At 69.3% G+C, this 107,548-nt stretch carries 116 protein-coding genes and 1 tRNA gene (2 of these 117 only partly in view); 56 read left to right on the top strand and 61 right to left on the bottom strand.

Annotation, left to right across the window (positions count from 1 at the left end; genetic code table 11):
* Nucleotides 1-1,562: the 5' portion of a radical SAM protein gene (locus tag FY251_RS00825; protein ID WP_148413038.1), read on the bottom strand. It extends 136 nt beyond the left edge of the window; only the first 1,562 of its 1,698 coding nucleotides appear in the window; it begins with the start codon at nucleotides 1,560-1,562; its stop codon lies beyond the left edge, outside the window.
* 124 nt (nucleotides 1,563-1,686) lie between these two features.
* Here FY251_RS00825 and FY251_RS22355 point away from each other — a divergent pair, with 124 nt between their 5' ends.
* Together FY251_RS22355 and FY251_RS00820 are read left to right on the top strand one after the other, a co-directional pair.
* The gene (locus tag FY251_RS22355; RefSeq protein WP_167344130.1) at nucleotides 1,687-1,845 is read left to right on the top strand and encodes a hypothetical protein; all 159 of its coding nucleotides are present in this window, start codon (nucleotides 1,687-1,689) and stop codon (nucleotides 1,843-1,845) included.
* Nucleotides 1,842-2,336, top strand: a complete 495-nt coding sequence (locus FY251_RS00820) for an Hsp20/alpha crystallin family protein (RefSeq protein WP_148413037.1) — start codon at nucleotides 1,842-1,844, stop codon at nucleotides 2,334-2,336. Before FY251_RS22355 ends, FY251_RS00820 begins: the two co-directional genes overlap by 4 nt.
* Before the next feature lie 44 nt (nucleotides 2,337-2,380).
* Here FY251_RS00820 and FY251_RS00815 read toward each other — a convergent pair whose 3' ends face one another.
* Together FY251_RS00815 and FY251_RS00810 are read right to left on the bottom strand one after the other, a co-directional pair.
* Nucleotides 2,381-3,547 carry an FAD-binding oxidoreductase gene (locus FY251_RS00815; protein WP_148413036.1) on the bottom strand — a complete coding sequence of 389 codons (1,167 nt, stop codon included), beginning with the start codon at nucleotides 3,545-3,547 and terminating at the stop codon, nucleotides 2,381-2,383.
* A gap of 260 nt (nucleotides 3,548-3,807) precedes the next feature.
* A complete protein-coding gene (locus FY251_RS00810; RefSeq protein ID WP_148413035.1) occupies nucleotides 3,808-4,590 on the bottom strand; it encodes a luciferase in 783 nt (260 codons plus the stop codon).
* 430 nt (nucleotides 4,591-5,020) lie between these two features.
* On the opposite strand from FY251_RS00810, the gene FY251_RS00805 reads away from it, so the two are divergent.
* Nucleotides 5,021-5,509: a DoxX family protein gene (locus tag FY251_RS00805; RefSeq protein WP_148413582.1), complete on the top strand. Its 489-nt coding sequence runs from the start codon at nucleotides 5,021-5,023 to the stop codon at nucleotides 5,507-5,509.
* 134 nt (nucleotides 5,510-5,643) lie between these two features.
* Here the strand turns inward: FY251_RS00805 and FY251_RS00800 are convergent, their stop codons facing one another.
* From FY251_RS00800 to FY251_RS00785, 4 genes are all read right to left on the bottom strand, one after another.
* Nucleotides 5,644-6,240 carry a CoA pyrophosphatase gene (locus FY251_RS00800; RefSeq protein ID WP_148413034.1) on the bottom strand — a complete coding sequence of 199 codons (597 nt, stop codon included), beginning with the start codon at nucleotides 6,238-6,240 and terminating at the stop codon, nucleotides 5,644-5,646.
* Nucleotides 6,241-6,269: 29 nt separating this feature from the next.
* Nucleotides 6,270-6,758, bottom strand: a complete 489-nt coding sequence (locus FY251_RS00795; protein ID WP_148413033.1) for a hypothetical protein — start codon at nucleotides 6,756-6,758, stop codon at nucleotides 6,270-6,272.
* Nucleotides 6,755-7,861, bottom strand: a complete 1,107-nt coding sequence (locus tag FY251_RS00790; protein WP_148413032.1) for a glycosyl transferase family 2 — start codon at nucleotides 7,859-7,861, stop codon at nucleotides 6,755-6,757. Before FY251_RS00790 ends, FY251_RS00795 begins: the two co-directional genes overlap by 4 nt.
* A gap of 87 nt (nucleotides 7,862-7,948) precedes the next feature.
* Nucleotides 7,949-9,109, bottom strand: coding sequence for an MFS transporter (locus tag FY251_RS00785; RefSeq protein ID WP_148413581.1), 1,161 nt, complete (start codon nucleotides 9,107-9,109; stop codon nucleotides 7,949-7,951).
* A gap of 157 nt (nucleotides 9,110-9,266) precedes the next feature.
* Here FY251_RS00785 and FY251_RS22350 point away from each other — a divergent pair, with 157 nt between their 5' ends.
* Nucleotides 9,267-9,437 (top strand): HVO_0758 family zinc finger protein, encoded by a 171-nt coding sequence (locus FY251_RS22350; RefSeq protein ID WP_187367308.1) that lies wholly within the window; start codon nucleotides 9,267-9,269, stop codon nucleotides 9,435-9,437.
* 46 nt (nucleotides 9,438-9,483) lie between these two features.
* On the opposite strand, the gene FY251_RS00780 is transcribed toward FY251_RS22350, so the two are convergent.
* From FY251_RS00780 to FY251_RS00725, 12 genes are all read right to left on the bottom strand, one after another.
* A complete protein-coding gene (locus tag FY251_RS00780) occupies nucleotides 9,484-10,575 on the bottom strand; it encodes an aldo/keto reductase (protein ID WP_148413031.1) in 1,092 nt (363 codons plus the stop codon).
* Nucleotides 10,576-10,646: 71 nt separating this feature from the next.
* Nucleotides 10,647-11,831 (bottom strand): bifunctional oligoribonuclease/PAP phosphatase NrnA, encoded by a 1,185-nt coding sequence (locus FY251_RS00775; RefSeq protein WP_148413030.1) that lies wholly within the window; start codon nucleotides 11,829-11,831, stop codon nucleotides 10,647-10,649.
* A 101-nt stretch (nucleotides 11,832-11,932) separates the two neighbouring features.
* Nucleotides 11,933-12,829: an SDR family oxidoreductase gene (locus tag FY251_RS00770; protein ID WP_148413029.1), complete on the bottom strand. Its 897-nt coding sequence runs from the start codon at nucleotides 12,827-12,829 to the stop codon at nucleotides 11,933-11,935.
* Complete coding sequence (locus FY251_RS00765) at nucleotides 12,826-13,245, bottom strand: DUF5791 family protein (RefSeq protein ID WP_148413028.1); 420 nt, start codon at nucleotides 13,243-13,245, stop codon at nucleotides 12,826-12,828. Before FY251_RS00765 ends, FY251_RS00770 begins: the two co-directional genes overlap by 4 nt.
* Nucleotides 13,246-13,302: 57 nt before the next feature.
* Nucleotides 13,303-16,368, bottom strand: a complete 3,066-nt coding sequence (locus tag FY251_RS00760) for a hypothetical protein (RefSeq protein ID WP_148413027.1) — start codon at nucleotides 16,366-16,368, stop codon at nucleotides 13,303-13,305.
* Nucleotides 16,356-17,240 (bottom strand): hypothetical protein, encoded by an 885-nt coding sequence (locus FY251_RS00755; protein ID WP_148413026.1) that lies wholly within the window; start codon nucleotides 17,238-17,240, stop codon nucleotides 16,356-16,358. The genes FY251_RS00760 and FY251_RS00755 overlap by 13 nt, the downstream gene beginning before the upstream one ends.
* Nucleotides 17,237-17,629: a hypothetical protein gene (locus tag FY251_RS00750; RefSeq protein WP_148413025.1), complete on the bottom strand. Its 393-nt coding sequence runs from the start codon at nucleotides 17,627-17,629 to the stop codon at nucleotides 17,237-17,239. The genes FY251_RS00755 and FY251_RS00750 overlap by 4 nt, the downstream gene beginning before the upstream one ends.
* Complete coding sequence (locus FY251_RS00745; RefSeq protein ID WP_148413024.1) at nucleotides 17,607-18,077, bottom strand: hypothetical protein; 471 nt, start codon at nucleotides 18,075-18,077, stop codon at nucleotides 17,607-17,609. Before FY251_RS00745 ends, FY251_RS00750 begins: the two co-directional genes overlap by 23 nt.
* Nucleotides 18,078-18,167: 90 nt before the next feature.
* Complete coding sequence (locus FY251_RS00740) at nucleotides 18,168-19,937, bottom strand: pilus assembly protein (protein WP_148413023.1); 1,770 nt, start codon at nucleotides 19,935-19,937, stop codon at nucleotides 18,168-18,170.
* Entirely contained in the window at nucleotides 19,931-21,913 is a 1,983-nt protein-coding gene (locus FY251_RS00735; protein ID WP_148413022.1) for an ATPase, T2SS/T4P/T4SS family, read from the bottom strand. The genes FY251_RS00740 and FY251_RS00735 overlap by 7 nt, the downstream gene beginning before the upstream one ends.
* Before the next feature lie 32 nt (nucleotides 21,914-21,945).
* On the bottom strand, nucleotides 21,946-22,407 hold the full coding sequence (locus tag FY251_RS00730; RefSeq protein ID WP_148413021.1) for a hypothetical protein: 462 nt from the start codon (nucleotides 22,405-22,407) through the stop codon (nucleotides 21,946-21,948).
* On the bottom strand, nucleotides 22,404-23,033 hold the full coding sequence (locus FY251_RS00725) for a hypothetical protein (RefSeq protein WP_148413020.1): 630 nt from the start codon (nucleotides 23,031-23,033) through the stop codon (nucleotides 22,404-22,406). The genes FY251_RS00730 and FY251_RS00725 overlap by 4 nt, the downstream gene beginning before the upstream one ends.
* Before the next feature lie 122 nt (nucleotides 23,034-23,155).
* Here FY251_RS00725 and FY251_RS00720 point away from each other — a divergent pair, with 122 nt between their 5' ends.
* Together FY251_RS00720 and FY251_RS00715 are read left to right on the top strand one after the other, a co-directional pair.
* Nucleotides 23,156-24,238, top strand: coding sequence for a tubulin/FtsZ family protein (locus FY251_RS00720; protein WP_148413019.1), 1,083 nt, complete (start codon nucleotides 23,156-23,158; stop codon nucleotides 24,236-24,238).
* Nucleotides 24,239-24,441: 203 nt separating this feature from the next.
* Entirely contained in the window at nucleotides 24,442-25,545 is a 1,104-nt protein-coding gene (locus FY251_RS00715; protein WP_148413018.1) for a glutamate-cysteine ligase family protein, read from the top strand.
* Between the two features lie 21 nt (nucleotides 25,546-25,566).
* Here the strand turns inward: FY251_RS00715 and FY251_RS00710 are convergent, their stop codons facing one another.
* Complete coding sequence (locus FY251_RS00710; RefSeq protein ID WP_148413017.1) at nucleotides 25,567-26,916, bottom strand: alkaline phosphatase family protein; 1,350 nt, start codon at nucleotides 26,914-26,916, stop codon at nucleotides 25,567-25,569.
* Between the two features lie 334 nt (nucleotides 26,917-27,250).
* Here FY251_RS00710 and FY251_RS00705 point away from each other — a divergent pair, with 334 nt between their 5' ends.
* From FY251_RS00705 to FY251_RS00695, 3 genes are read left to right on the top strand one after another with little or no spacing between them, the layout of a single operon-like run.
* The gene (locus FY251_RS00705) at nucleotides 27,251-27,691 is read left to right on the top strand and encodes a DUF5788 family protein (RefSeq protein ID WP_148413016.1); all 441 of its coding nucleotides are present in this window, start codon (nucleotides 27,251-27,253) and stop codon (nucleotides 27,689-27,691) included.
* Complete coding sequence (gene polX / locus FY251_RS00700) at nucleotides 27,688-29,436, top strand: DNA polymerase/3'-5' exonuclease PolX (RefSeq protein ID WP_148413015.1); 1,749 nt, start codon at nucleotides 27,688-27,690, stop codon at nucleotides 29,434-29,436. Before FY251_RS00705 ends, polX begins: the two co-directional genes overlap by 4 nt.
* On the top strand, nucleotides 29,433-29,996 hold the full coding sequence (locus FY251_RS00695) for a Mut7-C RNAse domain-containing protein (RefSeq protein ID WP_148413014.1): 564 nt from the start codon (nucleotides 29,433-29,435) through the stop codon (nucleotides 29,994-29,996). The genes polX and FY251_RS00695 overlap by 4 nt, the downstream gene beginning before the upstream one ends.
* A 15-nt stretch (nucleotides 29,997-30,011) precedes the next feature.
* Here FY251_RS00695 and FY251_RS00690 read toward each other — a convergent pair whose 3' ends face one another.
* Nucleotides 30,012-31,016, bottom strand: a complete 1,005-nt coding sequence (locus FY251_RS00690; protein ID WP_148413013.1) for a YihY/virulence factor BrkB family protein — start codon at nucleotides 31,014-31,016, stop codon at nucleotides 30,012-30,014.
* 171 nt (nucleotides 31,017-31,187) lie between these two features.
* On the opposite strand from FY251_RS00690, the gene FY251_RS00685 reads away from it, so the two are divergent.
* The 4 genes from FY251_RS00685 to FY251_RS00670 are packed head-to-tail and all read left to right on the top strand — an operon-like array spanning nucleotide 31,188 to nucleotide 33,239.
* Nucleotides 31,188-31,469 (top strand): DUF5789 family protein, encoded by a 282-nt coding sequence (locus FY251_RS00685; protein ID WP_007274349.1) that lies wholly within the window; start codon nucleotides 31,188-31,190, stop codon nucleotides 31,467-31,469.
* 2 nt (nucleotides 31,470-31,471) lie between these two features.
* The gene (locus tag FY251_RS00680; RefSeq protein ID WP_148413012.1) at nucleotides 31,472-32,143 is read left to right on the top strand and encodes a type II CAAX prenyl endopeptidase Rce1 family protein; all 672 of its coding nucleotides are present in this window, start codon (nucleotides 31,472-31,474) and stop codon (nucleotides 32,141-32,143) included.
* The gene (locus FY251_RS00675; protein WP_148413011.1) at nucleotides 32,140-32,733 is read left to right on the top strand and encodes a GrpB family protein; all 594 of its coding nucleotides are present in this window, start codon (nucleotides 32,140-32,142) and stop codon (nucleotides 32,731-32,733) included. The genes FY251_RS00680 and FY251_RS00675 overlap by 4 nt, the downstream gene beginning before the upstream one ends.
* Nucleotides 32,734-32,783: 50 nt before the next feature.
* Complete coding sequence (locus FY251_RS00670) at nucleotides 32,784-33,239, top strand: DUF302 domain-containing protein (protein WP_089779029.1); 456 nt, start codon at nucleotides 32,784-32,786, stop codon at nucleotides 33,237-33,239.
* A 33-nt stretch (nucleotides 33,240-33,272) separates the two neighbouring features.
* On the opposite strand, the gene FY251_RS22345 is transcribed toward FY251_RS00670, so the two are convergent.
* The 3 genes from FY251_RS22345 to FY251_RS00660 form a co-directional block, all read right to left on the bottom strand.
* Nucleotides 33,273-33,446, bottom strand: coding sequence for a hypothetical protein (locus FY251_RS22345; RefSeq protein ID WP_004970081.1), 174 nt, complete (start codon nucleotides 33,444-33,446; stop codon nucleotides 33,273-33,275).
* A gap of 36 nt (nucleotides 33,447-33,482) precedes the next feature.
* A complete protein-coding gene (nreA, locus tag FY251_RS00665) occupies nucleotides 33,483-34,745 on the bottom strand; it encodes a DNA repair protein NreA (protein WP_148413010.1) in 1,263 nt (420 codons plus the stop codon).
* An 83-nt stretch (nucleotides 34,746-34,828) separates the two neighbouring features.
* Nucleotides 34,829-35,809: a transcription initiation factor IIB family protein gene (locus tag FY251_RS00660; protein ID WP_089779034.1), complete on the bottom strand. Its 981-nt coding sequence runs from the start codon at nucleotides 35,807-35,809 to the stop codon at nucleotides 34,829-34,831.
* Between the two features lie 117 nt (nucleotides 35,810-35,926).
* On the opposite strand from FY251_RS00660, the gene rnhA reads away from it, so the two are divergent.
* Together rnhA and FY251_RS00650 are read left to right on the top strand one after the other, a co-directional pair.
* On the top strand, nucleotides 35,927-36,520 hold the full coding sequence (gene rnhA, locus FY251_RS00655) for a ribonuclease HI (RefSeq protein ID WP_148413009.1): 594 nt from the start codon (nucleotides 35,927-35,929) through the stop codon (nucleotides 36,518-36,520).
* Entirely contained in the window at nucleotides 36,513-37,073 is a 561-nt protein-coding gene (locus FY251_RS00650) for a rnhA operon protein (protein WP_148413008.1), read from the top strand. Before rnhA ends, FY251_RS00650 begins: the two co-directional genes overlap by 8 nt.
* A gap of 35 nt (nucleotides 37,074-37,108) precedes the next feature.
* On the opposite strand, the gene FY251_RS00645 is transcribed toward FY251_RS00650, so the two are convergent.
* Complete coding sequence (locus FY251_RS00645; RefSeq protein ID WP_004970086.1) at nucleotides 37,109-37,468, bottom strand: PadR family transcriptional regulator; 360 nt, start codon at nucleotides 37,466-37,468, stop codon at nucleotides 37,109-37,111.
* A 335-nt stretch (nucleotides 37,469-37,803) separates the two neighbouring features.
* Between FY251_RS00645 and FY251_RS00640 the strand changes: the two genes are divergently transcribed.
* The 4 genes from FY251_RS00640 to FY251_RS00625 all read left to right on the top strand — a co-directional run bounded on the left by FY251_RS00640 (nucleotide 37,804) and on the right by FY251_RS00625 (nucleotide 41,504).
* Nucleotides 37,804-38,337, top strand: coding sequence for an inorganic diphosphatase (locus tag FY251_RS00640; RefSeq protein ID WP_148413007.1), 534 nt, complete (start codon nucleotides 37,804-37,806; stop codon nucleotides 38,335-38,337).
* Between the two features lie 524 nt (nucleotides 38,338-38,861).
* On the top strand, nucleotides 38,862-39,764 hold the full coding sequence (locus FY251_RS00635) for a rhomboid family intramembrane serine protease (protein WP_148413006.1): 903 nt from the start codon (nucleotides 38,862-38,864) through the stop codon (nucleotides 39,762-39,764).
* Nucleotide 39,765: 1 nt separating this feature from the next.
* Nucleotides 39,766-40,599, top strand: coding sequence for an endonuclease V (locus FY251_RS00630; RefSeq protein ID WP_148413005.1), 834 nt, complete (start codon nucleotides 39,766-39,768; stop codon nucleotides 40,597-40,599).
* 59 nt (nucleotides 40,600-40,658) lie between these two features.
* On the top strand, nucleotides 40,659-41,504 hold the full coding sequence (locus FY251_RS00625; protein ID WP_148413004.1) for an SDR family oxidoreductase: 846 nt from the start codon (nucleotides 40,659-40,661) through the stop codon (nucleotides 41,502-41,504).
* 36 nt (nucleotides 41,505-41,540) lie between these two features.
* Here FY251_RS00625 and FY251_RS00620 read toward each other — a convergent pair whose 3' ends face one another.
* Nucleotides 41,541-42,761, bottom strand: coding sequence for an ArsA family ATPase (locus tag FY251_RS00620; RefSeq protein WP_148413580.1), 1,221 nt, complete (start codon nucleotides 42,759-42,761; stop codon nucleotides 41,541-41,543).
* A 154-nt stretch (nucleotides 42,762-42,915) separates the two neighbouring features.
* Here FY251_RS00620 and FY251_RS00615 point away from each other — a divergent pair, with 154 nt between their 5' ends.
* Nucleotides 42,916-43,440, top strand: a complete 525-nt coding sequence (locus FY251_RS00615) for a CinA family protein (RefSeq protein WP_148413003.1) — start codon at nucleotides 42,916-42,918, stop codon at nucleotides 43,438-43,440.
* A gap of 70 nt (nucleotides 43,441-43,510) precedes the next feature.
* A complete protein-coding gene (locus FY251_RS00610; protein WP_089779051.1) occupies nucleotides 43,511-44,035 on the top strand; it encodes a metal-dependent hydrolase in 525 nt (174 codons plus the stop codon).
* A 25-nt stretch (nucleotides 44,036-44,060) separates the two neighbouring features.
* Here FY251_RS00610 and FY251_RS00605 read toward each other — a convergent pair whose 3' ends face one another.
* Nucleotides 44,061-44,825, bottom strand: a complete 765-nt coding sequence (locus FY251_RS00605) for a PHP-associated domain-containing protein (protein ID WP_187367307.1) — start codon at nucleotides 44,823-44,825, stop codon at nucleotides 44,061-44,063.
* A 98-nt stretch (nucleotides 44,826-44,923) separates the two neighbouring features.
* Here FY251_RS00605 and FY251_RS00600 point away from each other — a divergent pair, with 98 nt between their 5' ends.
* Nucleotides 44,924-45,226, top strand: coding sequence for a hypothetical protein (locus tag FY251_RS00600; protein ID WP_007274363.1), 303 nt, complete (start codon nucleotides 44,924-44,926; stop codon nucleotides 45,224-45,226).
* Nucleotides 45,227-45,400: 174 nt separating this feature from the next.
* On the opposite strand, the gene FY251_RS00595 is transcribed toward FY251_RS00600, so the two are convergent.
* The 6 genes from FY251_RS00595 to FY251_RS00565 form a co-directional block, all read right to left on the bottom strand.
* Nucleotides 45,401-45,853 carry a transcription elongation factor Spt5 gene (locus FY251_RS00595; RefSeq protein WP_004970097.1) on the bottom strand — a complete coding sequence of 151 codons (453 nt, stop codon included), beginning with the start codon at nucleotides 45,851-45,853 and terminating at the stop codon, nucleotides 45,401-45,403.
* A gap of 1 nt (nucleotide 45,854) precedes the next feature.
* Entirely contained in the window at nucleotides 45,855-46,028 is a 174-nt protein-coding gene (locus FY251_RS00590; protein WP_089779053.1) for a protein translocase SEC61 complex subunit gamma, read from the bottom strand.
* A 210-nt stretch (nucleotides 46,029-46,238) separates the two neighbouring features.
* Complete coding sequence (ftsZ, locus tag FY251_RS00580) at nucleotides 46,239-47,378, bottom strand: cell division protein FtsZ (protein ID WP_089779057.1); 1,140 nt, start codon at nucleotides 47,376-47,378, stop codon at nucleotides 46,239-46,241.
* 159 nt (nucleotides 47,379-47,537) lie between these two features.
* On the bottom strand, nucleotides 47,538-48,857 hold the full coding sequence (locus FY251_RS00575; RefSeq protein WP_148413001.1) for a D-aminoacyl-tRNA deacylase: 1,320 nt from the start codon (nucleotides 48,855-48,857) through the stop codon (nucleotides 47,538-47,540).
* A gap of 57 nt (nucleotides 48,858-48,914) precedes the next feature.
* The gene (locus FY251_RS00570; protein WP_148413578.1) at nucleotides 48,915-50,231 is read right to left on the bottom strand and encodes a sodium:calcium antiporter; all 1,317 of its coding nucleotides are present in this window, start codon (nucleotides 50,229-50,231) and stop codon (nucleotides 48,915-48,917) included.
* A 134-nt stretch (nucleotides 50,232-50,365) separates the two neighbouring features.
* Nucleotides 50,366-51,337 (bottom strand): calcium/sodium antiporter, encoded by a 972-nt coding sequence (locus tag FY251_RS00565; RefSeq protein WP_148413000.1) that lies wholly within the window; start codon nucleotides 51,335-51,337, stop codon nucleotides 50,366-50,368.
* Between the two features lie 171 nt (nucleotides 51,338-51,508).
* On the opposite strand from FY251_RS00565, the gene FY251_RS00560 reads away from it, so the two are divergent.
* The 5 genes from FY251_RS00560 (at nucleotide 51,509) to FY251_RS00540 (ending at nucleotide 56,406) form a co-directional block, all read left to right on the top strand.
* Nucleotides 51,509-52,318 carry a shikimate dehydrogenase gene (locus FY251_RS00560; protein ID WP_148412999.1) on the top strand — a complete coding sequence of 270 codons (810 nt, stop codon included), beginning with the start codon at nucleotides 51,509-51,511 and terminating at the stop codon, nucleotides 52,316-52,318.
* Nucleotides 52,319-52,362: 44 nt separating this feature from the next.
* On the top strand, nucleotides 52,363-53,136 hold the full coding sequence (locus tag FY251_RS00555; RefSeq protein ID WP_148412998.1) for a helix-hairpin-helix domain-containing protein: 774 nt from the start codon (nucleotides 52,363-52,365) through the stop codon (nucleotides 53,134-53,136).
* A gap of 113 nt (nucleotides 53,137-53,249) precedes the next feature.
* Complete coding sequence (gene pabB, locus FY251_RS00550; RefSeq protein ID WP_148412997.1) at nucleotides 53,250-54,779, top strand: aminodeoxychorismate synthase, component I; 1,530 nt, start codon at nucleotides 53,250-53,252, stop codon at nucleotides 54,777-54,779.
* Nucleotides 54,776-55,471: an aminodeoxychorismate/anthranilate synthase component II gene (locus tag FY251_RS00545; protein ID WP_148412996.1), complete on the top strand. Its 696-nt coding sequence runs from the start codon at nucleotides 54,776-54,778 to the stop codon at nucleotides 55,469-55,471. The genes pabB and FY251_RS00545 overlap by 4 nt, the downstream gene beginning before the upstream one ends.
* Nucleotides 55,468-56,406 (top strand): aminotransferase class IV, encoded by a 939-nt coding sequence (locus tag FY251_RS00540; RefSeq protein ID WP_148412995.1) that lies wholly within the window; start codon nucleotides 55,468-55,470, stop codon nucleotides 56,404-56,406. The genes FY251_RS00545 and FY251_RS00540 overlap by 4 nt, the downstream gene beginning before the upstream one ends.
* A 21-nt stretch (nucleotides 56,407-56,427) precedes the next feature.
* On the opposite strand, the gene FY251_RS00535 is transcribed toward FY251_RS00540, so the two are convergent.
* The 5 genes from FY251_RS00535 to FY251_RS00515 form a co-directional block, all read right to left on the bottom strand.
* On the bottom strand, nucleotides 56,428-56,853 hold the full coding sequence (locus FY251_RS00535) for a Rieske 2Fe-2S domain-containing protein (RefSeq protein WP_148412994.1): 426 nt from the start codon (nucleotides 56,851-56,853) through the stop codon (nucleotides 56,428-56,430).
* Nucleotides 56,854-56,897: 44 nt separating this feature from the next.
* Nucleotides 56,898-57,404: a hypothetical protein gene (locus tag FY251_RS00530; RefSeq protein WP_148412993.1), complete on the bottom strand. Its 507-nt coding sequence runs from the start codon at nucleotides 57,402-57,404 to the stop codon at nucleotides 56,898-56,900.
* Between the two features lie 244 nt (nucleotides 57,405-57,648).
* Nucleotides 57,649-57,723 (bottom strand) — tRNA-Met (locus FY251_RS00525).
* 60 nt (nucleotides 57,724-57,783) lie between these two features.
* Nucleotides 57,784-58,251, bottom strand: a complete 468-nt coding sequence (locus FY251_RS00520; protein WP_148412992.1) for a GtrA family protein — start codon at nucleotides 58,249-58,251, stop codon at nucleotides 57,784-57,786.
* Nucleotides 58,244-59,029, bottom strand: a complete 786-nt coding sequence (locus FY251_RS00515) for a glycosyltransferase (protein ID WP_148412991.1) — start codon at nucleotides 59,027-59,029, stop codon at nucleotides 58,244-58,246. The genes FY251_RS00520 and FY251_RS00515 overlap by 8 nt, the downstream gene beginning before the upstream one ends.
* A gap of 96 nt (nucleotides 59,030-59,125) precedes the next feature.
* Between FY251_RS00515 and FY251_RS00510 the strand changes: the two genes are divergently transcribed.
* Nucleotides 59,126-61,489: a DUF2298 domain-containing protein gene (locus tag FY251_RS00510; protein WP_148412990.1), complete on the top strand. Its 2,364-nt coding sequence runs from the start codon at nucleotides 59,126-59,128 to the stop codon at nucleotides 61,487-61,489.
* On the opposite strand, the gene FY251_RS00505 is transcribed toward FY251_RS00510, so the two are convergent.
* Nucleotides 61,486-61,746, bottom strand: a complete 261-nt coding sequence (locus FY251_RS00505; protein ID WP_148412989.1) for an HAH_0734 family protein — start codon at nucleotides 61,744-61,746, stop codon at nucleotides 61,486-61,488. The genes FY251_RS00510 and FY251_RS00505 overlap by 4 nt on opposite strands.
* Before the next feature lie 201 nt (nucleotides 61,747-61,947).
* On the opposite strand from FY251_RS00505, the gene FY251_RS00500 reads away from it, so the two are divergent.
* From FY251_RS00500 to FY251_RS00480, 5 genes are read left to right on the top strand one after another with little or no spacing between them, the layout of a single operon-like run.
* Nucleotides 61,948-62,229, top strand: coding sequence for a 50S ribosomal protein L44e (locus FY251_RS00500; protein WP_004972860.1), 282 nt, complete (start codon nucleotides 61,948-61,950; stop codon nucleotides 62,227-62,229).
* 3 nt (nucleotides 62,230-62,232) lie between these two features.
* On the top strand, nucleotides 62,233-62,427 hold the full coding sequence (locus FY251_RS00495) for a 30S ribosomal protein S27e (protein ID WP_004044235.1): 195 nt from the start codon (nucleotides 62,233-62,235) through the stop codon (nucleotides 62,425-62,427).
* Between the two features lie 18 nt (nucleotides 62,428-62,445).
* Nucleotides 62,446-63,246, top strand: coding sequence for a translation initiation factor IF-2 subunit alpha (locus FY251_RS00490; protein ID WP_148412988.1), 801 nt, complete (start codon nucleotides 62,446-62,448; stop codon nucleotides 63,244-63,246).
* A 4-nt stretch (nucleotides 63,247-63,250) separates the two neighbouring features.
* Nucleotides 63,251-63,442 carry an RNA-protein complex protein Nop10 gene (locus tag FY251_RS00485; RefSeq protein ID WP_148412987.1) on the top strand — a complete coding sequence of 64 codons (192 nt, stop codon included), beginning with the start codon at nucleotides 63,251-63,253 and terminating at the stop codon, nucleotides 63,440-63,442.
* A gap of 57 nt (nucleotides 63,443-63,499) precedes the next feature.
* On the top strand, nucleotides 63,500-64,267 hold the full coding sequence (locus FY251_RS00480) for a proteasome assembly chaperone family protein (RefSeq protein WP_148412986.1): 768 nt from the start codon (nucleotides 63,500-63,502) through the stop codon (nucleotides 64,265-64,267).
* A gap of 71 nt (nucleotides 64,268-64,338) precedes the next feature.
* On the opposite strand, the gene FY251_RS00475 is transcribed toward FY251_RS00480, so the two are convergent.
* Both FY251_RS00475 and FY251_RS22340 read right to left on the bottom strand, forming a co-directional pair.
* Nucleotides 64,339-65,238, bottom strand: coding sequence for a PhzF family phenazine biosynthesis protein (locus FY251_RS00475; RefSeq protein ID WP_148412985.1), 900 nt, complete (start codon nucleotides 65,236-65,238; stop codon nucleotides 64,339-64,341).
* 121 nt (nucleotides 65,239-65,359) lie between these two features.
* Nucleotides 65,360-65,530 (bottom strand): hypothetical protein, encoded by a 171-nt coding sequence (locus FY251_RS22340; protein ID WP_187367306.1) that lies wholly within the window; start codon nucleotides 65,528-65,530, stop codon nucleotides 65,360-65,362.
* Nucleotides 65,531-65,739: 209 nt separating this feature from the next.
* Here FY251_RS22340 and FY251_RS00470 point away from each other — a divergent pair, with 209 nt between their 5' ends.
* From FY251_RS00470 to mtnP, 3 genes are all read left to right on the top strand, one after another.
* Entirely contained in the window at nucleotides 65,740-66,453 is a 714-nt protein-coding gene (locus FY251_RS00470) for a phosphoribosyltransferase (protein WP_148412984.1), read from the top strand.
* 399 nt (nucleotides 66,454-66,852) lie between these two features.
* Complete coding sequence (locus FY251_RS00465; RefSeq protein WP_148412983.1) at nucleotides 66,853-67,848, top strand: AEC family transporter; 996 nt, start codon at nucleotides 66,853-66,855, stop codon at nucleotides 67,846-67,848.
* A gap of 45 nt (nucleotides 67,849-67,893) precedes the next feature.
* Nucleotides 67,894-68,754 (top strand): S-methyl-5'-thioadenosine phosphorylase, encoded by an 861-nt coding sequence (gene mtnP / locus FY251_RS00460; RefSeq protein ID WP_148412982.1) that lies wholly within the window; start codon nucleotides 67,894-67,896, stop codon nucleotides 68,752-68,754.
* 12 nt (nucleotides 68,755-68,766) lie between these two features.
* On the opposite strand, the gene FY251_RS00455 is transcribed toward mtnP, so the two are convergent.
* From FY251_RS00455 to FY251_RS00425, 7 genes are all read right to left on the bottom strand, one after another.
* The gene (locus FY251_RS00455; protein ID WP_148412981.1) at nucleotides 68,767-69,243 is read right to left on the bottom strand and encodes a hypothetical protein; all 477 of its coding nucleotides are present in this window, start codon (nucleotides 69,241-69,243) and stop codon (nucleotides 68,767-68,769) included.
* Between the two features lie 32 nt (nucleotides 69,244-69,275).
* Nucleotides 69,276-70,358: a ScpA family protein gene (locus FY251_RS00450; RefSeq protein WP_148412980.1), complete on the bottom strand. Its 1,083-nt coding sequence runs from the start codon at nucleotides 70,356-70,358 to the stop codon at nucleotides 69,276-69,278.
* Complete coding sequence (smc, locus tag FY251_RS00445) at nucleotides 70,351-74,049, bottom strand: chromosome segregation protein SMC (protein ID WP_148412979.1); 3,699 nt, start codon at nucleotides 74,047-74,049, stop codon at nucleotides 70,351-70,353. The genes FY251_RS00450 and smc overlap by 8 nt, the downstream gene beginning before the upstream one ends.
* Nucleotides 74,050-74,132: 83 nt before the next feature.
* Nucleotides 74,133-74,453: a chromosome segregation protein SMC gene (locus FY251_RS00440; protein WP_089779098.1), complete on the bottom strand. Its 321-nt coding sequence runs from the start codon at nucleotides 74,451-74,453 to the stop codon at nucleotides 74,133-74,135.
* Between the two features lie 123 nt (nucleotides 74,454-74,576).
* Complete coding sequence (locus FY251_RS00435; protein ID WP_148412978.1) at nucleotides 74,577-75,914, bottom strand: amidohydrolase; 1,338 nt, start codon at nucleotides 75,912-75,914, stop codon at nucleotides 74,577-74,579.
* Between the two features lie 52 nt (nucleotides 75,915-75,966).
* On the bottom strand, nucleotides 75,967-76,431 hold the full coding sequence (locus FY251_RS00430) for a hypothetical protein (RefSeq protein WP_089779102.1): 465 nt from the start codon (nucleotides 76,429-76,431) through the stop codon (nucleotides 75,967-75,969).
* A 1-nt stretch (nucleotide 76,432) separates the two neighbouring features.
* Nucleotides 76,433-77,317, bottom strand: a complete 885-nt coding sequence (locus tag FY251_RS00425; protein ID WP_148412977.1) for a DUF3100 domain-containing protein — start codon at nucleotides 77,315-77,317, stop codon at nucleotides 76,433-76,435.
* A gap of 166 nt (nucleotides 77,318-77,483) precedes the next feature.
* Here FY251_RS00425 and gatB point away from each other — a divergent pair, with 166 nt between their 5' ends.
* Nucleotides 77,484-78,974: an Asp-tRNA(Asn)/Glu-tRNA(Gln) amidotransferase subunit GatB gene (gene gatB / locus FY251_RS00420; RefSeq protein WP_148412976.1), complete on the top strand. Its 1,491-nt coding sequence runs from the start codon at nucleotides 77,484-77,486 to the stop codon at nucleotides 78,972-78,974.
* A gap of 71 nt (nucleotides 78,975-79,045) precedes the next feature.
* Here the strand turns inward: gatB and FY251_RS00415 are convergent, their stop codons facing one another.
* Nucleotides 79,046-79,741, bottom strand: a complete 696-nt coding sequence (locus FY251_RS00415; RefSeq protein WP_148412975.1) for a hypothetical protein — start codon at nucleotides 79,739-79,741, stop codon at nucleotides 79,046-79,048.
* A 296-nt stretch (nucleotides 79,742-80,037) separates the two neighbouring features.
* Between FY251_RS00415 and FY251_RS00410 the strand changes: the two genes are divergently transcribed.
* A complete protein-coding gene (locus FY251_RS00410; protein ID WP_148412974.1) occupies nucleotides 80,038-82,560 on the top strand; it encodes a DNA topoisomerase I in 2,523 nt (840 codons plus the stop codon).
* Here FY251_RS00410 and FY251_RS00405 read toward each other — a convergent pair.
* A complete protein-coding gene (locus FY251_RS00405; protein ID WP_148412973.1) occupies nucleotides 82,557-83,561 on the bottom strand; it encodes a restriction endonuclease in 1,005 nt (334 codons plus the stop codon). The genes FY251_RS00410 and FY251_RS00405 overlap by 4 nt on opposite strands.
* Before the next feature lie 104 nt (nucleotides 83,562-83,665).
* On the opposite strand from FY251_RS00405, the gene FY251_RS00400 reads away from it, so the two are divergent.
* Entirely contained in the window at nucleotides 83,666-84,388 is a 723-nt protein-coding gene (locus FY251_RS00400; protein WP_148412972.1) for a phosphoglycerol geranylgeranyltransferase, read from the top strand.
* Nucleotides 84,389-84,411: 23 nt separating this feature from the next.
* On the opposite strand, the gene FY251_RS00395 is transcribed toward FY251_RS00400, so the two are convergent.
* Nucleotides 84,412-85,170: a DUF4013 domain-containing protein gene (locus FY251_RS00395; protein ID WP_148412971.1), complete on the bottom strand. Its 759-nt coding sequence runs from the start codon at nucleotides 85,168-85,170 to the stop codon at nucleotides 84,412-84,414.
* Nucleotides 85,171-85,248: 78 nt separating this feature from the next.
* Nucleotides 85,249-85,800 (bottom strand): cupin domain-containing protein, encoded by a 552-nt coding sequence (locus FY251_RS00390; protein ID WP_148412970.1) that lies wholly within the window; start codon nucleotides 85,798-85,800, stop codon nucleotides 85,249-85,251.
* A 159-nt stretch (nucleotides 85,801-85,959) separates the two neighbouring features.
* Between FY251_RS00390 and aspS the strand changes: the two genes are divergently transcribed.
* From aspS to FY251_RS22335, 6 genes are all read left to right on the top strand, one after another.
* Nucleotides 85,960-87,264, top strand: coding sequence for an aspartate--tRNA(Asn) ligase (gene aspS, locus FY251_RS00385; RefSeq protein ID WP_148412969.1), 1,305 nt, complete (start codon nucleotides 85,960-85,962; stop codon nucleotides 87,262-87,264).
* A 257-nt stretch (nucleotides 87,265-87,521) separates the two neighbouring features.
* Nucleotides 87,522-87,962: an SHOCT domain-containing protein gene (locus FY251_RS00380; protein WP_148412968.1), complete on the top strand. Its 441-nt coding sequence runs from the start codon at nucleotides 87,522-87,524 to the stop codon at nucleotides 87,960-87,962.
* A gap of 82 nt (nucleotides 87,963-88,044) precedes the next feature.
* Nucleotides 88,045-88,878: a pantoate kinase gene (locus tag FY251_RS00375; RefSeq protein ID WP_148412967.1), complete on the top strand. Its 834-nt coding sequence runs from the start codon at nucleotides 88,045-88,047 to the stop codon at nucleotides 88,876-88,878.
* Nucleotides 88,879-88,977: 99 nt separating this feature from the next.
* Complete coding sequence (locus FY251_RS00370; protein ID WP_148412966.1) at nucleotides 88,978-89,733, top strand: 4-phosphopantoate--beta-alanine ligase; 756 nt, start codon at nucleotides 88,978-88,980, stop codon at nucleotides 89,731-89,733.
* Between the two features lie 60 nt (nucleotides 89,734-89,793).
* Nucleotides 89,794-90,270: a hypothetical protein gene (locus FY251_RS00365; protein WP_148412965.1), complete on the top strand. Its 477-nt coding sequence runs from the start codon at nucleotides 89,794-89,796 to the stop codon at nucleotides 90,268-90,270.
* 163 nt (nucleotides 90,271-90,433) lie between these two features.
* Nucleotides 90,434-90,574, top strand: a complete 141-nt coding sequence (locus FY251_RS22335; protein ID WP_187367305.1) for a hypothetical protein — start codon at nucleotides 90,434-90,436, stop codon at nucleotides 90,572-90,574.
* Nucleotides 90,575-90,580: 6 nt separating this feature from the next.
* On the opposite strand, the gene FY251_RS00360 is transcribed toward FY251_RS22335, so the two are convergent.
* Nucleotides 90,581-91,654, bottom strand: a complete 1,074-nt coding sequence (locus FY251_RS00360) for a molybdopterin-dependent oxidoreductase (protein ID WP_148412964.1) — start codon at nucleotides 91,652-91,654, stop codon at nucleotides 90,581-90,583.
* A 97-nt stretch (nucleotides 91,655-91,751) separates the two neighbouring features.
* Nucleotides 91,752-92,732: a glutathione S-transferase family protein gene (locus FY251_RS00355; protein ID WP_148412963.1), complete on the bottom strand. Its 981-nt coding sequence runs from the start codon at nucleotides 92,730-92,732 to the stop codon at nucleotides 91,752-91,754.
* Nucleotides 92,733-92,982: 250 nt separating this feature from the next.
* Between FY251_RS00355 and FY251_RS00350 the strand changes: the two genes are divergently transcribed.
* The 3 genes from FY251_RS00350 to FY251_RS00340 are packed head-to-tail and all read left to right on the top strand — an operon-like array spanning nucleotide 92,983 to nucleotide 96,056.
* Nucleotides 92,983-94,017 carry a thiamine pyrophosphate-dependent dehydrogenase E1 component subunit alpha gene (locus FY251_RS00350; protein ID WP_148412962.1) on the top strand — a complete coding sequence of 345 codons (1,035 nt, stop codon included), beginning with the start codon at nucleotides 92,983-92,985 and terminating at the stop codon, nucleotides 94,015-94,017.
* Nucleotides 94,014-95,024, top strand: a complete 1,011-nt coding sequence (locus FY251_RS00345; RefSeq protein WP_148412961.1) for an alpha-ketoacid dehydrogenase subunit beta — start codon at nucleotides 94,014-94,016, stop codon at nucleotides 95,022-95,024. The genes FY251_RS00350 and FY251_RS00345 overlap by 4 nt, the downstream gene beginning before the upstream one ends.
* Nucleotides 95,025-96,056, top strand: coding sequence for an NAD(+)/NADH kinase (locus tag FY251_RS00340; protein ID WP_148412960.1), 1,032 nt, complete (start codon nucleotides 95,025-95,027; stop codon nucleotides 96,054-96,056).
* A 54-nt stretch (nucleotides 96,057-96,110) separates the two neighbouring features.
* Here the strand turns inward: FY251_RS00340 and FY251_RS00335 are convergent, their stop codons facing one another.
* Nucleotides 96,111-97,619, bottom strand: a complete 1,509-nt coding sequence (locus FY251_RS00335; protein WP_148412959.1) for a 2-oxo acid dehydrogenase subunit E2 — start codon at nucleotides 97,617-97,619, stop codon at nucleotides 96,111-96,113.
* 90 nt (nucleotides 97,620-97,709) lie between these two features.
* Here FY251_RS00335 and FY251_RS00330 point away from each other — a divergent pair, with 90 nt between their 5' ends.
* Nucleotides 97,710-98,633 (top strand): sulfide-dependent adenosine diphosphate thiazole synthase, encoded by a 924-nt coding sequence (locus FY251_RS00330; protein ID WP_148412958.1) that lies wholly within the window; start codon nucleotides 97,710-97,712, stop codon nucleotides 98,631-98,633.
* Between the two features lie 130 nt (nucleotides 98,634-98,763).
* On the opposite strand, the gene FY251_RS00325 is transcribed toward FY251_RS00330, so the two are convergent.
* From FY251_RS00325 to FY251_RS00310, 4 genes are all read right to left on the bottom strand, one after another.
* Entirely contained in the window at nucleotides 98,764-99,489 is a 726-nt protein-coding gene (locus tag FY251_RS00325) for a class I SAM-dependent methyltransferase (protein WP_148412957.1), read from the bottom strand.
* A 12-nt stretch (nucleotides 99,490-99,501) separates the two neighbouring features.
* Nucleotides 99,502-100,401, bottom strand: a complete 900-nt coding sequence (locus FY251_RS00320) for a thiamine-phosphate synthase family protein (protein WP_148412956.1) — start codon at nucleotides 100,399-100,401, stop codon at nucleotides 99,502-99,504.
* Nucleotides 100,398-100,985 (bottom strand): dCTP deaminase, encoded by a 588-nt coding sequence (gene dcd, locus FY251_RS00315; RefSeq protein WP_148412955.1) that lies wholly within the window; start codon nucleotides 100,983-100,985, stop codon nucleotides 100,398-100,400. Before dcd ends, FY251_RS00320 begins: the two co-directional genes overlap by 4 nt.
* A gap of 94 nt (nucleotides 100,986-101,079) precedes the next feature.
* The gene (locus FY251_RS00310; RefSeq protein ID WP_148412954.1) at nucleotides 101,080-101,820 is read right to left on the bottom strand and encodes a Yip1 family protein; all 741 of its coding nucleotides are present in this window, start codon (nucleotides 101,818-101,820) and stop codon (nucleotides 101,080-101,082) included.
* Nucleotides 101,821-101,917: 97 nt separating this feature from the next.
* On the opposite strand from FY251_RS00310, the gene pth2 reads away from it, so the two are divergent.
* Together pth2 and truD are read left to right on the top strand one after the other, a co-directional pair.
* Nucleotides 101,918-102,256 (top strand): peptidyl-tRNA hydrolase Pth2, encoded by a 339-nt coding sequence (pth2, locus tag FY251_RS00305; RefSeq protein WP_148412953.1) that lies wholly within the window; start codon nucleotides 101,918-101,920, stop codon nucleotides 102,254-102,256.
* Nucleotides 102,256-103,647, top strand: coding sequence for a tRNA pseudouridine(13) synthase TruD (gene truD / locus FY251_RS00300; protein ID WP_148412952.1), 1,392 nt, complete (start codon nucleotides 102,256-102,258; stop codon nucleotides 103,645-103,647). The genes pth2 and truD overlap by 1 nt, the downstream gene beginning before the upstream one ends.
* A 21-nt stretch (nucleotides 103,648-103,668) precedes the next feature.
* Here the strand turns inward: truD and FY251_RS00295 are convergent, their stop codons facing one another.
* Nucleotides 103,669-104,481, bottom strand: a complete 813-nt coding sequence (locus FY251_RS00295) for a hypothetical protein (protein WP_148412951.1) — start codon at nucleotides 104,479-104,481, stop codon at nucleotides 103,669-103,671.
* Between the two features lie 126 nt (nucleotides 104,482-104,607).
* Between FY251_RS00295 and FY251_RS00290 the strand changes: the two genes are divergently transcribed.
* The gene (locus FY251_RS00290) at nucleotides 104,608-105,333 is read left to right on the top strand and encodes a DUF2103 domain-containing protein (protein WP_148412950.1); all 726 of its coding nucleotides are present in this window, start codon (nucleotides 104,608-104,610) and stop codon (nucleotides 105,331-105,333) included.
* 36 nt (nucleotides 105,334-105,369) lie between these two features.
* Here the strand turns inward: FY251_RS00290 and FY251_RS00285 are convergent, their stop codons facing one another.
* The gene (locus FY251_RS00285) at nucleotides 105,370-106,374 is read right to left on the bottom strand and encodes an NAD-dependent epimerase/dehydratase family protein (protein ID WP_148412949.1); all 1,005 of its coding nucleotides are present in this window, start codon (nucleotides 106,372-106,374) and stop codon (nucleotides 105,370-105,372) included.
* A 102-nt stretch (nucleotides 106,375-106,476) separates the two neighbouring features.
* Between FY251_RS00285 and FY251_RS00280 the strand changes: the two genes are divergently transcribed.
* The 4 genes in view from FY251_RS00280 to FY251_RS00265 are tightly spaced (at most 43 nt apart) and all read left to right on the top strand, a layout consistent with a single transcriptional unit that may run on beyond the window.
* A complete protein-coding gene (locus FY251_RS00280; RefSeq protein ID WP_089779151.1) occupies nucleotides 106,477-106,746 on the top strand; it encodes a 50S ribosomal protein L37ae in 270 nt (89 codons plus the stop codon).
* A 33-nt stretch (nucleotides 106,747-106,779) separates the two neighbouring features.
* The gene (locus FY251_RS00275) at nucleotides 106,780-106,914 is read left to right on the top strand and encodes a DNA-directed RNA polymerase subunit P (protein ID WP_004044283.1); all 135 of its coding nucleotides are present in this window, start codon (nucleotides 106,780-106,782) and stop codon (nucleotides 106,912-106,914) included.
* 1 nt (nucleotide 106,915) lies between these two features.
* Nucleotides 106,916-107,185, top strand: coding sequence for a KEOPS complex subunit Pcc1 (locus FY251_RS00270; RefSeq protein WP_148412948.1), 270 nt, complete (start codon nucleotides 106,916-106,918; stop codon nucleotides 107,183-107,185).
* 43 nt (nucleotides 107,186-107,228) lie between these two features.
* On the top strand, nucleotides 107,229-107,548 hold the 5' portion of the coding sequence (locus FY251_RS00265) for a prefoldin subunit beta (RefSeq protein ID WP_008577429.1). The gene runs 64 nt beyond the window's last position; 320 of the gene's 384 nt are visible here — the first part of the coding sequence; it begins with the start codon at nucleotides 107,229-107,231; the stop codon falls past the right edge of the window.

Below are 107,548 nucleotides of genomic sequence, written 5' to 3'. Positions count from 1 at the left end.
TTGAAGTCAAGCGGGTAGGGAACCCCGGTGACGGAGCGGTAGCCGTGGTCGACGACCGCCACGTCGATTGTCTTCCCGAGTTCGCGCTCGCCCGGAATCCCGACCAAAAGCGGGTAGGTCCCGAGCTGGCGGCCGAACGTCCGGCCGTCCTGGTGGTATTCGAGGTGGACGTTCGGGAGGACCGTGCCCGCGGGGGCGACCCGGCGGAGCATCGGGCGGTCAATCTCCTCGCGGACCTCCTTTTTGTACGTCTTGAACAGCTGTTTGTGGTCGCGGGCGATGTCGGCACCCGTGTCGGACATGTCGGTGCCGTCGAACGCCATCACCTGCCGGATGTTGATGCGGCGGACCATGAGGCCCTCGTCGTAGACGCGCTGGAGGAACCGCTTGTTGTGCTCGAACGTCTCCTCGCGCTCGCCTTTCAGCCCGTGGAGGAGGTTGATGCCGGGGAGGAGCTTCGGCAGGCGGTTCGCGGCGTCCGAGCCGTGGGTCGGCGCGTCCGCGGGGTCGTCGCCGGGCCGCCAGCCGGCGACCTCGTTGACGATTTTGACCGCCTCGAAGCACTCGTCGGCGGAGACGTTGAGGTTGTTCTCCTCCTGCACCACGGGGTCGGCGGATTCGAGGCCGAACGCCGCGGTGTCGCCGGCCGTGTTGTGCTCGGCGATGATGCGGAGCGCCTCGCGGGACTTCTCGGGCCAGCCGACGATGGTGATGGGGTTGACGTTATCGAGGTGGAGCGTGCCGAGGTCGGGCGCGACCTCGCGGATACCGCCGTAGAGTCGGCGGAGCGCGTCGGGGTTCGGAGCCTCGCCGTCGCCGCCGAACGCGAGGATGTCGGCCTGTCGGCCGAGTCGGAAATGTCGCGCGCCGCGGTCGTAGAGGTTCTCGACCTCCTTGACGACGGAGTCGGCGGTGCGGAACGCGGGGTTGCCGTACAGCGGTTCGGTACAGAACGAACAGCGGTAGGCACAGCCCCGCGAGGTCTCCATCTCGCAGATGAGGTGGTCGGGGTGGTTCGGGTGCTGTTCGACCACGAACGCGCCCGTGGCGGCCCAGCGGTCGAGTTCCTCGTTGTCGCGCATGCGGTTGCCGAAGCCTTCGAGGCCGGAGTCGACGAGGTCGTAGGCGGCCGCCTCGATGTCGCCCTTGGCGACGAAGTCGTAGTCGAGGTTCTTGCGCTCCATGTCCTGGCCGCCGGCGTTCTCGTCGCCGACGCCGAAGCGAATCGGCCCGCCCATGAGGGCGGTCCCCTCGGCGACCCACGCGAGTTCGCGCACCTCGTCGGGTTCGGCGGGCGTCCCGCCGACGTACTTGCCGGGGACGGTCATGCCGCCGATGTAAATCATGAGGTCGGCGTCGGCCACGTCGCGCCACTTCTGTCTGTCGTCGCGGAGTTCGTCGATGGTGTGGTAGACGACGTTGGACTCGGGGACGCCCGCGTCGACCACCGCACCCGCGGTGAACCTCGGATACGTCGAGATGTACGGCGGCACGCCGAAGTGCGCCGGCTCGTCGACGTATCCGTCGACGATAGTCACGGTGAGGTCGGCGGGGTCGGTCATCGGTCGCGGTTCGGGTTCGACGCGGAAAACGCAACCGGTCGGCGGTCGCTCACTCGGCGCTCGCGCCCCGCTGGTCGCTTCCGCCTCCCGCGCGTTTATGAGCGTGGGAGCGTAACTGACGGCCATGCCCGCGACCCTCGAAGTCAAGTGCGCCAACGAGGACTGCGAACTCGACATGTTCGAGATGCACTACACCTACGACATGCCCGACGACGTGACGGTGGCGGACTTCTCCTGTCCGTACTGCGGCGAGTCCCGCGCGCTGGAGGAGATTCAGCTATGAGCGACCTGCGGAAGTTCGGCGAGTCGGCGGCCAACGCCGTCCTCGAACGGGTCGGCCGCGGCGTCAGCCAGATGCAAGAGCGCAAGCCGCTGGCCCACGACCTGCTCGAATCCGAGGACGCCTACCTCGTCGTCTTCGACGCGCCCGGCGCTCGCGCCGAGGACGTGCAGGTCCGCTTCCTCGACGGCGAGGTCGAGATTCGCATCGACCGCTTCCGCGACTTCCACGAGGGCTACGAGATGCGCTTCCCCGGCCGCGGTCTCACGCTCTCGGGGAAGGCGACCATCCCCTCCGACGCCTCGGTCGAGGCCGCCGAGGGAACCGCCACGGTCGGCAAGAACGGCACGCTCCAGATTCGGATTCCCAAGGACGAGCGCGCGAGCGACATCGCCGTGACCGAGGAGGAAGACGAAGGCGAGGCCGACGCCGACGCCGAGTCCGACGCCGACGCCGAAGTCGACTTCGGCGACGTGGACGACCAAGACGCGTAACGCCCAAGTCGGGCGCGACGCGCCCGCAATCTCTCGTTTTCTCGTTAGTCGCCGTCGAGCGTCATCCCCTCGACCACCGCGAACTCCTCGTCCCCGTCGAAGCGGCGGGGGTCGAACGCGTCCGGTATGGACTCCTGACCGTCGCCGAGCACCGCCTCCGCGAGTCGCTCGCCGATTGCCGGTGCCCACATGAAGCCGTGACCGTGCCAGCCGGCGGCGACGTAGACGCCTTCGGCGACCGCGCCGACGAGCGGGTTGCGGTCCGGGGTCGCCCCGCAGAGGCCGGCCCACGCGCGGTCGAGTTCGGGTTCGGCCGACCCGCCTGCCTCCGACTCGTCCATATCGCCGACCGCCGTCCGGTGTCGAACCGCGTCGAGCGCGTCGGCGACGAACCAGTCGTCCGCGGTCGGGTCCCAGTCGTCGGGGTCGGGTTCGACCGGTTCGACGCCGTCGCCGGCGAGGACGCCCGCGGGGTGCGGCCGCAGGTACGACTCCTCTGTCGCGTCGTAGACGGTCGGCCCGCGGTAGTCGCAGTCGGCGACGAGCGCCTGCGCCCGGTACGGTTTGAGCGGGATTGGGTGGCCCGCCTCGGCGAGCAGGCGGCGCGAGTGGACGCCGGCCGCGACGACGACGGCGTCGAAGCGCGCGGTCACCGCGTCGTCGACGGCGACGCCCGGCGGGTCCGCCCGGAGCGACACCGCGTCGCCGACGCGGAACTCGACGCCCGCGGACTCGCACTTCTCGACGAACAGGTCCACGTAGGCCGCGGGGTCGGCCCAGCCGGCGTTCTCGGCGACGCCCGCGAGGAGCACGTCGTCGGTCCGAATCGGGAACCGGCCGGCCAGTTCGTCGGGCGCGACGAGCGACACCGCGCGGTCGTGGACGCGCATTCGTTCGACCGCCTCTTCGAGCGCCGCGGCCGCCGCGTCGTCGCCCTCGCGCGCGAGGAAGACGTACAGCGTCTCGTGGAAGGCGAACCCGCCGTCGCCCGAGAGGCTCCGAAACCGGGCCATCGCGCGGTCGGCGACGGCCACGTCGATGTCCTCGGCGTAGGCGTCGTAGCAGATGCCGGCGGCGCGGCCCGTGGACCCGCTGCCGGGGGCGTCGCGTTCGAACAGCGTGACCCGCGCCCCGCGCTCGGCGAGGTCGAAGGCGGTCGTCAGGCCGACCGCGCCCGCGCCGACGACCGCGACGCGCGCTGATTCGTTCATACCCCGTCTGGGTCGGCGACCGACTTGAATGGCAGTTGCTCGCCGGTCGTTCGAGTGGTCGAGACCCGCGCGGCGCGGTCGCTCAGGATTGTAGAGAGACGGGGTAGGTCGGCCGGCCGTGGCCCGCGTGGAAACCACGTGGGTCCGAAAGGAGCCACCCGACCGTGCCGTCACCTGTCCTCTCCGCCGACCACCTAAAAGGCCTCCGGTGCTCGGCGGTCAGTTCGGAGACGCGGAGAATCCCGGGCGGCGCGCCCGACTCACTCGGCGAACTCGTCGACGCCGCGGGCGGGGTAGCCGACCACGAGGTCGATGCCGGCGTCGCGGAGGCCGTCGATTCGCCGCCGCACGTCCGCCGCGGAGCCGATGAGCGCGTAGTCGCGCGAGGCTTTCAGGAGCACCTCGCGGGCGCGGCCCTCGACCGAGGCGTCGGTCGCGGCGTCGTCGGGGAGCGCGCGAGCGACGGGCCGTCGGCGGGAGACGTACGCGCCGACTGCGTCGAGAATCTCGTCGTCGTCGTCGGTGAGGGCGGTCGGGGCGTAGACCGCGAGTTCGCCGTCGAAGCCGGCCGCCCGGAGCGCCCGAACGTCCCGGCGGGTCGACCGCGAGAGGAGTTCGTACTGGGTGCCGCCGGCGGCGAGGGCGATTCGCTCGATGCCCTCGGTGCCGACCCACGCGTCGGGCGCGCGCTCTCTCGCGGCGCGGAGCCGGGGGGCGACCGCGCGGCCCGCCTCGTCGTCGGTCAGGTACGCGCCGTGACCGGCCACGAGCACCTGTCGAATCCCGTCGGGGAGCCACTCGTACAGCGAGTCGTCGCCGAGCGGGTCGAAGCCGTCGGCGCGGACCGGCGTGGTCAGGCGAACCTCTTTTTCGGCCGCGAGCTCGCGCAGCACGTCCTCGTCGGGGAGTCGCTCGCGGCCCTCGTAGTCGATGGCGACGACGTCGAGCGGGACCGACAGCGCCTCGCGCACGTCGCACTCGGCGGGCTTGAGGGCGACTGCGTCCAGACCGGCTTTCGAGACCGCGCGCTCGGCGGTCAGCATGCTATCACCACAGAAATTTCAGTACCGTCGCGGAACGCGATCCATCGTCTGTGCGACCATGTGAGAACGAGTAGCGCGGAGGAGGCCAAAACCCTGTCGATGACGGCGATGCTGGCCCGTCGCGGCGGCGTTTATATACCGCCTATCGGCCCGGCCGCGACCGGGTCCGAATCGCGTGTCAGTCGGCCTCACCGCGAGAGACCGCCGTGTTCACCCGCGTACCGACACGATTGTATCTAGGACGCAATTCTGAATCCCGATTAGTATTCGAAAACGAATCGTGACAGTCTCAAACGCCCGTTTTCGGTCATTCCCAGTTCTATGGATTCGGAAATCGCGTCGCCGTTATATGGGGTTCGCGGCCGACGGTTTAGATGTAAGGTGAACCGAGATGCCCGCTAACGCACAAATCGAGATGCTGGGGAACAGAATCGACTTCGACTACTCGCGGGGCGTCACGGGCTACGTGCTCGTGTTGACCCGCATCATCACCGGCTACTGGTTCCTCCACGCGGGTTGGGGGAAGCTGACCGGTGAGGCGTTCAGCGCCGCGGGCTACCTCGCGAACGCCCCCGCAGCCTCGCCGCTGCAGGGCTTCTTCGCGTGGGCCGCCGCGACCCCGTGGCTCCTCGACCTCACGAACATCATGGTTCCGTGGGGGGAGTTCCTCATCGGTCTCGGGCTCATCGTGGGCGCGCTCGTCCGGCTCGCCGCCTTCTTCGGCGGCGTCCTGATGGTGTTCTTCTACCTCGGGAACGCCGACTGGGGCCACGGCGTGGTCAACGGCGACCTGTTCGGGCTGATGATGTTCGCCATCGTCGGCGCGCTCGCGGCGGGCCGCATCCTCGGCCTCGACGCCATCATCGAGAAGATGGAGTTCGTCCGACAGCGCCCCGCGCTCAAGTACCTCCTCGGCTGAGGGGGTACCCGGGGGCAGAAAGGGAAGGGAGTTGTCGCGGGGGCGACGACACGCTGACGCCGGTTTGTTTTTCCGAACTGACGCAGACACCGCGAGCGGCCGCGCCGGCGCGCCCGTCGATAGAACGTCTCGCGCTACACCGGGTAGTCGGCGTCGGGGTCGACCACGCGGTCGACCGCCTCGGGGACGCGCCAGTCGGTCGCGAGTTCGAGCAGTTGCACGAGCATCCGCCCGGTCGCGCCCCAGACGGTGTAGCCGTCGACGTGGAAGAAGTGGAGCCGGATCTCGCCGTACTGCGGGTGGTCGCGGCGCTCCGACTCGTAGTTCGCGCGGTCGGTCAGGTCGTCGACCGCGAGGACCGCGATTTCGGCCACCTCGCGCCGGTCGGGTTCGTACTCGCGGTCGGGCACCGTGGCGACGAACGGCGAGACGGCGTAGTCGGTCACGGTGAGGATGTCGTCGAGTCGGCCGTGAAAGGCGACCTCCTCCGGTCGGAGCCCGATTTCCTCGTTGGACTCGCGGAGCGCGGTCGCCCGCAGGTCCGCGTCGCTCGGCTCGCGCCCGCCGCCGGGGAAGCTCATCTGGCCCGGGTGCTCGCCGAGGTGGTCGGCGCGCTTCGTAAACAGGATGTGCGGCCGCTCGTCGCGGAACACGACGGGGGCGATGACGGCCGCCCGTCGGCCCGCGTCGACGGTCACCGGCTCGTGTCGGCTGACGCCCGCGAGGTCCATCGTCACGATTCGTAAAGAGATGCCGCGACTTAGGCCTGCCCCTCCGCGTCCAGCGCGGCGTCGAGGCGGTCTCGAATCGACCCCACGTCGGTGTCGGCCCACGCTTCGAGGTCGTACGTCACGTCGAGCAGGCGGGCGATTTCGTCTTCGTCGCCCGTCTGCACCGCGCTCGCGGCCGCCGCGCGGAGGCGGGATTCGACCTGCGTCGCCAGCTCGTCCCGCGGCACCTCGCGGGTCGGGTAGTCGAGGATGTGCGGCAGGTCCTCCGCCCGGTCGGGGAGCGTCGGAAACGCCATCGGGCCGACGGTCAGGAGTTCCGCGTCCGTCTCGTCGTCCTCGTAGGGGACGAGGTAGTAGGCGTCGACCGCGTCGGAAATCGCGCCCGACAGCGCGTCGCCGTCGGTCTCGCGGCCCTGTTTGAACGCGAGTTCGTCCAGCGCCGTCTCCAGTTCCTCGCGGGTGAGCGCGCCGAAGAGGTCGACGACGCCCGCGAGGTCGTCGTAGGTGGTCTCGGTCATCGTCCCGCCTCCTCCCGCACGTCGTCGAGGTCGGCGCTCGCGGCAGCGAGCACCGCATCGGGCGACAGCGACGTGTCTTTCCACGCCGGGAGCCGCGTGTCCTCGCCGGGCTTCGAGATGGCATCGGCGTAGGTGGCGACCTGCTCGCGCTCGTCTCCGCGGTCGTAGTCGAAGCCGTTGAACGCCGCGTCGGCCGCGTACTGCTCGACCAGCCGGTTCCCCGCCTCGCGGTAGCGCTCTGCGAGCGTGTCGAACTCGACGTCTCCGCCGTGTTCGACGACCGCCCGGAGGAGCGTCCGCCCGACCGACTCGCTCATGTCCGAGAGGCCGGTCGGCCCGCTCACGGAGCGGTGGTCGTGTTCGTACTCGCCGAGGTCGACCTGCGCGCTCCGGTCGAAGCCGGCGTGGGCGAAGGCGTCGCCCAGGGTGCCGACTTCGAGCCCCCACTTCCGCGGCGACCGCATCCGCACCGCGAGGTCCGAGGTGGCCGCGAACTCCCCGGCCAGCGCGTACCGAAACGAGTCGAGATACCGGACGATTGGGGCGTCCGTCTCGACTTCGAGCGCGCGGACGAGCGGGGCGTAAAACAGCCTGAACAGCCGGCCGTAGAGCCGCTCCTCCTCGACGCGGGCGTAGTAGCCCTTCGAGAAGTCGTGGCCGTGCGCCAGCGGGAACAGGAGCCGCGGGACGTACCGCTCGTCGTAGGTCTTCGTGTCCGCGTCGTGGACGACGACGTACTCCTCGCGGGCGGCGCAGCCGAGCGCGAGCCACACGTCGCGGCCCTTGCCGCGCTCGCCGTCGAGACCGTGGGAGTCCAGCAAGTCGGCGACGCGGGGGCCGTCGCACCACAGCACGTCGAGCGGCAGGTCGTACTCGTCGAGCCAGTCGGCGAACGGGGCGACCCGGTCGGCGGGCGCGCGGAGGGGGACGACGACCCGCGCCGGCGAGAGCGACTCCAGCGTCGACAGCACCCGCTCGGCGGCGAGGCCGGCGTACTCCCGCTCCGTCATCGGCACGACCACGGCGGCGCGGTCGGTCGGGGCGTCGGGGACCGAGCCGGCGAGGTCGTGGAGCGTCGTGACCCGCTCTTGTACGTACTCCATCGTGTCGGTCGTGGACCCGGGCGAGCAAAAGTGCGGCGAGAGCCGAACCGGCTGCCGGCTTCGCTCCGAGCGCCCCGACCGGCCCGTTCAGTTCGGGATGCGCCCGGCGCGTTGGAGCGCGATGAGTCCCGTGACGACGACCGCCAGCCCGACGGAGAACCAGAAGAACACCTCGTCGAACGCGTAGCCGACGTCGGTCAGGGTGCCGACCGCGCCCGACCCGCTGGCCTGGAATATCATCATGCCGAACGAGTACACCGAGTAGGCGCTCCCGCGGCTCTCGTCGGGAAGCGTGTCGAGCAGGTAGGCGTCGAGCGCCGGAAACAGGCTGTGGATGACGTAGCCGACGACCGCGGTGACGACGACGAGACCGACGAGGCTGGTCGTCATCGTGAGGACGAACACCGAGAGAACGAACGAGACGAGCACGCCGAGGATGTACGGGATGCGCGGGAGTTTGTCCGCGAGCCGCCCCGAGAGGAAGAACGCGGGCACGCCCGCGCCGAAGACGACCGTCAGCATGTTGCGCGCGGTCGTCGCCGGCAGGCCCTTCGACACCATGTACAGCTCGTAGAAGTTGAACAGGCCCTGCCAGACGAAGCCGGTGAAGCCGAGGATGACGATGCCGGTAAGGATGACCCGCCACTCCGTGCGGGCCGCGCCGAGGAGGTCGCGGTCGGCCGCGCCCGCGTCGGGGAGGTCCGTCGAGCGGGCCGTGACGAACAGCGCGAGCGTCACGACGGCGGCCGCGAGGCCGACGCAGACGAAGACGAGTTGCCACGCCGCGGAGACGAACGGGAGGCGGTCGACGAGGTCGGGGCCGACCGCGAGGACGAGCGTGACGAAGGGGGCGACGCCGACGGCCGCGAGCTGGCTGGCGGTGCCGTGGATGCCCATCGCGCGGCCGACGCGGTCGGGGAACAGCTCGCTCACGAGCGGGTTGGCGGCGACGAAGTACGCGCCCGAGGCGAGGCCCATCGAGACCGCGCCGACCATCAGCGTCTCGACGGTGGTCGCGCTGGCGGTGACGCCCGAGGCGACGACGAGGACGACGCCGGTCCCGAGCACCACCCGATGTCTCGGAACGCGGGTGAGGAGCCAGCCGGTCGGGACGCGGAGGACGGCGCTCCCGAGCCAGACGAGGGTGGCGACGATGCCGACGGTGGCACGGTCGACCCCGAAGAAGAGAATGAACTCCCCGAGAAGCGGTGCGAAGACGACCCGCGCGAGGTTGACGAGAAGCACCATCCCGCAGAGCGTTCCGAAGAGACGGCCACGTGACACGGTCGGAAGCGCGCGCCGCGAGGTGACAACAGTTTCGACTGCACGAGACCGCGGGGCGTCGTACGGGGTGAAAACGGGGATTGTCGTCGGGTTTTTATGTTCGTTGCACAAACGAGAGCGTATGAAGACAACGCGGAAGGGGCTTCGAGACGGGGAGTTGGAAAAAGACACCTACGGACGGTTGACCTGTTCCGAGTGCGGCGAGTCGCTGAAGAAGAAAAACGACCCGGACGAGGTATTTTCGGTCCGCATCTGCGGCGACTGCGGGCGCGAGTGGAAAGAGCTCAGATAGCCGCGAACCGACCGACAGCGGTCGTCCGACGGGACTCGCCGGCCGCTCACTCGAAGACCGAATCGAACGTCCGCGCCCCGAGGGGGTCGAACGTGCCGGCCGCGACGTTCTCCGCGACGTGTTCTACCGACGACGCGCCGACGAGCGCCGCGGTCACGCCGGGCGCGCTCCGCGAGAAGTTGAGCGCCCGCTGGGCCGCCGTGTCGCCGGCGAGCACCGAGTTCACCGACGCCGGAATCTCCGCCGCGAGGTCGCCCTGCGCGAGGCTGGCGCTCGTGAAGGCGTGCAGGCCGTGTTCGTGGGCGTACCAGAGCGCGCTCATCGCCTCGCCCGCGTCGGTGTCGTGGGCCTCGACGGTGAACGCGTCGGCCATCACGACGTTGAACGGGAGCTGAATCGCGTCGAGCGAGTGCTCGTCGTTGCCGACGGTGTCGGCGGCGCGCTCGGCCCGGCGGACGAGTTCGGGGAGCGACAGGTACGCGTCGTGGCCGGGCGCGACGCGGAGGGCCTCCCACGTGGCGACGCCGTAGCGACCGATGTCGTCGGCGGCGACCCGGCGTTCGAGGACCTCGAAGGCGGCCTCGACGCGGTCGTACACCGTCTCGCGGTCGGCGACGGCCAACTGCGTCTCGGGGTTGTGGAGGTAGTAGCAGTCGACGTGGTCCAGCCCCGTCAGGTCGAGCGACCGGTCTACCATCTCGTCGACGAAGGCGGGCGCGATGGTGTGACTTCCGCGGGCGAGTTCGTCCGGGTCGGCGAGGCCCGCGTCGAGGACCGTCTCGCGGACGTACGCGCCGGGGTCGTCGGGGCGCTCGCGGTCGAAGGGGACGAAGCCGGCCTTCGAGGCGACGACGACGGCGTCGCGGTCGACGTCGGCCCCGCGGACCGCGTCCCCGACGACCCGCTCGGAGCGCCCGTGGCGGTAGTTCGACGCCGTGTCGACGAGGTTGACGCCGTGTTCGAGCGCCGAGACGAGCGACTCGCGGTAGCGGTCGTCGACCGCGTCGGTCGGCTCGCCGAGGTAGGTTCCGATGCCGATGCTGGAGACGACGCCGGGACCGAACCGGCGGAAGAAGGTGCGGCCGAAACTGTCGCCGAACCGGTCGCGGTAGGCCCACGTCGCCCGTCCTGTAGCCATGGGCGAGCCTACGGCGGCCGGCCGTTAAGGGCCACCGGTCCGCGTCCGGCGATGGCGGCCCGGTCCGAGGGTCAGATATCGCCCGACAGCGCCTCGAAGATGTGTTCGACGAGTTCGTCGCGGGGGACGGACTCGCCGTTGCCGCCGTCGGTGACGGCGTCGGGCCGGATTATCTGCCCGCCGCCCATCCGGGCGTGGCCGCCGGCGCTCGCCCCGCGGTAGTGGTCGAGGGCGGACTCCAGCGTCCGGCCCATGTGGACCCGGTCGTCGCGGGAGCGCCCCGAGAGGTAGACGTTGCTCTCGCGTTCGCCGCAGACGACCGCCGCGGTGACGCCTTCGAGTTGGATGAGTTCGTCGGCCGCCTGCGGGATGGCGTCGACGTTCGAGATGGTGCCGATGTCGGCGACGGCGAAGGGGCCGCGCACGTCGCGGCCGGCGATGGCGCGGGCCTTCGCCTCCAGCACCTCGCGGGAGACCTCCGGGTTGGCGATGCGGTCGAGGTGGTCCTCGTTGACGCCGGGAAAGAGGAAGCCGGCGGCGTCGAAATCCGCGGCCGAACAGCCCGCAGTGAGGTGTTTCGTGTCCGTGAGAATCCCGTAGACGAGGCCCGTGGCGACCTGCGAAGGGACGGTGTAGGAGGCGTTCACCTCGCTGGCGTGCATGTCCGGCGGGACGGGTTTCGCGCCCACGTCGCGGAAGTACTCGGCGACGATGCTCGAACACGCGCCGTAGTCGGTCCGCACGTCGGTGAACGCCTCGCCGGTCCCGTCGCCGGGGTGGTGGTCGACGACGGCGTATGGGAGGACGCCCTCCGCCCCCGCGAACCCGCGAGGTTCGTTGTGGTCGACGAGGACGACCGCTTCGGCGGCGAGGTCGCTCACGTGGTCGATGGGGTCTAAGTCGAGGTCGAGAACGGTTCGGAACGCGCGATTTTCCTGGTGTCGAATCTGGCCGGCGAACTGGATGGTCGGTGTGGTGCCGACCTGTTCCGCGAGACAGGCCACGCCGATCGCCGCGGCCATGGCGTCGGGGTCCGGGTTCGGGTGCATGAGGACGGCGATCTCGTCGACGCCCTCCAGCGCCTCGGCGAACCGCGTCCCCATCGGCCGCTTGAACCGAATCGCGGCGTAGACGACGAGCGCGAGCGCACCGAGCGCGACGACGACCGCCGCCGCGATCTCGGGGTGGGTGCGCACGAACGAGTCGAGAGACTCGAAGATAGCACCCGTGTCGAACTGCCCCACCGGACCCAGCATACACAACACGACCGAGGCCTACCGTATGAATATTCCCCCTAATCGAGTTATCCTGAGTGACAGAATTTCGGCGGTTCGAACCTGTCGACCGCGGAATACGCTCAGTCGCCGTCCGCTCGGTACGCGTCGATTGCCGCCCGGTAACCCTCCCGATACGTCGGATACGCGAACGAATAGCCGAGTTCGCGGAGGTAGTCGTTCGAACAGCGCTTACTCGTCAGGATGCGGCGACGGGCGGTCTCCGAGAGGTCGCCGTCGGCGAGGCGTTCTTCCTTCGTTCGCTTCGCCGGACGCGGGACGCCGCACTCGTCGGCCAGCCAGTCCGCGAACTCGTGTTTCGAGACGGGTTCGTCGTCGACGACGAGGACGGTGTCGTCGCGGGCGCGGTCGGTTTCGAGGAGGTGGGCGACGACGCCCGCGGCGTCGTCCCGGTGGACCATGTTGAGGTAGCCCGCCGTGACCGGGCCGTTCAGATAGCGGTCGAGTCGGTAGCGGTCGGGGCCGTAGAGCCCGGCGAACCGGGTGACGGTTCCCTCGATTCCCCGCTCTCTGGCGTGCTCGCGGGCGACGCGCTCGGCCTCCGCGAGGACGCGCGTCTTGTCGGTCGTCGGGTCCAGCGGCGTCGACTCGTCGACGAAGTCGCCGCCGTGGTCGCCGTAGACGCCCGTGCTCGACGTGTAGACGAGTCGCTCGGGCGGCGAATCGCGGCCGGCGAACTGGTCGATTGCCGTTCGGAGCCCCTCGACGAAGACGGTGCGGGCGGCGTCGGGCCCGCGACCGCCGGAACTCGCGGCGAAGACGACGTGGTCCACGTCGGGGACCGCCGCCAGCGAGTCGGCGTCGGTCACGTCGGCGCGAACCGCTTCCGCGCCGGTCGCTTCGACGGCGTCGAGACCGTCGTCGGAGCGGCGGACGCCCCACACGTCGTGGCCGTCGGCGACGAGCGTGCGGGCGAGTTCGAGGCCGACGTAGCCGCAGCCGAGGACGGCGACTCTCATCGCTCGTTTCGGACGGCGATGACGTGGTGGATGGCGGCCATCTCGTTCAGCGTGGCGGCGGTGCGGCCCTCGATGGCCTGCTGAATCTCCTGTCCGGAGAGGTCGAGGTCGACCTCGGACGCGAGCGTGTCGACGTCGAGGATGCCGCTCGTCATGCCCATGAGGAGGTGGTCGCGGAACTCCCAGACGATGGCGTCGGCGTCGGGGTTGTCGTCGGCGAGTTCGAGGACGGCGGCGGCCTGTTCGAGCGTGAGGTCCAACACGCCGTTCGAGAGCGCGGCCTCCGAGACGCCGGCGGCCTCGGCGGCCGTCTCCGGTCCTGCGGCGTCGACTGCGCGGCGAATCTCGTCCTCGTAGGCGGCCCGCAACTCGTCGGCCGAGAGGGTTCCGGGCTTCGCGGCGGCGTCGTGCAACATACACGCGGGTTCGGCGTTCCGGCGGCAAAACGGTTGCCACTCGGGTCGTATTGGCGGCTACTCGTCGAGGGGGCAGTCGGCCGCGACAGTACAGCCCGGGCCGCCCGCCCAGCCCTCGGAGCGCTCGTCCGCGTTGCCGTCGATGTCGCCGACACCGACGCCCGACGGCGGGACCGCGACGACGATCGGCGTCCGCACCTCGAACGCGACGCGGTCGCCGCGGCCGACCGTCTCGGCGACGCCGTCGCCGTCCCAGTCGAGGGCGACGGGCGACCCGTCGCGGGCGTACGTGAGCGACTCCGTGTCGCCGCGGGCGTGGACGCGGAACTGCGCGAACTCGCCGGCGACCGCCACGTCCCAGACGTTGACCGTCGCGTACCAGGAACCGGGGACGGGCGCGACCGGCATCCCGGCGGGAACGCGCTTGAACGACGTGTCGAACCGCGAGTCGAGCGTGTCGTTCAGGCGGTCGGCGACCGCGTCCTCGGTGGCGTCCATCGCCGCGTCGGTCGCCACGTCGGCGACGGCCTGCTGACGAGCGGTTCGCGTCGTCTCGACGGTCCGGTTCGTCAGGCGCTGTGGGACCGTCGTCGAGCGGCCGCGTCGGACGGTTCGGAACGCGTCGTCGAGGCGGCGTTCGAGGAGGTCGGCTTCGACGGTTCCCGGAGCGGCTGCCTCGACGGCGATTGCGCGCGCCGCGGAGCCGTTCGTAATCGCCAGCGCCCGGTGAGCCGGGTCGTCCCACGCGCCGAGCGAGCGCTCCAGAATCCGCTGGCGCTCCGTCACGGAGTGGTTGGTGTGTGCGCGAAGCGTGTGCCGGGCGGCCTCCTCCGCGGGGAACGTCGACCGGTCGACCGCGGTTTCGAGCCTGTCGCGGCGGTCGGCGAGCGTCTCGTTCGTTCCGTTCGCGTTTTCGAGCGTCGAGTCGGCCGCGAGGAGCGCGCGGGCCGCGACGCGGAGCGGGACGCGGCGACTCGCGCCGAACACCGGTTCGAGAACGGTGTCGGCGGCGTCGCCGTAGGGGAGCGTAAACAGGTTCGTGTTGCGGGCGACGAGCGGGTGATAGGTGCCGCCGCGGGCGACCGTCGGGACCGCGGAGCCGTCGAGGCCGCCGAGCGAGAGGTACATCGGGTCCGCGTCGGGGACGAATCTGACGCCGCTTTCGTTGGCAGTTCCGTTCGCGCCGTCGGCTCGCGAGTCACCGAGCGCCGCGCGGACGATCTCCTCGGCGCGGACCGCCTCCGAGAGCGACCCGATATTCGCACCCTCGCTCGCGTTGTTGGCCGCGTCGCTCGCCGCCGCGGTCTGGTTCGCCCGGCGGTCGAGCGTCGCCAGCACGCGGTCGAGGTAGGTCGCGCGAACCGCGACGCGCGCCCGGTCCGCGACGCCGTCGTAGGCGGCCGGTGCGCCCACGAGGTCGCGGCGGTCGGCGCGGAGGTCGGCCGCGAGTTCCGCGGCGAGATTCACCTCGCCCGCGGCGACCCGCCGAGCGGACGCCGTCACGCGCCGGTCGCTGACGCGGTCGGCGAGGGCGATGAGGTCCGCGCGAACCCAGCGGTCGAGACCGGACGCCATCGGCGCGCTCGCCTGCTCTGGTTCGGGCGAGTTGCCGGCGACGACGTCACGGGCGATGTCGTCGAAGCCGCCGCGCGTCACGACCATGTCGGCGGCCGCGTCGGCGGCCGCGGCGAAGTTCTCGCCGTCGAGCGCGCCGCCGGGGGAACTCGCGGGGTCGATGGGGCGCACGGGGGCGGAGACGGCGGCCGGGTCGACGACGGCCGCGAGGTCGACGCGCGTCCTCGTCTCCGTCCGCGCTTCGGTCTGGAGCGTCTCGTTGCCCCGACGGAACGTCCGAGTGGTCGTCTCGACCGTCGTCACGATTCGGGAGCCGGCGTCGACGACGACGGTGTCGGCTTCGACCGCCGGCGTTCTCGTCGGGACCGTCTCGGCCGACGACGACGTGTCGGTCGAGATGCTGACGAGCGTCCACCCGCGTCCGGAGTTCTCCGGCGGGTCTTCGGTCCGGGAGAGAACGTCCGTCTCGGCGTCGATTTCGACCGCGGCGCGGTGGGCGTCCGCGACCACGTCGTCGTAGGCCGGCGCGTCGCCGCGGCCGTCGAGGAGGCCGACCAGCGCGTGGTCGGCGGCGGAGCCGACGGAGGCGTTGATGGTCCGGTTCGTCGGTATCTCGCTCGCGGCCGACGCCGCGTCCGGGTTCGGCGCGGGAAGCGCGTTCGCCAGTTCGGGCGCGGCCGGTGCGCCGGTCTGCGAGAGCAGGCTCTTGGCACCGGTTTTGACGGCGGCGCGACCGGTCGCGCCGCGGGCGTCGGCGTCTGTCGCCCCGAACGCCTGCCGTTCGGCGAGGAGGACGCCGGCGTTCGTCGCCAGCGCGGCGTGGTCGTTCGAGACGACGTTGTCCACGGGCGCGCCGGCGTACTGGCTCCAGCCGCGGGTCCACGCCGAGGCCCACAGCGCGGTCGTCACCGTCGCGTCGAGCGTCCCGCCGTCCAGCGCGTTCGCGTCGAGGCGGCGCTCGAACGCCTCGGTCCGGTCGTGGAGCGCGAGGACGGGCGTCCGGACGCCGACCGTCGCGGTGACGGACTCGGCGGCGACGGTGCGGCCGCCGCGGGCGACTTCGACCGAGACGTTCTCGACCGTCGCGACGAGGACGGTCCCGTTCTCGCGGCTCGAAATAGAGACGCGGTCCATCGCGTCGCGGAGGGTCGACTCGTTCGTCGGTCGCGGCAGGGTCGCTGTCGCGTTCACGTCGCCGCGGGCGACCGAGACGGCGCGGAGTCGCTCGGTCGCGGCCAGCGCGATGCGAAGCCGGAGATAGTCGCGGAAGGGGCGCTCGTCGGAGAGCAGGCGTCCGACGGTCGTGTTCGCGGGCGAGGTGACGGGGTTCGCCGCGGCCGCGCGAGCCGCGTCGCCGACGGCCGCGCGGATAGCGGCGTCGGATTGCGCAGTTGCGCGGTCCATCGCGTCGTCGACGCGGCGGTCGGCCACGGGGTCGTGGCCGGCGAGCGCGCCGGAGAACGTCGCGCTCCCGACGAGCAGTAACACGCCGAGCAGGGCGAAGGGAACCCGGCCCCGGTCGTCGTCGGCGAGTCTCACGGCGACCACGTCCTGACGACGACGGTGACGCGCCCCACTGAGACCGCCTCGGCGGCGGCGCGCGGGGTGTCGTACCGGTCGCGCATCGTCTCGGCGAACCGCGGGTTCAGCGCCGCCGCGAGGTCGGCGTTGGCGGCGCGGGTCTCCTCGCGGGCGACCTCGGGCACGACGGAGGCCCCCGCCAGCGCGCCGGTCCGCTCGTACCGATGGGCCATCAGCGTCGACACCGGCTCGTCGCCGCGGAGCGCGAGCCGGGCGAGCGCCGGCGGGAACAGCCCGGCGACGGTCCGGTTTGCGACGAGCCGAGCGACGGCGTCGAAGCCGTCATCGCTTGCGGCGAGCGCGTCTTCCCGGGCGGCGGGGAACCCGCTCGGCACGTCGAGCGTCGCGGAGTGAACCGTCGCCGAGGACGGCGGCGCGGGACCGAGGGTGTCGTTCGCACGGACCGACGAGCCGGGAAACGGCGTCCACGAGACGGCGACCGAGACGCCGCGGGTCGGGAGTTCGGAGGCGACGCGGGCGGCGGTCCGCTTCCGGAAGTCGTCGCGGGCGCGGGTCACGCGAGCGCCGTCAATGGTGACCGCGCCGAGCGTCGCGCGGGCGAGGAGTCCGGCGAGACTGCCGTGGGCGGTCCGTTCGAGTTCGCGCGGGTCGACGCCGTCGGCATCGAGCAACGACGCGTCGGCCGCGTCGACGCCGGGGGCGAGCGAGTAGTCGATCGTCGCGGTGCTCGTCGCCAGCGACGAGGCGACCCCGTCGGCGTCGACCGCGGCATCGCCGCCGAGGCCGGTGTCAGCGCCGGCGTCCGCGGTGACGACGAGGCCGATGCTCGCGCTCACGAGCAGCAGACACACCGTCACGTCGAAGACGAGGTCGGTCATCGCCACACCTCGACGCGGAGCGTTCCGAAGCGGACGCGTCCGGGTTCGGCGCGGACGGTGACCCGCGTCGAGTCGGCGTCGGCGTCGGCGGGCGCGTCGGGGCCGACGGCGCGGCGGTCGTCGTCGACCGCGACGACGACGCGACAGGAAAAGCCGTCCGGGCAGGCGTCGCGGGCGTCCGAGAGCCGCGAGGCGACGACGACGCCCGAGTCGTCCGCGAGGGCGGACTCGACGTTCGACAGCGTGGCGGGCGCGAGGTCGCGGTCGGCGGTCGGCAACGAGTCATCGAGCACCGTCGCGTAGCACGAAATCGCCGCGCAGACGACGAACAGCGCGGTGAGCGCGGCGACGGGCGAGGTCTGTGCCCTACGCCGAGACGACGGTGACATCCGTTCCCTCCCAGTTGACGTGGCGGACGACGAGCAGTTCGCTGGCGGGCCGCCACGAGGCGTCCCGGTCGCGTGCGGTCTCGGCCGCGGCGGCGAACGCGGCGGGCGAGTCGAAGACGGCGCTCGGCGGTGTGCCGGCGGCGACCGACCCGAGTCGGGAGTCGGGCGACGCCGGCGTGACCGGGCCGAATCCGAACGTGGCGTGCGCCGCGCCGCCGTCGTTTCGGAGTCCGATGCGGCGCGGGCCGACGCGGACGGCGTCGGCGTCGAGGTCGTGTTCGGCGGTCGCGTCGTAGTCGGCGACGGCAACGGTGTCGACGGCGTCGGCGACTCCCGAAGCGTCGGGCGCGGGCGTGGTCGGAAGCCCGGCGACCGTCCCGACGAGGACGGTCGCGGCCACCGAGAGCGCGGCCCACGTGTAGAGCGTATCGAGCGGTGCGTCGAGCATAGACCGGGGTGGTCCCGTCCGAGTATATAAACCTCAGCACGAGACGACGACGGGAGCGGGGGTGGTGGCGAGCGCCGCGAGGACCGCGACTCAGACGAGCGTTCCCGCGGCGGCGAACGCGACGGCGAACGTCGCCGTCGCCGACGCGAGCGCGCGGCCGACGCGGGAGGCCACGAGGTGACGGTCGAGACCGTGTTCGACGCCCACCGAGAGCGTCGTCAGGATGACCGCCGAGAGGAGGACATACGCGCCGACGGCCAGTCCGAGGTCGGCGGTCGAAAGCGGCGTCGCGACGGCCGTCTGGTCGAGCGTCTTCGCGGGGGCCATCCCGTCGGCGAGCGCGACCGTCGCGCCGGCGACGAGCGGGCCGAAGACGGCGGCCGTGTTCGACAGCGTCTCCGTGACCGACGCGAGTTCGCGACGGGCCTCGGCGTCGAGTCGGGAGAGCGCCGAGAGCTGGTCGGCCATCGAGACGATGGCGCGACCGGCGGGGCGGCCCTCGCTGGCGGCGAGGCCGAGGAGCGTCGCAACGCCAGCGACGCGTCGGCTCGGCGTCGATTCGAGGACGCCGTACTCGCCGCGGAACGACTCGGCGACGCCCACGCGGAGGCGGCGTTGGACGCCGACGGCCTCGTCCAGCAGGTCGCCGGTCTCGCCGGGGACCGAGGTCGCCGCGCGGGCGAGCGCGGATTCGACGGCTTCGCCCTCGCCGACGGCGCGGCCGACGAGGTAGAGCGCGTCGGGGAGACCGTCTTCGACCGCGCGGACGCGCGCTCTGAGCGCCACGACCGGACGGGCCGCGACGAACAGCGCGGTCCCGGTTCCGAGCCCGACGGCGGCCAGCGGCGCGAGCCACGGCGCGACGAGCGCGTCGACGGCGACGAAGCCGACGACGCCGACGACCGCGCCGCCGGCGACGCCGAGCAGTCGGTGGTCGTCGACCGCGGGGTGGGAGGCGTCGACCGAGAGCGGCGCGAACGCGACCGGCCGCCGGACGAGCACCCAGCCGACCGCGGCGAGGAGGCAGACGGGAAGCACCGCATCGTAGACGAACGCGACGTGCGCGGCGGTGACGCCGACGCCGGCGACGCCGGCGGCGGGGAGCGCGCCGACGAGCGCGAGCGGGAGCAGGACGCCGAAGGCGTAGACCGCCGTCACCGGTCCGCGGACGGAGCCGACGAAGTCGGCGAGGCGGTCGCGGGTCCCCTCGCGGACGACCTCGTGCGCGCGGTCGAGCGCCCGGTCGCGCTCGCCGGCGGGAACGTCCGCGGCGGTCTGTAAGAGCGCGGTCGAGCGGTCGAGCGCCGGGAACCACGCGCGCCACGCGTCGGCGAACTCCGAAAGCCCCGCGGTCGGCGTCCCGCGGGCCCGGTCGGCGTGCGCGGCGAGCGAGGCCGAAAGCGGGTCGTCGCCGCCGCGCGCGGCGAACGCGCTGGCCCGCTCGACCGAGGGCTCGATTCGCATCCGAAGCGCGATGCGACCGACGAGTTCCGGCGCGTTCCCGAGCGCCCGCGTCCGGCGGAGCGTCGCCAGCCAGACGGGGAGCGTGTGAACCGCGTGGGTCGCGCCGAGCGCGGCCGCGAGCGCGACGAAGACGACCGTGACGGTCGGGAGCCGAGCGACGAGGGCGACGAGTCCGCCGAGCAGTCCGGCGGGGAGCGCCGCGCCGTAGCCCGCGGCGACGACCGTCTCGGAGGGGAGGTCCGAGTCGAGAAACGCCAGCGAGCGGCGGAGCTCGTCGCTCGGCTCGGCGTCGATGGAGTCGGGCGAGAGCCGCGCGAGCGTCGTCGCGGCCGCGTGGGCCAACCGGGACGCATCGGAGTCCGCGCCCGCGCTCGTGGCCGTGTCCGGGCTCAGCATCCCGAACCACGCTCCGCGCGGGCCGCGGCGAGGTCGTCTGGCGTCGTCCGTTCCGTCTCGGCGAGCGAGGCGAGGTGGGCGGCGCGGGCGTCGAGCGCGTCGAGCACGTCCGCGTACGACTCGCCGGGGCGTGCGAGCGACTCGACCGCGAGTCTGTCGCCGCGCGCGACCGACCCCGTCGGTTCGAGCGCGCGCCCGTCGTGTTCGAACAGCGTCTCGAACGCCGCGTCGTCGCCGACGGGGCGGACCTCCTCGACTCGGGCGACGCGGTGTGCGTCCGCGTGCTCGCAAGTGACGACGAGGTCGGTGGCGGCGAACGACGACGCCGGAACGTCGAGGTCGGAGACGACGCGCTCGCGCACGTCGGCGGCTCCGTCGCCGTGGATGGTTCCGAGGACCGCGTTGGCGTTCGCGCCGACGCGCATCGCCTCGTAGAGGACGGCGGCCTCCTCGCCCCGGACTTCGCCGAGCGCGAGCGCGCCGTCGCCAAGACGGAGCGCCGCGTGGAGCGCCTCCTGCGGCGTCGGCTCCGGGCCGCCGGTCGTGTCAGTCCGGAGCGTCTGCACGTCGCGGTCGGCGTCCAGCAGGCTCGACGCCGGGAGCTCCGGCGTGTCCTCGATGAGCACGGTTCGAACGTCGCGCGGGAGTTCCCACAGGAGCGAGCCGAGAAACGTCGTCTTGCCGGCTCCGCGAGAGCCGGCGACGAGGACCGACGCGCCGCGTTCGACCGCGAGCGAGCAGAGCGCCGCGGCGTCGGCCGACAGCGTCCCGTTGGCGACGAGCGCGGGAAGCGTCAGCGGCGTCTCGTCGTGGCGGCGGAACGCGAAGCCCAGCCCGTCGCTGGCGGGCGCGGTCACGCCCGCGACCCGGACGTTCGCGCCGCCGGCCTCGACCACGGTGTCGAGCGTCGGGTCGGCGCGGGAGAACGACGCGCCGCTCACGCGGCGCAGGCGGGAGGCGAGCGACTCCGCGCCGCCGGGCGCGAGGCGGACGTTCGTCGGCATCGAGACGCCGTCCGCGACGACGCGAATCGGGTTCTCCTCGGCGGGCGTCGAGACGTACACGTCCGAGACCGCGGGGTCCGAAAACAGGTCGTCGAGGACGCCGTTGCCCGCGGTGTGCTTCGCCAGAACCGCCGCGAGCGTCTCGACCGGGTCGTCCGCGTCCGCGACGAGTCGGACGGCGCGGCCCGGCGCGCGGGGGCCGGCGTCGACGGTGCCGCGGGCGAGTCGGTCGTGGGCGGCTTCGAGCGTCCGTGCGGCGCGGCCGTCGAGCGTCGATTCGGGCGGCGTGAGGTGGTAGACTGGCCCGCGCGGGCGGTCGTACCGGCGGGCGACCGCACCGGTGTCGAGGTCGGTCGCCGCGACGAGTCGCCCATCTGCGGGCGGACGGGGGTCGACGCGGGACCGCGCGAGCGTCGGCCCGACGACCGCTCGGAGCGCGTCGCCGTAGTCGGCGCTTCTTGACGCGCCCTCCGCGAGCCCGGTTTCGACGGCCGCGCGGCGGACCGGTCCGGCGCGACCCGTCGCCTCGTGGGCGGCTCCGAGCGGGTCCTCGCGGGCGCGGTCGGCGAGGCGGTCGTCGCGGAAGCGGACGCGTTCCGCGAACCGGCCGGCGGCGACGAGCAGGCCGGTCGCGTCGGCGTCGTACCGGCGTTCGAGTCCGTCGGCGCGGACGACGAGTCGGTCGGCGTCGCGGGTTTCGAGCGCCTCGACGACTGTCGCGCGACAGGCCGCCGAGGTCGAAAGCGACCCGCGGTGCGGGCAGCCGCCGGCGTCGACCGCGAGCGTCACGGTGTCGTCGTCGGGGCGGTCGGTGGGCGTCGAAAAGGCGGGTTCACAGCCGCAGTCGGCGGACGAACTGCGGGACGCGTCCCGAGCGCCGGTCGCGTCTGCGAGTCGGTCGCCGAGCGCGTCGGGGAGCGCCGCGGCGACGGTTTCGGAGAGAGAGTCGATAGACGGTGAGTCGAGGGGCATACGGGGTCGTGGCCCCGTCCGGGTATTTGAACCTACGCCGCCGACGAGTTGGCCGTTGCGGGGGCGATGACGACGACCGAACCGCCCGAATCGGCTTCGAGCGTCAGTCTGAGGCGGTGTTCGCCCGGTCCGAGGACGAGTCGGTCGCCGACGACGCGAGTCCGCGGACCGCCGACGCGGCGGACGACGGTCGGGCCGGTGGCGACGCTCGCCGACAGTTCGACGCCGTCGCCGCCGCGAACCGCGAGTTCGGAGACGCCCGCAGCCCGCCACGACCCGGAGGGAACGTCGAGGACGACGCGCCGCCGCGCGCCCGCGACGCCGGCCGGCGTCGGGTCTTCCTCGGCCGCGAGCGCCGTCGCGGCGTGCGCGATGTCGTCGGCCATCGTGCCGATTTTCACGGTCGTCGCGTCCGCCCGGGCCGCGTCGGCCGCCGGGAAGACGACGCCCGCGATAGCGACTGCGAGGAGACACGCGAGGACGACGCGAATCACAGCGCGTCGCGGAGGCGAGCGGCCAGTCCGCGGTCGGTGGGGTCGTCACGGGAGTCGGCGGTGCGAGAGTCGGCGGCGCACGAATCAGTGGGGCGAGAGTCGGCGACGCCTGAGTCGGGAGCGACGCGGGCGGTGGTACCGGTCCCCTCGGCGCGCCGGGAGTCACCGCCGTCTCCGTCGGCGGACCGAGCGGCGGGGGACGTCGTCGCGTCCGTGGCGAGCGCGTCGGCCGTGCGGTCCGCCGCGGGCGACGCCGTCTCGTCGACGAGTTCCGATTCGAGCGACTCGGCCTTGGCGAGCGCGGCGTTCGCCCGGCGCTCGACGTCCTCGTTTACCGCGCGGACCCCGCCGAGGTAGCCGCGCATCGCCTGCGTCGCGGCGTCCATCTCGTCGAGGCGCTCGGTGAGCGACTCGACCGCCGATTCGAGGTCGGCGACCCGGCGCTCGACGGCCGCGAGGTCTTCGAGCGACGAGAAGTCGGCGTCGCCGTCGGTGATGGTGCGTTCGACCGCGTCGAGTCGCGCGGCGAGGTCGGCGGTGCGGTCCGTCGCGGGCGGAGCGCTGGAGGCGGGCGAAGCGAGCTCGGCGTCGGCAGCGGCGTCGGGGCGAGTCGGGTCGGTCGTCATGGGCCGGCGTGGTCCCGCCATCCGTGATAAAGCTCCGGGGCGAGGACCGGTTCGAGCCGGCCGTGTGAGTTAACAGTTCTCATGTGAGGAATGTTCAAGGCGACCGCCCGAGTGAATCACGTATGAAGACCGTCCTGATTGGTGTGGGGCAGGCGGGTGGGAAGCTCACGTCGGCCCTTCAGTCGTTCGACCGAGAGATGGGGTTCGGCGCGGTGCTCGACGCGATTGCGGTGAACACCGCGAAAGCGGATCTCCAGTCGCTTCCGGTCGAGACCCTGCTCATCGGCCAAGACCGCGTCAGCGGGCACGGCGTCGGCGGCGACAACGAGCTCGGAGCCGAGGTCATGGAGTCGGACCAGACCGAGGTCATGTCTGCCCTCGACGGCCGCGTGACGGCCGAAGCCGAGTCGATTTTCGTCGTCGCCGGCCTCGGCGGCGGCTCCGGCTCGGGCGGCGCGCCCGTCCTCGCGAAGGCGCTCGCCCGCGTCTACGACGTGCCGGTGTACGTTCTCGGAATCCTGCCCGGACGGGACGAAGGGGCGATGTATCAGGTGAACGCCGGCCGGTCGCTCAAGACCGTCGCCCGCGAGGCCGACGCCGTCCTCCTCGTCGACAACGACGCCTTCCGGTCGTCCGGCGAGTCGGTGAGCGAGGGCTACGACGCCATCAACGAGGCCATCGCTCGCCGCGTGGGCCTGCTCCTCGCGGCCGGCGAGGCGACCGAGGGCGTCGGCGAGAGCGTCGTCGACAGCTCCGAGGTCATCAACACCCTCCGTTCCGGAGGTATCGCCGCGCTCGGATACGCGAGCGCCGAGGCCTCCCCGAACGCCGAGGACAACATCAACGCGGTCATGAGCACGACCCGCAGCGCCGTCCTGACGGGGACGAGCCTGCCGGACGCGAGCGACGCGGACTCCGCGCTCGTCGTCATCGCCGGGGAACCCGACACGATTCCGCGGAAGGGCGTCGAGCGGGCGCGCCGCTGGGTCGAAGAGGAGACCGGCAGTCTGGAGGTCCGCGGCGGCGACTTTCCGCTTGAGAGCGGCCGGCTCGCGTCGCTCGTCCTCCTCGGCGGCGTCGAGCGCTCCGAGCGGGTCGAGTCGTTCATGGAGCGCGCCCGCGAGGCCATCGACCGGGCGAAGACCGAGACGCGAGCGGACCCCAAAGAGATGTGGCACAACGACGACCTCGACGACCTGCTGTGAGCGCCGACGCGGTCGCTGTGGTTCGAACGACCACCGAGCGAGGGGTTTCGAGGACGTTCGTCCAGCGATTCCGCGAGCATCGTCCAGTCTGCGAATGTTTTTTCCGTATCCCCGCCCACTCATGCTATGTGTTAACAAGTATTTCTTTCGGGGGAGCGAAGCGATGCGTGTGAGAGTCGACTCGGCGCGACGCCGGGGTCGACATGTCTGAGTCGACTTCGGGCCCGCTCCGGCGAAGTATCGAAGTCGAGTACTGGGTCGTCGAGGAGGACGGTTCGTTCACCGACCCGGGCGGGCTCGTCGACGCCTCGTCGGGGGCCGAACGGGAGTTCGTCGAACCGGTGTTGGAGGTGAAAACGACGCCGTGCGACTCGTCGGCCGAGTTGCGCGAGGAGTTGTACGAACGGCTCGGCGATGTCCTCTCTCGGGCCGAGGAGGTCGGAAAGCGGCTCGTCCCGCTCGCCACACCGCTCAGCGACGAGGTGGTGACGGAACTGGAGAGCGACCGGACGCGCATCCAGAACCGCGTCGTCGGGTCGGACTTCCAGTACGCGCGACACTGCGTGGGGACGCACGTCCACGTCGAACAGCGTCCCGGTCGGGAAATCGACCAGTACAACGCGCTCGTGGCGCTGGACCCCGCGTTGGCGCTCGTGAACTCCTCGCCGTACTACGAGGGCCGTCGGTTGGCGGCGGGCGCGCGGTCGAAGCTGTACCGGCGGATGACCTACGACGACGTGCCGCATCAGGGTCGGCTGTGGCGCTACGCCGACGACACGCGGGAGTGGTCTCGCCGCCTCGAACGCCGGTTCGAGGAGTTCCTCGTGCGCGCCGAGGAGGAGGGCGTCGACCGGGCGACCATCGAGGCGAACTTCGACCCCGAGAGCGCGGTCTGGACGCCGGTGCAGCTCAGAGCCGAGTTCGGCACGGTCGAATGGCGCTCGCCCGACTGCTCGCTCCCGAGCGACGTGCTCAGACTGGCGAACAGCGTCGCGGACGTGGTGAACCGCCTCGACGACGCGACTCTCAGAATCGACGGCGACGACGGGCGCGTGACGGACGAGGGGGTCGTCCTCCCCGAGTTCGACGCGGTGCTCCGGTACGTCAACGCCGCCATCGAGGACGGACTGGACTCCACGGAGGTGCGGTCGTACCTCGACCGGATGGGCTTCGACGTGGACGCCTACAGCCCGGTGTCACACGAGATAGACGGCCGCGAGACGATCACGCCCGCGGACGCGCGAGAACTGCGGCTGACTCACGCGGACCGGCTCGAACGGGACGTACGGAGCGCAGTACGGCAATAAGAGTGAGAGACCGCCGACCGCTTACTGCTGGATGAGGCTCGCGCCGTCGAGTTCGGTGCGGCTGTACTCGACGTCCATGAGGTCGAGGATGGTCGGCGCGATGTCGTAGAGGTCGGCGTCCTCGATGACCGCACCGGGGTCGTCGACGTACAGCGTCGCGTTGTCGAACGAGTGCATCCCGTTGCGGGGCCCGACGCCGAACACGTCGTCGTGGCCCTTGAAGCCGGACTTCAGGTCGAAGCCGTGGTTCGGGATGACCACGAGGTCGGGGGCGATGTCGTCGTGGTCGCCGCGGAAGGCGTCTTCCTTGACGACGACGCGGTCTGCGACCTTGTTGCCGTCGGGGCCTTCGAGCGCTTCGAGTTCGGCCTTCAGTTCGTCGCGGACTGCCTCGTACTCGGATTGCGGGACCGACCCGCGGGGCTCGCGGCCTTCGAGGTTGACGAAGAACCGGCCGGGGATGAGCGAGTACGCCTTCGACTCCTCGTCGATGTCCGAAAGCGCGTCGTGGTCGTCGTCCTCGTAGGAGAGCCAGCCGTTCTCTTCGAGCCAGGTGTTGCAGTGGACCTCGTAGTCGAGGGAGGTAAAGCCGTGGTCGGACGCGACGATGAGCGTCACGTCCTCGGGGAGGGCGTCGCGGATGCGACCGAGGTAGTCGTCGACGGTGCGGTAGAACTCCATGAAGGCGTCCTTGTTCTTCCCGTCGCGCTCGTAGTCCTTGAACAGGAAGTGGTTGACCCGGTCGGTCGTCATGAAGACGCCGAAAAAGAGGTCCCAGTCGTCCTGGTCGATGTAGCGCTCGAACGCCTCGTAGCGCCGGTCGAGCGTCTTGCGGGCGTCCTCCATGAACGCGGTCTTGTCGTCGTCGTGACCGAGTTTCGCGTTCACGTCTATCTTGTAGTTCATCTCGGAGAGCGCGTCGCGGAAGTCGTCGGGGTAGGCGGCCTTGTCGACGCCGGGCGAGAGGAAGCCCGAGACCATGCGCTGGACGTTGCGCTGGGGCGGGAACGTCACGGGGACGTTCATCACGGTGGCCTCGCGGCCGGCGTCGGTGACGCGGTCCCAGACGCGGGTGGCCTGCACGTCGCGGCCCATCGGAACGTACGTGTCGTAGGAGCCGACCTCGCGGTCCTGGAAGCCGTAGACGCCGGTCTCGCCGGGGTTGACGCCGGTCGTGAGCGCCGGCCAACACGCCGAGGACTCCGGCGGGACGATGCTGTCTATGTCGCCCGCAGAGCCCTCGTCGGCCAGCGCCGCGAAGTTGGGGAACTCGTCGGGATGCTCAGAGAGGAGAGTGAACGGGACCCCGTCGATGCCGATGAAGGCGACGCGGGGGTGATCTTTGCCGCGGAGACGGTCGAACAAACCCATACCTCACGGTATCCGAGACGAACCATAAGAAGGTTCGTCTCTCACCCGGAGTTTGCGACGAGAGACGACGGATACGCGGCCGCTGTCGGAGAAAGCGGCGAATCTCTCCGGGCGAACGAGAGGCGCTGTCGCCGTCGGCGACCTGTCAACCCCGAATCAGGCCCGTCGGGGGGAACGACGCCACCGACGCCGGCCGCGCGCGCTCCGGTGGGGGCGGCCCCGAACCGTCTCTCGGCGAGACAGTCGGTCCGAATCGGGGGTGTGTCGAGCGGGGCGAAGGAGGTCTACCGGGCCGGGCGAAGGAGCGAAGTGCCGCGCGGGACAACGACAGGGCGTGAAGGAGTTCGAGCGTAAACAGCTCTTGGAGCGCGTCAATCGGGAGGGTGCGACCGTCGGCGCACAGATTCCCGACCGCATCGAGGTCCAAGGCGAGGAGATAGACCTCAGGGAGTTCGTCTTCGAGATAAAGCGCCGCGACACCGTCCCGTCGGGCGAGAAAGAGCGCGTCGACCAGGCGAAGCGGAACCTCCGCCGCGAGCGCCTCGAACGGCTCCAGCGAATCGAGGACAACGAGGTGAGCTACGACGAGGGCCGGCGACTGGTCGAGGACATCGTCGGCATCGACCGGGCGCTGAACGCCCTCGAACAGCTTCGGCCGGTCGACCTCGAACAGGAGGAACACCGCCAGACCGCCGCGGACCAGAAGCGCTGGATGAACTTCCTGAAGAAGGCGCTGGGCCGCGACGGCGGCAAGGGCAAGCGGGGCGGCCGATGAGCCGAAACGACGAGATAGCGAGCCTGCTGGAGGAGTTCGCCGACCTGCTGGAGGCGAAAGACGTGGCCTACAAGCCGTCGAGCTACCGCCGCGCCGCCGAGAACGTCCGCGAGCACCCGACGCCCGTCGAGGAACTCGCCGAGGAGGGCGACGACGCGGTGCAGGAAATCGACCGCGTCGGCGACGCCATCGCCTCGAAAATCGTCGAGTACGTCGAGACGGGTCGCATCGAGGAGTTGGCGGAACTCCGCGAGGAGTTGCCGGTCGACATGGCCGGCCTGACGAGCGTCGAGGGCGTCGGCCCGAAGACGGTCGGCAAACTCTACGAGGCGCTCGGCGTCGCCGACCTCGACGACCTCGAAGCGGCCGCCCGCGACGGGAAGATACAGGAGGTCAAGGGGTTCGGCGCGAAGACGGAGGCGAACATCCTCGACGGCATCGAGTTCGCCCGCGAGGCGACCGGCCGCGAACTGCTCGGGAGGGCCCGGCCCGTCGCCGACGACCTGCTTTCGTACCTCGGGGACCACGACGCCGTCGGCAGGGTCGAACCCGCGGGGTCGATGCGGCGGTGGCGCGAGACGGTCGGCGACATCGACGTGCTCGCAGAAAGCGCCGACGCCGAGGCGGTCATCGACCGCTTCCTCGCGTGGGAGCTCGTCGGCGACACCATCGAGGCGGGCGAGCAGAAAGCGAGCGTCCGGGTGAACGGGATGCGGGTCGACCTCCGCGTCGTCGACCCCGCGGAGTACGGCGCGGCGCTCCAGTACTTCACCGGGAGCAAGGACCACAACGTCCACCTCCGCAACATCGCCATCGACCGCGGCCTCAAGATGAACGAGTACGGGATGTTCGACGTCTCGGACGTCGAGGACCCCGACGACGGCCCGCGGGCCGGAACCCGCGTCGCCGGCGACACCGAGGAGTCGATGTACGCCGCGCTCGACCTCCCGCTCGTCCCGCCGGAGATGCGCGAGGACACCGGCGAGATCGAGCGCGCCGCCGACGGCGACCTGCCCGACCTCCTCGCGGAGGGCGACCTCCGGGGCGACCTCCACACCCACACCGACTGGTCCGACGGCGACAACACAATCGCCGAGATGGTCGCGGCCGCCGAAGAGCACGGCTACGACTACCACGCCGTCACCGACCACGCCACCGGCCCCGGCATGGTCGGCGGCGTCGGCGTCGAGGACGACGACCTGCTCGACCAGGTTGAGGAGGTCCGCGCCGTCGCCGACGACGCCGACATCGCGGTGTTCACCGGCGTCGAGGCCAACATCGACGCCGAGGGCGGCATCTCCGTCGCCGACGACGTGCTGGCCGAACTCGACGTGGTCGTCGCCTCGCCCCACAGCGCGCTCGACCAGGACCGCGAGACGGCGACCGAACGGCTCGTCACCGCGATGGAACACCCCGCGGTGAACGTCCTCGGCCACCCGACCGGCCGGCTCATCAACCAGCGCCCCGGCCTCCCGCTCGACTACGAGCGACTCGCCGAGGCCGCCGTCGAAAACCGGGTCGCGCTCGAACTCAACGCCAGCCCGTACCGCCTCGACCTGAACGGCGAGGCGCTCAAAATCGCCGTCGAGGCGGGCGCGACCGTCGTCATCGACACCGACGCCCACCGACCGGGAGAACTCGACCACGCCCGCTACGGGGTCCACACGGCCCGCCGCGGCTGGGTCGAAACCGCGGACGTGCTGAACGCGCGGTCGGTCGAGGAGCTGACCGACTTCCTCAAGTGACCGACGACGTCGGGCCGGACCATCCCGGCACGGTCGCCTCGGGCGTCGACCGCGCCGCCCCCGACGACACAGCGCTTCTCCTGGACGTGATGCTCGGCAAGCTCGCCACGTACCTGCGGATGTGCGGCTACGACGCCGAATACGCGCTCGACGGCGGCGACGAGGCGGATGAGTCCGACGGCGGTCGCGACCCCCGAACCGACCCCGGCGACGACGGACTGCTCGCGCGGGCGGACGCCGAGGGGCGCGCCCTCCTCACCCGCGACGTGCGACTGGCCCAGCGAGCCCCGCGGAGCGTCCTCCTCGCCGAGCGGGAGCCAATCGCGCAACTCCGCGAACTCGAATCGGTCGGCTTCGCGGTCTCGCTGGACGAGGAGCCGGCGCGCTGTGGCGTCTGTAACGGCCGCGTGGAGGCCGTCGGCCGCGACGAGTCGGTGCCGGACTACGCGCCCGACCCGGCGGAGACGGCGCTGTGGCGGTGTCGAGACTGCGGACAGGTGTTCTGGCGCGGGAGCCACTGGCGCGACGTGGAAGCGAGATTGGACGGCGAAGAAGGGTAAGCGGTCGTCAGAAGACTACTCGCGGCGGCGCGGGAACCACTCGTCGCAGGCTTCCATGTCCTGCATCATCTCGTCGTGGGCCGCGCAGTAGGGTTTGAGCCCGTCCGAGGTTCGGACGTACTCGAAGTACGTGCAGTTGCCGCAGTAGCGGTCGCCGACGGTGGCGTTCGCCGGGCGGTCCGCGTCGGGGTGGTCGGCCGCGCCGGCCGGCGAGCGCGCGGACTCGCTGGACTGGACCGTGTCGACGCCGGAGGAGCCGGCGGAGCCGGAGCGACTCGCCGTCGCGGTGTCGGCGGTCTCCGCCCCGCCGGGTGACGCCGAGGATTCGGCGTCGAGCGGGGTGATGTCCTGCGTCGACGCGCCGCCGTCGGTCGCGCCGGCGGTCGCAGTCGCCCCCGACCCGGCTGTCGCGGTCGACTGATTCGTCTGCGTCTGGACGTCGCCGTCGGGCGTGCCGCCGAGGAAGCCGATGCCGCCGAGTCCGCCGCGGGAGTTCTCGACTTCGACGACGCGGGTCTCGCCTTTCTTCGTCACCTGCACCGTGGCCGTGCCGCCCGGGTCGTTCCGCGTCTTGAAGTTGGCGACGCCGACGAACAGACACCAGAACGTCGTGACCGTGCCGAAGAAGTAGACGGCGACGGTTTCGAGCGTGAGGTCGGGGAGGCCGGCCCCGCAGGTCGCGCCGGTCCACTGACAGGGGTACGCGTACGAGAAGAGCGCGACGCCGAGGACGGCGATGCTCGCGCCGATGAGCGACGCGGCGCGGGTTCGACGGCTCGCGGGGAGGACCGCGAGGACGCCGAGGAAGACGGCGGGGACGCCGATGCCTCCGAGGATGCCCCCGAGTTCGCGCGCTTCGCCGAGGGTCGCCCCGCCGGACGTGTACACGTCGGTGGTCGCGACGACGATGCCCGCGACGACGAGCAGCACGCCGAGGAGGAACCCCCCGAAGCCCAGGGACAGCCGTCGGAGACTCGGCCCGCCCCGGCCACCGTGGTACGCCTCCGAAAGACTAGTCATGGCACCGACTACGAAAGCAGCCCCTAAAACGATGCGTCAGACGAGTATCTACTTCTCGACACGTCGCAGGGCGGCGACACGCGCACGGCGACCCGATACGCCGCCGGCGGCGCGGCGGCGGTACATGTGAATCTCGAAGGGATTATCATGCGCGGTGGCTAATCCCCGCGCATGGCTGACGAGGAAGCAGACGAGGCACCCGCCGTCGAACTCGGTACGGGCGCGTCCGTCGAAGGTGCGCCCCTCGCGCGCGTCGCCTCCCGACTGACGTGGCCGCAAGAAAAGAGCAGCATCCTGAACAAAGAGGGCGACGCGGTCATCCGCACGCCCGACGGCCCCCAGAGCCTCGAAGACGTGCTCGCCGAGGCCGACGAGACCTACTTCGAGACGCGACAGGCCTTCGTCGACGACGTGCTCGACATCGTCGGTCGCGGCCCGGTCCAGACGGACTAGCGGTGTTACGCCGCCGGCTCGCCGGTCTCCCGTGGCTCTACCGCGCCCTCATCGTCGGGGGCGTCGTCGGGGCCGCGTGGAGCCTCTGGCCGCTTCCCGCCGGCGACCTCACCTACCGCGCGGTCCACGACGCCCTCCTGTTCATCCTCGTACCCGGAGCGCTCGCGCTCGCCCACGGCCGCAACCTCGGCTGGAACGTCGACCGCGCGGCGCTCCGAAACACCCTTTTGCTCGCGCTGTTCGTCCTCCCCTTCTACCTCGTCGGGTCGAGCCTGCCGTCGATTCGGGCGTACTACCCGATGTGGCACACCTCGACCGCGCTCGCGGACTTTCTCCCGCACGCCGCCCAGCAACTGCTCGTCGTCGTCGCCGCCGAGACGTACTACCGCGGCCTGCTCTGCGTCGGCGTCCGCGAAATCGGCCGGAAGAGCGCACTCATCAGTCCGATTCTCTACGCCTTCCACCACGTCGGCAAACCCCCGATAGAGATTCTTCTGTCCGCTCCGACGGACGTGCTGTTCGGCCTCGTCGACTACGAGAGCGATTCGATTCTCCCTTCCATCGTCGCCCACGGCGGCGGCCTCGTGCTCTTGGACTGGCTCGTGCTCCACCCGCCGCTGTTCCCGCCCGACCGGGTCGCCGCGGCGCTCCAGTGGCTCCCGATTCCGCTATGAGCGACGGTGACGACGCGGAGAGAGAGGAAGAACCGTCACCGTCGCTCGGCCTCGCCCGCGGCACCGTCGAACTCCTCGCGCACGACCCGCGCTGGCGCGAGGCGTACGAGCGCGAGGTCGAGCGTCTTCGACCGCGACTCGACAGCGACGACGCCGGTAGTGGTGGTAGCGACGCCGACGGCGTCCGGTTCGGACACGTCGGGAGCACCGCGGTTCCGGGGCTGGCCGCCAAACCCATCATCGACCTGCTCGTCCTCGTCTCCGCCCTCGACGACGCCGAGGGCGTCGCGCGGGCGCTCGAAGCCGCGGGCTACGAGGAGCGCCCCGACAACGACGTTCCCGACCGCCGGTTTTTCGTCCGCGGCCCGCCCGAACGCCGGACCCACTACCTCTCTCTAACAGAACTCGGAAGCGACTGCCACCGCGAGCAGGTCGCCTTCCGCGACGCGCTCCGCGCGGACGACGGCCTCGCGGCCGAGTACGAGCGACACAAGCGCAAACTCGCCGAGGCGCATCCGGATGAACGAAGTCGATACACGGCCGCGAAATCATCGTTCGTCGAATCGGTGCTCGACGACTCGCTCGTGTGAAGTCGGCACACTACCATACCTTTTCCCCGTCGGAGCATCAAGAGAGGTGCATGGCACTCCCAATCGACCCCAGCGCCATCAAACCGGAAGACATCGGCGAGGAACGCGTCGTCCTCGAAATGGAACACGAGGCGGCAATCGAGCGCGTCCGCGAGGCCTTTACCGACGCCGGGTTCGGTGTCGCCACCGAATTCTCGCCCTCCGAGATGCTCAACGAGAAGGTCGACGCCGGCCGCGACCCCTACTACGTCCTCGGGGCGTGTAACCCGAACATGGCGGACCGCGCGCTCGACGCCACCGACAACAAGATGGGCGGGCTGTTCCCGTGCAACGTGGTCATCTGGGAGGAAGAGCCGGGCAAGCAGGTCGTCTACCACCTGAGCATCATGCGCGTCGCCCGACTCATCGGCATCGCGCCCGACGACGACGAGATGGCCGACATCATCGCCGACACGGGCGAACTCGTCGAACAGGCGCTCGCCAACCTCGACGCGGCCGAGGCGTAGGCGGGGTATCGAAGCGCAACCGGCTGTCTCGACTTACAATCCGTCTCGCGCGTCGAGCGCGTCCGCGATGCGCTTTACGTCGCCGCGAATCTTGTACAGCAGGTAGAGCGCGACGAGCGCCGCGACCACGGGGAGGAGCGCGAAGATGCCGTAGATGAGGATGATGATGAGCAGTTCGGGACCGCCGGGTACCTGTAACGGGAGCATGCGAGAACGTATTACCCGACTGTCAAAATACGTTGCTCAGGCGAAGTCGAAGATGTCGGTCTGGAGACCGGCGGCCATCGTGGACTTCCGGCGGAGGTCCGAAAGCGACACCGGGAGGTACTCCGTCACGTCGCGGACGGCGTCGCCGAACGTCTCGGCGTCGGCCGTCTCGCCCTCGAAGGCGTGGCGGATGGACTCGCGTATCTGCCAGACGCCGACCGGGCCCCAGTAGTCGTCGGAGACGTGTCTGATGACGAGCGCCTTCGCCTGTCGGCCGCGGTCTTGGAGGTGTTCGAGGACGCCGAGCCGGGAGGCGTGGTACGCGCCGGCCGTCTCGTTCACGTAGCCGGTCCGGCCCTCGTAGCCCTCGCGGTCGGCGGCGAGGTACATTCCCGCCTCGGGGTCGGGGTTCCAGACGCTCCCCGGCGCTTTCAGCTCGATGAGTTCGAACTCCCAGCGCCCCGGCGCGAGGATGACCCAGAAGGCGTTGCCGATGAACTCGTTGCGGTAGATTTCGACGCCGTCGACGCTGTCGGCGTGTTTGACCTGTCCGCGGAGGTACTGGCCGAGCGTGTCGTCGACCGCGGTGATGGACCACCGCGTCGGGACGAGTCGGCGCTGTTCGGTCTGGCCGAGCGCGCCCGCGGAGAGGATGGTGTTGATGTCGTACACGTCGAAGCCGCGGCGGTAGAGGTACGTCATCGCGCCCTCGGCGTTCCAGTCGTCGTCTTCGAGCGTCTTTTGCACCAGTTTGGGGACGTGCGGGTTCTCCGCGAGGTCGGCCGAGCGGGCGCGGGCCCGCGGGCCGACGGGCGTCGCCACGTCGTCGGCGGCGGCGTCGAGGTCGAGAGACGGCTTCCCGTCGAGGCCGATTTCGACCGTCACGGGGCGGTCGGCGATGGCGACCTCGCGTTGGGTCCCGAGGAAGCCGTCCCACGAGTCGGCGACGTTCGTCACCTTCGTCCCGCGATTCGAGTTCAGAAGCGAGGTGCGCCGCTGGAACACGTCGTCGATGCTCACGCCCTCGTCGTACCACGCCGCGCTCGTCTCGAAGGAGGCGGCGTCCTCGTCGTGGCCGACCGGCGAGAGGATGCCCGTCGAGACGTTCGGGTAGTTCGACCGCCCGACGAAGATAGAGGGGGAGACGCCGCCGTACAGCGAGTCTCCCTGCACCGTCTCCTCGAACCGGTCTTGGAACGTTTCGAGGTGGTCGAGGATGCCGTAGGACTTCTCCTCGGCGAGTCGCCGCCGCTCGGCGCGCTCGTCCCGCTCGATGTCCATGTACTCGTCGAGCCGCATTCACCGGATGTGGGTCGCCCGCGGGTATGAACCTTCGGCGACGCGTCCGGGTCAGAAAGGGGTCCGACTCGCGCGGGCGGCCGTCAGGTGTGGATGCCCATCGCTTCGATCTGTTCTTGGTAGCGGTTCCGGATGGTGACTTCCGTCACCTGCGCGACCTCGGCGACCTCGCGCTGGGTCTTCTTCTCGTTGCAGAGAAGCGACGCGGCGTAGATTGCGGCGGCGGCGAAGCCGGTCGGCGATTTCCCGGAGAGAAGCCCCTGTTCCGCGGTCGTCTCGATGATCTCGTTGGCCTTCGACTGGACCTCCTTCGAGAGGTCGAGTTCCGACGAGAACCGCGGGACGTACTTCTTGGGGTCTACCGGCCGCATCTCCAGGCCGAGTTCCTGCGAGATGTAGCGGTACGTCCGCCCGATTTCCTTGCGCTCGACGCGCGACACCTCGGAAATCTCTTCGAGGGAACGCGGAATACCCTCCTTCCGACAGGCGGCGTACAGCGCCGAGGTGGCGACGCCCTCGATGGAGCGGCCGCGAATCAGGTCCTCGCTGAGCGCGCGGCGGTAGATGACCGACGCGACTTCCCGAACCGACCGCGGGACGCCGAGCGCCGACGCCATGCGGTCGATCTCGCTGAGGGCGAACTGGAGGTTGCGCTCGCCGGCGTCCTTGGTCCGGATGCGCTCTTGCCACTTGCGGAGGCGGTGCATCTGCGACCGCTTCTTCGAGGAGATAGAGCGGCCGTAGGCGTCTTTGTCCTTCCAGTCGATAGTCGTCGTCAGCCCCTTGTCGTGCATCGTCTGCGTGGTCGGCGCGCCCACGCGCGACTTCGACTGCCGCTCTGAGTGGTTGAACGCCCGCCACTCCGGGCCGGGGTCGATGCGCTCTTCTTCGATGATGATGCCGGTCTCCTCGTGAATCAACTCGCCGTCGCCGGTCCGAACGACTTCCTCGGGGTCGAGGTCGTCGAGGTCCAACTCCTCTTCGGATGTCTCGTCGTCCTGTGACTCGTCTCCCCATCGAGTCCGGTCGTGGTCACGCTCCCGCTGGCGGGTAGGCCGTTTCATCGCATTTATATATTGTCTATTTGCTTGCACTTCAACCTTTGCCGGCGTTCGTCGCAGTATCGCCGGCCCTCGGTGACGAACGGAGCGCCTTTACCGAGTCCCCGGCGAGGTGACGGTATGCCGACCGTCGAGTGTGACCCCGACGAAGCCCGAGGACGACTCGAAGCCGCGGGCGTGTCCGTCTCGCCCGGAAACACCGACCACGAGCGGTGGCGCGCCGAACGCGGCGACGCCAGCGCGATCGCCTACGACGGGAAAGTCGTCGTGCAGGGGTCGCGGCCGACGGACCTGCTCGCGCTCATCCGGCCGAAAGGCGGCCGCGCGCACGTCTACTTCGACGGCGCGAGTCGCGGGAACCCCGGTCCCGCCGCCATCGGGTGGGCCATCGTGACGAGCGACGGCATCGTCGCCGAGGGGTCGAAGCGAATCGGCGAGACGACCAACAACCGCGCGGAGTACGAGGCGCTCGTGGAGGCGCTGTCGGTCGCAGCGGAGTACGGCTACGACGAGGTGGACGTCCGCGGCGACTCGCAGTTGATCGTCAAGCAGGTCCGCGGCGAGTGGAACACCAACGACCCCGGACTCAAGGAGCGCCGCGTGAAGGCCCGAGAGCTGCTGTCGGCGTTCGACCGCTGGTCGCTGGAGCACGTACCGCGAGAGATAAACGACCGCGCCGACTCCCTAGCCAACGAGGCCCTCGACGATGCCTGAGTCAGAACTCCCCGAAGACGTGCTTTCCGAAGCCGAGCGGCTGACGCGGCTGGCCCGCGACGCCGTCGACCCCGACGAGGCCGAGGCGTATCGGTCCGCCCGCGACGACATCGTGGGCGAGTACGAGTTCCGCGCGCGACACCGCGAGGACGACGACGTGTTGGTGCTCCACCCCGACGAGTGGGTCGACGACGACGGGGTCGTCGACCCGACGGAGATAGACGACGTCGACCGCGGAATCGAACGCCCGCTGTCGGGGACCGGCGAGGACCACGAGTGGAGCGCGGTCGAAGAGTACAACGCGGCGTGCGTCGCTGCCGTCGCCGAGGAACACGGCGCGGACCACGCGGCGAACGCGCGGGCGTTCGCGGACTTCCTCGGGAACCACTACGTCCGGCGAATCGAGACGGCCGGCGCTCCGGAGGTTCGCGAGTTCGTCGAAGAATATTATCCACGCAACGCGTGGCCGACCGCGGAACAGCGGTCGTTGTTACCGGAGTCGCTCGAATTGCTCTTCGACGCCGCAGACGCCGAAGTGCCCGAATACAACTGAGCGAACCCCGCGGTTCGTGCGGTGTGTACTGCCGATTACAGCTTGCCTTCGACGAGCTCCGAGACCATCTCGGCGCGCTCGTCGTCGGTGACGAACTTCGAGAGCATCCAGTCGAAGCGGTCGAGGACCGCCTGGAGGCCGTCGTCGGTCAGTTCGTACTGGTTCGTCCGCTTGTCGAGTTCGCTCTTTTCGACCAGCCCCATCTCGACGAGGTCGTCGAGGTTGGGGTACAGACGCCCGTGGTTAACTTCGGTGTCGTAGTACGATTCGAGGTGGCGCTTGATGGCCAGGCCGTACATCGGCTCCTCGGCGAGAATGACGAGGATGTTCTGTTGGAACGCGGTGAGGTCCCGAGCCGCACCGGATTTGTTGCCAATTGTTTGTGCCTCTGACATGCATATGGAAATGTCACCGTCCTATTTAAACTTTGTCAACGAGCAGTCGGTTTCGCCGTCGAACGCGAGGACACTATACGATGAAATTGGGGCGGAGCGGACACGAGTGCCGAGTATTGCACAGAGGCGGGCCACGGCGACGAACGGGAGACGGCGGGCAGTAGCCGCGCGGGCATATCTGGGGAATATCTCACACGCATAGCGGTAACGTCGTGGGATTCCGTGGGGAATACCTCTACATATAGAGGGGTTCAAAGTGGCCGACGAGACCCGGATGGCAGCGGTACGAGACCGATCCCGAAAGGACTTTTGCCCGCATCGAGGATGGGTTCGGTATGGTGAACCTCTGGGAAGACATGGAGACCGGCCCGAACGCGCCGGACGAAATCTACGCAGTCGTCGAGTGTCTCAAAGGCGAGCGCAACAAGTACGAGTACGACAAGGACATTCCCGGCGTCGTCCTCGACCGCGTGCTCCACTCCAACGTCCACTACCCGTCGGACTACGGCTTCATGCCGCAGACGTACTACGACGACGAGGACCCCTTCGACGTGCTCGTCCTCGTCGAGGACCAGACGTTCCCCGGCTGCGTCATCGAGGCCCGCCCGGTCGCGCTCATGAAGATGGACGACGACGGCGAGCAGGACGACAAGGTCATCGCCGTCCCCATCGAGGACCCCCGCTACGACCACATCGAGGACCTCGAAGACATCCCCCAGCAGACGCTCGACGAGATCGACGAGTTCTTCTCGACCTACAAGAACCTCGAAGCCGGCAAGGAAGTCGAGACGCTGGGCTGGGAGGACAAACAGGCCGCCAAGGACGCCATCGAACACGCGATGGACCTCTACGAAGAGAACTTCGCGTAAGCGACGTTACCGCGCGTTTTTTCCGCGCCGCATCTTCGACCGCGAGCCGCCGCGCCCGTCTGCGGCGGCACTCCCCCGAAGAATCGTCCGAATGGGAGACCGACCGCCGTCGTCGCCACAGATACCCGACAGTTATCGCTGACGCGCCCGCCGATAAATTATGCGCATGGGTAATCTTTAGTTCCTGTGTCGGGTACGTCGAGACGAGTATGGCAGCCAAGCAACCCCGCCTCGGGCTTCAACACCCGACCGTCGTTCCCACGAACTTCACGCCCGCCGACGAGGCGGACGAAGACGCCGAGGAATCGTCCTCCGAAGACGCGTAACCCTGAATTTCTCGCGCGACGACCGTCGAGAGCGACAGCGCGAGCCGCGCCGCCGACGCACTCTGCCGTCGCCTGAAACGGATAATTCGGGGATATGAACCGGCAACGGTGCGGATTCGTCACCTAATCAAGAGGGACGTCAACATACCACATTCATGAGGGAACCCCTTTTTATCTCGCCGCTGTAAGGCGTTGGTAATGCCTATCTGCGACGTGTGCGGCAAAGACGAGAGTCTGCCGTACCGCTGTTCGCGGTGTGGCGGGACGTTCTGTTCCGAACACCGCCTCCCCGAGAACCACGACTGCGCGGGGCTCTCCGACTGGGACGACCCCGCCGGCGTCTTCGATAGCTCCTTCGACGATTCGGTGAACAATCAGGGCGGCCGCGGCGGGGGACTGCTCAGCTCGCTCACGGGCGCTGGCGGCGTGTTAGGCTACTTCCGCGGGAACGTCACCTACCTGTTCCTCGCGCTGATGTGGCTCACGTTCCTCGCACAGCTCGTCTTAGAGCGACTCCTCGGACTGCCCGACCTCTCGGTCACCGCCTTCTATCTCACGACCTCCCACCCCGAGTACGTCTGGACGTGGGTCACCTCGATATTCGCCCACGGCGGCTTCTACCACATCGTCGGCAACTCCATCGTGCTGTTCTTCTTCGGCCCGCTGGTGGAGCGCTACGTCGGGTCGCGGAAGTTCGCGGCGCTGTTCCTCGTCAGCGGGATGCTCGCCGGGCTCGCACAAATCGGCTCGTCGCTGGTGTTGTCGCCGGGTATCCCGTCCGGAGTCGTCGGTGCGAGCGGGGCCATCATGGCCGTTCTGGGCGTCCTGACGGTCCTCAACCCGGGGCTTCGAATCTACCTGTACTTCATCATCCCCGTGCCGCTGTGGCTGTTCACGCTCGGGTTCGCCGGCATCTCGGTGTTTTTCTTCCTCAGTCCGGGGGCCGGTGGCGGCATCGCCCACTTCGCGCACCTCATCGGTCTCGTCATCGGCCTCGCCTACGGCCAGCGCGTGAAGGGCCAACGGAAGGTCCCCTCGCAGCTCTCGCTCGGCGGGCGCGGTCCCGGCGGACCGGGCGGCCCCGGCCGCGGTCGGTTCTGAGATGCGACCGACCCGCCTCGACCTCGCGCCGCGCCCCGGACTCTCGCGCGACGAGATGGAGTCGCTTCAGCGCCGGGTCGCCGAGGCCGCCGTCTTCGAGGACGACCTCCCGTTCGACCCGACGGCCGTCTCGCTCGACACACCGGAAACGGGGAATCAGACGCTCACCGACGCGACAGCACCCGATGGCGACGCCGACACCGACTCGCAACCGCCGCTCGTCGCCGGCGTCGACCAGTCGTTTCTGGACGACCGCGCGCTGAGCGCCGTCGTCGTCCTCCGCGGCGGCGAGGTGGTCGAGCGCGTCCACGCCGTCTCGGAGCTCGACCTTCCCTACATCCCCGGCCTGCTCTCGTTCCGCGAGGGCGGCCCCGTCCTCGACGCGCTCGCCGAACTCGACTGCGACCCCGACCTCCTCGTCTTCGACGGCTCCGGTCGCATCCACTTCCGGCAGGCCGGCCTCGCCACCCACCTCGGCGTCGTCTGCGACGTGCCGAGCATCGGCGTCGCCAAGTCGCTGCTCTGCGGGACGCCGGACGAGGACGTGGACGGCCGGCCGGAGGGGTGGCGAACGCCGATTCGCGCCGACGACTCGGTCGACCCCGTCGGCGGTCACCCCGCCACGCCCGAGACGACCATCGGCTACGCCTTCCAGTCGCGGCAGTACGACTCGCGGCCGATTATCAACCCGCTGTACGTCAGTCCCGGCCACCGACTCGCGGCGGCGACGGCCGTCGACCTCGTCTCCCGGCTGTCGGGGTCGTACAAGCTCCCCGAACCGACCCGGCTGGCCGACGCCTACGCCGACGAGGCGAAGGCCCAGTACGAAGACTGAGCGGGGCCCAATCGTGGCGAACCGCCCACACTTAACAGCGCGCGGTTCGACCTACCGACGTGCATCAAAAGACGGTCCTCATCACCGGTTGCTCCTCGGGAATCGGGCGCGCGACGGCGCTCGACTTCCTCGACGAGGAGTGGGAGGTCTACGCCACCGCCCGGAACCCGGCCGACATCGAGACGCTGGGGGAACGCGGCGCGAACATCGCGACGCTCGACGTGACCGACCAGGGGGACGTCGACCGCGTCGTCGACCGCATCGCCGACGAGCAGGGCCGCATCGACTGCCTCGTCAACAACGCCGGCTACGGCCAGATGGGCCCCGTCGAGGACGTGCCGACCGAGAAGGTCCACGGCCAGTTCGACGTGAACGTCTACGGTCCACACCGGCTCATCCGCGCCGTGTTACCCCACATGCGCTCGCAGGGCGACGGCACCATCGTCAACGTCTCCAGCGTCGTCGGCCGCGTCGCCTTCCCCGGCACCGGCGTCTACGCCGGCTCGAAGTTCGCGCTCGAAGCGATGACCGACGCGCTCCGCACCGAGGTCGAGGAGTACGGTATCGACGCCGTCCTCATCGAACCGGGGCCGGTCGAGACGCAGTTCTCGAACCGCGTCGAGACCGAAGTCAACGGCAACGGCGAGGACGACGACGGCCTCGACCGCTCGGGCGCGTACGAGAAACTCTACAAACTGTTCGACGACTCGCAGGCGCTCGGCGGGAGCGGCCCCGGCGCGGTTCCGCCCGAACGGGTCGCAGAAGACATCGTCGACGCCGCGAGTTCGACCAAGCCGCGGGCGCGCTACCAGCCCGGAACCGTCGCCCGCGTCGGCGTCCTCGCGCGCTTCCTGCCCGACGCGTGGCGCGACGCGCTCTACGGCTTCGCCCGCAAACTCCCCTGAAACGCGCCGTCTATCCGCGCCCCGGCCTGCTCGACGCTAGTCGAGACAGGTCGCGACGACCCGGAGGGCGTCTTCGCCCTGTACCTGTTCTGCGAGCAGCGGCACCCGCTTTACGTCGCGGCCGCGGAAGAGATTCGTCGCCGAGCGGAGCGCGTCCTGTTGGACCTGCCAGCGGCGCTGACAGAAGCCGCAGTTCTCCAGGTCGGGCGACTCTATCCACTTCGGGTCCACGTTCGCCACGTCCTCGACGGACTCCATCACGCGGTTGACGACGAGCGTCTGGACGGGGATGTCGAACTCGTCGAGCCGCGAGACGAGTCGCTTGGACTCCACGACGCTCATCTCCTCGGGAATCATGACGACGCGGAAGTCGGTCCGCGTCGGGTCCCGAAGGACCGCGCGCAGGCGCTCGATGCGCTCGCGGAGGTCGTCGAGGTCCGCCATCCCGGCCTGCGGGTCGTCGGGGCCGCCGCCGAACATCCCCTTGAGGTTGTCCATCATGCCGGAGAAGCGCTGGCGCATCCGGGCGACGCGACCGAGCATGGAGTCCATCAGCTCGGGGAGTTCGAGCAATCGGAGCGTGTGACCCGTGGGTGCGGTGTCGACGACGACGCGGTCGAACCGCGGGTCGTCCATGTATTCGAGGAGCTGCTGCATCGCCGCGGCCTCGTCCGCGCCGGGCATCGGGCCGCCCATCCCCATCGGTCCGTCGCCGCCGAGGAGGTCCTCGAAGCCGCCCATGCCACCGCCCATGCCGCCGAGCGGGGAGTCCGCGTCGCCGCCGGCGAAAGGGGTGTCGTCGTCGTGCTCGCCGGTCTCGAAGTCGGCCTCGTCGTCGGAGCCCTCGCCCGCGCCGTCGCCGCCGGCGAACGGCCCGTCCATGACCGCGTCGGGGTCGATTTCGGCCGCGTAGAGGGGTATCTCCTCGCGGATTCGACCCGGCTTGTCGGGGACCGGCACGCCGAGCGTGTCGGACAGAGAGTGTGCGGGGTCCGTGGAGACGACGAGCGTCGCGGTGCCGTCGGCCGCGCTGGCGAGCGCCGTCGCCGCGGCCATCGTGGTCTTCCCGACGCCGCCCTTGCCGCCGTAGAGGACGTAATCTGGGGCGTCGATTCCCTCGGGGAGGTCCTCGGTGTCGGTCGAGGTGACCTCGTCGGGGTCGGTGACTTCCACCTCGATTTCGGCCGGCCCGTCGTCGCCGGCGTCGTCGTCTTCGTCGGCGTCGGGTCGCTCCGTCGGCTCAACGTCGATGTCCATGTCGGACCCGACACCGCGGGGCTTTGTGTACTTCTCGGTCTCGGAACCGCCGGTGGACTTTTGCCCGGTCGCGTCGGTGCCGACCGCAACCGCGACCGCCATCGCTGTTTCCCGCTCCAGACCGCTTTTGTCCCGACCGCCCGTGGTCGGTCGTATGCGCGAGTTCGCATCCGACCCGCCCGAGGAGGTCCGCGTCGGCGACGCCCTCCGCGAGGCGGACCACACCGTCGCCGTCGCCGAGTCCTGTACCGGCGGTCTCATCGGATCGCTCCTGACCGACGTGCCCGGCTCCAGCGACTACTTCGACCGCTCGCTGGTCACCTACTCCTACGACGCCAAGCGCCACGAACTGGCCGTCTCGCGGGAGTCGCTGGACGAACGCGGGGCCGTCTCCGAGCCCGTCGCCCGCGAGATGGCCGCCGGCGTCCGCGACGTGGCCGACGCGACGTGGGGGCTGGCGACGACGGGCATCGCCGGCCCCGAGGGCGGTCTGCCCGGCAAGCCGGTCGGCACCGTCTTCGTCGGCGTCGCCTTCGCCGCGCCGTGGGGGTCCGGCGACTCGTACGCCCGCGTCGAGCGCTTCGAGTACGACGGGTCGCGGACGCAGGTGAAAGAACGGATTGCGCGCGGGGCGCTGGCGCTCCTCCGCGGGGAAATCGAGTCCGTGACGACCGACTGAGTCGTCCGGCGGGCCGCCGTCGGTCGGTTCCGTGGGAAAGCTTTGTATCCCGGCGGACCAGTCTGCATCCATGAACAAGAAGGGACACGTGCTCAACGCCATCCTGCTGGCGCTCGGGCTCGGCGTCATCCTCACCGTGGACCCCCGGTCGTTCGAACCGACGGCCGACTCGGCGTTCCTCCTCGCCCAGAAGATCGGTCAGCTGTCGCTTCCGGTCGTGCTCGGCGCGCTGTTTCCCGACGTCGACACCGCCTTCGGAAAGCACCGAAAGACGCTCCACAACCTCCCGGTGTTGGCGATATTCCTCGTGTTCCCGCTCGTCTTCGGCAACCTCCAGTTCGTCTGGATCGGCGTCGCCACCCACTACGTCCTCGACATGGTCGGCTCGAAGCGCGGCATCGCGCTGTTCTACCCGCTTTCGCCGCAGGAGTACGACCTGCCGACCGGCGTGGCGACGAGTTCGAAACACGCCGACGCGGTGACCGTCGTCGTCACGGTGGCCGAACTCGGCGTCCTCGCCGGCGTCCACTACTACCTCTTTTCGCTCGACGTGTCGCTGGCTGACGCCGCGGCGTCGTTCAGCGCGGTGCTCTGAGGGCGCTTCGGAGGGGACCGAAAAATCAGTAGACGCTCACGTCGTCGAACCGGCCGTCGTAGGCGATGTGGCTCGGGTGCGTCGGCTCCATCCCCGAAAGCAGGAGTCGGTCGACCTTCCCCCACGAGTTCTCGTAGCCGAGGTGGGCGAACTCGGCCGCGCCGCGGAGCGCGTGGGAGACCCCGCGCCGGCGGACGACCCGGCGGTCTGCTCCCTCGCGGAGCGCGGCGACGAGGTCGGCCTCGGAGTCGATGTCGCGGTCGAACTCGGTCCACGCCTCGCCGACGCTCCCGTGGAGATGGGCGTAGGACGACGCGAACCCCGGCAGCCCCGTCTCGCGGGCGATGTCGCGGGCGCGGCGGTTGTCCCGCGGGAGGGCCTTCGTGTTGTACGTCTCGACGGCGTCGATGTCGTCGCGGCGGGCGGCCACGTCCTCGGCGGTGAGGCTCACCGTCAGGAACTCGGGGTGGGGGACGAGCGTCGCCGCGCCCTGCCGGTCGAACTCCGCGAACGCCCCGTCGAGGGTGATGAAGTCGGGGACGGGGTCGGAGAGGCCGACCGCGAGGACGTGTTTCCGGTCGCGCCACGACCCCGTGAACACCTCGCGGGCGGGGACGACGAGCAGGTCGTCGTCGGAAAAGCGCGCCGCGCGGGCGCGGACGTCGGGCAGGCGGACGAAGTGCGGCGCGTAGACGAGCACGTCGATGCCGCGGGCTTTCGCGCGAGAGACGACCCGCTCGTCGAGAATCTTCACGTGCATATCGACCCGCGTCGTCGTGGTCGCGCTCACACGATACGATCGGGCCAGCCACCAGTTAGTGGTTGCTATTTGTCGAACAGTCGGCTGTCGAAGAAACGGTTTTGTGGCTCACGGCCGTCGGAGAGAACATGTCCCGGTGGAAGTGCGGAATCGAAGGGTGTGACGGTCGGTTCGAAGACGTGGAAAGCGCGGTCATCCACCAGACGGTGGACCACGAGCGCCACGAGTGCAAGGTGTGCGGGACCGTCGTCCCGGAGGGCTACTTCGCGATTCGTCACGCCTTCGACGAGCACACCCGCGCCGAGTTCGTCCGCGCGTACGACGCCGATTCCTCGGCGGTCCGCATCCGCGAGGACGTGAAGGACGCCGTCGAGGCTGACGCTGACCTCAACAGCGTCGTCGAGACGCTCCGCGAGCAGGGCGCGCTGTAGGGTCACGCGAGACGGGCGGACCGGTCGCGGTGGGGCGCGACGCGGACCGCCGGTCGCCCGAGACGGCGCTCGTCGGGGACTGTCGGGGGACATGGGAGTCACCGGGGGGCGCACCGCTCGTCGCGCGCGCCGAGTCGAAACTGAGAGAGAAAGAACCCTCGTCGGGGCGGACGCTTACCGCTCTTCGGAGTCGAGGACGCGAATCTGGTCGCCGCGGACGGTGACCGGAATCGGGACCGTCGCCTCGTACAGTTCGACGGTGACCTGGTCTTTCGTCTCGTCGATGCGCTGGACGCGCGCCTTCTCGCCTTTGAACGGGCCGGCGATGAGTTCGACGATGTCGCCCTCCGCGATGCCCTCCACGTCCGGCGTCGGCGAGAGGAAGTGCTCGACTTCGGCCATGCTGGAGGTGCCGACCGCGCCGCCGCTCTCGACGAGGCCGCGGGCGTGGGGAATCTCTTCGAGGACGCGCGTGACGATGCCGTCGTCGTCGGCCTCGACCATCACGTAGCTCGTCAGCGAGTCGGGCGCGAGGACGGCGTGAATCTCGGCGAACTCCTTCGTCGCGATCATGTCCGCGACCGTCTGCTCCTGGCGAGCGGTGGTCTTGACGGCGAAGATGGGCATCTCAGACTCCTCCGGGGAGGAAGCTCATAATCGCGAAGATGATGAAACCGAGCAGTCCGACGAGGAAGATACCCGCGCCGGCGATTTTGGAGATCTGGGAGAACTCCTGCCACGACGGGGTGCTCGCGAGTTTCAACACGCGAACGTAGCTGTTCAGGTCGTACTTAACGTCCATGTTGCTGGGGCCTAAGGCGTCGGGCTTTTTCTATCTATTGATGCGCCGACGGGGCGGGCGGGCGCTCTCGAACGCATCGAATCCGGCGAATCCGGGGCAGCGCAACCGCTTGACGGCGGCGAGCGGGAAACGGGGCGCGGCGGGCGTCGAACCGTGCGGGCGCGGGTTCGAACGCGAGTTTCGCGCGGCCGACGGCGGTTCCGACGCCGACTACTCGACGTAGTCGATGTCTTCGAGGCGCTCTTCGGCCTGCGCCTGCATCTCGCCGTTGCGACCGTAAATCTGGGGCGACTCGACGCCGGTGACGACGATCATCGTCCGCATCATGCCTTCGAGTTCGTCGTCGACGGAGGTCCCCCAGATGATGCGCGCGTCGGGGTCGATGCGGTCGTAAATCTCCTCGACGACGCCCTCGGCTTCCTCGATGCTCATGTCGGAGCCGCCGGTGACGTTGACGAGCGCGGAGTTCGCGCCGGAGATGTCCACGTCGAGAAGCGGCGAGCGGAGGGCGGACTTGACGGACTCTTGGGCCTTGGACTCGGAGTCGGACTCGCCGAGACCGATCATGGCGACGCCGCCGCGCTCCATGACGGTCTTCACGTCGGCGAAGTCGAGGTTGACCAGTCCGGGCTTGGTGATGAGTTCGGTGATACCCTTGACCGAGCGCATCAGCACCTCGTCGGAGACCTTGAACGCCTGCCGGACGGGGAGTTTGCCCACGGCGTCGAGCAGGCGGTCGTTCGGGACGACGATGACCGTGTCAGAAACGTCGCGGAGCCGTTCGAGACCGGCCTCGGCGTTCGTTCGTCGCACCTCGCCTTCGGCCGTGAAGGGCGTCGTGACGATGGCGATGGTGAGCGCGCCCGACTCGCGGGCGGCCTTGGCGACCACGGGGGCCGAGCCGGTGCCGGTGCCGCCGCCGAGACCGGCGGTGACGAACACCATGTCGGAGCCCTCGATGGCGTCGTAAATCTCCTCTTGGGATTCGAGGGCGGCCTCCTCGCCGACCTGCGGGAGCGAGCCCGCGCCGCGGCCCTGGGTCTTCTGCTCGCCCATGAGAATCTTCGTGTCGGCCCCGATCTCCACGAGGTGTTGTACGTCGGTGTTGGCGGCGACGAGCTTCGCCCCCTTGATTCCCTCCTCGTGCATCCGGTTGACGGTGTTGCCGCCGGCACCGCCGCACCCGACGACCGTGATGTTGGTCTGGAGGTCTTTGAGAACCGCTTTCAGTTCGTCGTCGGTCATCGTCCCGGACCGGTTGATGTTGGCCGAGCCGTCGACCTGAGCCGACTCATCCCCCATGTCCTCGGCCTCGGCCTCGTCGATTGCGTCGCCCACGATAGAGTCCATATTTATGGAGACGGTTTACGGAGGACGACTAATTATCTTTCCCCCTCGCGTCAGACGTCCGTCCGACGAGCCGCGGATTCCTGCCGAATCGTGTCATGCGAACACGAGTCACAGACTGTCTCTCGGGCGGAAATCGGTCGTCTCCGCCTCGGCGGCGACCTACACGGCGAACTCGATGAGCCGCTCTTTCGACACGTCCTCGGGCGCGACGGTCTCGCCGTCGACTTCGACCGACTGCCCGGCCGAGAGCTTGCCGAACGCCGGCCCCTCGGGGACGCCGAACTCGCGTGCGGCGTCGGGGTCGAAGGCGCGCGTCGTGGCCGTGACCGCCCCGTTGTCGCGGACAACGGTGTCGTATTTCTCGCGCAGGACGTCGCAGAGCCGCGACACGAGTTCGTCGTAGCCGTCGCCCGCGACGGCGGCGCGGCCCACCGCGCGCGTTCCACCCTCGGTCGTGTGGAATGCGACGGTGGTCTCTCGGACGGCGGAGAGCGCGGCGTCGAGGTCGATGCCCTGCGCCTCGCCGAGCAGGCCGTCGGGGAGCGAGACGACCTCGTAGTCGTCGGCGTCGATTCGCGCGCCGAAGCGGAGACCCTCGTCGACGGTCGTGACCTCGGCTTCGAGGGCGGCGACGCGGTCGAGGGGAACGCCCGCGGTCTCGCGGACCCACGTCTCGGAGACGACACGGAACCCCTCGGCTTCGAGGGCGGCCGCGAGGTCGCCGCGGTCGCCGTCGACCAGCGCGAGGTCGGCCGCCGACGCCTCGAAGGCCCGGCGGAGCACGTCGCGGTTCTCCTCGGGCGCGCCCATCGCCTTGAGCTGCCAGTCGGCGGCGACGTGGCCGACGCGCCAGTCGGTGTCGCGGAGGACGCGCTCGAACCGCGGGGCGTAGTGGCCGCCGCCGAAGCCGACGAGCTGGCGGTCCGCGTCGGGCGAAACGCCCTCGATGTCGAGGACGGCCGCCGCGACCGCGCGGGCACCCTCGGGGTCGTCCCACTGTTCCTCGTCGCTTCCGAGTTCCACGAACATCGAGGGGACCGTCGGCTCGGTCGGGCCGTGGTGGGTCGCCTCGATGCCGACCTCGTAGTCGTCGGGCGCGCGGTCGCGGAGCGCCTCGACGACCGCGCGCTGGGCGTTGGGACACGCGCGGGCGAATCGGCCCGGCTCGCCGCCGTAGTCGGCGGGGCCGAAGTTCCCGGTGAAGTGCGCGGTCAGGAGCGCGCCGGTCTCGCCGGCGTGGCGAGAGACGAAGACGAGGAGGTCGAGGTCGGCGTCGAACGCGGCGGCGGGGTCGTCGAGGTCGATGTGCAGGGCGTCGAACTCGCGGAGTTCGAAGCCGTCGCGGGCGAAGACGGTGCCGCCGCCGTCGGCGTCGGGTCGGTCCCCGTCGGTCCGTTCGTCCCAGTCGGCGAGTTCGAGCAGGCGCTCGCCGATGTGTACCGATGCGCTGTCGGCGCGGCTGACGACGATTCCGATCACGATTCGAGGGTCGCCGAGGCCGGCGAAAAGGGCGTCGGAAGCGGCGAGGGGAGCCGGTCAGTCCTCGACCGCGGCCGGAACCTCGGTCGCGCCGTAGTCGCCGCGGACGCGTCGAATCGAGAGCTTGGCGACCGCCGCGAGTTGCTTGCGTCGCCGGACGAAAAGCGCCGTTCCGACGACCAGATAGACGACGGAGAAACCGACGAGCGAGGTCGGGCCGTCGAAGGTGACCGGGCCGAGTCCCGGAATCGGGAGCGTGAGCGCCAGTCCGGTGACGGAGTAGACGAACTGCGCCAAAAACAGGCCGAGCAGGGCGACCGCCTCGCGGAGGCTGATGGAGAACGTGACGAGGACGGCGATGGCGAAGTAGCTCTGGGCGGCCGTCAGCCAGAGTTCACCCATCTGGTGGGCGTCGAGCGGGAGCGGAGCGTAGGACCCGACAGAGAGGCTGTAGACGAGGACGAGCGTCCCGATGAGGAGCGTCCACTGGTTGAGCTTCGAGGAGATGAGCGCGTTGAAGCCGGCGGTCGACCGCGCCTTGTTGACGAGGTAGGCCACGACGATGAGTTCGGGGCTCTCGCTCGCCAGCGGCGCGACCCACTGAATCATCAGGAACGAGGGGATACCGACCGACTTCCCGAGGGCTTCGAGGCCGTGGGCGAACGGCTCGACCGCGGCGAGGATGACGACGCCCGAGAAGACGAACAGCGCGAGCGTCGTGGCGATGCGCTTCGGTTTCCGATACGACTGGAGGTACGCGGGGATGCCGATCTGCTCTTCGTCCTCGTGGGGCGAGTTCATCGCCACGAAGATGTACGTCACGTAGAGGCCGACGAGGACGAACATGTCGACCGCGCCGATGCCCGCCCCGAGCGGGACGAAGAAGGCGAACACGGTCGCGGCGAAGAGAAACAGAATCTCGGTGGCGATGCCGTGGTCGAGGTGGACCACGTCCGCGAGGAAGCCGGGGCGGGACTCGACCGCCTCGTCGCCGGTGTCGCGGGCGCGGTAGACGGTGAAAAGCGCGATTGCGGACCAGCCGATACCGATGAGGATGCGGTTCGCGCCGGTCATGTTGGCGACGGCGAGGCTCGCGGCCTCCGCCGACTCGGGCGAGCCGGGGTTGATGCCGGCCTCCCACGCGTAGAGCGCGTCCACCGCGTACTCCGGGGCGACCGCGAGCACCGCGAGGATGGCCAGCGCGAACGCCCGCGGCACGTCGGCCTCGGCGGTCTCGGCACCCCACGCGAGGAGGAACGAGGCACCGAGAACGGCGATGCCGCTGAGGGCGACGGTGACGCCCGTCCCGAGGCCAACGCCGAGCACCGTGTGCAGGCCCAGCCACGGGACCGTCAGGAGCGCGGCTCCGAACACCGCTGTCAGCGGGTGACTGAGTCGTCGTCCCATCGTGGCTACAAGAGCGAAGCCGAAGCCGGTAGCTCTTGTGTTTCGAACCCCGGGGAGACCGCGGACCGGGCGCGCGGCCGAACGCTCCCGTCAGCGACCGATCAGGGAAGGATGAGCCAGAAGAAGACGAGGTAGCCGCCGACGAGGAGACCGCCGTCGAGGCGGGACACGTTTCGGTTGCGGAGCATCAGCGCGATGACGCCGAAGGTGAACACGAGGAGCGCCGGGAAGTCCAGCGAGATGGTGCTCGCGGGGACGTTCACGGGGACCATGATAGCGAGGATGCCGAGGACGGCGACGACGTTGTAGATGTTCGAGCCGACGACGTTGCCGATGCTGAACTCCGACTCGCCGCGGACCGCGCTGATGACCGACGCCGCGAGTTCGGGCAGCGACGTGCCGAACGCGAGGACCGTCAGCCCGATGAACCGCGGCCCGAACCCGAAGGATTCGAGCAGTCCCTGTCCGCCCTGAATGAGCCAGTTCGAGCCGACGAACAAGAGGAGCAAGCCGAGACCGAGGTAGACCACGTCTCTGAGTTGCGCCGACACCTCGTCTTCGTCCTCGATGTCGATTTCGTCCGTGCCGAGGGCGTCGGCCTTCGCCGACCGCGCGCGGTACAGCAGGTAGCCCGTGAACGCGACGAGGATGAGCAGGAGGACGCCGCCGTCGACGGCGCTGAGATTCCCGTCCATCCCGAGCGCGACGAGCGCGACCGCCGCGGCGATCATGAACGGGACGTGTCGGCGGAGCGTCGTCGTCGAGACGCCCATCGGTTGGATGAGCGCCGAGATGCCGAGGACGAGACCGATGTTGGCGATGTTCGAGCCGACGATAGCGCCGAGTCCGAGGTCGGAGCTGTAGCCCAACCCGCTCAGCACCGCGACGAAGAGTTCGGGGGTCGTCGTCGCGAAGGCGACGATGGTCACACCGACGATAGCTGCCCGGAGACCGAGGCCGATAGCGAGTCGAGAGGCCCCCTCGACGAGGGCTTCGGCCCCGAGGTAGAGCGCGACGATACCCGCCACGAGGAGCGCGGTATCGAAGGAAAGCAGGGTTGCGAGTGCCGACATACGCGGGAGTAGACCGACGGGACACCAAAAGAGCGCCGGTACACCGCAAGCCCGCGACGACCGACGCGGGAGCGCGAGACGGGGCGAACCCGCCGCGACGGCGGCCGTCGGGTCCCGGCGGAATCCGACGCGGGCGGGCGAGTTATATCGCCGGCAGGACACCACCCGCCCATGCAAGTGTACGGTCTCGTCGGCAACCCGGTCGGCCACTCGCTGTCGCCGCCGATGCACGAGGCGGCCTACGGGGAAACCGGCCTCGACGCCCGATACGTCACGTTCGAACCCGCCCGCGACGACATCGCGGCGGCCGTCGGCGGCGCGGACGCCCTCGGAATCTCGGGGCTGAACGTCACCATCCCGTTCAAACAGGACGTGCTCGAACTGGTCGACCCCGACCCGCTGGCCGAGCGAATCGGCGCGGTCAACACCATCGACTTCGGCGCGGCGACGCCGACGGGGTACAACACCGACGCGGCGGGCGTCACGCGGTCGTTCGACCGCCACGGCGTCGACCTCGACGGAGCGGACGCCGTGGTCGTCGGTGCCGGCGGGGCGGGTCGCGCCGCCGCGTTCGCCCTCGCGGACGCCGGCGCGTCGGTCCACGTCGCCAACCGGACCGCCGAGAGCGCGGTCGAACTCGCCGCGGCCGTCCCCGGCGCGACCGGCGGCGGACTCGACACGCTCGACCGGATTCGGGGGGCGGACGCCCTCGTCAACGCGACGAGCGTCGGGATGGAGTCGCCCGAGGAGACGCCCGTCCCCGCGGAGTACCTCCACGGCGGCCTCGCCGTGCTCGACGCGGTCTACACCCCGCTTGAGACTCGACTCCTCCGCGAGGCGGCCGCGGCCGGCGCGACCACCATCGACGGCGCGTGGATGCTCCTCCTGCAGGGCGTCGAAGCGTTCGAGCTGTGGACCGGCCGCGACGCGCCCGTCGAGGCGATGAACGCCGCGCTCCGGAACCACCTCGAAAGCGACTGAGGCCGCTGGTTTTTAAATAACGGGATTGCATAGGAGAAGGTAACATGGGCTTGCTCGACACTATTTCGTCGTTCTTGAAATCCCTCGTTGGTGGCAACTCGTCGTCCTCCTCGAAGGAGGGACGTGACGACACGGCGACGGTTACGGTCGAACGCGACACCAGAACCGAACGCGAGGAACCGAACGTCGAGACCGAGGCCGCGGTGAAGGAACCGGTCGACGAGACGGAGCAGACCGACGAGGAAGCCGACGGTGCGGTCGAACCCGAGGCCGACGCCGAGTCCCGAGCGGACGACGAGGACGCCCGTGACGACGCCGAAGCGGCGGCCGACGCCATCGAGGAAGCCGAACCGGACGACCAAGCGGAGACCGAAGCTGAACCAGAACCCGAGACCGAGACGGAAGCCGCGGACGCTGTGGCCGAAGACGAGGCCGAGGCCGAGGACGAGGGCGAATCCGACGAGCTCGGTGAGGTCGAAACGGAGGCATCCGACGAGGCCGAAACGGAAGAATCCGACGAGGCGGAGTCCGAAGACGGGGCCGAGGTCGAGTCGGACGCCGAAGACGAAGGCGTGGACGCCGACACCGAAGGTGAATCCGAAACGGACGCCGAAGATGAAGGCGACGAGCCGACCGCCGACGCGACGACCGTCGACATGATTCGCGGTATCGGCCCGGCGTACGCCGAGCGCCTCTCGGAGATCGGTATCGAAACCACCGCGGACCTCGCCGCGGCCGACGCCGACGAGGTCGGCGATAAAATCGACGTGTCGCCGAAGCGCGTCCAGCGCTGGATCGACCGCGCCGGCGAGGCGTAACCGACGCGCGTCCGGGAGCGACCGAGACGGCTGTTCTCACAACGGCGGTCGCTTCCGACACCTCACAGACGCGTCGCGAAACCGTTTACCCGGCGGACGGACTGGTGTGGGTAATGACCGCACCGACCGTCGTCACCGACCGCGACGACTTTCGCGCGACCGCCGCGGTCGCGTCCGCCGGCGCGCGCGTCCCCGTCGAGGCCCGCGTCGCCGTCTCGGACCCCTTCGACGCCTATCGACGCGCCCGCCGAAACGTCGGCGGCTTCTTCTACGAGACGACCGGCGGGCAACCCGGCTGGGGTGCCTTCGGCGTCGACCCCGCGGAGCGCCTGACCGTCGACGACCCCACCGCCGACGACCCGACTGGCGGCGACTGGGGCGAACCGGGCCACGACACCGCGCCCAGCCTCGCGGCGCTCGAATCACTCGTCGACGCGGAGACGCTCGTCCGCGGCGACTGCGACGTGCCGTACCCCTGCGGCCTGTTCGGCTGGCTCTCGTACGACGCGGCTCGCGAACTCGAATCCCTCCCCGGGCACACGACCGACGACCGGGGACTGCCGCACCTGCAACTCGGCCTGTACGACCTCGTGGCGTCGTGGGAGGAACCCCGGCCCGACGACGGCGAGACGACGCTCCGCGTCACCTGCTGTCCCGTCGTCGAAGACGGCGCGGACCTCGACGCCGTCTACGACGAGGCGCGGGGACGGGCGACCGACCTCGCCGTCGAAGCGGTCGAGGGCGACTCCGAACCCGTCTCCGCGCCCGTCGAGGCCGACGAGGCGACGTTCGCAAGCGCCCCCGGCCGCGAGGCGTTCGCAGACCGCGTCCGCGCCGCGAAGCGGTACGTCCGCGACGGCGACACGTTTCAGGCGAACCTCTCGCAGCGACTCGTCGCGCCTGCCGCGGTACATCCCGTAGACGCCTACGCGGCGCTCCGACAGGTCAACCCCGCGCCGTACTCGGGCCTGCTCGAACTCCCCGGCGTCGACCTCGTGAGCGCCAGCCCCGAACTCCTCCTGCGCGTCGAGGGCGACCGCCTCGTCACCGAACCCATCGCCGGCACCCGCCCGCGGGGGGCGACGCCCGAGGAAGACGACGCGCTGGAGGCCGACCTGACGACCGACGAGAAGGAGCGCGCCGAACACGCGATGCTCGTCGACCTCGAACGCAACGACCTCGGGAAGGTCTCCGAATACGGCTCGGTCGAGGTGACGGAGTACCGCCGAGTCGACCGCTACTCGGAGGTGATGCACCTCGTCTCGCTGGTCGAGGGGTCCCGTCGCGAGGGGACCAGCCTCGCCGACGCCGTCGCCGCGGTGTTCCCCGGCGGGACCATCACGGGCGCGCCGAAGCCCCGGACGATGGAGATTATCGACGAACTCGAAGCCACCCGGCGCGGCCCCTACACCGGGAGCATGTTCGCCGTCGGCTTCGACGACCGCGCCGTGCTGAACATCGTCATCCGGACGCTCGTCCGCTTCGGAGACGAGTACCATCTCCGCGTGGGCGCGGGCATCGTCCACGATTCGGACCCCGAAGACGAGTACGACGAGACGCTGGCGAAGGCGCGGGCGCTCGTCACCGCCATCGACGAGGCGCTCGGCGAGCGCGCGGACATGGCCGTGGGGGCCGAGCGATGACGCGCATCCTCGTCGTCGACAACTACGACTCCTTCGCTTACAACCTCGTGCAGTACGTCGGCGAAGCGGTCGCCGAGGCGCGTGACGAAAACGCGAATGGAAGCGGTTCAGACGCTTCGAACGACGTGCTCGTCTACCGCAACGACGCGGTCTCGGCCGACGATATCCGCGACATCGACCCCGACGGTATCGTCGTCTCGCCCGGCCCCGGAACCCCCGCTGAGGCCGGCGTCTCGGTCCCGGTCTTCCGCGACCTCGACTACCCGACGCTCGGCGTCTGCCTCGGCCACCAGTCGCTCTGTGCCGCCCTCGGAGGCCCCGTCGGCCACGCACCCCACGTCGTCCACGGGAAGCCCTCGCTGGTCGAACACGACGGCACGGGCGTCTTTTCGGGGCTTCCCGACCGAATCGAAGTCGGCCGCTATCACTCGCTCGCGGTCGAACGCGGCGACGTACCCCCCGAGTTGGCGGTGACGGCCCACACGGTCGCCGAAAGTGCTGAAGGCGGCGACGCAGACGCCGATGAACCGGCGGTCGTGATGGGCGTCCGCCACCGCGAAAAGCCCCACATCGGCGTACAGTTCCACCCGGAGAGCATCCTCACCGACTCGGGGAAGGACATCGTTCGGAACTTCGTCGCGCTTGCCGCGGGCGACGGCCCGGCGGCCGACGCGTGGGAGGGAGAGCGATGAGCGACGACGTGGATTCGGACGACCCCGCGTTGCGCTACCACGTCGACGGCGACCTCGTCCCCGCCGAGTCGGCGTCGATTCCGGTCACGGACCGCGGCTTCCTCTACGGCGACGCGGCCTTCGAGACCCTCCGCGCCTACGGCGGCGAGGTGTTCCACTGGGACGCCCACGCCGACCGACTCGCCGAGACGTGCGACGCGCTCGGGATGGATCACGGGCTGTCCGACGCCGACCTGCGGGCGCGAATCGACGAGACGCTCGCGGCGAACGACCTCGACGAGGCGTACGTCAGGCTCTCGGTCACCCGCGGCAGTCAGGGCGGCCGCCTCACGCCGGCCGAGGCGGTCGACCCCCGCGTCGTCGTCATCGTGGAACCGCTCGCCCGCGGCGGCCGCGGCTCCGACCCCGTGTGGGACGGCCCCGCGTCGGTCCAGACCGTCAAGACCCGGCGCGTCCCCGACCGGTCGCTCCCCGCGCGGGCGAAGACGCACAACTACCTCAACGGCATCCTCGCGCGCGTCGAACTCCGGGTCACCGGCGCGGACGAGGCGCTCATGCTCGACGCCGACGGCTACGTCACCGAGGGCGCGACGAGCAACCTCTTTTTCGTCGACGACGACGCGCTCTGCACGCCGAGTCTCGACGGCCCGGTCCTCCCGGGCATCACCCGCCGCGTCGTCCTCGACCTCGCCCGACAGGAAGACATCCCGGTTCGGGAGCGGCGCTTCACGCCCGACGACGTGCGCGACGCGAACGAGGCGTTCCTCACGAACTCGACGTGGGAACTCCGACCCGTCGAGACGGTCGACGGCATCGAGGTCGGCGACGGCCCGGTGACGAACCTCCTCTCGCGGCTCTACGACGACTACGTGGAGCGACGCCACTACGGCGGCGACAGCGGCGACGACGGCGACAGCGGCGACGACGAGAACTGAGCCGCGCCGCCGCGCTCGCCGTCAGAACTCGACGTTCGAACTCGAACTCCGGTCGGCGGGGTCGGTCTCGATTTCGCCCTGCCCGACGTAGTCGAACTCGTCGTCAGAGAGGAAGACGTGGTCGCCGTCGACCGTGATGTCGAGGTCGTCGAGCACCGCGCCCTCGCAGGGGCCGTAGTTGCAGTAGCCCGTGTCGGCCTCGAAGTACGCGCCGTGGTTCTGGCAGATGACCTCGCCGTTTCGCATCGGCGCGCCCGACCCCTTGTCGAGTTTGATGTGCGTCAGGTGCATGCAGTAGTTCAGCCACCCTCGGATGCCGTCGTCGGTGCGCACGAGGATGGCCTCGCGCTCCTCGGCGTCGTCTTCGTCGGCCGCGCGGACGCGAAAGAGAAAGGTCGTGTCGTCGGGCACGTCGCCGACCGCGCAGATTCGTTCGAGGTCGCTCATTGTGCTCTCGTTGGGTCGGGGTCGAAAATCTCCTTCGGAAGCGGTCAGTACGGTCCCGCGTCCGAGCCGCGCGACGAGTGACCACGGACCCACAGCAACCACCCGGCATGCAGGAGGACAGCCACGCCGGCGACACACAGCGGCGCAGCGATGAACAGCGCGATTGCGACGGCTGCACCCGGTGGCAACGGCGCGTCCGACGAACGGTCTACGACGACGAACGGAACGACCGGTGCCGCGAGTGCCGAGAGCGTTTCGACCGTCCGAAAGACGCCGTGGACGAAGTTCTCTCGGCCGTCAAGCACGCCGGTTTTTCGACGCCGAAGCAGTCGCCACGCGTCGCCGAGGGCGTGCGCGACGAGAAGAACCCAAAGCGCCATGAGCGAGAACAGGGCAGGTCCCCACAACCACCCGACTCCAGACGGTGCGGAGAGCCCCGTCTCCGAGAACAGGACGAAGGGAACCACGCCCAACGCGAGAAACAGGCTGGCGAGGACGACTTCGACGGCGGAAACGCGAGGAAACGAGACGAGGCGTGTTACAGCGGGCATGGGTGGCGTAAAGCGGCAGGGTCGATACAGGAGGTTACGAAGGTAGCTGAATAAGTTTTGTCGGCGAAGTAGAACGTGCCCCAGACGCCCCGCTTGGGGTGTAGTTTTCAGGAGAATAGCGGGAGGTAGATTTGAACCACGGTCGCTGACGCTCCCCGGTTCAACTCTACTGAGCTATGTGGCCGACCTCGTGGGTCGCGCCGAGCCGAGACTCGGCGCTTAGGAGTTGAGGTCAGCAAAACCATAGCGGGAGGTAGATTTGAACTACCGATCTCCGGGTTATGAGCCCGGCGGAATCTCCTGGCTATCCCATCCCGCTGAATCAACAAACGAGTCTGCTATTGTTAAGACTTCTGTTTCGGGAGCCGTGTGTCAATTTTCACCGTGAGTCGCGCTGACTCGAACGGGTCGCGATGCGCCACGTGAACAGGCTTTCTGCGACGTAGTTCAGGAGCATCGACGCGCCGATAGCGAGGGGCAGCGGGATGAGTTCCCAGAGGTCGATACCGGCGACCGGAATCGACAGCGGAACCTCGCCCAGCGCCCGGACGACGAGCACCTGCACGAGGAGGCCGCCGCTCCTGACGAGATTCGACTTCACGAAGCGCCGGACCTTCGCGGTGAGCAGGTCCGAGCCGGCCCCCGCGAACGTCCAGCGGTCGTTGATGACGAACATGACGACGATGGCGAGTTCCGCGCCCGCGAGCTTCGCGAGTTCGTTGGCGACGCCGAAGAAGACGATGAGGAGGCTGCTCAGAGAGAGGTCGAACACCGCGCCGACCGCGCCCACGGAGGCGAACTTGCCGAACCGGACACCGGAAGCGAGTTCCGACAGGCGGTCAGTCATCCGTGACCTCCGCCGCGAACCGCTCGACGAGGCTCCGCTCGTCGGTCCGGGCGTCGAGGAGTTCGTGGAGGCGGTCCTCGCGAATCGTCCGGGCGCGGTGGCGCGACCGGAGCAGGCCGCGGGCCATCTTGACCGTCGTGTCGACCGGCGAGACCGTCGAGTCCGGCTGGTCCTCCCAGACGACCGGCACCTCGGTCACGCGGTGACCGAACGCGCCCGCGACGGCGATGAGTTCGATGTCCCACGCGAACCCCGACTCGTACAGGTGGGTCCGAACGTCGCTCCACGCCGCGGCGGTGACGGCCTTCGCGCCGCACTGGTAGTCGTACAGCGGGACCTCGGTCAGGTGGCGGGCCAGCCACGCGAAGCCGTCGCCGAGGTAGCGCCGCGCGACCGTCTGGTGGGAGGCGACGGTCGCGTTCGGGTGCCGGCGCGACCCCACGGCGAGGTCGGCACCGTCGCGGGCGGCGGCGACGACGTCGGCCATCGACGCGGCCGGCGTGCTCCCGTCGGCGTCGGCGAACGCGAGGACGTCCGTGCCGAGCGACTCGAATCCGGCGGTGATAGCCGCGCCCTTGCCGCGGCGGGCGTCGACGGCGTTCACGCGGGCGACGGCGGGGAGGGCGTCGAGGGCGTCGAGCGTCTCGGGCCGCGGCGCGTCGAGTTCGACGCGGACCGTATCGGGGTCCAGCGCCTCGACGAGGGCGTGGACGTAGGGGACCAGACGCTCGGGGTCGGGTCGATACGCGGGGACCACCACCCCGACAGACTGCGACATGCACGACCATTCACTCAATGGGGTAAAAAGCGAACCGCTCTGGGGCGCGCCGACCATCACAAAACGTATTGCATCCGCGGCGCAGTCATCGGACAGATGGAGTACGCCCTCGTCGTCCGGTGGTTGCTGCTGTTCGCGGCCCTCTGGGCGGTCGGTCTTCCCCTCTCGACCCGGCTGTTCCGCCGCCTGCCCGGTCGCGGTGCCGGACTCGCCCTCCCCGTCTCGCTCGTCGTCTTGACCCTCCCGGCGTACTACGTCGGCCACCTCTCGTTCGGGCCCGCCGCCCTCGTCGCCGGCGTCGGGACGCTCCTCGTCGCCTCGGCGGTCGCGGGACTCGACCTCGGCGCGCTCCGCCGCGGCGACTTCCGACTCGCGCCCGCCCTCGAAATCGACCGACGGGCCGTCGCAGACGCGGCCGCGGTGTTCCTCGTCGCCTTCCTGTTCGCCGTGGCGCTCCGGGCGCTCGACCCGGCGGTCCACGCCGGCGGCGGCGAGAAGTTCCTCGACTTCGGCCTCCTCCAGTCGCTCGCCCGCGCGTCGGTCCTCCCGCCGGAGGACATGTGGTTCGCCGGCGAACCGGTCCGCTACTACTACGGCGGCCACCTCGTGTCGATTCTCCTCGCGCGACTCACCGCCACCGACCCGTCGTTCGCCTACAACCTCGCGCTCGCCGGCTTCTTCGGCCTCCTCGTCACCGCGGCGTTCGAACTCGGACGGGGCGTCGCGACCGCCGCGGGCGCGAACGGCCGGCTCGGCGGCCTGCTCTCGGCGTTCTTCGTCGGCTTCGCCAGCAACCTCGTCACCGCGGGGCGGTTCGCCCTCGTCGCGCTCCCCGAGGGGTTACGCCGGCCCGTCGCGGAGGCCGTCGCCGAACGCTCGCGATACACCGTCTCGCAGGTGCTCGCCGGGACCGCGGAGTTCTCGTACTGGAACGCGAGCCGCGTGATTCCGGACACCATCAACGAGTTTCCGCTTTTCGCGTGGCTCAACGGCGACCTCCACGCCCACATGCTGGGCACGCCGTTTCTGCTCCTCGCGGCCGGCCTCGCCTTCGCGTACTTCCGGACGCCGGAGGAGGCGGTCGGCGAGCGCCGACTCCTCGTCGCCGCGACGACGCTCGTCGGCGCGCTGCAGGTCGTCGTCGACACGTGGAGCTTCCCCTCGGTGTTCGGCGTGTTCTTCCTCGGGATGGTGTTCGCACCCGCGCGCCCGTGGACGTTGTTCCCGGGTCGAGAGCGCGTTCGCTCGGCCGTCGGCGACTCGGCGGTCGCGGGTGAACTCGCCCGCCTCGGCGGCACGGTCGCGGCGGTCGGTCTCGCCGGCGTCGCCGCCGCCGTCCTCGCGAGTCCGTTCCTCCTCGGCGCGGTCGCCGGCGGCGGGAGCGCCCGGACGGTCGAGCTTCTGTCGCCCGACCAGCGAAGCGGGTTCGGCGCGCTGGCGCTCGTCCACGGGGCGTTCCTCGCGGCGTTCGCGGTCTACTACGTCGGTCGTCTCGGGGCGCAAGACGGACTCGGCGGCCGCGAGTGGGCCGCGCTCCTCGGGAGCGTCGCGGCGCTGACCGTCGTCGCGGCCGCGCAGTCGTTCGCCGCGCTCGCGCTCGTCGCCCCCCTCGTCGCCGTCGGGTGGGTGCTCCTCCGGTTCGCCGACGACCCGCGGTTCGAGACGGTGCTCGTCGTCGCCGGCGCGGGCCTCGTGACGCTCGTCGAACTCGTCTACGTGAACGAGCAGGCCGGTCCCGGCCGGATGAACACGGTGTTCAAGACGTACATGCAGGTCTGGGTGATCTGGGGGAGCGCGATGGGTGCCGTGCTGGCGGGATTCGTCGGCGACGCGGTCGCCGCGGGCGACGTGTCGCTTCCGAGGGTCGACCTCGGCGTCCGCGGGGGCGCGGTCCGAGTCGCCGGCGTCGCCGTCGTCGTCCTCCTCGTCGCCTCCACGTCGGTGTACGGCGGACTGGCCGTCGCCGACCACGCGAACTCCCCCCGGGAGGAGACGACGCTGGACGCGACGGCCTTCGCGGAGTGGCGGCACGGAAACGAGTCGGCGGCCATCACGTGGCTCGACGAGACCGTCGAGGGCAACCCCACGATGCTCACCGCGCCGGGGACGACGTGGTCCGAGACGGTGACGGACGAGCGCGAGAGCGTCATGTACGGCTGGCGCGGGAACCCCGAATCGAGCCTGACGGGCGTTCCGACGGTCGCCGGCTGGGCGCACGAAGTCGGCTACCGCGGCCCCGACGCGTACTACGGTCGCGTGCGCGACGTGGACGCGATGTACGTCGGAAACGAGTCGACGCGAGCGCGGCTCATCGAGCAGTACGACGTGCAGTACGTGTGGGTCGGGCCGGGCGAGCGCGCCCGCTACGGGGAGATAGAGACGGACGTGGCGTGGCTGACGCCGGTCCACCAGTCGGGGTCGGTCGTAGTCTACGAGGTAGAAGAAGCGAGACTACCTTAGGCCGCGCCGCGCTCGCGGACGACTTCGACCGCCTCGGCGTCGACGCCCTCGGTTTCCAGCCAGTGCGGGACGAACTCGCGCTTTTCGAACGCCTCGCGCTCGTCTTCCGTACCGGCGGTACACCACAGTTGGACGCGGTCGGGACCGTGCCAGTCGCCCTGTCGGTCGATCGAAAACAGGACGTACTCCTCGCCGTCGTACTCGATGACGCCGTCGCGCCGAACGCCGGGGTCGCCGTGGATGATGAGCTTCTTCATGTGCCGGGATTGGCACAGTCACCGCTTAATCGCTTCGGCTTCGGGCGTGGGCCGTGTGCCGGGAGTTCCGCGGGCGGTGTTGTCACCGTGGACTGCCCACACGTGACACGCCGAACGCCCGGTCGCGGCGGGTTCAGGGGCCGCGGCGAACCAAACGGGTTTTAACGGGCCACACCAAAACCCACCACAAGGTCGATATCTATGCAGATGCCACGCCGTTTCAACACGTACTGCCCGAACTGCAAGGGACACCACGAACACGAAGTGGAGAAGGTCCGGAAGGGACGCCCGACCGGCATGAAGTGGAACGCCCGTCAGACGCGACGCGGCAAGGCCACTATCGGTAACGCCGGTAAGTTCTCCAAGGTCCCCGGTGGCGACAAGCCGACGAAGAAGACCCACCTGAAGTACATCTGCTCCGACTGTGGCAAGGCCCACATGCGCGAGGGCTGGCGCGCCGGTCGTCTGGAGTTCCAGGAGTAAATCATGGCAGGAAACTTCTACAAGGTCGCGTGCAGCGACTGCGAGAACGAACAGGTCGTCTTCGGAAAGGCCTCCTCGGTCGTCAACTGCGCCGTCTGCGGGACGACCCTCGCCACGCCGACCGGCGGCAACGCCGAGTTCCACGGCGAGGTCGTCGAGACGGTCGAGCGTCGCGACAGCGACGAACTTGAGGCGTAACTCCCCGGAGGACCTCGCATGAAGTACAGCGGATGGCCTGACCCCGGCGAACTCGTCGTCGGAAAGGTAGACGACATCGCGGACTTCGGCGTCTTCGTCGACCTCGAAGAGTACGAGGACAAACGCGGCCTCTGCCACATCAGCGAGGTCGCCAGCGGATGGATCAAGAACGTCCGCGACCACGTCCGCGAGGGACAGACAGTCGTCGCTAAAGTGCTCGAAGTCAACGAGAGCTCCCAGCAGATCGACCTCTCGATAAAGGACGTCAACGAGCACCAGCGCAAAGAGAAGATTCAGGAGTGGAAAAACGAGCAGAAGGCCGACAAGTGGATGGCGCTGGCGTTCGGCGAGGACATCGCCGACGACCGCTACCAGTCCATCGCCAACGCCCTGCTCGCCGAGTTCGAGTCGCTCTACGACGGCTTCGAGCAGGCCGCGATTCACGGCATCGAGGCGCTCGAAGGCGTCGAACTCGACGACGACGAACTCGAAGCCATCGTCGAGACCGCGCGTCAGAACGTGTCGGTTCCCTACGTCAACGTCACCGGCTACGTCGACCTGCGCTCGCCCGCGGGCGACGGCGTCGACGACGTGAAGGAAGCCCTGAAGGCCGCCGAGGGCGACGGCGAAATCGGCGACGAAATCGAACTGTCGGTCACGTACGTCGGCGCGCCCGAGTACCGCGTCAAGGTCAAAGCGCCCGACTACAAGACCGCCGAGACCGAGCTCGAATCGAGCGTCGCTCGCGCCCGCGAAGTCATCGAGGCCGCGGGCGGAACCGCGGAGTACCACCGCGAACGCAGCGGCGACGAAGAGTAATCGCATGAAATCTGACATCCGGGCGTGCAGCGCGTGGCGCGACCGCCACGACCGCCCGGTGTACTCGCTTTCTGAGACCTGTCCGGAGTGCGGCGCACCCACGGAGAACAGCGCGCCCGCGCCCTACAACCCCGAAGACCCCTACGGCGAGTACCGCCGCGCGCGGAAGCGCCGCCTCGCCGAGGAGTCAGAGTAGCCGCCTGCGTCTTCGGCTACCGACGCTCTCTTAACCGGCGCGTCCGCCACTACGTGCATGGACGACATCGAAATCGAGGCTGTCGAGGAGGTCGACCTCGCCGATCCCGTGCTCATCGAGGGGTTACCGGGCGTCGGCAACGTCGGCAAACTCGCCGTCGAGCACCTGCTGGAGGAGTTCGAGGAGGCCACGCTGGTCCGCCGCGTCTACGCCGACGTGTTCCCGCCGCAGGTGACCATCGACGAGGGCGTCGCCGAGCTGACCCACGTCGCGATTCACGCCGTCGAGACGCCCGGCGAAGGGCCGGACCTCCTCCTCCTCACGGGCGACCACCAGGCCCAGTCCAACGAGGGGCACTACCACCTCACCGACGCCTTCCTCGACATCGCCGAGGAATTCGGCGTCGAGCGCCTGTTCGCGCTGGGCGGCGTCCCGACCGGCGAACTCGTCGACGAGCCGTCGGTCCTCGGGGCCGTCGCCGACGAATCCCGCCTCGACGAACTCGAAGCAGCCGGCATCGAGTTCCGCGAGGACGAGCCGGCCGGCGGCGTCGTCGGCGTCTCCGGGCTGCTTCTCGGCCTCGGCGGTCGCCGCGGCCTCGACGCGACCTGCCTGATGGGCGAGACGAGCGGCTACCTCGTCGACCCCCAGAGCGCGCAGGTCGTCATCGAGGTCCTGCAGGACCTCCTCGACTTCAGCGTCGACTTCGAGTCGCTCGAAGAGCGCGCGGAGGAGATGAAGGAGGTCGCCGCGAAGATTCAGGAGATGCAACAGCAACAGCAGGGAACTATCGCCAGCGACGACGACCTCCGGTACATCGGCTGAGGCCCCACCGTCGCGGGCCGTCGAATCTCGACCCGTCTCGTCTCGCACCGTCTCGTTTTCGAACTGGAGTTTCAGGCTTCGATGATGTCGTCGTCTGCGAACTCCGGGACGACGACCTCGCCGTCGAGCGACTGCACCGCGCGGCCGCCGACGCGAATCTCCGCGCCGACCCGCACGCGGACGGTTCCCGGCCGGTCCACGAAGTGGCCCTGTTCGATGCGGAGTTCGTCGGGCACGGAGTCGAACGCGCCGACCTGCCGGAGGTACGCGCCGCACGCGCCGGCGGCGGTGCCGGTCGCCGGGTCCTCGGAGATGCCGATGCCGGGCGCGAAACACCGCGCGTGGAGCGTGGAGTCGCCGTCGATGGCGTCGAAGGTGTAGGCGTAGACGCCCGCCGCGTCGTGTTCGGCGGCGAGGTCGGCGATGGCGGCGTCGTCCGGGTCCGCACCCGAGAGGTGTTCGAGGAAGTTGACCGGGACGACGAGGAAGGGAAGCCCCGTGGAGGCGACTGCCACGGGGAGGTCCGCGCCCACGTCGCGGAGGGCGGCGTCGTCGACGCCGAGCGCCGCCGCGAGGCGGTCGTAGTCGAGTTCGAGCGGGCGCACCGTCGGCGCGTCCTGCGTCATCCATACCTCGCCGAGGTCGCCGAGTTCGATGTCGAGGGTGCCGACGTTGGTCTCCAGCGTGTGCGTGCCCGGTTCGAGTTCGCGCTCGGCCGCGAGGTGGGCGTGGGCCGCGATAGTCGCGTGGCCGCAGAGGTCGACTTCCTGTTGCGGCGTGAAATAGCGGATGCGGCGGTCCGCGGCGGCCGACGAGCAGACGAACGCCGTCTCGCTCGCGCCGAGTTCGGCGGCGACGGCGCGCATCTGTTCCGCGTCGAGGCCGTCGGCGTCGGGGACGACGCCGGCCGCGTTGCCGGACAGCGGTTCGGTCGTGAAAGCGTCGACGAGGAGGGCGCGTCGGCTATCCATGGAAAGGCGCACTGCACGGCGAGGTATCAAACCAGCGGGTCGACGGTCGGGTCGTATGAGAAGGGAGGAGGGCGATACGAGCGGGCGCGGGCCGGGCGCGAGTTGGTCGGCCGCGACCGATTCACGCGCGGGTCCACCGGACGCGGCCGCTCGTTTGAGCCGCGCCGTCGCCCTGCATCACTTCGCGCATGTTCATACAGCTGGGACACCCGACGACCTCGTCCATGTCGTTGCCGAAGACGCGGACGAAGTCGCGGGAGACGAACTCACCACAGTTACCACACGTGTGCATTCTGGTTCACCTACAAATCCGCATACTCCGGCGCTCGATATAACTATGTCCTTTGTTAACATGTGTTAATATCTGCCTGAACGGGAGGTTCTCCGGTTAGTCGCCGAATAACCCCGGTTCGAGCGGTTTGGCACGCCGACACACGGGCGAGGCGAGTCGTACAGATTAAAGGGCGTCAGGCGCGGCAGTACGCACGGTGAACAGAAGCTATGGGCGACCTCCCCGACGAGTTTAACTGTACTATCACGAACTGGGAGTACATCTACGGCCTCTGCCGCGACGTCTCGGACGAGGTCAAGACATCCGAGTTCGAACCCGACGTCATCGTCGCGTTGGCCCGCGGCGGCTGGTTCGCGGGCCGGTGTATCTGTGACTTCCTCGGGCTGGACGACCTGACGAGCCTGAAGATGGAACACTACGTCGGGACGGCCCAGAAATCGAACGAGCCGGAGGTCCGCTACCCGATGCCGGAAGGCAGCGTCGAGGGCAAGGACGTGCTCATCATCGACGACATCGCCGACACCGGCGGCTCCATCAAGCGCGCACACGAGTACGTCAACGAGCGCAACGCGGGCGAGGTCCGGACCGCGACGCTCCAACTCCTCCAGACCAGCGAGTTCGAACCCGACTACGTCGGCGAGCGCCTCGAAGCGTGGGCGTGGGTCGTCTACCCGTGGAACTTCATCGAGGACATGATCGACCTCACCTCGAGCGTCATGGCGAAGGCCGACGACGACACGTTCGAACTCGAAGACGTCCGCCACTACCTCGCGGAGTTCCACGACGTGGACCGCATCGAGATGGAGATCGCCCAACCCGACCGGATGCCGGAAGTCATGTCCGAGATGGAGCGCCGCGGCTACGTCGAATCCACCGGTGACGGTGCGTGGCGACTCCTCGAAAACGACGGCGTCGGGGCCTGAGCGCGACGGGGTTGGTTCGCCCGACGTTCTTCGACTGCTCCGACCGTCGGTTTCATCTCTCTGGCTCTGTTGGAATCCGCAGCCGCTGATAGGTTGCTGAGGCCGTGCTGAATACAGCGCGCGAATCTATCGCATTCTCTGTATCAGTAATCTCGCTACGAGAACTATCGCTAATCCGATTAACAGCCAGAATACGACCGATGCAACGATTCCAAGCCCGCCGGGTGATGTTGGAAATGAGGAGGGCATACCAAATAATAAGATACTCAATTGATAAACTCACTCTCTATATGTAGCACACAACATCTATCAGATCCTGAGGATTTCAACAGAGTCACCTCTCCATCCGCCCGCGTACGACCGTCGTCCGGACTCGCCCGAAGCGAAACGTTCGTTTGCGTGACGCTCGTCGGCACGCGCATGTCGCTGTTTTCTATCTTCGTCAGCGCGCTCTTGCCGATTCTCGCCATCGGCGCGGTCGGCTTTCTCCTCGGGCGCGTCCGCGACGTTGACCCCGAGCCACTCAACACGGTCACGGTGTACGTCCTCGCGCCGGTCCTCGTGTTCTACAGCCTCGCGACGACCGAACTCGCCGGCGAGACGCTGGCGACCATCACCGCCGGCGTCGTCGCCTACCACGTCGCCATGCTCCTCGTCGCGGGCGGCGTCGCCCGTCTCGCCGGCGTCTCCGAACCCCTGCTCGGCGCGCTCGTCCTCGTCGCCGCCTTTCCGAACTCCGGGAACTACGGCATCCCGGTCAGCTCCTTCGCCTTCGGCGACACCGGCCGGTCGACGGCCGTCGTCTACCTCGCCGTCCAGAGCGTCCTCATCTACACGCTGGGCGTGTACATCGCCGGGAGGGGGACCGACCGCGACGGCGGCGCGCCGGGCTGGCGCGTCGGCCTCGAACGCATCGTCCGCATCCCGCTCGTCTACGCCGTCGTCGCCGCGCTCGCGGCCCGCTGGCTCGGCGTCGTCCCGCCGACGGGCGTCCCCGCGATGGAGACGCTGCGGCTCGTCGGCGACTCGTCGATTCCGATGATGCTCCTCATCCTCGGCATCCAACTCGCGGGGGCCGACCTCGGCTCGACGCTCTCGGAGGTCGGCGTCGTCGCCGCGCTCAAAATCGTCGTCGCGCCCGCGGTCGCCGTCGGCGTCGCGCTCGTCGCCGGCTTCGGCGACCCGACGGTCGCGCGGACGTTCGTCCTCGAATCCGCGATGCCCGCCGCGGTCACGCCGCTCATCCTCGTCGCGGAGTTCGGCGATGCCACCGGAACCGGCTCTGCGACCTCGCTCGCCGAGTTCGTCTCCGCGGCCGTCTTCGCGACGACGCTTCTCAGCGTGCCCGCGCTTTCTGTGCTCATCTACCTCCTGAACCGCGGCTTCGTGGTGTAGCGCCCGTTTCGCCACGATTTTGTGCGCCCTCCTCGACCTTCGGGTATGAAAATCGGATTCATCGGTGGCAGCGGTATCTACGAGGCGCTCCCGCTGGAGAACACCCGCGAGGAACCCGTCGAGACGCCGTTCGGCGAACCCTCGACGACGCCCGTCGTCGGCGAGTTCGGCGACACCGGCCGCGAGGTCGTCTTCCTCCCGCGACACGGCCCGGACCACCAGCACTCGCCGACGACGCTCCCCTACCGCGCGAACATCTTCGCGCTCAAGAAACTCGGCGTCACCCACGTCCTCGCCAGCAACGCCGTCGGCAGTCTCAAAGAGGACCTGCCGCCCCAGACGCTCGTCGTCCCCGACCAGATTTACGACCGCACGAAACACCGCCCGCTGACGTTCTTCGACGAGGGCATCGTCGTCCACCAGCCCTTCGCGATGCCGTACGACGAGGAGCTCGTCTCCATCCTCGCCGAGGCCGCCGCGGAGGCGACCGACGCGCAGGTCCAAGAGGGCGGCACCTACGTCTGCATCGAGGGCCCGTCGTACTCCACGAAGGCCGAAAGCGAGCACTACCGCGCGCAGGGCTGGGACGTCATCGGCATGACGACCATCCCGGAAGCCAAACTCGCCCGCGAGGCCGAGATGGCCTACGCGACCATCACCGGCGTCACCGACTACGACGTCTGGAAGGAAGACAGCGAAGTCACGCTCGACGAGGTGCTGAAGAACGCCGCGGCCAACGAGGAGGCCATCAAGGAGACCGTCGAGGCCGCCATCCGCAAGATTCCCGACGGCCACGAGACCGACAGCCACGCCGCGCTCGAAGGGACCATCAATACCCCCGACGACGCCATCCCCGCCGAGACGAAAGCGAAGCTCGCGCCGCTCATCGACCAGTACGTCGACTGAACCGGCCTCAGTTCAGTCGTTCAGTTCCGCGGATTCTGCCGAATCGCTCTCCTGCTCCGCAACCTCGCGTTCGCCGCGGGCCGCCTCGTCGGTCGGCGAGAACTCGACCGCGTGACAGCGCGCGCAGTACTCGTTTTCGCCGCGGTCAGTCGTCGCGAGCGGGACGCCCGCGGCGACGAACTGCGTGCTGAACTCCCGGACGACGCCGCTGTCGTCTGACTCGCCGCAGACGACGCACTCGCGGACCGACCGCGGCGACGTGACCACCTCGCGGACGCGGCCGAACGCGGTCGGACTGTACGAGACGTAGCCGGGGATGTAGCAGTGCAGCCAGAAAATCGGGAAGAAACACAGCACCGCCAACGGCCAGATGACCGACTGAGGGAACAAGATAGCCGACGTAATCACTGCGAACATCACTGACGTGACGAGCGAGAACGCGACCGTCAAGCGCCGGAGCGTGCTGGAGAGCAGGGTCGGGTGGGGCACGTCCGAGAGTGACGACGCGTCCGATAAAATAGCTAGTCGTCCGCGATAGCTTCGGCTTCGAGTTCGGGGTCGTCGGTGTCGCCATCAGCATCTTCGGAACCGTCGGCGGCCGTCTCGGGTTCAGACCCCGCGCCGGGGTCGGCGTCGAACACCTCGGGGTTCCGAATCCAGAGGTCGCCGAACAGGTCGTCCTGCTTGAGGTAGACCGTGCTCCGGTGGGACAGAAACAGGAGCGCGAGGTAGGTCGTCATCACGGTGTCGGCCACGTCGCGTATCTCGGCGAACAGCACCTCGTCGCGGCCCTTCTCGTAGTGGGTGGCGAGCACGTCGCCGACGGCTTCGACGACCGCCTCGATGTCCTCGTTGTGGGCGGTCCCCGTCACGTCGTCTTCGGTTGGTTCGCCCGCGCCGCGCATCTCGCCGGGCGTGTGGTAGTCGAGCGTCTGCGTTCCGCGGGAGAAGCCGCGCGGCGACTCGGAGGTGTCGTACTCGCGGCGACGCTTCCACCACGACCCGCGTTCGACCTCCCGGAGTTCGCGGACGAGTTCGTCCAGCGTCTCCGGCGACCCGCGGGCGTGCTTGCGTTCGAGCCGGCGGTCCATCTCGTCTTCCAGCGCGTCGATGGGGTCGAAGCCGGGCGACCCGCCGTCGTCGTCGCCGGGGTGACCCTCCTCGCCGCCGCCCTGTAAGGCGAGTTCCCACGGTTCGAGTTCCTCCTCGTCGGGTTCGTCCGGCGCGAGGAGTTCGTCGGATTTCATGCGCAGGAGGACGCTCGCGTAGAACAGCGCCCGCCCGGTCGTCCGGAGGTCCATCGCGTCGAGGCGGTTCAGAAAGGCGTCCGTGACCTCCACGATGTCGATGTCCCACGGGTCGATGGTCCCCTCCTTGGCGAGTTGGACGAGGAGTTCGACCGGTTCGACCTCGTCGTCGTCGGTCTCGGAGACGTCCTCCGGGAGTACATCGTCCATCGCGTCGGGTTCGGCGGGGGCGGCGTCCGCCTCGGAGCCGGACGCGGCGTCGTCGCGGGCGAACGAGAAGACTTCGTCGTCGTCGGCCTCGCGTTCGTCGCCGTCGCGGCCGCGAGAGAGGTTCAGTTCGGGAATGTCGTCAGTCATCCGCCGGAACCTCCGCTTCCACGTCCGCGTCGGCCTCGCCGCCGTCACCGCCGTCGGCGTCGTCGTCGGGGCGGTCGCCGTCGGAGTCGTCGCCGCCCGGTCCGTCCGCGTCGGTTCCGTCGCCGCCGGCCTCGCCGTCGCCGAACTGGATGCCCGTGACGGCGCTGACGTTGTCGCCCTGCATCGTCACGCCGATAGCGCGCTCGGCGCGTTCGAGGAGCGCGGAGCGGTGCGAGACGACGACGAACTGGGCGTCGCCCGCGAGGTCGTCGACCATCTGGCCGACGCGCTCGGCGTTCGCGGCGTCGAGGAAGGCGTCCACCTCGTCGAGCGCGTAGAACGGCGCGGGGTTGTGCCGCTGGATGGCGAAGATGAACGCGAGCGCCGTCAGCGACTTCTCGCCGCCGGACATGGCGTCGAGGCGCTGGATGGGCTTGTCGCCCGGCTGGGCCTTCATCGTCAGGCCCTCCTCGAACGGGTCGTCGGGGTTCTCCAACTGGAGGTGGCCCGTCCCGTTCGACAGGCGCTCGAAGATGTCGGTGAAGTTCTCGGCGATGGCGTCGAACGACTCCATGAACGTCGCCTTCTTCTGGGACTCGTACTGGTCGATGCGGTCGGCGATGGCGTCGCGCTCTTCGACCAGCACGTCGCGGCGCTCCCGGAGGTCTTCGAGGTCGGCCTTCACGTCGTCGTACTCGTCGATGGCGAGCATGTTGACCGGTTCGAGCGCCTCCATCTCCTCGGTGAGGCGCTCGATTTCCGACTCGACGGTGTCGTGGTCGGGAATCTCGTCGGGGTCGTAGTCGCCGACCTGCGATTCGAGCTCGTCGATTTCCCATTCGAGGCGCTCGGCGGCCGAGCGCATGCTTTCGAGCTTCGATTCGACCGCGTTCACGCGGTCTTTCTTCTCGTCGCGGGCGCTCCGGGCCTCGCGGAGATCCGCCTGTAGCTCCGTGCGGTCGTCTTTGAGGTCGACCAGTTCCTCTTCGAGTTCGGCGACCGCCTCGCGCTTGGCTTCGAGGTCGTCCTCGCGCTCCTCGATTTTCGACTCCGCCTCGGAGATGGACTCCCGAGCCTCGGCCTTGCGGTTCTGGGCGGCCTCGACCGTGTCGTGGAGGTCGTCGACCGCGTCTTCGGCGTACTGCTTTTCGAGCTGAATCTCGTTGAGCCGGCCGTCGAGCGTCGACATCCGGTCTTCGAGGTCGTCGATGTCGGCGCGAATCTCGTCTTCACGGGCGGTGAGCTCCGGAATCTCGGAGTCCGCGAGCTCGGTCTCGATGTCCTCGATGGCGGCCTCGACCGTCTCGATTTCGTCGTCGAGGTCCGCGATTTCGTCGTCGAGGTCGGACATCTGTTCGTCCACCGACTCGCGTTCGGACTGGAGTTCGTCGAGGCGGTCGTTCAGCCGGTCGATTTCGGCTTCGGCGTCCTCGATGTCCTCCTCCGCGTCCTCGATTTCGCGCTCGATGGTCCGGACGCGGTCGGCGGCGTCGGAGGCCCGCCCGCGGGCGTCGTCGAGGTCGTCGTCGATGTCCCGAATCTCCTCGTTGAGCGAGCGACGGCGGTCTTCGAGCTTCGTGATCTCCTTCGCGAGGCGGTCGAGTTTGCCCTCGCCGGACTTCGAAAACGAGTAGCGAGAGCCGCCGCCGGAGCCGCCGGTCATCGCGCCGGAGCGCTCCACGAGGTCGCCGTCGAGGGTGACCATCCGGTAGTCGCCCATCAGGTCGCGGGCGGTCTCCATGTCCTCGACGACGAGCGTCGAGCCGAGGACGTACGAGAAAATCGACTCGTACTGGCTGTCGTAGTCGACGAGGTTGCGCGCGAAGTCCACGACGCCGGGGTTGTTGGGCTTGCGCGGCAGGCTCCGGTTGTCCATCTTCGTGATGGGCAGGAACGTCGCGCGGCCCGCGTTGCGGGACTTCAGGTGGTCGATACAGGACGACCCCACGCCGTCGTCGTCGACGACGACGTTGGCGAGGCGGCCGCCGGCGGCCGTCTCACAGGCTTTCGCGTACTCGCCGTCGACGGAGGCGAGTTGGCCGACCGCGCCGTGGACGCCGGAGATGCCGGCGTTGAGGATGGTCGTGACGGCGCGGGGCCACGAGTTGTCGCCGTCCTTCCCGGCGCGGGCTTCGAGGCGGGCGTACTCGGACTGCTTGGTCTGGAGTTCGTCCGTGACCTCCGAGAGCTCGTCGTTCAGGTCGGCCTTCTCGGCCTGCAGGTCCTCGATGACGCCGTCTATCTTCGCCTTGTTCTTTTCCGCGGTGTCGAGTTCGCTGTGCAGGTCGGAGACGGTCGCCTTCAGTTCGGGGATGCGCTCGCGGGCGCGTTCGAGTTCGTCCCGCGTCTCCGAAATCTGGTTCGAGCGGCGGCGCGCGTCGTCCAGCAGGCGGTCCTTGGCGCGCTGGCGGTCGTTCTTCTCGTCTTTGAGGTCGTCGAGCGTCTCCTTTTTCTCCGCGAGGTCGGACTTCAACTCGTCGAACTCGGTGTCCACCGAGTCGATTTCGGCCTGCACCTCGGAGAGTTCGACCCGCTTGGACTGGACGTCGCTTTTGACCGACGCCTTCTCGACTTTGACCTCGCGGATGTCGTCTTCGAGGTCGTCTATCTGCTCTTGCTTGCGGTCGATGTCGATGAACGCCTTCCGGCGCTCGGCCTCGGCGTCGTCGCGCTTTTCCTCGGCGGCCTCGATGGCGGTCTCCAGCCGGGAGATGTCGCCCTTTATCTCCTCCATCTCCGATTTGATGCGGAGCTGTTCGTCTTCGCCCTTGCGCTCGATCTCGCGGGTGAGGTCTTCGAGGTCCTCTTCGAGACGGGTGACCTTGCCCTGCCGCTCGTCGAGTTCGGCCTGTAGGTCTTCGAGGTCGGCCTCGGTGGACTCGACGCGCGATTCGGTCCGCGAGAGGTCGTCGCGCTTGTCTTCGAGTTCCGCGGCCTTCAGGTAGCCCTCGTACTCCTCTCTGTCCTCGCGGAGCCCCTTGTAGGTGAGCGCCGTCTCGCGCTCGTCGGCGAGCTGGTCGAGTCGCGTCTCCTTTTCCTCGATGCGGAGGTCCGCCTCGTCGACGCGCTCTTCGACCGCCTCCAACTCCTCGAAGGCGGCGTCTTTCTTCTCGTCGAACTCGGCGACGCCCGCGATTTCGTCGATGATGCCCCGCCGCTGGTAGGGCGTCATGTTGATTATCTCGGTCACGTCGCCCTGCATGACGACGTTGTAGCCCTCGGGGGTGATGCCCGCCTGCGCGAGCAGGTCCTTGATGTCCGAGAGGTTGACCGAGCGCTCGTTGAGGTAGTAGTACGAGTAGTAGTTGTCCGGCGTCTCCTTGACGCGGCGCTTGATGGTTATCTCCTCGACGTCGCCGACCTTGTCGGTGCCGGCGGCGTTGACGACCTGCGAGCGGTCGAGCGTCCCCTCGGAGTTGTCGAGGACGACCGTGACGCTGGCCTCCTTGGGCTGTGCGGCGGCCTCGTCGCTGCCGTCGGCGTGACCGGGGTTGTAGATGAGGTCCGTCAGCTTCTCGGCGCGAATCCCGCGGGTGCGGGCGAGGCCGAGCGCGAAGAGGACGCCGTCGATGATGTTCGATTTGCCGGAACCGTTCGGGCCCGTAACGACCGTGAAATCCTCGTAGAACGGGATGCGAGTCGGCCGCCCGAAGCTCTTGAAACCGTCAAGGACGAGCTCTTTGATGTGCATGGGTTGGTGTTCGCGCGGGCGACGCCCGCAGATGGAGCGCGCCGCATGAACACGGGGCGCGCTCGCTCGGACGGTGCGCCCGATTACGCGACGATGATGTCGTCGTCGGGGGTCTCGCCGTCGCCTTCGTCAGTCTCGTCGGCCTCGTCCGGTTTAGTCTCATCGCCGTCGGCCGACGCCACCTCGTCGGCGTCGGCGGACTCCGCGGCGGCGTCCGCTGCGGCCTCGTCTTCGGTCTCCCAGTCGCCGCGACGGGTCGCGGCCCGCGAGGGGACCTCCACGTCGTTGGCGTCTTCGAGCTGTCGAAGCCGCTCTTTGGTCTCGACGAGCTCCTCGGTGAGCCCGTTCACGGCGGCCTGCAGTTCTGCGACTTTGGATTCGAGTTCCTCCACCCGGTTACTCATGGGTAACATAGCCCCGCGCGTGAGACATAAATGTGCGTCAGACAATCACCGAAAATGTGATACGTGTGAGGGGACTCGCGCCCTCGGGCCCGCGTCGCCGACCGCTCTGCCATCGCCGACCGCTCAGTCGCGGTACGACTCGGTCGTCGTCGCCCGGAGCGAGCGGACCGCGTCGAGGTACTCCTCGCGACCGCGCTTTTCGGCTTTCGCCTCGCGGACCGCCGCCATGGCCTCGTGGCTGGTGAGCAGGTCGACCAGCGTGCAGGCGGTGAGTTTCGCGGGGATGACGTAGGCCATCTCCTCGTCGACGACGCGGAAGTCGCGGGCGTGGACCGCGCCCTCGAAGCCGCCGGTCCACGGGTGGATGCCGGGGACGAGCTGCGTGATGTCGCCCATGTCGGTCGACCCGGAGAGGTGCGGCGTCCCCGGCGTGACCGCGTCGGGGCCGACGATGTCGCGGGCGTTGTCGTCGTAGAACGCGACTATCGTCTCGTCGGTCCGAAGCGGCATGTAGCCGGGGTAGTCCTCGATTTCCACGTCGCCGCCGACGCCCATCGCGCCGGAAGCGAGCGCCCGGTTGACCGACTCGTTGGCGTCCGCGACCGCTTCGACCGAGGCCGCGCGGACGTACGACTCCATCGTCACCTCGGCGGGGACGACGTTGACGCCGTCGCCGCCGCGGGTGATGATGGGGTGGACGCGGACGTGGTCCTCGTCGCGGAACCGCTCGCGCTGGGCGTGGACCGCGTTCATCCCGAGCATCGCGGCGTTGAGCGCGTTGACGCCCTCTTCGGGGGCCGCGCCGGCGTGCGCCTCGGTCCCGCGATAGGTGACGAACTTGCCGACGAAGCCGTTGGTCGAGAAGTCGCTCGTAATCGTCCGCTCGGGCGTGTCGCTGCCGGCGTGCATCATCGCGGCGGCGTCCCAGTCGTCGACGTAGCCCCGGCGGATGAGTTCCTGTTTGCCGCCGAAGAACTCGATGTCGCCGGCTTCGAGCAGGTCGCGGCGGTAGTCGAGGTCGAGGTACTCTTCGGCCGGGACGGCGACGAACTCGACCGCGCCGTCGAGGTCGGCGACGACCCCGCTGCCGACGAGGCCGAAGGCGGTCCCCACGAGGTGCGCGAGCTGGGCGTTGTGGCCGCAGGCGTGGACCGCGCCGGTCTCGGGGTCCGCCATCGGGTGGTCCGGGTTGACGAGCGCGTCGAGTTCGCCGAGGACGGCCGCGACGAAGTCGCCGGAGCCGGCACGAGCGCGCGCGCCGGTAATCGCCAGCTCCGTCTCCACGTCGAGGTCGAGGTCCTCGAAGAGCGAGACGACCTTCTCGGTGGTCTTCACCTCCTTGTAGCCGAGTTCCGGCTCGGCCTGTACGTCCTTCGCGAAGGCGATGATCTCGTCGGCGCGGTCGTCGATGGCGTCGCAGACGCGGGCTTTGAGGGCCGCGGTGCGGTCGTCGTCGGTCACCGCGTCTCACCCCGGCGCGGGCGGCGGGCGGCCGTGGCCGTGGGGCCCGCCATCAGATAATCCCCTGTGCGGAGAGCACGGCCTGCGAGATGAGCGCCGAGCCGAAGAACGTCCCGAAGAAGACGAACACCGCCACGAGGACGAGCTTCCAGCTGACCTCCTTCATCTTCCCGGTCTGGAGGCCGATAGAGAGGCCCGCGTAGGCGAGAATCGGCGTCGTCGTCGCGAGGAAATCGACCTCGCCGACGGCGGCGAGAAACGGCGCTTGCACCGGCGAAAACGGCAGTGCGAGCGCGAAGGCGAGCACCATCGCGTAGGCGAACGCCGGCAGGTCGAGCGGAATCAGCCGCCCCATGAGCAGGGCGGCGAGGCCGATGACGACGATGAGCGCCATGCCGGGGAGCGCGGCGACGAAGCCGGTGCCGGTGGCGATGAAGTTGGCCGTCAGCGTCAGGAACGCAACCACGAGCAGCATCTTCAGCGACTCGACGGAGAACTCCGGCGTGGACATCGACATCTCACTCACCTCCGTCGGTCGCGGCGGTACCCCGGCCGAGCACGGGCGCGAGGACCGCGTACAGGCGCGTGATGACCGGGAGACCGACGAGGATGACCATGTAGAGCCCCGTGATGCCGGTCAGGAGGTTGCTCGTCGCGGCGAAGCTGAGAATCTGGTCCTCGGCGACGCCCGCGCCGCCGGCGGCCGCCGCCAGCGACGTGGAACAGGCGGTCATCATGCTCGCCGACCCCATGCCGCACGCCATCGACAGCGCGAGGGGATGAAGCCCCGTCGCGGGCGCGAAGCCGCCGAGCAGGCCGAAGAAGACGGTTCCGAGGACCGTCCCGGTCATGTAGGTTCCGAGGACGCCGCGGCCCTCGGGCGACTCGATGCCGTACTTGTCGGTGATGACGCCGAGGGTCGGCTCGCGGGCGATGCTGACCGCGGCCCCGATGGACTCGCGCTTGAGACCCAAAAGCAGGGCGAGCGGGAGCGCGATGAGAATCGTGCCGAGGTTACCGAACTCCTGTAAGACGAACGCCGGCCCGGCCGCCACGAGGTCGTAGAACGACGGCGCGACGAGCGTCCCGTACTTGACGCCGAGCGGCATCAGCGCGATGACGAGAAGCGGCGAGGCGATGCGGCTCACGTCCTCGTCGACGACCGACCGGAGCGGTTCGACGACCGACCCGAGGACGCTGTAACTGACGCCGAGGCCGAGGACGACGGCGTACAGGAGCGGCAGGAGCACGACCTGACCCGGCCCGAGCGGGAACGTTATCGTGCCGATGAGTTCCGCGACGACGACGATGAGAAGCACCGTCAGGTGCGTCCGGAGATGCGCCGAGAGCCGGCCGGCGGTCCGAATCGGTGCCCATCTGTCTGAAGTGGTATTGTTTGTCATATGTGAACGGTTTCGTGTGAACCGTAGAAATGAAACACCAGTATATAAATCCTCGTTAGTTATTGTCAACCATGTACGACCGGGCGCGTCGGGGTCGCCACCCGCGGCGAGCGTCTCGGCGAGCGGTCCCGTTAGTCTTTAGCCCACCGCCGTCGAAGCGCGGCCAATGACTGCGCAAGCGCTCGAACAGCGCGAACTCGCGGTCGTCATCGGGTTGGAGGTCCACGTTCAACTCGAAACGGCCACGAAGATTTTCTGTAGCTGTTCGACCGAGCCTGCCGAGGACGAGGAGCCGAACACCCGCGTGTGCCCCGTCTGTCTCGGGCTACCGGGCGCGCTCCCGGTGCTCAACGAGGCGGCGGTGGAGTCGGCGGTCAAAATCGGCAAGGCGCTGAACGCCGACATCGCCGAGGACACCCGCTTCCACCGGAAGAACTACTACTACCCCGACCTGCCCAAGAACTTCCAGATCACCCAGTACGACGCGCCCATCTGCGCCGACGGGACGCTGGAGGTGTCCGTCGAGGGCACCCGCCGCGACATCGGCATCACGCGCGCCCACCTCGAAGAGGACCCCGGGAGCCTCCAGCACAAAGGCGGCAGCATCGACACGGCGGACTACACGCTCGTCAACTACAACCGCGCCGGCACGCCGCTGGTCGAAATCGTCACCGAACCCGACTTCCGAAGCCCGCAGGAGACCCGCGCGTTCCTCGCCAAGCTCGAAGAGGTGCTCGAATACCTCGGCGTGTTCGACGCCACCCGCGACGGCTCGCTCCGCATCGACGCCAACATCTCGCTCGTCCCCGCCGACGAGGTCGACGACGACGGCGCGATTTCCGGCGAGGCGCTCGAAGCGGCCAACCGCACCGAGGTCAAGAACATCTCCAGCCACAAGGGCGCAGAGAAGGCGCTGGCGTACGAGGTCACCCGCCAGAAGAACGCCATCCAGCGCGGCCGCGCCGTCGAACAGGAGACGCGCCACTGGGACGAGTCCCGCGGCATCACCGTCTCGATGCGCTCGAAGGAAGAAGAAAAGGACTACCGCTACTTCCGCGAGGCCGACCTCCCGCCGCTGCAGGTCGCCCACTGGAAGGAGGAGATTCCGATTCCGGAGCTCCCCGACGCCCGCCGCGAGCGCTTCCACGCCGAGTACGGCATCGACGAGGAGTCCGCCTCGAAGCTCACCTCGACCAAGGAGGTCGCGGACTTCTTCGAGGACGTGGCCGCCGAGTTCGACGCCGACCTCGCCGCGACGTGGGTCGCCGACAACCTGCTCGGCGAACTCAACTACCGCGACATGGAGATCACGGACGTGTCGGACCGTCTCGACGAGTTCACGCGGCTCGTCGAGCTCGTCGCCGCCGACGAGGTGACGACGAAGAACGCCGAGGAAATCGTCCTCCGCGAGATGCTCGACGAGGGCAAGGACCCCGACACCATCGTCGAAGAAGCGGGGCTCGGCAAGGCCGACGACGACGAAATCGGCGGCTTCGTGCAGGAGGCCATCGACGAGAACCCCGACGCCGTCTCCGACTACCACGACGGCGAGGGCGGCGCGCTGAACTTCCTCGTCGGGCAGGTCATGCAGAAGTCCAAGGGGAGCGCCGACCCCGGCACGGTGAACCAGTTGCTCCGCGAGCGACTGGACGAGTAACCGACTGACTTCGGTTTTGCTTCTCCGCGACGAGCGGCCGCTTCTGTCGGTGCCGGTGTGCGCGTGCGTGGTTACGACCCGTCGGCGTCGTCGCCGCGACCGAACAGCATCGCCGACCCGAGAACGACCGCGAACCACGTCAGCGCCTCCTCCGCCGCCGGCGACGACGGGAGCGGGCGGTCCACGCCGGTCCGGTAGACGAGGAAGTAGTCACCGTCGAGTTCGAACACCCTCGCGCCCGCGTCCGTCGGCCAGAGTTCGCGGTCCGCGGTCGCCGACCCGTCCTCGATAGCCGTCCGCGCGGTCGGGTATCGGTCGGGAGGCCGAGCGACCCCATCGAGCGCCGCCGCGGCCGAGACGCGTTCCGTCGAGAGGACGTACCGGCCGTCCTCCCACGTCGATTCGCGCTCGAAGACCCGGCCGTCGTAGTACGCGAGATACCGTTCGGCGGCGTCGAGGTGGCCGGATGTGCTCGACTTCACGTCCGGATGGTCCACCGCGAGCGTCCCGTTCAGGGTCGCTGCCTCCAGCGCGCAGTAGCGCGTCACCGACGACCCGACCGAGCAGACGAAGCCATCGATGCCGTGCCACAACTCCGAGCGAGCGTCGCGGTCGGGGACGACGAGTCGGTTATCCTCGACCCCGATTTCGGCGGACTCGTAGGTGTACGTCGGTCCGGTGAGTCCGAGCGCCGGCCCCCAAAGCGGCGTGAAAATCAGGAGGACCGCGAGGCCGAGTCGGAGATGTTCGGTGGAGGGCTGTCGCATGGCGCTCCCTTCCGAGCCGTCGAAGAAAGTCGTTCTGCTGTCAGGTTCGGCGGGCGGCTGTCGTCGGTTCTGGTGTCGCAGTCGTCTCGGGTATCGTCGTCGCTCCCAGCGTCGAGTCGGCAGAGCGAATCGGCGAAATCCGACGGGAGACGCGGCGTGCCGCGGACGCGTCGGTAGACACACACCTTCGCGCGCGAGGGCGCTCACCCGCCCGCCCGTATCCGCGCGCGTCGAGGGCGCTACTGCACGAATTCGGCACGAAAGGTTTAGGACACCCCACGTCATATCGCCGCTCAATGAGCAGGGGTCCGGAACTCATCATCACGGAGAAGGACAACGCCGCGAGGCGCATCGCCGACATCCTGAGCGGCGAGACCGCCGAGGCGGAGCGAATGAACGGCGTGAACGTCTACAAGTGGGGCGGCAAGCGCTGCATCGGCCTGTCGGGCCACGTCGTCGGCGTGGACTTCCCGCCGGAGTACAACGACTGGCGCGACGTGGAGCCGGTCGAACTCATCGGCGCGCCCGTCGAGAAACACCCCACGCAGGAGAACATCGTCGCCGCGCTCCGCCGGCTCGCCCGCCGCGCGGGGAAGGTCACCATCGCGACCGACTACGACCGCGAGGGCGAACTCATCGGGAAAGAGGCGTACGAACTCGTCCGCGACGTCAACGAGGACGTGCCCGTCGACCGCGTGCGGTTTTCCTCGATTACGAACCGCGAGGTGACGGAAGCCTTCGAGAATCCCGACGACCTCGACTTCGACCTCGCCGCCGCGGGCGAGGCCCGACAGATTATCGACCTCGTCTGGGGCGCGGCGCTCACGCGCTTCCTCTCGCTTTCGGCCCGCCAGCTCGGCAACGACTTCATCTCGGTCGGCCGCGTGCAGGGGCCGACGCTGAAGCTCATCGTCGACCGCGAGCGCGAGATCGATGCGTTCGACCCCGAGGACTACTGGGAGCTGTTCTCCAAACTGACGAAGGACGCCGACGGCGACGCGGAGTCCTTCGAGGCGCAGTACTTCTACCTCGACGACGACGGCACCGAAGCCGAGCGCATCTGGAACGAGGAGGACGCGGAGGAAGCCTACCGGACGCTCCTCGGCGTCGAGGCCGCGGAAGTCGCGTCGGTCAACCGCCGCACGCGGACCGACACGCCGCCCGCGCCGTTCAACACCACGCAGTTCATCCGCGCCGCCGGCTCTATCGGCTACTCCGCCCAGCGGGCGATGAGCATCGCCGAAGACCTCTACACGGCCGGCTACATCACCTACCCGCGGACCGACAACACGGTCTACCCCGACGACCTCGACCCGCGCGAACTGCTCGGCGCGTTCGAGGGCGACCGCCGGTTCAAGGAGGACGCCGAGTCCCTCCTCGAACAGGAGGAGATCGAACCCACCGAGGGCGACAACGAGACGACCGACCACCCGCCGATTCACCCGACCGGCGAACTCCCCTCGGCGTCCGACCTCTCGGACGACGAGTGGGACGTGTACGAACTCGTCGTCCGGCGCTTCTTCGCCACGGTCGCGGAGGACGCCGTCTGGGAGCACCTCCGCGTCGTCGCAGAGGTCGAAGGGCTCTCGCTGAAGGCCAACGGCAAGCGCCTGCTCGAAGCGGGCTACCACGACGTCTACCCGTACTTCAACTCCACCGAGTCGTTCGTGCCGGACGTCGAGGAAGGCGAGTCGCTCGTGCTGTCCGACACGCACCTCGACGCCAAGCAGACCCAGCCCCCGCGGCGCTACGGCCAGTCGCGGCTCATCGAGACGATGGAACAGATGGGCATCGGGACGAAAGCGACCCGCCACGACGTGATTCAGAAGCTCTACGACCGCGGCTACATCGAGAGCGACCCGCCGCGGCCGACCCGCCTCGCGCGGGCCGTCGTGGAGGCCTCCGAGGACTTCGCGAAGCTCATCGTCAGCGAGGAGATGACCTCGCAGCTCGAATCCGACATGCTGGCTATCGCCCGCGGCGAGGCCACCCTCGAAGACGTGACCGAGGAGTCCAAAGAGATGCTCGGAGAGGTGTTCGAGGGGCTGATGGAGTCCCGCGAGGAGCTCGGCAAGCAGCTACAGGACTCGCTGAAGGCCGACAAGACCGTCGGCACCTGCCCCGACTGCGGCGGCGACCTCGTCGTCAGAAAGAGCCGCCGCGGCTCGTACTTCATCGGCTGTGACTCCTACCCCGACTGCACGCACACGCTCCCGCTTCCCTCCACGGGCAAGCCGCTCATCATGGAGGATTCCTGCGAGGACCACGACCTCCACCACATCAAGATGCTCGCCGGGCGCAAGACGTTCGTCCACGGCTGTCCGCTCTGTAAGGCCGAGGAGGCCGACGAGGAAGACGACCTCGTCATCGGGACGTGTCCCGAGTGTGGTGCGGAGGAAGGAGGAGAGCTAGCTATCAAGCGCCTCCGCTCCGGGTCCCGGCTCGTCGGCTGTACCCGCTACCCCGACTGCGACTACTCGCTGCCGCTCCCCCGCCGCGGCGACATCGAGGTAACAGACGAGTCCTGCGAGGAACACGACCTCCCGGAGCTCCGGATCACCTACGAGGGCGACCGCGAGCCGTGGGAACTCGGCTGTCCCATCTGCAACTACCGCGAGTACCAGGCCCAGCAGAACGGCGAGGGCGGCTCCGAGTTAGAGAGCATCAGCGGCATCGGCGCGAAGACCGCCGAGAAACTGAAAGACGCCGGCATCGAGGACGTGAAGACGCTGAAGGCGTCCGAACCCGACGACATCGCGGCGAAAGTCGAGGGCGTGGGTGCGGATACGGTTCGGAAGTGGCAGACTGCGGCCGATTAATTCCCGTTCCAGACGTAGCGTTTTTTCCGGCCGCTTTCGACCGAGACTTCGGGGAGCCGGGCGAGCCAAACGCCGACAGAACTCCCCCGGCGCTTCGCGCTACTCCGAGATAGCTCCGACTCGGACGCGATGAAGTCAACGAGCTCGCCGTGTCCGAACGATCCCGATTCCGCGAGCGAATCTACGATTCGCTTGATTATCTCCGCGTTTCGAATCCCGCCGAGAAGGAGGGATTCGGCCTCGTCTTCGAGGTCCGCGGTTCGATAGGCGACGTACCGAGCGCCGCTTCGGGTGAGCGACCAGCGGCGCTGTCTGTGGGTGCCCTCGTCGGGCCACTCTTGGTGAACGAACCCGAGAATCCAGCCCGCAATCGCGTACAGGTCCGCGTGACGGGCCGAGACGTTCGCGTACGCGACGATGTCGTCTTTCGCTCCGCGGGTGTCGCCGATAGCCGAGAGAACGGTATCCAGCGTTTCGAACGAATTAGCGAGTGGGATTCGCTTAGATGGTATCGCGCCCACCTCATCGGGCTCTCCGAACAGGCTCCAAAACCCATCGTCGGGCTCGAACTGAGCACTCTGCCGGCGGACGCCGACGCGAAGGTCGACCATCGACTCGAACAGCGCGGGACCGTTCACCAAGTGGATACCCGCCCGTTCGGCGCTTTCGGCGGCCGGTATAGTGAACGAACTCGTCGTGATAACCGTCCCGGTGTCGCATCCCGTATCGGCCAGCGCGCCCTGAAATCGCTGTATCGCGGGCGAACCGACCGTATTGCTCGGGTCGTATCGCTTCGCTTGAACGCCGATCGAAACGTCCAGAAGCGGATTTCTGATACGTCCGTCGATGTCGATACCACCGTCCTGTCGAAACGCCGTCACCGAGAACCGTGCCGGAGGAAGCGACTCCGTGAGTACCGATTCACAGAGTAGTTCGAACTCCTCCGCAGACAGGGCCATCGCTCTGTTTTCGACGTATTCGGTTGCGGCGACAGCGTCCATCGTACGCCGGATTGGGCGACAGGTCGGTTAAAATTCACTCTTGGCCGTATGTACGCTCAGTCCATCCGCACGCTTTTTACGCCCCCTCAAGCATAGAGCGACCAATGAGCTATCCGTGGGAAGACTGGGATCATATCACCAAAATCGACCCGGACAAGGACCTCGCCGACGGCGAGACGTTCGAAGACGTGTGTGAGACGGGGACCGACGCCCTCGAAATCGGCGGGACGCTCGACATCACAGAAGAGAAGATGGAGCGCGTCATCGAGGCGACTGCGAAGTACGACGTGCCCATCTATCAGGAGCCGTCGAACCCCGGCGTCGTCATCGACGACGACGCGCTGGACGGCTATCTCATCCCGACGGTGTTCAACGCGAGCGACTCGTTTTGGATCACCGGCGCGCACAAGGAGTGGGTCCGCATCGAAGACGGCCTGGACTGGGACCGCACCCACACCGAGGCGTACATCGTGTTGAACCCCGAGTCGTCGGTCGCCGAGTACACCGACGCCGACACCGACCAGTCCGCGGAGGACGTGGCCTCGTTCGCCCGCGTCGCCGAGAAGATGTTCGGCCAGAAAATCATCTACGTCGAGTACTCGGGCACCTACGGCGACCCAGAGAAGGTCGGCGCGGCGCACGACGCGCTCGACGACGCGACGCTGTTCTACGGCGGCGGCATCCACGACTACGAGACGGCCTACGAGATGGGCCAGCACGCCGACGCGGTCGTCGTCGGCAACCTCCTGCACGACGAGGGCGTCGACGCGGTGCGCGAGACGGTCGAGGGCGCGAAGGACGCGACGGCCGAACTCGTCGCCGAGTAATCCCACGGGCGCGGTTTCTGTTTCTACGCCGACTCCATCGACTCGGCCGACCCCGAGTTTGCGTCGCCAGCGCGCGACTCCCGAGTCACTTCCACGCCGAGCGACGGCGCATCAGGCGCGCCGCGACCGAGGAGCGTCGCCGACACGACCAAAAAGAGGAACGACGCGGTCGCAGCGAGGACGGTCCCGGCGACCGGCACCGAAGCACAGAGGAAGACGAGCAGACGGGCGACGAAGACGACGAGCGCGACGGCCGAGGCGACGCGGACGAACGAGCGGTCGAACGCGAGGTCGCGCACCGCGGGCACCGATGCGGCGAGCGACCCCTCGCGGGCGAGGGCGACCGTCGCCACGAGCGAGAGATACGACCCCGCCAGCGAGGCGAGGCCGGCCGCGACGAGTCCGGCGGTGTCGAGCGCGGTGAGGCCGAGAAGCCCGAGCATCTCCGGGTGGGTCGCGTACGAGAGCATCGCAATCGACGGCCCCGACCCCGGAAGGGCGGCGGCCGCGAGGGCGAGCGCGGGGAGTTGGAGCGCGACGAGCGTGCCCGAGAGGCGAGCGCCGTCGACGGCCATGCCGGCGAGGTCGTCGAACGAGGGGAGCGCGGCCGCCTCGCGGTCGCCGGCGCGAACGAGGCGGACGACGTAGCCCGCGAGCAGAATACCCGCGAGCGGCGTTGCGACCGACGCGAGCGTCGAGAGGACGCCGATGACGGCCGTATCGAGCGAGGTGTCTTCGGCGAGCGGGAGTGCGAACGCGGCTTCGAGGTCTGAAACGTCCATGTCCGAGTCGAGGTGGCCGCGGATTCGCATATAAACCTCAGCGTCGGAACCGTCACGGTAGCCCAACGCGCATCCGGTTCACTCCTCGGTCGTCGGTTCGCCGTCCCAGTAGCCGACTTCGGCGTTCCGCGGGAAGTAGCCGTGGAGCGTCCGCGCGCTCTTGTCGCCGCCGGGGGGCGCGCCGCAGAACACGCCGACTTTGTCGGAGTCCGGGTAGACCGTCACGTCGGGGTGGTTCATCGTCGAGAGCGCGAGGTACCGGAGCGGTTCGTCGCCGTCGTTCTCGATTTGCCTGACGTAGTCTTCCCCCGCGGGGAGCGCGACGTAGGTGTCCGGTTCGAGGTCGAGGTCGGCCGCACCCTCGCGCGTCCGGAGCGTTCCCGTTCCGGAGAGCACGTACAGCGCCTCCTCGTTGCCCTCGTGGTAGTGCGTCGGCCACGGCCGCTTGCCGGGCGGGACTTCGTAGAGCGAACAGCCGAGGTCGCGGCCGCCGGCGCGGTCCGCGAGTCGCTTCCGGCGGAACGCGAAGCGGTCGCCGCGTCCGCTTTCGGACCAGTCGAGGTCGGCGACGCGGGCGGCGTCCGGTGCCGGGTCGGACTCCGAGGGTGCGTCCGGTGAGTCGGGAGCCATACCGGGGTGACGCGCGCCGCGGACTAAGTACCGCGGGGCCGACTGCCACGAGAAGTCGTGTCTCGCGGTCGACTCGCCGCGTGCAAGACTGGACGGTCGAACGCCTCCGAGCGAGGCGAAGACACGATGTTTAAGACGAACGGTCGGGAACCACGTCGTATGCGAAACCGAACGTACACGGCCGACGCCGAGCCCGGTGACACGATCACCGTCGCCGGCTGGGTCCACGAAATCCGTGACCTCGGCGGCATCGCGTTTCTGATTCTCCGGGACACCTCCGGCAAGATTCAGGTCAAGTTCGAGAAGGACGAGATGGACGACGACCTCGTCGAGACGGGTCTCGGCGTCCACCGCGAGAGCGTCATCTCCGTGACCGGCGAGGTCGCAGAAGAGCCGCGCGCGCCGACGGGCGTCGAAGTCACGCCCGAGAGCCTCGACGTCATCGCCGAGGCCGAGGCGCAGCTCCCGCTCGACCCCTCCGGCAAGGTCGACGCCGAGCTCTCGACGCGCCTCGACAACCGCACGCTCGACCTCCGCAAGGACGAGGTCAAGGCCATCTTCGAGATTCGCGCCGAGGTCCAGCGCGCCGTCCGCGAGCAGTTCCGCGACCTCCGCGCCACCGAGATTAACACGCCGAAAATCGTCGCCACGGGGACCGAGGGCGGCACCGAACTGTTCCCCATCACCTACTTCGGCAAGGAGGCGTTCATGAACCAGTCGCCGCAGCTGTTCAAACAGCTGATGGTCGGCTCCGGTCTGGAGCGCGTCTTCGAGGTCGGCCCCATCTTCCGCGCCGAAGAGCACAACACGCCCCGCCACCTCAACGAGGCGACCTCCATCGACTTCGAGTCGGCGTTCATCGACCACACGGAGGCGATGGACGTGTGTGAGGCCGTCGTCACGGCCGCCTATGAGGCCGTCGAGGAGAACTGTCAGGACGAACTCGAAGCGCTCGGTCTCGAAGACGAGTTCGAAGCGCCGTCCGGCGAGTTCCCGCGGCTCACCTACGAGGAGGCCATCCAGCGCATCAACGCCACGGGCGAACTCGACGAACAGCTCGTCTGGGGCGACGACCTCCCCACCGAGGGCGAGAAGGCGCTCGGCGAGGACGTCGGCGAGCACTACTTCATCACCGACTGGCCCAGCGAGATCAAGCCGTTCTACATCAAGGACCACCACGACGACGAGACGCTCTCGACGGGCTTCGACATGATGCACCCGAACATGGAACTCGTCTCGGGCGGCCAGCGTGAACACCGCTTCGACCACCTCGTCGCCGGCTTCGAACAGCAGGGCCTCGACCCCGACGCGTTCGAGTACTACACGAAGATGTTCAAGTACGGCATGCCTCCGCACGCCGGCTTCGGGCTCGGCGGCGAGCGCCTCATCATGACGATGCTCGGACTGGAGAACATCCGGGAAGCGGTTCTGTTCCCACGAGACAGACAACGCCTGAGTCCGTAGACGAAGGCGCAACACGAGCACGGGAGCCGGGAGCGGCTTTGCCGCGACCGAGTTCCCGCGAGACCGCCACCGTCTGAGCCGTAGGGCGAAGACGTGGCGAGCCAACGAGACGGGCGCACGCGAGTCTCGTCGGACCGCCAGCGCCTGTCGTCTTAAGCGACGACACGCCCACTGACGCGCCTCATTTTTTGCGAAACAGTCGTTAGCTCTCGGACAAGTTAGAGCACTATGCACGCACGTCGTCGCGGGGGCAACCGTTGACCGACGCGGAGCGCGTCGTCGACGATGACGCCGAAGGGAACGAGGACTCGTCGCTCGAACAGTTGGTCGCCGGCGTCGTCGTGGCGCTCATCTTTCTGGTCGGCTTCGGCCTGCTCGCGCTCGGGGAGTCGTGGTTCTGGGTCGTCTTCCCGGTCGGCTTCGCGGGCGTGCTCCCCGCCGCGCTCGCCCTCGCGCGCATCTACGAGTCCCGCCGCGGCGACGGCGCGGACGAGTCGACGACGGAGACCGAAGACGCGCTCGAAGCGCTCCGGCGGCGCTACGCGACCGGCGAACTCTCCGAGGAGGAGTTCGAGGCGAAAGTCGAGCGACTGTTGGAGACCGAGACGGTCACCGATGCCCGGGAGTCAGCCGCGGCACGCCGGCGCGAGGGCGAGGCAGGCGAGGCGGAGCGAGAGCGGGAGTTCGACCGCGATTGAGCGCGAACCGCGAACGAGGCGGGTGGGGCTCGGACGCGACGAAACGCAACACCGTTAACGGACCCCCGTCGTAGAAACACCGATGAGCGACGACGCGACGGCGTTCGTGCCCGGCCACGTCACGGGCTTTTTCAGCGCCCACCCCGCCGACGACCCGGCGGTCGCCGGTTCCCGCGGCACGGGGCTGGCGCTCTCTCACGGCGTCACCGTGACGGTCGAACCGGCGCAGGAGACGACCGTCAGCCTCGACGGCGAGGCGGTCGAGATGCCCCCCGTCGCGGACGTGCTTCGAGCGCTCGGCGCGACGGCCGCCGTCGACGCAGAAAGCGACCTGCCGCTCGGCGCGGGCTTCGGCGTCTCGGGCGCGATGGCGCTCGGGACGGCGCTCGCGGCGAACGCGGTGTTCTCCTGCGGCCGGTCGGAAAACGAACTCGTCACACTCGCGCACGTCGCTGAGGTCCGCGCGGGGACCGGCCTCGGCGACGTGGTCGCGCAGGCCCGCGGCGGGATGCCGATTCGGATCGAACCCGGCGCGCCGGCCCACGGTCGGATGGACGGCATCCCCGCGCGCCCCGAAATCGAGTACGTCGCGTTCGGCGGCCTCTCGACGGCCGACGTGCTGTCCGGGGACACGACGGCGCTCACCGCCGCCGGCGAGACGGCCCTCGAAGAACTCCGTGCCGAACCGACGCTCGACCGCTTCGTCACCGAGTCGCGGCGGTTCGCCCGCGACGCCGGGCTCCTGACCGACCGGGTCGAAGCCGCTATTTCCGACGTGCGCGCGGCCGACGGCGACGGCTCGATGGCGATGCTGGGCGAGACGGTGTTCGCGGTCGGGTCGGGGTTGTCGGACGCCGGCTACGACCCAGAGCGCTGCCGCGTCCACCCCGCGGGCGCGACGCTGTTGAGCGAGTAGGCGGCCGCGAAGGCGCTCGCCGGACGGCCGGCGTCGTTTCGGGACCCCGCCCGTCCCGATGAGAAAACGTGTTACTGCCGCGGCGACGACCCACCACCAATGAGCGACATCGAGATTCCCGAGAGCCACCCGAGATACCAGTCGCTTCTCACCCGTCACCGCATCGAGGAGGGCGTCGAGAAGGGTATCACGAGCCGGCAGGGACTCATCGCGCAGGGGCGCGGCGAGGCGTTCGACTACCTCCTCGGCGAGCGGACGATTCCGAGCGCGGACGAGGCGGCGCGGGCGGCCGCGGCGCACCTCCTGCTCGCGGACCAGCCGATCATCTCCGTCAACGGGAACGTCGCGGCGCTCTGTCCCGGCGAAATCGTCGACCTCGCCGAGGCCGTCGACGCCGACATCGAGGTGAACCTGTTCAACCGAACCGACGAGCGCATGCGGGCCATCGTGGACCACCTGCGCGACCACGGCGCGAGCGAGGTGAAGGGCCTCGCCGCCGACGGGCGGATTCCGGGCATCGACCACGAGCGCGCGAAAGTCGACGCCGACGGCATCGGGAGCGCCGACGTGGTCGTCGTCCCGCTGGAGGACGGCGACCGGGCCGAGGCGCTCGGCGCGATGGACAAAGTCGAAATCGTCGTCGACCTCAACCCGATGTCGCGGTCGGCGCAGGTCGCGACGGTCCCCATCGTCGACAACATCGTGCGCGCCGTGCCGAACGTCGCGGCTCACGCCCGCGCCCTGCGAGACGCGGGCGCGACGCGCGAGGAACTGGAAGAAATCGTCGCCGCGTTCGACGCCGACGCCGCCCTCGACGCCGCCGAGCGAGCGATTCGGAGCGGAAGCGACGAGTGAGGAGCGGGCGAGACCCGGGCGGTCGCAAAGCTATTTCTGGGCGACACGTGTCGTGTCGGTATGGACCGCCAGCGAACCCTCGCAGTCGTGATGGCAGTCGTCGGATTCGGAGCCGTCGTCGCCGGAATCCATCAGGAACTGCTCCACGTCGCACCGGGATACGACGGGACGATAACGACGGGGTGGGGCGGCCGGCTCAACCACGAGGAGTACCTGCTGGCGCGGCTCGGGGGCGTCGGCGTCGTCGGGGCGCTGGCCGCACTCCGATGGAAGTACGCCGCGGTCCTCCCAGTCGCGGTCGGCGGCGTCGAAATCGGCTATTCGCTCGTGGCCGTGTCCCACTACGTCCGTGACCCGGGGCTGTACACCACGGTCCAGACGTTCGACGGGACGACGCGACTCGTCCTCGGCGCGGAACCGTTCTTGCTCGTCGCCGGCGGCGTCCTGCTTTTCGGTGCCGGCCTCGTCGCGTGGCGGTCTCACGGTGGGCGCGCCGCGACCCGCGACGCGGCGACAGAGGCCTCCGCGAACGCCTGACGGCCGAACACACAGAATCCGCGGCGTTCCGGCGACCGCGATGGGTTCCGGTCGGCGAACCTCCGTCACCGACCGAACCGTGCCGCCCGTCGCTCGTTACCGGCCTCGATTCGGCGCGCGGGCTCACAGAAAATATTCGTACGTTGACGAGTATGGTGTGAGTATGCCCTCCAGCGACGCGCGCGACTCGGACAGCCCGAACGCCGACGAGGCGTCGACCGACGACAAGACCGACGAGGACGACGAGCGCGAACAGACGATTTTAGACCGCCTCGTGGACGTGCTGTGGATTCTCCCGTGGTGAGCGCCGCTAGCTGAAGCCGCTCACCAGCACCGCGAGCCACTGCGCCGGGTCGCGTCGCCGCCGCGCCTCGACCGTATCGACCCACTTGACCCACTGGAAGCCGCGGCGATTCGGCGCGACCAGTCGGAGCGGCGCGCCGTGGCCGTGCGAGAGCGGTTCGCCGCCGACGCGGGTCGCAAGCAGCATCTCGCGGGCCTCCGCGATAGGGAAGGACCACCGAAAGCCCGTTACCGACCGGACCGTCACCCACCGCGCCGACGAGTGAACACCGGCGCTATCGAGCGCGTCGCCGAGTCTGACGCCGGTCCAGTGCTGCTCGGTGTACCACCCGCTCGTGCAGTCTAAGAGCGCCGACCGCGTCTCGGCGGGCGCGAGGTCGGCCCGGCCGAGTTCGAGCGGGCGGTCGACCAGCCCCGCGACCGAAAGCGACCACGAGTCGGCGTCGATGGGGTCGGGGTTGTCGGCGACCCAACTCGTCACCGGGAAGGCGTCGTTGCCCTCGCCGGGCGGGAGCGACCGCGACCCGGTGAACCGGCGGCCGACGCCGCAGAGCGCCCCCACCGTCTCGGTCGCCCGGTAGGTCGCCGCGCCGAAGACGAGTATCGCGCCGTACTGGAGCGCCCGGCGTCGCCCCGCGAAGTCGACCCGGCGGGGCGGGCGGAAGCGCGCCCGAAGGTGGACGAGGAGAATCGGAACCACGAGCAGGCCGAGGCCGATGTGGACGTTGAGAAGCGTCCAGAACGCGATTCGGACCTCGACGCCGAGCACCCACGCGACGCCGGTGCCGAGGGCCGCGAGCGCGACGACCGCGAGGACGACCGAGAGCGCGGTGTGGCGGTCGCGGAGCCGCGAGTCGAGGACGCGGCGGCGGACGCGGTAGAGCTTGAACCCGACGAGAACGACGAGCGAGAGTCCGGCGACGCCGTGGACGACGAACAGGAGGCCGTTGGCCGGGTGGCCGGCCCCGAGGCTCAGCACGCCCGAGAGCGCCTCGAAGACGACGAGCGCGAAGATGGACCAGTCGACCGCCCGCGGCGGCGGTTCGACTCGCCGGAGCGCGCGGGCCGCGCGGCTTGCCATGTGAAGTGATAGCGCTTCAAGCGGGAATAGGGTGTCGCGGGAGGCGACCAGAACGGGGACGGGGCGGAGACGAGCGCAAAAACCGAGCGGAGACGGCTCAGTCGTCGGTCGTCAGCGCCGCCGGGAGGTCCGCCGGGAGGCGGTCGCGGTCGTGTGCCGCGTCGAAGTCGAGGTCGGGGCCGACGCCGTAGATGCGCTTGGGGTTGATGTCGCCGTGGCTGACGAAGTAGTGCCGGACGATGTGGTCTATGTTGACCGTCTTCGCGATGCCGGGGAGTTGGTAGAACTCCTTCGTGTAGTTCCAGAGGTTGTCGTACTCGTGGACGGCCTTCTTGTTGCACTTGAAGTGCGTGTGGTAGACGTGGTCGAAGCGAATCAGCGTCGCGAACATCGCGATGTCGGCCTCGGTGAGCACGTCGCCCGCGAGGAACCGCTGGTCGTCGAGTACCTCGTCCCAGTGGTCGAGCGCGTCGAACAGCTCCTCGACGGCCTCCTCGTAGGCCTCTTGGGTCGTCGCGAACCCGGCGCGGTAGACGCCGTTGTTGACCGGCTCGTAGATCTCGTCGATGAGGCGGTCGACCTCCTCCTCGTAGCCGTCGGGGTTGAGGTCCACGTCGTGCTCTGCGAGGGGGTCGAACGCCTCGTCGAGCATCCGCATGATTTCGCGGGACTCGTTGTTGACGATGGTCTCGCGCTGTTTGTCCCACAGCACGGGGACGGTGACGCGCCCGGTGAACTCGTCGTCGGCGCGGAGGTAGATATCGCGGAGGAACTCCTCGCCGTACAGCGGGTCCGGGAGGTCCTCGGAGAACTCCCAGCCGTCGTCGATGCGGACGGGTTCGACGAGCGACAGCGAAACCGCGTCTTCGAGGCCCTTCAGCGCGCGCGTCATCGCGGTGCGGTGGGCCCACGGACACGCCCGGCAGATGTAGAGGTGGTACCGGCCGGCCTCGACCGGGAACCGCTCGTCCTCGCCGACCCAGTTGCGGAAGTCGGTGGTCTGGCGCTCGAACTCGCCGTCCTCGTTGTTGGCGACGAACTTGTCGGTCCGCCACTCGCCTTCGTAGAGCATGTTCATGCGACCACGACCTGGAGTGCTTGCATAGCCGTCCGTTGGGACGTGACCACCAAAAGTTGGGAGGCGACATCGGTGTAACCGGTCGGCAAACTGGGTCGCCATCGCGCGGCCGTCACTACATGTATGATTTCCATCACAAACGGGGCACGCCCATGTTACTCGATTACACAGTCACATCCGCGAGACTGACTCGATGACTGCCACGTTGAGAAAAAGTCATCATAGATTATGGCAATTGTTGGTACGTCGCATGGTGGTACTAGACATAGAAACGGAGGATGGACAGCGCGAGGCGCTTCGCCGGATGCTCACGATTCGGGCGTTCGACACGAAGGCGGCCGACCTATTCAGCGACGGCGAACTCCCCGGGTTCGTCCACCTCTACGTCGGTGAGGAAGCGGTCGGGGTCGGCGCGTGTTCGGCCCTCGAATCGGACGACTACATCACGAGCACCCACAGGGGTCACGGCCACTGTATCTCGAAGGGACTCGACCCGGACCTGATGATGGCCGAACTGTTCGGGAAGGCAAACGGCTACTGCAACGGCAAAGGCGGGTCGATGCACATCGCGGACGTCGACGCGGGGATGCTCGGGGCGAACGGCATCGTCGGCGCGGGGCCGCCGCTGGCGACGGGTGCCGCGCTCACGTCGCACCTGAAAGGCGAAGACACCGTCTCGCTGGCGTTCTTCGGCGACGGCGCGGTCGCGCAGGGACAGGTCCACGAGGCCATCAACCTCGCGGCGACGTGGAACCTGCCGGCGGTGTTCCTCGTCGAGAACAACCAGTACGGCGAGGCGACGCCCGTCGAGAAACAGCACAACGTCCAGAACCTCAGCGAGACCGCGGAGGCGTACAACATCCCCGGCTTCACCGTCGACGGGATGGACATCACCGCCGTCTACGAGGCCGTCAGGGAGGCGCGCAAGCGAGCCGCCGACGGCGAGGGGCCGACGTTCATCGAAGCCGAGACGTATCGGTACCACGGCCACTTCGAGGGCGACCAACAGCCGTACCGGACCGAGGAGGACGTGGCGATCTGGAAGGACCGCGACGCCATCGAGACGTTCAAGCGACGGCTCGTAGAGGCGGGGACGATAAGCGAAGACGAGTTCGACGAGATGAAAGCCGAAATCGACCAGCAGATCGAAGACGCCGTCGGGAAGGCGAAAGAGGCGGCGTATCCGGACCCCAGCGAGGCGTACGAGGACATGTTCAACGCGGCCGTCCCGGAGATAAGCGACTTTTCCAGCGGGATGCGGGCCGACGGAGGTGAGGACCGATGAGCACCGAGACCGAAAGCGGAACCGGCCCGGACCAGACGAGGGAGATGACCATCCGCGAGGCGATTCGACTCGCCCTCCGCGAGGAGCTCGACCGCGACGACGACGTGTTCGTCATGGGCGAGGACGTCGGGAAGTTCGGCGGCGTCTACGAGGTCACGGGCGACCTCGTCGAGCAGTTCGGCGAGGAGCGCGTCCGCGACACGCCCATCAGCGAGGCCGGCTTCATGGGCGCGGCGGTCGGCGCGGCGGCGACCGGAACGCGGCCGGTCGTCGAAATCATGTTCTCGGACTTCATCGGCGTCTGCTCCGAGCAGATCATCAACCAGATGGCGAAGAACCGCTACATGTTCGGCGGCAAGACGGAGATGCCCGTCACCGTCAGAACGACCGAGGGCGGCGGCAGCGGCGCGGCCAGTCAGCACTCCGGGACGATTCACACGTGGTTCGCCCACTTCCCCGGCGTGATGGCCGTCGCGCCCGCGACGCCGGCGTCCGCCAAGGGGCTCCTGAAGTCGGCCATCCGGTCGGACGACCCGGTCATCGTCTTCGAGAACAAGCAGATATACGAACAGAAGGGCGAGGTGCCGCTCGACGAGGACTTCACCATCCCGATCGGCACCGCGAGCGTCGAGCGCGAGGGCGAGGACGTGACCGTCGTCGCCACCCAACGCATGGTCGGCGAGTCGCTCGAACTCGCCGAGGAACTCGCGGGGCAGACGAGCGTCGAGGTCGTCGACCTCCGGTCGCTCTACCCGATGGACACCGAGACGCTGGTCGAGAGCGTCAAAAAGACCGGCCGCCTCGTCATCGCCGACGAGAGCCCGCTTTCGTACGGGACCCACGCCGAGGTGGCGACGCGCGTCATGGAGAACGCGTTCTACAGCCTCGACGCGCCCATCCAGCGGGTCGGCGTCGCCGACGTTCACATCCCCTTCAGCCCCGCGCTCGAAGCGGAAGTGCTCCCCAGCGGCTCCGACGTGGAAGCCGCAATCAACCGCATCGTGTAAGTGACGACCGCTATCGGGCTCGTCGTCAACCCCGCCGCCGGCCGCGACATCCGACGGCTCACCGGCGGCGCGAGCGTCAGTAACAACTACGCGAAACGCCGCACCGCGGGCTGCGTCCTCGCGGGGCTGACGCTCGTCGACGACGCGGAGGTGCTGGTCATGCCCGACAACACGGGGCTGGCCGACCGCATCGTCGACGACGCGCCCGACGGTGTCAGCGTCGAGTTCGTGGACATGACGGTCACCGCGTCGGGTCGGGACAGCAGAACGGCCGCGGCCCACTTCGCGGACCACGCCGACGCCGTCGTCGTCCTCGGCGGCGACGGCACGACGCGGGACGTGGCCCAGACCGTCGGCGACGTGCCGGTCGTGAGCATCTCGACGGGGACGAACAACGTCGTCCCGACGCCCGTCGACGGCACCGTCGCGGGTGCGGCCGCCGCGCTCGTCGGAAGCGGGGCCGTCTCCGCGGCGGCGGCGACGACGCGCCACGGGACCGTCGAGGTCGACGTCGTCCGGTCCGAGGAGACGACGGTCATCCGCGGCCTCGCCACCGTCGGCGTCCTCGACCGCCCCTTCGTCGGCACGCGGGCGATTCTCGACCCGAGCGACATCGTCGGCGGCGTCGTCTCGCGGTCGTCGCCCGCGGAAATCGGCCTGTCGGGCATCGCCGGCGGTCTCGTCACGCACCGACCAGACGACCCCGGCGGCGTCGGCTTCCGACTGTCCCGCGACGGGGCTGACGGGACAGACGCGCCGGATGCGGCGACCAGCCCGGCGACGACGGTCAGGGCGATTACCGTCCCCGGACGCCTCTCGACGGTCGACGTGGCCGAACACCGCGTCCTCGACGACGGCGAGGACTACGTCTTCGAAGTCGACCGCGGGGTGATAAGCGTCGACGGCGAGCGGGAACACGAGGTGCGAAACGGCACCGTTCGCCTCCGTCCGGTCGGAGACGGCCCGCGACTGGTCGACGTCGAATCGGTCCTCGAACGGGCGGCCGACGACGGGCGCTTCAGGCTCGGGTGAGGGGACGGACCCGGGTTGGTCCGGCCCGACCCGACCAGTTCGACTCCGATTTTTTCACCGCCCGCCGGCGGCGATGACGAGCGGCCACGGGTCTTCGACGTGTTCGACGAGCGTGCCGAGCATGCGGGCCGCGTCCGCTCCGTCGACGATGCGGTGGTCGAACGACAGCGAAAAGGAGATGACTCGGCGGACGGCCACGTCGCCGTCGTCGGTCGGCACGGCCTCCCGGCGAATCGTGTTGACGCCGAGGATGGCGACCTGCGGCGGGTTGATTATCGGGTCGAACGACTCGACGCCGAGGACGCCGAGGTTCGAGACGGTGAACGTGCCCCCCGAGAGGTCGTCCATCGTGAAGTCGCCCGACAGCGCCCGCTGGGTGACCTCGGCGCGGGTCTCGGCGAGTTCGGCCAGCGACAGCGAGGCCACGTCGCGGACGACCGGCGCGATGAGTCCTTCGTCGACGTCGACCGCGATGCAGACGTTGTGTTCCCCGTGGAGCCGGTGGACGCCGTCCTCGAAGGTCGCGTTGAACTCGGGGTGCTCGTCGAGCGACGCGGAGAGCGCGAGGAGCAGTACGTCAGATATCGACACGTCCACGCCGAGGGCGTCGTCGGCGGCGTTCGCCGCGGCGAGCAGTTCCTCCGCGTCCGCCCGACGGTCGACCGTGACGTGGACCGCCTCGCGGTAGCTCTCGCCGAGGCGGTCGGCGATGGTGCGGCGCATCCCCGACAGCGGGCGTTCGGTCTCGACCGGTTCGCTCGCGGCGGTCGCGTCGGTCGCCTCGGCTCCTGCGGTCGCCGCGGTGTCGGTTGCCGCCGCGCTCGCGTCGCCCGCCGCCCGCACGTCGGACTCGGTGATGCGACCGTTCTGTCCCGTCCCCTCGACGGCCCCGATGTCGACGCCGAGTTCGCGGGCGAGGCGGCGGGCGCTCGGCGGGGCGAACACGCGCTTTTCGGCCGCGGCGGCGGTTCCGGCGGCGGTCCCGGCGTCGTCGCCGCCGGCGGGCGTCTCGGATTCGGCCGCGGCTTCCACGTCGCTCTCGGTGATAGCGCCCTGCGGCCCGGAGCCCTCGACGGTCGTGAGGTCGACCCCGAGGTCGTCAGCGAGTCGCTTCGCGCGCGGCGACGCGCGCACCTCGCCGTTCCCCGACGGGGCGTCCGACTCGCCGGCGCGTGACGTCGCGCCCGACGAGGCGTCCCCAGTCGCCGCCGCCGTCTCGGTCACCTCGGCCGCGCCCGAGTCCGCCGCGGAGTCGTCGGCCGCGGCGGGTTCGTCTCCGCCCTCGCCGACGCCAGCGTCCGCCTCCAACCCGGAGATGTCCTCGTCCGCCCCGGCGACGATGGCCAGCGCGCCGCCGGGCGCTGTCGACTCCCCCTCGGCGAGAACGACGCGGCGCAGAACGCCGTCCTCCTTGGCGTCTATCTCCGCGGTCGTCTTCTCCGACTCGATTTCGGCGATCGGCTCGCCCTCGGTGACCTCGTCGCCCTCCGAGACGAGCCACGCCGAGAGCTCGCCGGACTTCATCTCTAACCCGAGCTTGGGCATCTTGACTACGTACGCCATGAGTACAACATACACGATAGTCCGTGATATATCTAGGTCGCCGCGGGCGCGACCACCAGACTTTACTACTAGGTGGTATCACTAGGTGGTATGTCGTTCGACGGATTCACCGACGCGACAGAAGCACAGGTTACGCGCGCGATTTCCGACTCGTGGATGGAGGAGTTCCGCGAGCGCACCGACACCGAGGTCATCGTCGTGGGCGGCGGGCCCTCGGGGCTCGTCGCGGCCAAGGAACTCGCCGAGCGCGGCGTCGACGTGACCATCGTGGAGAAGAACAACTACCTCGGCGGCGGCTTCTGGCTCGGCGGCTTCCTCATGAACAAGGTGACCGTCCGCGACCCGGCCCAGCGCGTCCTCGACGAGCTCGGCGTCCCCTACGAGGAGAGCGACGAGGCCGAGGGGCTGTACGTCGCCGACGGCCCGCACGCCTGTTCCGCGCTCATCAAGGCCGCCTGCGACGCCGGCGCGAAGATCCAGAACATGACCGAGTTCACCGACGTCGTCCTCCGCGAGGACGACCGCGTCGGCGGCATCGTCATGAACTGGACGCCGGTCCACGCGCTCCCGCGCGAACTCACCTGCGTCGACCCCATCGCGGTCGAGTCCGACCTCGTCCTCGACGCGACGGGCCACGACGCCGTCGTCCTCTCGAAGCTCTCCGAGCGCGGCGTCCTCGACGTGAACGGCATCGAACACGCGAAGGAACACAACACGGGCATGGACAAGACCGCCGACGGCGAGTACGGCGCGCCCGGCCACGACTCGCCCGGCCACGACTCGATGTGGGTCGCAGAGAGCGAAGACAGCATCGTGGACGCGACGGGCGTCGTCCACCCCGGCGTCGTCGCCTCCGGCATGGCCGTCGCCACCGCCCACCACCTGCCGCGCATGGGGCCGACGTTCGGTGCCATGCTGCTGTCCGGCCGACAGGCGGCGCAGTCCTGTCTGGACGAACTCGGCCGCGACGCGCCCGAAGTGAACATCTCCGGTCCCGCCCCGGCCGACGACTGACCGTCTCCCGACGGTCCGACTGTCGGCTCCCCCGACGCCTCTGACACTCGTTCCGGGTCGCTCCCGACCCGTTTTCGCCGCATCGTAGACTCCCGAAACGTGGCGACAGCGCGGCTCCCGAATCTGTTCCTTACTCCACCACGCCCGCACGAACTCGCGCGAAGCCGAGCGCGTGGGTCGTCTCGTGAGTCACCCGACACCGCGATTCGAGCGCCCGGTGGGCCGCGACGAGTCGCTGATTCAGCAGCTTCGTCGGCGACGCGCGCATCGTGCGCGACCCCGGCGGCGCGGTGACGCGGACGAGCGCCCGAAACGCCGGATTGAGCGGCCGCCAGCGCGGGGCGGTCGTCTCCGCGAGGTCGACGAGGCAGAGTCGCCCGCCGGAGCCGACGAGGTCCGCCCACGACGAGACCACGGCCGCGGGGTCGTCGAACATCCCCGAGACGAAGGTGGCGAGGACGGCGTCCGGCGATTCTTCGAGTTCGGGCGCGACCGGCGGTCGGGTCGCGTCGGCGCGGACGAGGTGGACGTTCGGGTACTCACGGGTCCGCTCGCGGGCCACGTCGAGGACGCCGGGGGAGAAATCGACGCCGACGACGGTCCCCTCGGGGCCGACGCGCTCGGCGAGGTACGGGAGGTTCGCGCCCGTCCCGCAGCCCATCTCGACGACCGTCTCGCCCGGAGAGAGCGCGAGCGCGTCGGCGGCTTCGGTTCTGACGCTCCCGACGCCGGGCGCGCGGCGGGCGAGCGCGTCGTACAGCGTCGCCCACCGGGTGTAGAACGACTGGGCGACAGCGGAGGGAGAACGGGAACGGGAGCGAGCGCGAGAACGAGAACCGGACTGTTCGGCTGTCATGGGACGGGAGCCTCAGAGCAGGACGCGGACCACGTCGGCGACGGCGGGCGCGTCGGGGCCGAGGATGTACGTGATGGGTTCGATGCCGTAGCCGCCGCTCTGGTAGACGACGAACGTCTCCGGGAGGTCGCGGCCGGCGAGGAGTTCGCGGACCGGGTCGGTCGGCGCGTCGGGGTCGAACTCGATGCACTCGTAGCCCGCGGCTTCGAGGTCCTCGATGACGCCCGCGTCGTAGACGATGTTGAGCGCGGCGTTCACGTCGGCACCGGCGGCGCGGGCCGAAAGCAGGACACCCGCGACGTGGCCGCTGACGCCGAACTCGGGTTCGCCGGGGACGGTCGCCTGCCCCTTCACGTCGAAGATGCGGCCGGGGATGGCCGCCACCTCGTCCACGCTGTCGGCGTCCGGCAGCGACTCCACGAGGTTCGAGCCGACGTTCGGGATGAGCCCCGCGAAGCCGGAGGTGTTCGTGAGCATGCGGAGGCCGCGGCGGACCGACGAGCGGACCTGCTCGACGGTTCGGAGGCGACCCTCGGGGTCGTGGATGCTCCGGAAGCCGTCGTGGGAGGCGAGTTCGGGCATCTCCTCTTCGTGGAGGTCCGAAAGCAGGTCGCCCTCCTCCAGTTGGCGGATGAGGACCTCGGCCTCGACGAGCGCCTGTACGGGCGTCATGTCGCCGGTGGCGAGGCCGTCGCCGACGCGGGAGACGAGGTCGACGACGCGGGGGTCGTCGGCGACCCGCTCGTTCGTGGCGACTTCGCCGTGGGCGTACTTCGAGACGGCGCTCTGACTGATGCCGAGCGCGTCGGCGACCTCAGACTGGGTGAACCCGCGGTCCCGGAGGTCCTCCGCGAGGAGCGCGCGGAACGTGGGCAGGAACGCGTCCACGACGATTTCTTCGATGAACTTCATTCGCCGCCACCGAACTCGGGGTCGGAGCTGAGCCGCGACGCCTGCGGCCCGCGCTGGCCCTGATACTTCGACCCGCGTTCGACCCCGTAGGGGCGGTCCGCGGGCGACTTCATCTCCGTGAACACGAGCTGAGAGATGCGCATGCCGGGCGTGAGCGCGACCGGCGCGGTGCCGAGGTTCGACAGTTCGAGCGTGATTTGGCCCTCGTAGCCGGGGTCGACGATGCCCGCGGTGGCGTGGATGACGACCGCGAGGCGGCCGAGCGACGACCGGCCCTCGACGGTCGCCAGCAGGTCGGCGGGAATCTCCACGCGCTCTTTGGTCGTGCCGAGGACGAAGTCGCCGGGGTGGAGGATGAAGTCCTCGCCCTCCGGGACGTGCGTCTCGCGGACGTACTCGGAGACCTCGTGCTCGCGGTTGGGGTGGATACAGGAGATGTTCGTGCGCTGGAACTCCAGGAATTCGGTGCCGAGACGGAGGTCGACGCTCGCGGGCTGGACCTGCATGTCCACGTCGTCTATCGGGTCGACCACGAGGTCACCCTCGGCGAGGCGGGAGAGGATGTCCGAGTCGGAGAGTATCATACTCGAAGGGAGCGCGTCGCGGACAAGTAAATCCACCTTTCGACGGGAGACACCACCCCGTCCCGGCGGGGCGACGCCGCCTCGCTTTGACGGCTCAGAGGAGTTCGAACAGGAGGCCGACGAGGCTCAGGCCGACGGTGACGACCGCGGCCGACTCGACGTCGAGGTCGCGGGCGCGGGCCAGCCCGTAGGTCCTGACGTACGTCGCCCACGCGACCGTGACGACCACGACGACCCCGCTGACGAGGCCGAAGCCCGACAGCGCCGACTGCATCGCGGCGACCGCGGCGTCGGGCGTCGACGGGAGGTCGATTCGCGGGAGGGCGTAGGCGAGGTAGCCGGCGAGCGCGACGGCGCGGGCCGCGCTCGGGACCATCCCCCACGCGGCGACCGTCAGCGTCTCGGCGAAGCCGCCCTCGCCCCCGACGAGCGACGTGCCGAGGTGGAGCACCGCCGCCTCGAAGAGCCAGAACAGCGGCACGCCGACGAGCATCGCCCACGGGACCCACGAGATTTCCTGCCAGACGAGGTCGCCGAGGCGCTCGTCGAGCTGTTCGGGCACCGACGGGTCACAGCCCGCGGGCGCGTCCATGTCGGCGAACGGGCCGCCCTCGTCGTAGTTGTCGCACATCATCTCGGGGGCGTGTGCGGGGTTGTCGACGCTGACTCGCTGGTCGAGCTGGTGCGTGAACGTGACGAGGATGCCGCCGGTGGCGGCCGCGACGACGAGCGTCACGAGCGCGACGACGGCGAGCGCCCGCCCGGCGTCGAGCGGTCGCGGCCGCGACGCGAAGTACTCGCGCGGCTTGCGGAGGGGGGTTCGGGGACCTGCCATCGGTCGAACCACGGAGATGTCGGGGAAATGTCTTCTGCCCGCCGGCGCGACGCCCGCGATGGGAGGACATTTACCGCGTCGGCGGGGAGTAGCGGGCATGAAACAGGCCATCGTCGCACGCGCCGACCTCGGCATGGGCCGGGGAAAGCTCGCCGCGCAGGTCGCCCACGCCTCGCTGTCCGCCTACGAGGACACCGACTCGCAGACCCGGAAGCGCTGGAAGGGCGAGGGACAGAAGAAGGTCGTCCTCAAGGCCAACGGCGAGTCCGAACTGTTCGCGCTCGCCGACAAGGCCGAGCGGGCGGGCATCCCCCACGCCATCATCCGCGACGCGGGACACACGCAACTCGACCCCGGCACGGTGACGGCGCTCGCCGTCGGCCCCGCCGATGACGACGAAATCGACCGCGTGACCGGCGACCTCTCGCTGTACTGATGCGCGAGGCACACCCGCTGGAGCGCGCGGTCGGCATCGACAGCTACGTGAGCGACGCCGACGGCGTCGGCGGCCGCCTCCGCGTCGCCCCCGAGGACTTCCGCGTGCGCGAACTCGAACTCGACTCGCTGAACGTCCGCCCGCCGGACGCGCCGACCGGCGACTTCCCGAACCTCGTCCTCCGCGTCACCCTCCGCGGCTGGGACACCAACGACTTCGCGGGTCGGCTCTCGGACGAACTCGACGCGAGCAGAGAGCGCGTCTCGTGGGCCGGCACGAAGGACAAACACGCCGTGACGACCCAACTGTTCACCGTCAACGGCGGCGACGCCGCCGACGTGCCCGAGGTTCCGAACGCCGACATCGAGGTCGTCGGCCGCCTCGGCCGCACGCTCAACTTCGGCGACCTCGCGGGCAACGGCTTCCGCATCCGCGTCCGCGACCCCGAACACCCCGACAACGCCGCGGCCGTCACCGACGCCCTCGCCGAGTTCGGCGGGCGCGAGGGTCGCGTCGGCGTCCCGAACTTCTTCGGCCACCAGCGGTTCGGCAGTATCCGCCCTATCACCCACAAAGTCGGCCTGCACGTCGTCCGCGGCGAGTGGCGCGAGGCCGTGTTGGCGTACTGCGGCGGGCCGACCGAGGACGAACCCGAAGAGACACAGGAGGGCCGCGCCGTCGTCGACGAGGAAGCCGCGTCGTCCGACCCCGACTGGCACCGCGCGCTCGACGCGATTCCGGGCTACCTCGGCTACGAGCGGGGGATGCTCCACCGACTCGCCGAGGACGGCGCGGAGACCGACGCGGACTGGCGCAACGCGCTCGAATCGGTCCCGTCGAACCTCCAGCGCCTGTTCGTCAACGCCGCGCAGTCCTACGCGTTCAACCGGATGCTCTCGGAGCGCCTCGACCGCGGCCTCCCGTTCGACGAATCCGTCGAGGGCGACGTGGTCTGCTTCGCCGACCGCGACGCGCCCGAGGGGTTGGAACTCCCCGACGTGAGCCGCCTCCAGACCGCGACGGGCCGCCGCGTCGACGTCATGAGCCGCCACATCGAACGCGGCCGCGCGTTCGTCACGGCCCCGCTCGTCGGCACCGACACCGAACTCGCCGAGGGCGAACAGGGCGACATCGAGCGGGCCGTCCTCGACGACCTCGACCTCGAACCGGGCGACTTCGACCTCCCCGGCAACTTCCGGTCGACCGGGACGCGCCGGGCGATTCTCGTCCGCACCGACCTCGACGTGGTCCGTGAGAGCGGCGACGACGACGACGGCGGCGGCGCTGACGGCGCTGGCGACGACCTCGTCTTCGACTTCGCGCTCCCCCACGGCTCGTACGCGACGGCCGTGATGCGCGAGTACCTGAAGGCCGGACCGCTCGACCTCTGAAAAGCGAACCGAGACGCGACCCTACTGTTCTGCGGCGCTCGCGGCGGGGCTCGCACCCGCCTGTCGCGCCGCGTCCGCGGTGCGCGTGGTCGCGTAGCCGATGGCCGCAAAAGGAAGTGAGAGGAGCGTCGCGGCGACCGCGAACCCGACCGCGAGGCCGACGGACTCCGGGTCGAAGCCGGCGGCCTCCGCGGCCGGCGGGAAGTACGACCACGCGGGGACCGCGAACGCGAGCGCCGAGACGGTCGCGCCGAGGCGGAACCGGCCGCGGGCGCCCGCGACGCCGAGGGCGTAGCCGACGGCCAGCGGGAGCGCCAGCGTGGCGGTCCGGGCGACCTCGGGACCGGCGACGAGCGACGCGACGACGCCGGCGAGGGCGACGGGTGCCATCGCGTACAGCGACCCGGTGACGACGCCCCCGTCGTCCGAGCGGCCGGCGAAGACGGCTCCGGCGGCGGCGAGGAGCGCGACGCCCGCGCCGGCGACGACGACCGGCCGGTCGCGTGCGAAGACGACCACGAGCGGGACGGTCGCCGAGGCGACGAGGGCGAACGCGTGTTCGGCGGTCGTCCGCGTGTCCGCGGGGTCGCGGTGCGCGACGAAGGCGCGGAAGCCCCCGGCGGCGACCCACGCGAGCGCGGCGAACAGCGCGGTCGAAAGCGGCGCGGCCCGGCTGAGATACGAGGCGACCCCCCGACCCGTGTCGAGCGCCGATTGGCCCAGTTGCGTCGCGAGACGGACGGTCGTCTCGGGGTCGGCCGCGAGCGCGACCAGTCCGACGAGACCGGCGAGCGCGAGCGGCGACAGCGACGCGAGAAGGGCGCGGCGGCGCATACGGAGTGGAGTCTCGGACACGGGGACGAATATGTTTCGCCGGGCGAGTCGCGCGCCTGGAGTCGCGGCGCGTCCGCCTCGAACCGCATAAACGGCCTTTTGTACGCGCACGCCCGACACGTCGATATGCACTGTCGGCGGTGTGGAAACCCGTTAGAGAAGCCGGGAGACTACTGTCTCACCTGCAACACCGCCAACTGCGACGCCGTCGTGGCCGTCTTCGCGGCCGACCGCGCGACGCTGACGTTCCTCGACGAAGAAGACGTACTCGGCGAGACGACGGTCACGACGGTTCCCGAGTCCGACGACGAGACGAAGGTGGTCCAGCTCCGCAACTTCGCCGGTCTCGTCGCCGACGAGATTCGGCGCAAGCGGCCCGAAACCGTGTACGCCGCGGGCGAGCGCGACCCGTTGCGCGAGACGCGCGCGCAACTCCACCACGAGTTCTACCGCGTCGCGGACGACGACCCCGTCCAGCGCGTCCTCGACAGCCGCGGCGAGCGAACCTTGGAGGTCGTCGACATCCCGCCCGCCGAAAAGTTGGGCGGGAGCCACAGCACGCTCATCGGCGGGCGACGGGGCCGCCGGGCAATCGGCGTCGTCGCCGGCCACCCGCACGTCAAGAAGGTCATTCCCGGCCCCATCGACGCCGGCGGCACCGGGTCGCGGACGGGACTCCGGGCGAAGGTCACCCGCGCCGACGACAACGGCAACGTCAGGCTCCTGCTTCGCGACGGGTCGAGCGTCCAAGAAAATCGCATCGTCACGACGGCGATGAACCGCGAGACGGGCGAGCGCGTCCGCGACGACCTGAACGAGGCGCTGCGCGAAGACGGGTTACAAGACGAGTAGCGAGTGAGAGCGCCGAGCGAGAGGAAGGCGACCGACTCAGGCCGACTCGGCGGCTCCCTCGGGGACCGTCTCGATGCGAACCGGTTCCGTCTCGCCCGCCTCTCCCTGCGATTCGTACCACGCGACCGTCTCGGCGATGGCGTCTCGCAGGGGGGTCGGTTCGACGGCGTCGCCGAACGCCTCGCGGAACTTCGCGTCGCGGACGACGTACGGCTCCTCGAAGGCGTAGCGCATCTCCGCGAGCTCCTTCAGCGGCGCGCTCAGGTAGCCGCCGAGCGTCAGCGCGAGGCCCGGCGCGGCGATGATGTGCGGGAAGCCGGGGTCGACCTCGGCGGCCTCGTAGACGAGGTCGACGAAGCGGCGCGTCGACACCGTCTCGGGGTTCGGGACGTGCCAGACCTCGCCGAGCGCCTCGTCGCGCTCGCCGAGGAGGACGAGCGCCCGCGCGAAGTCGGGAACGTAGGTGTAGGTGTGGGCGAGTCGCGGGTCGCCGAACACCTTCGCGCGCTTGCCGGCGACGGCGGCCCCGAACACCTGCTCGCCGACGGCCGACTCGCGGACGCGCGGGCCGAAGAAGTCGCTGGCGCGGCCGATGGTCGCCTCGATGCGGCCCGCTTCGTGGGCGTCGAGGACGATGTCGGCGCACTCGGCTCTGGCCTGCCCCTTCGGGCCGGTGGCGGCGTAGGGGAGGTCCTCGGTGAGGCGGACCTGCACCGGGCCGTACATGTAGAGGTTCTCGGCGACGACGAGGCGCGCGCCGGCGGCTTCGGCCCCGGCGACGATACCGCGGGTGAGGTCGGGGAACAGTTCGGGCCACTCGTCGTACGGCGGTTGAGCGCAGTGGTAGACGACGTCCGCGCCCGCGAAGGCGGCGACGGCGCGGTCGGGGTAGAGCACGTCGGCGAGGCGGCTCTCGACGCCCTCGGGGAGGAAGTCGGGGTCGTGGCGGGTCACCGCGACCACGTCCTCCCCGCGTTCTCGGAGCTGTTCCATCACCGCGAGTCCGACGGGGCCGGCACCCACCACCACGTGTTGTGTCATGGCCTCCCGTACGCGCGCCGGCGACAAAGCCGTGTCTAGGCCCGTCAGGTCCCGAGACGACTCGTAGGGTTTATCCATACCGGCGAGGTAGTTCGCGGTACTATGGCCGAGAAGAAGGCACGATCCGTCGGCAGTTCCGGGCGCTTCGGCGCGCGGTACGGCCGCGTCGCTCGACGCCGCGTCAAGGAAATCGAAGCAGAGATGCGCAACTCCAAGGTCGACGGCGACGACGTCACTCGCGTCGAAACCGGCGTCTGGAAGAACGAGAAGACCGGCGAGGTCTTCACCGGCGGCACCTACCGCCCGCAGACCCCCGCCGGCAAGCAGGTCCGCCGCTCCATCCGCGCCGCGCTCACCGGCGAGGACGAATAACTCCCAAGTAGCCTCGACGCTTTCCATCTCACAATGAGCTACAAGTGTTCCCGGTGCAAGCGCGATGTCGAACTGGACGAGTTCGGTGGCGTCCGCTGTCCGTACTGCGGCCACCGCGTCCTGCTGAAAGAGCGGTCGCCCAACGTCAAAGAAGTCGCCGTCGAGTAGCGTGCGCCCAGCGCACAGCGCTTCGCTCGAATTCGACTATTCTACCGAGCGACGCGCGCGCGTCGTCGAGCGCAGCGTCGCCGTCGAGAAAGGCGAGATAGACGACGCACGGTCCGGCGCGCGCGTCGCCCGAGAGGGCCGGACCGTCGTCGTCACCGTCGAGGCCGGCGACCTCGTCGCGCTCCGCGCGGGCGTGAACTCGTGGATACGCCTCGTAGAGACCGCAGAGCGCGTCGCGTCGGCGGGTGGCGCGCTTTTTGAGTCCGCGTAGGAGACCGCGGGTGTTTTAGGGCCGGCGTCCCGTCGGTTCGGGTATGCAGGGAAGTCTACCGCCGGAAGCCCAGGAGAAGCTCGAAGAACTGCAGAACCTTCAGGAGACCGCCCAGAACGTCTCCGAGCAGAAGCAGTCCTCCGAGAGCGCGCTCAACGAGGCGCAGACGGCGCTCACGACGCTCGAAGAGATCGACGGCGACTCGAAGATGTACCGCGAGGTCGGCGAACTCCTCATCGAGACCGACTACGAGTCGGCCAAGGACGACCTCGAAGAGAAGGTCGAGAGCCTCGAAGTCCGCGTCGAGCAGCTCACGAAACAGGAGACGCGCGTGCAGGAGAAGTTCGAGAGCCTGCAGGAAGA

The sequence above is a fragment of the Haloferax sp. KTX1 genome, from assembly GCF_902410085.1.
GTDB classification, from domain to species: Archaea; Halobacteriota; Halobacteria; order Halobacteriales; family Haloferacaceae; genus Haloferax; species Haloferax massiliensis.
The sequence above is the reverse complement of the archived record's forward strand: the minus strand, read 5'-3'. Positions and strand labels throughout refer to the sequence as shown.

What these genes read in the sequence shown, in the direction of transcription:
- FY251_RS00375 (WP_148412967.1), top strand. Translation starts at nt 88,045, where the DNA reads ATGAGCGACGACGCGACGGCGTTCGTGCCCGGCCACGTCACGGGCTTT.
- mtnP (WP_148412982.1), top strand. Translation starts at nt 67,894, where the DNA reads ATGAAAATCGGATTCATCGGTGGCAGCGGTATCTACGAGGCGCTCCCG.
- FY251_RS00470 (WP_148412984.1), top strand. Translation starts at nt 65,740, where the DNA reads ATGGGCGACCTCCCCGACGAGTTTAACTGTACTATCACGAACTGGGAG.
- FY251_RS00330 (WP_148412958.1), top strand. Translation starts at nt 97,710, where the DNA reads ATGTCGTTCGACGGATTCACCGACGCGACAGAAGCACAGGTTACGCGC.
- FY251_RS00285 (WP_148412949.1), bottom strand. Translation starts at nt 106,374, where the DNA reads ATGACACAACACGTGGTGGTGGGTGCCGGCCCCGTCGGACTCGCGGTG.
- FY251_RS00410 (WP_148412974.1), top strand. Translation starts at nt 80,038, where the DNA reads ATGAGCAGGGGTCCGGAACTCATCATCACGGAGAAGGACAACGCCGCG.
- FY251_RS00345 (WP_148412961.1), top strand. Translation starts at nt 94,014, where the DNA reads ATGAGCACCGAGACCGAAAGCGGAACCGGCCCGGACCAGACGAGGGAG.
- FY251_RS00650 (WP_148413008.1), top strand. Translation starts at nt 36,513, where the DNA reads ATGCCTGAGTCAGAACTCCCCGAAGACGTGCTTTCCGAAGCCGAGCGG.
- FY251_RS00295 (WP_148412951.1), bottom strand. Translation starts at nt 104,481, where the DNA reads ATGCGCCGCCGCGCCCTTCTCGCGTCGCTGTCGCCGCTCGCGCTCGCC.
- FY251_RS00545 (WP_148412996.1), top strand. Translation starts at nt 54,776, where the DNA reads ATGACGCGCATCCTCGTCGTCGACAACTACGACTCCTTCGCTTACAAC.
- FY251_RS00415 (WP_148412975.1), bottom strand. Translation starts at nt 79,741, where the DNA reads ATGCGACAGCCCTCCACCGAACATCTCCGACTCGGCCTCGCGGTCCTC.
- FY251_RS00595 (WP_004970097.1), bottom strand. Translation starts at nt 45,853, where the DNA reads ATGCCCATCTTCGCCGTCAAGACCACCGCTCGCCAGGAGCAGACGGTC.
- pabB (WP_148412997.1), top strand. Translation starts at nt 53,250, where the DNA reads ATGACCGCACCGACCGTCGTCACCGACCGCGACGACTTTCGCGCGACC.
- FY251_RS00480 (WP_148412986.1), top strand. Translation starts at nt 63,500, where the DNA reads ATGGACGACATCGAAATCGAGGCTGTCGAGGAGGTCGACCTCGCCGAT.
- FY251_RS00400 (WP_148412972.1), top strand. Translation starts at nt 83,666, where the DNA reads ATGAGCTATCCGTGGGAAGACTGGGATCATATCACCAAAATCGACCCG.
- smc (WP_148412979.1), bottom strand. Translation starts at nt 74,049, where the DNA reads ATGCACATCAAAGAGCTCGTCCTTGACGGTTTCAAGAGCTTCGGGCGG.
- nreA (WP_148413010.1), bottom strand. Translation starts at nt 34,745, where the DNA reads ATGCGGCTCGACGAGTACATGGACATCGAGCGGGACGAGCGCGCCGAG.
- pth2 (WP_148412953.1), top strand. Translation starts at nt 101,918, where the DNA reads ATGAAACAGGCCATCGTCGCACGCGCCGACCTCGGCATGGGCCGGGGA.
- FY251_RS00325 (WP_148412957.1), bottom strand. Translation starts at nt 99,489, where the DNA reads ATGACAGCCGAACAGTCCGGTTCTCGTTCTCGCGCTCGCTCCCGTTCC.
- FY251_RS00685 (WP_007274349.1), top strand. Translation starts at nt 31,188, where the DNA reads ATGGCTGACGAGGAAGCAGACGAGGCACCCGCCGTCGAACTCGGTACG.
- polX (WP_148413015.1), top strand. Translation starts at nt 27,688, where the DNA reads ATGAGCCGAAACGACGAGATAGCGAGCCTGCTGGAGGAGTTCGCCGAC.
- FY251_RS00630 (WP_148413005.1), top strand. Translation starts at nt 39,766, where the DNA reads ATGCGACCGACCCGCCTCGACCTCGCGCCGCGCCCCGGACTCTCGCGC.
- FY251_RS00645 (WP_004970086.1), bottom strand. Translation starts at nt 37,468, where the DNA reads ATGTCAGAGGCACAAACAATTGGCAACAAATCCGGTGCGGCTCGGGAC.
- FY251_RS00390 (WP_148412970.1), bottom strand. Translation starts at nt 85,800, where the DNA reads ATGGCTCCCGACTCACCGGACGCACCCTCGGAGTCCGACCCGGCACCG.
- FY251_RS00615 (WP_148413003.1), top strand. Translation starts at nt 42,916, where the DNA reads ATGCGCGAGTTCGCATCCGACCCGCCCGAGGAGGTCCGCGTCGGCGAC.
- FY251_RS00500 (WP_004972860.1), top strand. Translation starts at nt 61,948, where the DNA reads ATGCAGATGCCACGCCGTTTCAACACGTACTGCCCGAACTGCAAGGGA.
- FY251_RS00765 (WP_148413028.1), bottom strand. Translation starts at nt 13,245, where the DNA reads ATGTTGCACGACGCCGCCGCGAAGCCCGGAACCCTCTCGGCCGACGAG.
- FY251_RS00560 (WP_148412999.1), top strand. Translation starts at nt 51,509, where the DNA reads ATGCAAGTGTACGGTCTCGTCGGCAACCCGGTCGGCCACTCGCTGTCG.
- FY251_RS00510 (WP_148412990.1), top strand. Translation starts at nt 59,126, where the DNA reads ATGGAGTACGCCCTCGTCGTCCGGTGGTTGCTGCTGTTCGCGGCCCTC.
- FY251_RS00710 (WP_148413017.1), bottom strand. Translation starts at nt 26,916, where the DNA reads ATGGGTTTGTTCGACCGTCTCCGCGGCAAAGATCACCCCCGCGTCGCC.
- FY251_RS00635 (WP_148413006.1), top strand. Translation starts at nt 38,862, where the DNA reads ATGCCTATCTGCGACGTGTGCGGCAAAGACGAGAGTCTGCCGTACCGC.
- FY251_RS00370 (WP_148412966.1), top strand. Translation starts at nt 88,978, where the DNA reads ATGAGCGACATCGAGATTCCCGAGAGCCACCCGAGATACCAGTCGCTT.
- FY251_RS00405 (WP_148412973.1), bottom strand. Translation starts at nt 83,561, where the DNA reads ATGGACGCTGTCGCCGCAACCGAATACGTCGAAAACAGAGCGATGGCC.
- FY251_RS00280 (WP_089779151.1), top strand. Translation starts at nt 106,477, where the DNA reads ATGGCCGAGAAGAAGGCACGATCCGTCGGCAGTTCCGGGCGCTTCGGC.
- FY251_RS00495 (WP_004044235.1), top strand. Translation starts at nt 62,233, where the DNA reads ATGGCAGGAAACTTCTACAAGGTCGCGTGCAGCGACTGCGAGAACGAA.
- FY251_RS22355 (WP_167344130.1), top strand. Translation starts at nt 1,687, where the DNA reads ATGCCCGCGACCCTCGAAGTCAAGTGCGCCAACGAGGACTGCGAACTC.
- FY251_RS22340 (WP_187367306.1), bottom strand. Translation starts at nt 65,530, where the DNA reads ATGCACACGTGTGGTAACTGTGGTGAGTTCGTCTCCCGCGACTTCGTC.
- FY251_RS00690 (WP_148413013.1), bottom strand. Translation starts at nt 31,016, where the DNA reads ATGACTAGTCTTTCGGAGGCGTACCACGGTGGCCGGGGCGGGCCGAGT.
- ftsZ (WP_089779057.1), bottom strand. Translation starts at nt 47,378, where the DNA reads ATGGACTCTATCGTGGGCGACGCAATCGACGAGGCCGAGGCCGAGGAC.
- FY251_RS00425 (WP_148412977.1), bottom strand. Translation starts at nt 77,317, where the DNA reads ATGACAAACAATACCACTTCAGACAGATGGGCACCGATTCGGACCGCC.
- FY251_RS00395 (WP_148412971.1), bottom strand. Translation starts at nt 85,170, where the DNA reads ATGGACGTTTCAGACCTCGAAGCCGCGTTCGCACTCCCGCTCGCCGAA.
- FY251_RS00360 (WP_148412964.1), bottom strand. Translation starts at nt 91,654, where the DNA reads ATGGCAAGCCGCGCGGCCCGCGCGCTCCGGCGAGTCGAACCGCCGCCG.
- FY251_RS00290 (WP_148412950.1), top strand. Translation starts at nt 104,608, where the DNA reads ATGCACTGTCGGCGGTGTGGAAACCCGTTAGAGAAGCCGGGAGACTAC.
- FY251_RS00670 (WP_089779029.1), top strand. Translation starts at nt 32,784, where the DNA reads ATGGCACTCCCAATCGACCCCAGCGCCATCAAACCGGAAGACATCGGC.
- aspS (WP_148412969.1), top strand. Translation starts at nt 85,960, where the DNA reads ATGCGAAACCGAACGTACACGGCCGACGCCGAGCCCGGTGACACGATC.
- FY251_RS00565 (WP_148413000.1), bottom strand. Translation starts at nt 51,337, where the DNA reads ATGTCGGCACTCGCAACCCTGCTTTCCTTCGATACCGCGCTCCTCGTG.
- FY251_RS00790 (WP_148413032.1), bottom strand. Translation starts at nt 7,861, where the DNA reads ATGGAGTACGTACAAGAGCGGGTCACGACGCTCCACGACCTCGCCGGC.
- FY251_RS00430 (WP_089779102.1), bottom strand. Translation starts at nt 76,431, where the DNA reads ATGTCGATGTCCACGCCGGAGTTCTCCGTCGAGTCGCTGAAGATGCTG.
- FY251_RS00310 (WP_148412954.1), bottom strand. Translation starts at nt 101,820, where the DNA reads ATGGCAGGTCCCCGAACCCCCCTCCGCAAGCCGCGCGAGTACTTCGCG.
- FY251_RS00540 (WP_148412995.1), top strand. Translation starts at nt 55,468, where the DNA reads ATGAGCGACGACGTGGATTCGGACGACCCCGCGTTGCGCTACCACGTC.
- FY251_RS00535 (WP_148412994.1), bottom strand. Translation starts at nt 56,853, where the DNA reads ATGAGCGACCTCGAACGAATCTGCGCGGTCGGCGACGTGCCCGACGAC.
- FY251_RS00590 (WP_089779053.1), bottom strand. Translation starts at nt 46,028, where the DNA reads ATGGACGTTAAGTACGACCTGAACAGCTACGTTCGCGTGTTGAAACTC.
- FY251_RS00820 (WP_148413037.1), top strand. Translation starts at nt 1,842, where the DNA reads ATGAGCGACCTGCGGAAGTTCGGCGAGTCGGCGGCCAACGCCGTCCTC.
- FY251_RS00505 (WP_148412989.1), bottom strand. Translation starts at nt 61,746, where the DNA reads ATGAAGAAGCTCATCATCCACGGCGACCCCGGCGTTCGGCGCGACGGC.
- FY251_RS00555 (WP_148412998.1), top strand. Translation starts at nt 52,363, where the DNA reads ATGGGCTTGCTCGACACTATTTCGTCGTTCTTGAAATCCCTCGTTGGT.
- FY251_RS00725 (WP_148413020.1), bottom strand. Translation starts at nt 23,033, where the DNA reads ATGACGACCGACCCGACTCGCCCCGACGCCGCTGCCGACGCCGAGCTC.
- FY251_RS00715 (WP_148413018.1), top strand. Translation starts at nt 24,442, where the DNA reads ATGTCTGAGTCGACTTCGGGCCCGCTCCGGCGAAGTATCGAAGTCGAG.
- FY251_RS00355 (WP_148412963.1), bottom strand. Translation starts at nt 92,732, where the DNA reads ATGAACATGCTCTACGAAGGCGAGTGGCGGACCGACAAGTTCGTCGCC.
- FY251_RS00520 (WP_148412992.1), bottom strand. Translation starts at nt 58,251, where the DNA reads ATGACTGACCGCCTGTCGGAACTCGCTTCCGGTGTCCGGTTCGGCAAG.
- FY251_RS22350 (WP_187367308.1), top strand. Translation starts at nt 9,267, where the DNA reads ATGAAGACAACGCGGAAGGGGCTTCGAGACGGGGAGTTGGAAAAAGAC.
- FY251_RS00745 (WP_148413024.1), bottom strand. Translation starts at nt 18,077, where the DNA reads ATGCTCGACGCACCGCTCGATACGCTCTACACGTGGGCCGCGCTCTCG.
- FY251_RS00620 (WP_148413580.1), bottom strand. Translation starts at nt 42,761, where the DNA reads ATGGACATCGACGTTGAGCCGACGGAGCGACCCGACGCCGACGAAGAC.
- FY251_RS00450 (WP_148412980.1), bottom strand. Translation starts at nt 70,358, where the DNA reads ATGACTGACGACATTCCCGAACTGAACCTCTCTCGCGGCCGCGACGGC.
- FY251_RS00485 (WP_148412987.1), top strand. Translation starts at nt 63,251, where the DNA reads ATGAAATCTGACATCCGGGCGTGCAGCGCGTGGCGCGACCGCCACGAC.
- FY251_RS00440 (WP_089779098.1), bottom strand. Translation starts at nt 74,453, where the DNA reads ATGAGTAACCGGGTGGAGGAACTCGAATCCAAAGTCGCAGAACTGCAG.
- FY251_RS00475 (WP_148412985.1), bottom strand. Translation starts at nt 65,238, where the DNA reads ATGGATAGCCGACGCGCCCTCCTCGTCGACGCTTTCACGACCGAACCG.
- FY251_RS00770 (WP_148413029.1), bottom strand. Translation starts at nt 12,829, where the DNA reads ATGAGAGTCGCCGTCCTCGGCTGCGGCTACGTCGGCCTCGAACTCGCC.
- truD (WP_148412952.1), top strand. Translation starts at nt 102,256, where the DNA reads ATGCGCGAGGCACACCCGCTGGAGCGCGCGGTCGGCATCGACAGCTAC.
- FY251_RS00785 (WP_148413581.1), bottom strand. Translation starts at nt 9,109, where the DNA reads ATGGTGCTTCTCGTCAACCTCGCGCGGGTCGTCTTCGCACCGCTTCTC.
- FY251_RS00675 (WP_148413011.1), top strand. Translation starts at nt 32,140, where the DNA reads ATGAGCGACGGTGACGACGCGGAGAGAGAGGAAGAACCGTCACCGTCG.
- rnhA (WP_148413009.1), top strand. Translation starts at nt 35,927, where the DNA reads ATGCCGACCGTCGAGTGTGACCCCGACGAAGCCCGAGGACGACTCGAA.
- FY251_RS00600 (WP_007274363.1), top strand. Translation starts at nt 44,924, where the DNA reads ATGTCCCGGTGGAAGTGCGGAATCGAAGGGTGTGACGGTCGGTTCGAA.
- FY251_RS22345 (WP_004970081.1), bottom strand. Translation starts at nt 33,446, where the DNA reads ATGCTCCCGTTACAGGTACCCGGCGGTCCCGAACTGCTCATCATCATC.
- FY251_RS00490 (WP_148412988.1), top strand. Translation starts at nt 62,446, where the DNA reads ATGAAGTACAGCGGATGGCCTGACCCCGGCGAACTCGTCGTCGGAAAG.
- FY251_RS00740 (WP_148413023.1), bottom strand. Translation starts at nt 19,937, where the DNA reads ATGCTGAGCCCGGACACGGCCACGAGCGCGGGCGCGGACTCCGATGCG.
- FY251_RS00800 (WP_148413034.1), bottom strand. Translation starts at nt 6,240, where the DNA reads ATGGACCTCGCGGGCGTCAGCCGACACGAGCCGGTGACCGTCGACGCG.
- FY251_RS00610 (WP_089779051.1), top strand. Translation starts at nt 43,511, where the DNA reads ATGAACAAGAAGGGACACGTGCTCAACGCCATCCTGCTGGCGCTCGGG.
- FY251_RS00775 (WP_148413030.1), bottom strand. Translation starts at nt 11,831, where the DNA reads ATGCTGGGTCCGGTGGGGCAGTTCGACACGGGTGCTATCTTCGAGTCT.
- FY251_RS00810 (WP_148413035.1), bottom strand. Translation starts at nt 4,590, where the DNA reads ATGCTGACCGCCGAGCGCGCGGTCTCGAAAGCCGGTCTGGACGCAGTC.
- FY251_RS00275 (WP_004044283.1), top strand. Translation starts at nt 106,780, where the DNA reads ATGAGCTACAAGTGTTCCCGGTGCAAGCGCGATGTCGAACTGGACGAG.
- FY251_RS00720 (WP_148413019.1), top strand. Translation starts at nt 23,156, where the DNA reads ATGAAGACCGTCCTGATTGGTGTGGGGCAGGCGGGTGGGAAGCTCACG.
- FY251_RS00815 (WP_148413036.1), bottom strand. Translation starts at nt 3,547, where the DNA reads ATGAACGAATCAGCGCGCGTCGCGGTCGTCGGCGCGGGCGCGGTCGGC.
- FY251_RS00795 (WP_148413033.1), bottom strand. Translation starts at nt 6,758, where the DNA reads ATGACCGAGACCACCTACGACGACCTCGCGGGCGTCGTCGACCTCTTC.
- FY251_RS00735 (WP_148413022.1), bottom strand. Translation starts at nt 21,913, where the DNA reads ATGCCCCTCGACTCACCGTCTATCGACTCTCTCTCCGAAACCGTCGCC.
- FY251_RS00755 (WP_148413026.1), bottom strand. Translation starts at nt 17,240, where the DNA reads ATGACCGACCTCGTCTTCGACGTGACGGTGTGTCTGCTGCTCGTGAGC.
- FY251_RS22335 (WP_187367305.1), top strand. Translation starts at nt 90,434, where the DNA reads ATGCCCTCCAGCGACGCGCGCGACTCGGACAGCCCGAACGCCGACGAG.
- FY251_RS00365 (WP_148412965.1), top strand. Translation starts at nt 89,794, where the DNA reads ATGGACCGCCAGCGAACCCTCGCAGTCGTGATGGCAGTCGTCGGATTC.
- FY251_RS00750 (WP_148413025.1), bottom strand. Translation starts at nt 17,629, where the DNA reads ATGTCACCGTCGTCTCGGCGTAGGGCACAGACCTCGCCCGTCGCCGCG.
- gatB (WP_148412976.1), top strand. Translation starts at nt 77,484, where the DNA reads ATGACTGCGCAAGCGCTCGAACAGCGCGAACTCGCGGTCGTCATCGGG.
- FY251_RS00660 (WP_089779034.1), bottom strand. Translation starts at nt 35,809, where the DNA reads ATGAAACGGCCTACCCGCCAGCGGGAGCGTGACCACGACCGGACTCGA.
- FY251_RS00320 (WP_148412956.1), bottom strand. Translation starts at nt 100,401, where the DNA reads ATGAAGTTCATCGAAGAAATCGTCGTGGACGCGTTCCTGCCCACGTTC.
- FY251_RS00530 (WP_148412993.1), bottom strand. Translation starts at nt 57,404, where the DNA reads ATGCCCGCTGTAACACGCCTCGTCTCGTTTCCTCGCGTTTCCGCCGTC.
- FY251_RS00640 (WP_148413007.1), top strand. Translation starts at nt 37,804, where the DNA reads ATGGTGAACCTCTGGGAAGACATGGAGACCGGCCCGAACGCGCCGGAC.
- dcd (WP_148412955.1), bottom strand. Translation starts at nt 100,985, where the DNA reads ATGATACTCTCCGACTCGGACATCCTCTCCCGCCTCGCCGAGGGTGAC.
- FY251_RS00350 (WP_148412962.1), top strand. Translation starts at nt 92,983, where the DNA reads ATGGTGGTACTAGACATAGAAACGGAGGATGGACAGCGCGAGGCGCTT.
- FY251_RS00515 (WP_148412991.1), bottom strand. Translation starts at nt 59,029, where the DNA reads ATGTCGCAGTCTGTCGGGGTGGTGGTCCCCGCGTATCGACCCGACCCC.
- FY251_RS00335 (WP_148412959.1), bottom strand. Translation starts at nt 97,619, where the DNA reads ATGGCGTACGTAGTCAAGATGCCCAAGCTCGGGTTAGAGATGAAGTCC.
- FY251_RS00780 (WP_148413031.1), bottom strand. Translation starts at nt 10,575, where the DNA reads ATGGCTACAGGACGGGCGACGTGGGCCTACCGCGACCGGTTCGGCGAC.